A 113,836-nucleotide genomic window follows, 5' to 3' on the forward strand; every position below is an offset into this window, starting at 1 on the left:
CGCGAAAGCCCGCTTTCTGCCATACATCTGCGCAACCTGCTGACCCTGCGCGAGGCTGGCGCGGTGATCATGCCGTTTTCTCCCTGTTTTTATCTGCGGCCTGCGGGCGTGGAGGAACTGCTGGAGCAGTTCTGTGCCCGTATCTTTGACCAGGTGGGGCTTGCACATAGTCTTGCCCGCTGGACAGGCCAGGCATAGCGCAAGCAAAAAGCGGCACCACGCCGCTCCTCCTCCATTTGCCGTCTTCCGTTCCTTAAAGGCACGTATTTTTTTAAATTGTTAAAGTCTTACGCTGGAGGCAGCATGAGCGACATAACCTGGTTTGGACACTCGGCATTCAAAATCAGCGCGCCTGACGCGCAGGTGATTGTTGATCCCTTTTTTGCTCCTTCTGCGGGGGTATCTTCCAGCGCAGCTGGGGATGTGGATATTGTGCTGGTAACCCACGACCACGGCGACCATGTGGGCGATGCCGTTTCCCTGTGCCGCCGCACAGGGGCGCAGCTGGGAGCCATTGTGGGCACGGCGGGCAAGCTGGCCGAAGCAGGTGTGCCCCAAGAGCAGATTCTCAACGGCATTGGCTTTAACATGGGCGGCACCCTGACCCACCAGGGCGTGAGCATGACCATGACGCAGGCCTACCATTCCAGCGATTCGGGCGCTCCGGCGGGCTATATTGTGCGGATGCCCGATGGACTCACCGTATACCATGCGGGCGACACCTGTATTTTCAGCGGCATGGAGCTGTGGGGTCAGCTCTACAGCATAGACGTGGCTCTGCTGCCCGTGGGCGGCGTGTTTACCATGGATGCGCGTCAGGCAGCTCTGGCCTGCAAGCTGCTGCGCTGCAAGGCTGCCATTCCCATGCATTGGGGAACGTTCCCTGTGCTGGCGCAGAGCGCAGCAGGGTTCAGGGCTGAGCTTGAAAACCTGCATCTGTCCTGCCGCTGTGTGGAAATGGCCCCCGGCGAGACCGTAAGCTTCGGCTGATTTTTTCCTGCGGTTGCACCGCCTTTTTCCGCAAGGATTACCCATGAGCGTTTCACTTAAATGCCAATACGGTTTGCGCGCCCTCTTTGAGCTTGCCCGGCGCACAGGCAGCGCCCCCACGCGCATTCAGGAGATTGCCGAGGCGCAGGCCATTCCCCCGCGTTTTCTTGAGAACATTCTCAACCAGCTCAGGCGCGGCGGTTTTGTGGACAGCCGACGCGGCAAAGCTGGCGGCTTTATGCTGGCCCGGTCTGCCAGCCAGATCACCACGCTCGAGGTTATCCGCTTTCTGGACGGTCCGGTGCATCCTTTTGACTGCGAGGGCGACAGCCCTGTGCGCAAGTGTTCCCTTGGGCCGGACTGCGTGTTCATGCCTTTGTGGCAGCGGGCGCGGCAGGCATTGGAAAGCGTATACGGCGGCACCACGCTTCAGGATCTTGTGGACGCTCAGGCAGCCGCTATCCCCGATTTCAGCATTTGATACGAGTTTGCCTTCGCCTCTTCCGGGCGGGCAGAAATATTTTTGCATCAGGCCTTGCCTTTCAGGAGTTCTATTATTATCACTTAATCAGTCGAGTTAATGTATTTAATGCCGGGCCAGAGGTGTCATTCCCGCCCGACACGGCTGAACCATACAATCTGGATTGCACACAGCATCGCCAAGGCGGGCAAGGAGAACGCATATGTCCAGAATTTATCAGAATAATCCCCTTTCCATCGGCAATACTCCTCTGGTGCGGCTTAACCGCGTGGTCGCCCCCAAGGCCATAGTGCTGGCCAAGATTGAAGGCCGCAACCCCTCCTATTCCGTCAAATGCCGCATTGGTGCGGCCATGATTGCCGATGCCGAGAGCCGTGGCCTGCTACGCCCCGGCGTGGGCATTGTGGAGCCCACCAGCGGCAATACGGGCATTGCCCTGGCCTATGTGGCCGCTGCCAAGGGCTATGAACTTACGCTCACCATGCCCGAGACCATGAGTCTCGAGCGCCGCCGCGTGGTGGCCATGCTGGGGGCCAAGCTGGTGCTGACGCCCGGTGCGGAGGGCATGCCCGGGGCCATAAGAAAGGCCGAAGAACTGGTGGCTGCCAACCCCGGCGCGTATTTTATGCCGCAGCAGTTCAAAAATCCGGCTAATCCGGCCATACACGAAGCCACAACCGGCCCGGAAATCTGGAACGACACAGATGGGCAGGTCGATGCCATTGTGGCGGGCGTGGGCACAGGCGGCACAATTACGGGTATTTCGCGCTATCTTAAGCAGGTGCGGGGCAAGAACATTGTTTCCGTGGCTGTGGAGCCTGAGGCGAGCCCGGTCATCAGTCAGCATCTGGCGGGCAAACCCCTGCAACCCGGCCCGCACAAGATTCAGGGCATTGGTGCTGGTTTTATTCCTGAAACGCTGGATGTCAGCCTGCTGGACCGGGTGGAGACTGTGGGCAACGACGAAGCCATTGAATTTGCCCGCAGGCTGGCGCGTGAAGAGGGCATTCTTGCCGGTATTTCTTCTGGCGCGGCGGCAGCGGCGGCGGCGCGGCTGGCGGACTTGCCTGAATTTGAGGGCAAGACCATTGTGGTTATTCTGCCTGATGCGGGCGAGAGGTATCTGTCGTCTGCCCTGTATGAGGGCATTGGCGAGTAGAAGAGGGAAGAAAGGCAGGAAGGCGGAAAAGGGCTTGGTGGCAGGGGGCGAGCCTGTCGAGCGCATTTACGCCAACCCGACTTTTTTGGCCTGACAAGGAAAAATGCGTATTTTGCAAATTCACTCAACACCAGCCATCGCCTCCGCCTTGCTTCGGCGAGTCTAAGGAAGGGGACTTCACGACCTGCTTTTGATTGAGTGCCGGGTGAAAGGCGCGAAAGACCAGGAGAGAAAAGGCAAAAACAGGTGAGGGGGGGGGAGCCTGTCAGGCAGATTTACGCAAACCCGACTTTTACGCCCTGAATGCGTCAGCGCCGGGATTTTGATGCTCACGTACTTGAGTACGCTGCGCTCAAAATCCCGGCGCTTCCTTTTCAGACCGCAAAACGCGTATTTTGCAAATTCGCCCAACACCAGCCATCGCCTCCGCGCTGCTCCGGCGAGTTTAAGGAAGGTGACTCCACGACCAGCTTCTTATGGCGGCTGAAATTTTTGACGCACAAGTGACCTGCTTCTGTGCCCGAATGCGCTTGGTTATTGCTTATGCGTCATGGGATGCATCATGGGAATCGAATTTTTACGCTGCAGTTCCCGATAATTCTGGCGGCAATATGCATCAGGGTAAGCGCGAGGTCACAAAGCACGCCCATTAATCGCAAATATTACAGAGGTATTGGGCTGAAGCGGACTTACATTCAAAGCGAAAGCATCTTCTGGCATTTACGCGGCGCGGAGGGAGATCACCTGAGCGAGCGAGGCGAGAGAAGGAAGCTCCCGCAGCAGGAGACGCGTTGCCCTCGTTATCTGACGGAAATTGAAAACGTTTCTTAGGGGGTGCTCCGGCGTGGGGCAAAGGGGGCCTGTTAGGGGCTGCGCCCCTCCTTGGCCCCCTTTGCCCCACGCCGGGGAGGCGAAATCGCGCGCCGCGCAGGCGTCCCAAACTTCGCCGGACGGCGGAATAACAAGCCCGAAGAGCAGAAAAAAATAACCGGATATCGCAAAAGAAACAACAAAGCGGCCACATCCAGCAAGGATGCAGCCGCTCCGTTAAAAGAATATCAATTCGCTACAACTCATCAAGCGCACACAGCGCAGGCGTCAACTCACCCAAGCTATTGATAAGCGCCATGTTCTCGCTGTAGTCCACAGGGCAGGCCACCAGCGACACGCCGGGTTCGTCCAGAGCCTTTTGCAAGGTGGGCAAAAGTTCGGCGGCGCTTTCAATGCGGTAACCCTTGGCGCCAAAGCTTTCGGCATAGGTCACAAAGTCGGGATTTCCAAAGTCCACGCAGTCGTGCGAGCCGGATTCCATGTCCATCTTCCACTTGATGAGCCCGTAGCTGTCATCCACCCAGATCAGTATCTTGAGCGGAATATTCTCGCGGACAGCGGTTTCCATCTCCTGCGAATTCATCAAAAAGCTGCCATCGCCCATCACGGCCAGCACCTTGCGCTCGGGGCAGGCCAGATGCGCGCCGATGGCTCCCGGCAGGGAAAAGGCCATTGTGGAAAGGCCGTTGGAAACAATGCAGGTTAAGGGCGCATAGGTGGGGTAGAGTCGCGCCATCCACATTTTTATGGCCCCGGTGTCGGCCAGCACAATATCTTCATCGTCCATTGCAGCGCGAATGTCGCTCACGATGCGCTGCGGCTTGAGGGGGAAGTCGTCGCTCTCACGGCCCTTGGCAAGTTCAGCCTCCACCAGTTCGCGGATTCTCGCCCCGCGTCCGGCTGAAAGCAGAGGTTCCACCCCAAGCTCCTTGGCCAGAGAGGCCAGGGCAAGGCCCACATCGGCCATGATGCTGATCTCGGGAATATAGTGGGCGTCCACATCGGGCATGAATGTGTTGATGTGGATGATGCGCTTGTTTGAATGGGGATTGATGCGCATGGGCGTGAATTCCTGCAATTCGTAGCCAATGGAAAGAATCACGTCCGCCTGATCGAAGGCGCAGTTTTCGTAGTCGTGCCGCATGAAGCCAATGACGCCCAGCGACTGCGGGCTGCGGTCGCTGATAACGCCCTTGCCCATGAATGTGGTCGCCACTGGGATTTTGTAGCGCTCGGCAAAGGCGGCCAGCACTGCGGCATTGCCTGTGCGGGCCACGCCGTGCCCGGCCATGATAACGGGCTTGCGTGCGCAGCGCAGCAAGGCTGCGGCTTCCGCCACCGCAGCGGGCGAGGGTATGGCCTTGGCGCAGGGTGCCGCCTTGAGGGGCACGGCCTCGGGCATGGGGGCCGCTTCCACGTCTTCGGGAATAGCAAGGTAGGTCGCGCCGGGGCGCTCCTCCTGCGCTACCTGAAAGGCATTGCGCACCATTTCGGGCACGGCCTGGGGCGTCAGCACCGTATCCGCCCACTTGGTAACGGGCTTGAACATGCCTACAAGGTCAACAATCTGGTGTGATTCCTTGTAGATGCGCTTCAGCCCCACCTGGGCGGAAATGGCCACCAGAGGGCTTGAATTGGTCTGCGCGTCAGCCGCGCCCAGCAACAGGTTGATGGCTCCCGGTCCGAGAGTGGCGGCGCACACGCCCGCCTTGCCTGTCAGGCGGCCATAAATATCGGCCATCAGGGATGCGCCCTGCTCATGCCGGGCAAGAATAAAGCGGATGTCGCCGGAGGCGGCCACAGCCCGCACAAATTTGATGTTTTCCTCACCGGGGATGCCGAAGACGTACTTAACTCCCTCGGCCCTGAGGCATGAAACAAGGAACTGGGCTACGTTCTGCTGATCCATGGCTAACCTCGTTGGGGGCGTTTGCCCAAGGCTCATGCCCTGGGATGACTGGCCGGAAAGGGCTTGGTGTAATCCTGCCGTGCGCAGATTTTGCGGTCGGGCCTATTTTTGCGTCACGGCGCGTTCAAGCACGTCGGCCCAGTGGTGCAGAATGAAGATATGGGCCTCCTGAATGCGGGCCGTGACATCGTGGGGCACAATAACAGCCATGTCGGCCAGGGATTCCAGCTTGCCGCCATCGCGCCCCAGCAGGGCGATAGTGGCAATGCCCTGAGCGCGGGCCTCGTTGACGGCGGCGATGATGTTGGCCGAATTGCCGGAGGTGGAAATGCCCACGAAAACATCGCCGGGGCGGGCAAGGGCCTCTACCTGACGGGAGAAAACATCGTTGAAGCCGTAGTCGTTGCCGATGGCCGTGAGGTTTGACGTGTCCGTGGTCAGGGCGATGCAGGCCAGCGCCTTGCGGTTGCACTGAAAGCGCCCCACAAGCTCTGCCGCAAAGTGCTGGGCGTCCGCCGCCGAGCCGCCATTGCCGGCAATAAGCACTTTGCCGCCTGCCCCAAGGGCCGCGCCCAGCCTCTCTGCCGCCGCTTCCACGGCGGGGCGCATGGTCTGTAGCGCGCCAAAAAGCTCCAGATGGGCGGAGAGGGACATATCAAAAAGCGAATTCGTCATGATCTGGCCTTGCTGCACGGTTTGGTTTCCCCGTAGGGCATCGGTTTTTAAAACGTCGTGCAAGCCTAGCAAGGGCGGGAACAAAAGAAAAGCATCCGACGCCCGCGCTTGCGGCACTGGCGCGCATGCCGTACATGCAGGGGAGGAGGCATTATGAGCACATTCAAAGAGCAGTGGGCGCAACTGCTGGCCCCCAACCGCAAAACCGGCGCGGGCATGAAGCTCGACACGCTGGACGCGGTGCGTAATCCCTTTTTGGTGGATTATGACCGGATCATCTTTTCCAGCTCCTTCCGCAGGCTGGCAAGAAAAACCCAGGTGCACCCGCTGGTGCGCAACGACCATATTCACAACCGCCTTACCCATTCGCTTGAGGTGAGCTGCGTGGGGCGATCCCTTGGCCTTGGCGTGGGCGATGCCTTGCGGCAGCGCGGCGACCTGCCCGAGGGCTGCACACCTGACCACTTGGGCCAGATCATTCAGGCCGCCTGCCTGGCGCACGACATCGGCAACCCGCCCTTTGGGCATGCGGGCGAGGAGGCCATCCGCGACTGGTTCAAGGATTCCGCCAACAAAGAGCAGTATTTCAAAAATCTGCTGCCCGCAGAGTGGGCCGATTTTACGGCTTTTGACGGCAACGCCCAGGGCTTCCGCGTTATCAACGCGCTTGAAAACAACAAGGACAGGGGCGGCTTTCGCCTGACATTCCCTGTCATTGCGGCTCTGGTGAAGTACCCGCGCTCGGCCTATGAAGCGCAGGGCGTGGGCAAGAGCAAGTTCAATTTCTATACGGCGGAACGGGACCTTTTCGCCGAGATCTTCGGCGCGATGGGGCTGGCGGAAGGCGCTGGCTGGCGCAGACATCCGCTTTCGTATCTTTTGGAAGCGGCGGATGACATCTGCTACCGCATTATCGACATGGAAGACGCGCGGGAGCTGCGCATCATCACCTATGCCGATTTTAAGGCCGCCATGACGCCCCTGCTGGATGTGAACTGTCTGGACGATCCGCGCCTTGATTCCATGGATTCCGACCGTAGACGCACCAGCATGCTGCGCACCACGGCCATGGGCCGCATGATTCCGTCCATCACGCAGACGTTCATGGACAATTACGAAGCCATCATGGAAGGGCGGCTTGATGGCTGCCTGCTGAACCACGCCCGCGAGGATGTGGCCGGGTTCATGCGTGAGGCGGGGCGGGTTTTTAACAGCAAGATAATGAACAACCCGCAGAAGACGGCGCTGGAAATCGGCACCTACACGCTCTACCGGCGACTGCTCGATGTGTTCATTCCTGCCTGCTTCAACTTCACCAAGGGCAATGCCATGAGCTATCAGGAAACACGCGCCCTTACGCTCATGGGGGCCAATGCCCCGAGCAGGGAAGACAGCCTGTATATGGCCTATCTGCGGGTGCTGGATTTTGTGTCCGGCATGACGGACGACTACGCTGCGTTCATTTCGCAACAGTTCTCCGGCACAGCGGGGCGGTGAGCCTCCGCAGTCGAGAGCGCAAGCCACTGGTAATTAAGGATGCCGCGCAACGCGTGCCTTGGGCATGTGCTGCGCGGCATCTTTCGCCGAACCTGTCTATGCAGGTTGTCAGGTGCGCCCCGTTAAAGGGCTATGGCGGCATTCATAAACGGCCCCGAAGCCTGCGGCAACATGCGGCGCCCGGTGTCTGCCCATTCGCGGTCTTGGGCAAGGGCGTCCAGCGTGAGGTCGCGTAGTTGCTCATAGCATTCCACTAGCGAATACCTGTCGGTATCAATGATGCAGTGGGGGCTGCGGGGTTCGTCAAAAGCGTCAAAAACTGAATCCAGGGTCGAAAGGTCGCCGCGTTCAGCCTTGGCATACAAGCCCTTGGCATCGCGCTGCACCAAAGCTTGCAGCGAGCAGCGCACCCATACCTCGCGGTACATGGGCAGCATGGCCCGGTTGCTCTGGCGCATGCTCTCGTATGGGGTGGCGGCTGCGACCACGCATACTTTGCCCTGCGCCTGCATGCTCAGCGCGTAATCGCGCAGGATATCGGTATTGCGCACGCGATCCTCAGGGGTAGCGGCGGACAGTCTATTGCTGCGGCAGAAGGTGTCGGCGTCGATGAATTCAACGTCAAATCCCTGCCCGTCAAGATACAGGCGCAGCAGTGAACCAAGGGTGGTTTTTCCACTGCCGGAAAGTCCCAGCAACCAGATTGTCGGCGTCATACTGTCCTCGCTTGCTTGCAGTGCGGTTATGCGTGTGGCAAACCTGCAATAGCGTATGCAAATTTCCGGCCAGTATTAAATTTTTTAGTAAGTTTGTGCTGTTAAGGATATCCAATAATTGGGGAGCGCGGCAATTTTGACAGTGTTGGCCCCATTCCACCTTGGGCAATCCCTCGCGGGATCACCCAAGGCGTTTACGCGGGCAAACACAAGCTGCGGGGTGTGAGGCTGGTGTGTGGCTGGCGAGAGAAGAGCATTGTTATTTTGCAGGGCTTTGAACGGCATCGTTGACATAGGGGATGGGGAACCACTGATACCCCTGGCCCGCCTTGCCCACGTGCCCAATGCCGGGAAAGGAAATGTGCGCTCCAGCCACAAGGTGCCCCTTTTCTGCGGCTTCTGCAAAAAGACGCTGCCTTTGCCTGACGGCTCCCTCGGGGTCAAGGTCGTACTCAATGGCCGTATCCGGCAGGGGAAGCTGCGCCTCAGCAACATGAACCGTATCTCCCCAGAACAGCAATTTTTCACCGTTGCTTTCAAGCAGGTAACAGGTGTGACCAGGAGTGTGCCCCGGTGCGGCCACGGCGTATATCCCGGGCAGCAGCATTTGGCCCGCTTCAAAACGTGCCACCTTGCCTGCGCTGAGGTAGGGGGCCAGAGATTCCTGCCCCTTCACAAACATGGGCCTGAAATACTCCGGCGATTTTTCCATCTGGGCCGAACTGAGCCAGAATTCGGCCTCAACACGGTTCACATGCACGGTGGCGGTGGGAAAAACCCTTTTGCCGTCCACCGTGAGTCCACCAGAGTGGTCGCCGTGGATGTGCGTGAGCAGAATATCCGTGATATCGCCGGGTTTGAATCCGGCCCCCTCAAGGCTGCTGGCAAGCTTATTTACGGTCGGGCCGAGCAGCTTGCCGGAGCCAGTGTCCACGAGTATGCGTCGGTTTTGGACGAGGATAAGAAAGGCGTTGACTGAGGTAGGTCTGGGCGAGGGCACATACGCTTTTTTAAGGGCGTCTTCTACCTGATCCTGTTTGGGGCTGATCAGCCTTGCGTTGCTGTTCAATGTGCCATCAGAAATTGCCGCCACATGGACATCCCCCAGTTGCAACCAATAGTAGCCCGCCTGTCGGTAAAGCGGCGTGGGGGGCAGCGTAGCTGCAAGCGAAGGCTGCGGCAACAGCGCCGCACCGGGCAAAACAAGTGAAGCGACTGCTGCCTGTTGAAGGAACTGGCGTCTGTTCATGTGATCTCCTGTTTGGCTGGGATCATCGGGGCAAGGAAACCGCATATGCATGCTTGAATGCCCTCTAGCCCCAGTATATGCTTGGTTTAGCGGAATACATATGCGCATTGTTCGTTAGTTCCGTTTTTATGAACTATTGGGGCGAGTGTCAATATCGCCTGCGCAGGTTTGCCGTCTGGCACCGTCCCTTTGTTTTTATACCAGGAAAAAATGATGAAAACCCTGCACCATCCGGCTGTTGAAAACGTGACGGTCGAAGGTCTCCTGCACGCTCTCTCTGATCCTGTGCGCGTACAGATTCTCAAGGAAATCATACGCTCAAATTCGCCCAAAACGTGTTCTGATTTCCTGAACATGCCGGACAGGGCCATACCCAAGTCGACCCTTTCGCAGCATTTCAGAATATTGCGCGAGGCTGGCCTGATCCGCAGCGAGAGAAGCGGTGTTGCGCTCAAGAATACCCCGCGGTGCCAGGAATTGCAGCCCCGCTTTGGGCGGATGATAGCTGAAATTCTAGCGGCGTATGCCGAGGAGTATGGCAGCAAAAATGCGGAGGAATAGAGGCGGGCAGTCTGTGCTGATAGGGTAAAGGGTGGTTGTGCGGTTCCTTGCAGACGGCGGGTGCAGCCACAAGGACTGACGGCGAGGCCCCTGGGCTTTCAATGGATAAAAACAGGGCCGTCCGCAGTTGCGGGCGGCCCTTGAATTATTGGCTCTACCTCAAAGACGGGGGCATAGCGGCTCCAAGAAAAAATGGGCATACCAAGCAAAGCTGGCATGCCCACCAGGGCAACCTTTGTTTTCCGACCAAAGAAAAGAAGAGAAGGCCCTGTGGAACAATTTTTAATTGGCTTGCGGGATTTTGCAATCGAAAAAGTGGTGAGTCGTATGCCCCCGGTTTTTGAGGCAAGGTGGACGGGCAAGAATACGTGCCCACACTGCGCATGCGAGAAACTACGCATCAAGGACTCATTCTGGCGGACGATCCGTAATATTTCCATTCATGGAAGGGCGTCACGCCTAGTGATTCGCTGCCACAAATACCGATGCGAAGAATGCGGTAGATATTTTAATACCAGACTTGCAGGCATAAAAGTGTGGAGCAGAACAACAGAGCTGCTCAAGCGCAACATTTTTCAGGCCTACAACAAAGGTGTTTCCTGCAAGGACATCGCCGACGAGCACCGCATAGGCGTAGCCAGCGTGGAGCGCTATTACCACCAGATGATGCAGCACAAGAGCAGCCACTGGGCAAACCGCACATGCCCGCGCATTCTGGGCATTGATGAGCATAGATTTACGCGCAGGCAGGGCTTTGCAACCACATTTTGCGACTTGGCCCGCCGCAGGGTCTTTGATGTGGTTAAAGGGCGCAGCGCCGCCGATATGCGCGATTTTTTGCAATCGTTGCAAGGCCGCCACAAAGTTAAAATGGTCTGTATTGATATGAACTCTGCGTATCGGCGACTTGTGAGGGAGTGGTTTCCCAATGCGCACATTGTTGCGGACAGATTTCATGTTATCAGGCTGGTGAATCAGCACTTTTCAGAGCTGTGCAAGGCAATTGATGAAAAACAACTTGCTTATGGGCGAGGCGGTATGATGCGTCTTTTGCTGACTCGCCGTGATCGGTTAACAAACTCACAGAAAGAGCGATTACGAGCATACTTTGCTGACAGGCCGGACATTGAATCACTGTATGAATTTTTACATGAAACAGCGGACTTATTGCGTGTACGGGCGCAAAGTGTCGATTGCTGTCGCAGGTATATAGCTGAATTATTAGATAAAATTGATCACCTTCGAAAAACGCCCTTCGCGCCATTGCGCACCCTGGGTAAGACGTTGCATAATTGGCGGGAAGAAGTGGCCCGAATGTTCCGGTTTACCCGAAATAACGGCATCACAGAAGGTTTTCACCGTAAAATGAAGTTGATCCAGCGGCGTGCGTATGGCTTCCGTAATTTCGAAAATTATCGGTTGAGAGTGCGCGTTCTGTGCTGCTGAAATGGCTAGAGAATTGTTCAGAAACCTGTCGGAAAAATGCCCGCTGAAGGGGCTTGCCCCCGTCTTTGGTGTAGAGCCGAATTATTGCGCGTGGGCTACAGATAAAAGAAACGGGAGGTCAGTGATCTGACCTCCCGGTGACTTCTGGCGGAGCGGAAGGGACTCGAACCCTCGGCCTCCGGCGTGACAGGCCGGCGTTATAACCGACTTAACTACCGCTCCGTTTTTTGGGATGGTGGGCAGTACAGGACTTGAACCTGTGGCCCCCGCCGTGTGAAGGCGGTGCTCTACCAGCTGAGCTAACTGCCCTCCCGGCGAAAATGAGTTCTACGCAAACACCCCCTCAGAGTCAAGCGAAAAAAATAAAGTAAAAAAATTTTTACAAGACAAAAATTTTAACATGCTGATTTTTAAGTGAAAGTTAAAAAAATGCCCCATAATGTCCTTTTGCTTGTGTTGCGGTGCTTCTTGGGGAGTGCTAGACCTCCCTTAGCACATTACAGATCGCTGAACGCCGCTGTTTTCGCGCTTCCGGCGCAAAAGCAGCACAGTGGACGCGCCGCCGTGGAGGCGGTTTTCTGTTCTGGGCAATTCGCTGTTGAGGCACAAGAAAAATGAGATTTTTTTTCAAGCAGATATGCTTGGCGGCCTGCTTTTTTGCAGTTGGGCTTGCTGCCCAGTCGGCGCAGGCGCGTGTGGTGGAAGGCAACGTCATCATGGATCAACCCATGCGGGAGAACCTGTGCGCCCTTACCTTTGATGACGGCCCGTCGATAAACACGCCGCATCTGCTGGACATGCTGGGAGAATACGGCATCCCCGCCACGTTTTTCATGTTGGGCAACCAGGCCGAGCGCCATCCCGACATAGTAAAGCGCGTCATTGCCGAGGGGCATGAAGTGGGCAACCACTCCTATTCGCACCCCAATCTGCGCGTAGTCAGCCTTGCCCGCAAAGAAGAAGAACTGCGCCGCACAGATACCATATTGCGCAACCTTGGGGCCTCGCCCCAGTTCATGCGCCCGCCCTATGGCTCGTATGACGCCGCTACTGAAAAAGTTGCGGCCGGTCTTGGGCTTTCCCTCATGCTCTGGTCCATGGACAGCCGCGACTGGCAGCGCCTGCCAGACAATTACGCCACCCTGCGCAACAACAGGGGCACGGTCTACGCGCCGGGTACCCTACGCGGTATCTTTTTGTTCCACGATTCGCACAAGCGCACTGTGGACGACCTGCCGCGCATCATCCGTGATCTGCGCGCTGGCGGTTGTCAGCGTTTTGTGACCGTGACCGACTATCTTGAGGGGCTTATGGATCCCGAACCCGGCCTGCTCATGACGCGCGTCAAGCGCGGCGCACCCGGCATGGATGAGCCTTCCATGGTTGCCCGGCATCAGGTTGAAGGCGTGCATCAGTCAGAAGAACTGCCGCCGCACAGCTTCCCTGCCGGTTCGGCTGATATCCCTCTTGCGCGCAGCAGCACCCCCTGGCAACTGGTGGAAAGCCCAAGCCCTGAGATGGCCGGGCAAGCCGCATTGCCGGGCACTGCCGCGCATCCCGCGCAGGATGCTCCCCAGCCTGCTGGCAGCAGCGCAGTCCAGCCGAGAGAAGGCTCTGCCCTTTCCCCGGCGCAGGCTCCTGCCTCCTGATGCGGGATTAATGTTTCTTTTGACATTGCTCTGCCAAAGGCGTGTAATTCAGCTATGGCATGAGAGTGTGCCCCCATATTTTCCACTGTCCTCCCCCCCACAGGGAAGTACAAATGAAAGGCCCGGATCAACAATCCGGGCCTTTCTGCTTTCCAACATAGAATGATTCGGGGACAGTTCTGTCTGCTTATGAAAGTCGCGTTCTAAAATCCTGGTAGCCAAATTCCCGCAGCATGCGAAAGCGCGTGTCACCCGATGCATCGGCTTCGCAAATGCCGATGGATGGCAAGCGCAGGCCGTTGAATGTGGTGGTTTTGACCATGCTGTAGATGGCCATGTCTTCAAACACAAGCCGCTGGCCGGGCACAAGAGGCGCGTTGAAAGAATATTCACCGGCCACATCGCCCGCCAGACAAGATTTTCCGGCAAGGCGGCATGTCCAGGCCTGTTCTCCGGCTTCGCCTGCAAGTTCTGCCACATGTGCTGATTCGTAGCGCACACGGGGACGGTAGGGCATTTCAATGACATCGGGCATGTGGCAGGGAACGCCGATATCAAGAATGGCCACAGGCATGTCGGCCTGCACCACGTCCAGCACTGTTGCCACAAGCCAGCCTGCGTCCAGAGCCACAGCCTCGCCCGGCTCAAGGTATATCTGCGCGTTGTAGCGGTCGCGCCAGCCGGTCAGGCAGCGGCAGAGCAGATCAAGATCATAACCGGGCTTGGTGATGTGGTGCCCGCCGCCAAAGTTGATCCAGCGGCATTGCGGCAACCACTGTCCAAAATGGTGTTCAACGGCCCTCAGGGTGCGCTCAAGGGCATCTGCCCCCTGTTCGCACAGGGTATGGAAATGAAGCCCGGAAATGCCCTCCAGGGCCGTAGGGTCAAAGTCTTTGGGCCTGATGCCCAGGCGCGAGCCCGGCGAGCAGGGGTTGTAGATGGCGGCTGCGCCCTCGGAATGCTCTGGGTTGATGCGCAGGCCGCACTGAATCTGGCGGTCCGGGCAGCGGCTCTTGTTCTGCATGGCCACTGCGGGCGCGAATTCGCGCCACTGGGCAATGGAGTTGAATACCAGGTGATCCACAAGGGTGAGCAACTCGGCCATCTCGCGCCGGTTCCATGCAGCGGCAAAGGCATGCACCTCGCCCCCAAAGTCCTCCCGCGCCAGCCGCGCTTCGTCCACAGAACTTGCGCAGGCTCCCCACAAGGGGCCGTGCCCCTTGGTGCGCGAAAGGAGCGGAAAGGTTGCCCAGGCTGCGTAACCCTTGAGCGCAAGAAGAATCTTGGCCCCGGTGCGTTCCTGAACAGCGCCCAGAGTGGCGGCATTGGCCAGAAGCTGCGCTTCGTCCAGAACAAAACAGGGCGAAGGAATGCGGGCGGGATCGAACAGAGGGTTCTGGCAGTGCATGGATGTTCCTTTGAACAAAGAGATTTTCAGTATGGTGCCGCGCCAGCGCTGGCTTATGCTTGCCAGATAAAGCGGTCGCGCCCTTCCCGTTTGGCTGTGTAAAGCTGGGCATCGGCCGCGTTTATGAGCGATTCGAGGTCGCTGGCCTTTTGTTCGGCCATGCCGATGGAAACAGAAATGGCTATGCTGAGCGCGCCGATCTGCACTGGTTTTGAACTAACGGAAGTGCGAAAATTTTCAAGCCTTCGGGCGAAGTCGTTTTTATCCATGCTCGGCGCGACCACGCAAAATTCTTCACCACCGTAGCGTCCGCAAATGTAGGGCTCGGGAAACTCGTCGCGCAGCATGCCGCCAAGCTGCCGCAGGGCAATATCGCCCGCCAGGTGCCCGTAACGGTCATTGACCTGTTTGAAATAATCCACATCAATCATGGCGGCGGCCATGGCCCGACGTCCTTTTCTTGCCTCGGCCACAGCCTCTTGCGCTTCAGAGAAAAACTGACGGCGCACCAGCAGGTTGGTGAGGGCATCGCGCTCTGCAAGGGCGCGGTTTTTACGGATAAGATCCTGAATGTCAAGATTCATGGAAATACGGCACAAAAGTTCCTCAAAGGAGGATGTTTTGAATACGTAATCGTTGGCCCCTGACCGCAGAAATTGCGCTCCCGCGTCCGTACCCACAGAAATGACAATAATGGACAGCTCGTCCATGGTGTGGGTTTTGCGGATGGCGGCGGTGAGCTTGATGCCGTCCATGCCGGGCATGTAGTGGTCAGCCAGCACAATGCGTATGCCAGGGTGCTCCTTGAGAATCTGCAAGGCTTCCAGGCCATTGCCTGCCGTGTAAGCAGTGATGCGCTGGCGCCGCAGCAACTCGGATACCTGCATGCACCAGAGGTTGGAATCGTCCACAATCAGGGCTTCAACGCCGCTGTTGGCGCGCAGGCGGCTCACCACCCGCATGAGGTACATCATGTCATCGGGGGTGCGCTTGACGATATAATCGGTAACGCCCTGCAACATCAGGCGCTTATAGATGTCTTCGTCAAAATGGGCGCTGACCACCACCACAGGGATGTGCCGGGCAAGGATGGCAGGGACAATCTCGCCGTTGGGAGCGTCGGGCAGGTTGAGGTCGCAAAGGGCGAGAAAGTACTGCGAGGGATTGTCCTCCAGCAGTTTCAATGCCTGCTGGCGATCCTCGGCGCATTCGTAGGAAAGCCCCAATTGTTCCTTGAGATTGTGCGCCATAAAGCGCGCTGTTGTCCGGCTGTCTTCAACGATGAGAACTTTCTGCATGTTTGCTTCCGCATGGGGGATTGGTTTGGGGCAGGATAAAAAAATTGCGCCGTGCAAGAGTGCGGAACCTGCGCGGCGGCTGTGAATTTTGATCGTATTGATTTTTGCTCTTGCAGTCAAAAGGGATAACGGCTCTTGCGTGTTATATTTGCAGAACATCCCCCACACAGCACCGCTGGCGAAATACCGGGCCAGTGCAGCGGGAACGATTGCCTGCCGCAGTTCTGCCCACGATAGCACGCAACAAAGCCTGCACGAGGAGTTTTGCCCTTTTGCGCGGGCACGGAATCACGTTGGCGATTGAGGGCGCATTATCGCAATGTATGTGGCTCGGCATGGGTGTGCGCCTTCACAGTATTGCCCCTCTTTGTTGGGTGGAGCATGCGGCCTGGTCTTGGCATTCTCCCGGCAAAAAGGTAGCAAGGCCCATGTCCCCATCAATATTGCTTGCCATCCTCTTTGCCGCATTTCTGCACGCGCTTTGGAATATTATTGTCAAAAGCGGTGAGAACAAGCTGTTTGAAACAGGCTTGAACGCCTTTGGCGCTTGCGTGGGCGCGTTGTGTCTGCTGCCTTTTTTGCCGCCTCTGCCGCAGGCCGCGTGGCCTTATCTTGGCATGTCGTGCCTGTGCCACCTCGGGTATTACATTTGCATTTCTGCCGCGTATGAGCGAGTAGACATGTCTTTTGCCTACACCGTAATGCGCGGATGCGCGCCCTTGCTCACCTCGCTGGCCCTGCTGGCCTTTGGCGTGAACATGTCTGTGGGCGCATGGTGCGGCGTGCTTACGCTGTGCGCGGGGATTCTGTGCCTTGCCACGGATAATATGCGCCGTGGCTATGGGTGGAGCGAAGTTTTTATCTCGTTGCGCACCTCATGCATCATCATGGGGTACACGCTGGCGGACGGCCTTGGTGCGCGCGAAAGCGGCAACGCAGCGACCTACACCACCTGGATTTTTTTGATCAACGCGCTCCCAGTGCATGTTTACATCCTGTGGCGACATGGCTGGAGCTACGTGCGCTATGCCCGTAAGCGGATTGCTGTAGGTACGTTTGGCGGGTTGGCGAGCATGGGTTCATACGGCATTGCCCTGTGGGCCATGACCCTGGCACCTATCGCTGTTGTGGCGGCCCTGCGCGAGACTTCGGTGATCTTTGGCATGCTGCTGGCCATGTGGCTGCTGCACGAGCGTTTTACGCCCTTGCGCGGATTTTCTGTGCTGTTGGTTGTCGGTGGTGCTGCACTGCTCAAGCTGGCTTGAGCAGAAGGTTGCAGGCTGGCAGACTCGCCGGTGATTATGGCAGCGGACTATTGCGAGAGGCAGCCTTTGCTGAACGCGGCGCACGTCCACCCCAGTGTGGTGATCGTTCTGCCTCTGGGGCAAGGAGTCAGCCCTGCCTAGATATCACGGGTGCATCGCCGGCACATTACCAACGCAATCACCCCTCGCTGTTTGTTGCTGGCAGGCAACAAGAAAGGGCGCTCCCTTGCGGGAACGCCCTTTTGTATTTTGAAGCAGAAACAGACTAGCTGTTTTCGCTTTCTTCAAACTTCTGCTTGAGCAGGTCGCCCAGGCTCTGACCGGCTTCTTGCGAGCCGGAATGGAATTCCTTGGGCTTGCGGCGTTCTTCCTCGTCCTTGATCTGCTTGATGGACAGGCCCAGGCGGCGCTCTTCAGCGCTGACATGGATAACCTTGGCCTGGATTTCCTGGCCTTCCTTGTAGATCTCGGCGGGGGTCTTCACTTTCTTGCTGGAAAGTTCGGACACGTGCACCAGGCCTTCGATACCTTCTTCCACTTCAACAAAGAGGCCGAAGTCGGTGATGTTGGTCACAATACCCTTGATGGTGCAGCCCACGGGGTAGGTGTTGGGCACATGGCCCCACGGATCATCCACCAGCTGCTTCACGCCGAGGGTGAACTTTTCGTTTTCCTGATCCACGGTCAGCACCTTGGCCTGCACGGTGTCGCCCACCTTGTACAGCTCATTGGGGTGACGCACTTTCTTGGTCCAGGAAATGTCGGAAACGTGGATAAGGCCGTCGATGCCGTCTTCGATGCCAATGAACATGCCGAATTCGGTGATGTTCTTGATGACGCCTTCAAGGACGGTGCCTTCAGGGTACTTTTCAGCAACCAGTTCCCAGGGATTGGGGCGAACCTGCTTCATGCCGAGGCTGATGCGCTTCTTGTCGCCGTCCACGCCCAGGATGACCACTTCGACTTCGTCGCCGGTGTGAACCATCTGGGAAGGATGACGCAGCTTGCGGGTCCAGGACATTTCGGAAATGTGCACCAGGCCTTCAACGCCGGGTTCCAGTTCCACAAATGCGCCGTAGTCAACCAGGTTGGTGACCTTGCCGCTGCACTTAGCCCCTTCGGGGAAGCGGGCGGAGATGTCCTGCCACGGATCGGGCACGAGCTGCTTGAGGCCGAGGGAAACTTTGTTGTTGTCGCGATCAAAGGAAAGCACCTTCAGGGTCAGTTCCTGACCGATGGTGATCATTTCCTTGGGATGGCGAATGCGCTTCCAGCTCATGTCGGTGATGTGTAGCAGGCCGTCGAGGCCGCCGAGGTCAACAAACACGCCGTATTCGGTGATGTTCTTGGCCTTACCGGTAACGATCTGGTTTTCTTCAAGGGTGCGCAGCAGATCCTGGCGTTTGGAATCGCGCTCCTCTTCAAGCAGCACGCGGCGAGAAACGATAACGTTGCTGCGGCGGCGGTTGATCTTGAGCACGCGGAATTCGAATTCCTGGTTGACCAGGGCATCCATATCCGGCACGGGGCGCAGATCCACATGTGAACCGGGCAAAAACGCTTCCACACCGCCGATGTCCACGGTGTAGCCACCCTTGATGCGGCGGACAATGTGGCCCTTGATGACCCGGTTGTTTTCCTGCACGTCTTCGAGCTGGTCGAACACCTGCATGCGCTTGGCTTTCTCGAAAGAAAGAGTGATGGTGCCGTCGTTTTCGTTCTTGCGAACAACGTAAACGTCAACACGATCGCCCACTTTGACGGAAATGTTGCCGGCGGGGTCGCGGAATTCTGCCGCGGGAATCTGCCCTTCGGACTTGAAGTTCACGTCAACAAGCACATTGTCATCATCCACGCGGACGATTTCGCCCTTCGTGATAGAGCCTTCCTCAAGATCGCCGAAATCGGGATTGAGGTAGTTTTCAAGGGCGCTTTCGAAATTGATTTCGTTGTCGTGCCCGGTTTCCAAACCTGCCATATGTCCAGCCTCCAAACATAATTTCCCCATAACAGGGAGGTGCTTTATTATCAGGATTTCATCAGAAGAACAAGAAAAAATACGCGCCAAATCGGCTTTAGCCGCCGAAAAATCGGGATTCCGCGCCGCTTTTGATGGCGCAGCCGTGGCCGCCCGCAAGGGGGATACCCTGCAAGGGCCTGCCTGGCGGGGCTTGCAGGGTATCCCCCCCTTGACTTTTATTGCCGCATGAATTGTTTTGAAAAAGTCGGCGGGGAATTCCGTTAAAATCGGAAACAGTCGCGCTGCGGTAAGAGGGAACGAAGCTTCATCGTTCCGCCACATGGCGGGGCGCTACAGCCAGTCGCGCGAGCGGCGAAGGCGAAGTCTAGGCAAGGGGCGCGAGGCCCCCATGCCCTCAAGTCCGAATATCCTCCGGCATTTCATCCAAACTTAACCCGTCAACGCGCCATTGAGGAGGTTGCCATGCTGCGTACTACGCCGCATTCCATTTTGCATTTTTTCACTCGTACTCTTTTGCCCATTTTTTTGTTGTGCGCCGTCATGGGCGCACCTGTGCTTGCCCCTGCCGCTGAATCCGGCGCGGAGAGCCCCAAGGCCGGAGTGCTGCTGGTGGCCTTTGGCACCAGCGTGCCCGAAGCCCTGGCTTCCATGAAGGCCGTGGATGCGGAGTTCAAGGCCGCTTTTCCCGGTCAGCCTGTGGTGTGGGCCTATACCTCGCAGATTATCCGCAAAAAAATAGCCGCCGAGGGGCATCCCGTGGGCGGCATCAGCGATGGCCTCGCCCAGCTTGCCAAGAATGGCGTCAAGGTCGTGCGCGTACAGTCGCTGCACGTCATGGCGGGCGAGGAGTTCAGCGAGCTTGAACGGGCCGTGCTTATCGATCTGCAAAAAAATTCGGGCCGCTTTGACTCCGTCTTTCTTGGTCGCCCCATGCTGGAATCGAAAAAAGACGCGCAGGAGCTCATTCAGGCCATCAGGGAAGACGTCAAGTCCCTGCGCGGCAAGGATGCAGCCCTGGTGCTCATGGGTCACGGCCAGAGTCATGGCCGCGCGGATCTGACGTTTGAAGGCACACGCGCCGTGTTCCACGATGCGGACAAGCGCGTGTTTATGGCGACAGTCGAGGGCGCACGCAGCGTGGACGATCTGCTGGTGGAACTCAAGGCCGCCAAGGTCAAGAAAGTGGTTATCGAGCCGCTCATGCTGGTGGCTGGCGACCATGCGCACAACGATCTGGCCGGGGATGAAGACGATTCCTGGGCCTCGAAGCTCAAGGCCGCAGGTTTCAAGGTGGAGACCAACCTCAAGGGTTTGGGCCAGATTGCCGGTGCACGCGCCATTCTGGTGCGCCATGCCCGCGAAGCTTTCGATGATCTGACCAAGGAACCCAAGAAGCAGTAGCGGGTCATTGCCTGCGCCGCACATGTGTTGCGGGAGCCGCATAAGCCGGGACAGCGCGCCCGGTTTGTGCGGCTCCCGCGTTTTTGGGCGGGAAAATGCTGAATGCGGGAGGTGCTGCTTCCGGCGTAGGATTTTCGGGAATTTTCGTGGGGTTCAGTGCGCTTGAGTCTGTTTGTGCCTCAAGCCTGGCGGGCCACCAGCCATGCCAGCATGCCGCCCTGCGCCGCAATAGCGGCCGCAAAGGCCAGCCAGCAGCCCCAGAGGGGCAATGCCTTGGGCGCAATGCCCGCAGCCAGCGCCAGCATGCCCTGAAATGCCCGTTTGAGCGGCCACAAAAGCGCCAGCCCCGCCCACACCGAGGCGCTCAGGGTAAAAACCTGCAATTCCTTGATTTCCCACAGCCCCACCAGCGAAGCGTACAGATCCACCTTGCCCGCATTATAGGCATTACCGATGAGTTCCAGCCTGTCCAGAGCCGGGCCGTCAGTGCAGCTTGCGCCAAGAATAAAAAAGATGCCCACAAGCCCGAGAAACAGCAGCAGGAAAAGGCCAAAGGTGCGCATCTGCCAGCGGGAATGCGCTACGCCCGCAAAATCGCCCATGCGTCGCGCAAAAAAATGCAGGGGAATAGCCAGAAGCGGTACAGGAATGATAAGCAGGCCCAACCCTGGCCGCACCAGTGCAAACGCCCCCCCTGCAAGCATAAGATAGCCTGCAAGCGAGATGAAGGATGCGGGTGAGGCGGCAAGGGGCATACGCGCTCCAGTGTCGGCGGTTCTGGCGCGTAGAACAGGGGCGCGCTCGCATTAAATCCTATGCCAAAAAGGGGGAAAGGTCTATGCGGCAAGGGAACTTGCGATAATTTGCCGGGGCGGAGCGCCCGCGCGGCAATGCAGGAGTCCGCCGTCGGGCAAGGGACTGGATTTCGGGCTCAACGTTCTGAGCTGGCACTGGGGGCTAACACACTGAGGCGGCGACTTTAGCCTGATGTTTTGGCCTAGCGTTCGGGCGTGGAGAGAAAGGCGGGCATGCTGGCCGCAGCCCCCCGGCAGGATGCCTCATCAGGGGCAAAGCAGCACAGGATGGCGCACCATGATCCGCCATCGCGCTGTTGCGCCACGCAGCGGTCAAGCTGCCTGTCGGGGCAACTGGCAGCTGGGGCAAGGTCGGGCAGGGCAGCGCGGCAGGCAGCTTCAAGCCGCAGACATTCGGCTTGCGCCTGATACTGCCCCTTTCCCTGATATTTTGCTGTGTTGGCGTGTCGGGCGCACCATGCGGGGCTGTCCACCTCTGCTATCTCTCTCGCGGACGCAGCGGGAGCCAAGAGGCAAAAGGCCAGCAGGCATGCGGCGGCAAAGCCAATGATAAAGGCGCAGGGCAAAAACCCCGCGCCAGTGTAATCAATATGTTTTGCCACGGCCTAGCGCTTGTCCACCACGCGTTTGGATTTGCTGAAGGTACGCGGCAGGCTGGCGTAGTCCGCCACGTTCACGGAAACGCGGGCCATGATGGCCTTGTGCAGGCGGGTTTCAAGCTCATGGGCCAGGGCGGCATCGTTGCCTGCGGTCTGGCCCTGCCCGCGTTCCACGGTGAGGGCCAGATGGTCGAGGGAGCGCTCGTCGCGGGTGAGTTCCACCTGATATTCACCGCCAAGTTCCGCAAACTGGCCGATAACTTCCATGAGCTGACCGGGGTAGATGTTTACGCCACGGTAAATGATCATGTCGTCCGAGCGCCCGAGAATGCGGTCATGGCGCGGCATGGCAAGGCCGCACGAGCATTGACCCGGCAGCAGGCGCGAAAGATCGTGAGTGCGGTAGCGCAGCAGGGGCACGGCCTCCTTGCACAGGCTGGTCACGACCATTTCGCCCACTTCGCCCTCGGCAACTGGCTGCATGGTGGCGGGGTCGAGCACTTCAATGATGAAGAGGTCGGCCCAGTAGTGCAGGCCTTCGTGGGCGTCGCAGTCGATGGCGGTGCCGGGGCCGTACATTTCGGTCATGCCGCCGATGTCGTAACAGCCCTCAAGGCCGAGCTTGCTTTCAATGGCGAGGCGCATCTTTTCACTGCGGGTTTCTGAACCGCAGACCATGCGCTTGAGCTTGATCTTGCCGCGCAGGTCGGCGCGTTCCACTTCTTCTGCCAGCAGCAGGGCCATGGATGCCGTGGCCGTAAAGCCCGTGGCCCCAAGATCCTGCAAAAGCTGCAAGTGCATTTCAAGATTGCCAGGCCCCACAGGCACGGTGAGCATGCCAAGCCGTTCGCTGCCCGCCTGAAAGCCCGCGCCCGCCGTCCACAGGCCGTAGCCCACGGCAAGCTGCATGCGGTCTTCGGGGGTAAAGCCCGCCAGCTCAAAGCAGCGGGCGATCTGGAGGCTGAACGTATCAATGTCGCGCTGGGTGTAGGCGAGAATTTTGCGTTTGCCCGTGGTGCCGCTGGAGGCATGGATGCGCGCCACGTCACGCGGCGGCACGCACAGGAGCGGCAGGGGATAGCCCTCGCGCAGGTCTTCCACGTCGCAGGTGGGCAGGCGGCGCAGGTCGTCCAGGCTTGTGATGTCGTCCGGCTTTAGGCCGCATGCTTCCAGCTTTGCCCTGTACTGGGGCGAATTCCAGGCCTGACGCACGGTGTAGCGCAGACCTTCAAGCTGTTTCTGGCGGATATCCTCATCGGTGAGCTGGGGAATAAAGCGATACGACATGAAGCTCTCCTGATTCCATTGGGGTCATGGGCTTGAAAAGAAAATAAACCACACACTGCGGTTTTTTTGCGCCGCAGGCAAGCCCAAAGGGCGCTGCTGCCTACAGTTTGGCCCCAAGGGCAAACACTTCGCGCACCGAAAGCATGCGCTGTGCCGGTTCGGCGTCCTTTTGCTGTTCCAGCGCCAGCATGAGCAGCACGCGGGCCTTGGCGGGCGAAAGCATGCCGCCGGGCACAAAGCCCTCGTATTCATCAAGGGGCGTTACAGGGCCGGAACCGGTACGGCTGCACCGGATAACGGGGATGCCCCCGGCAATGGCCTGCCGCAGCTCATGGCGCACGGCATCGGGCATGGAACCGTTGCCCATGCCAGCCAGCACTATGCCCGCGCTGCGTTCCACGGAATAGCGCACAAGATCAACAGGCATGCCCGCGCAACCGTAGATCACATCCACGCGAGGCAGATTTTTACGGCCTGCAAGTTCGGCAAAGGTTCCGGCCAGAGCGGGATCTTCCTCCCCGCCGTAGTAAAACTGGGGTTCGCCGTTGATAACACGGCCAAGGCAGCCCGATTCCAGCGCGCGGAAGGCTTCCACATCAAGCGTGGCGACTTTTACAGCCGTGCGGGCCGAGAGCACCCGGCTGTTCATGACCAGCAGCGCGCCGCGCGCCTGCGCCTGGGGGCAGGCCGCCACGGCCACGGCATCGCGTATGTTGATGGGGCCGTCCGCGCTCAGCGAGGTGGAGGGGCGCATGGAGCCGGTCAGCACAACGGGCTTGGGGCTGGCAAGGGTGAGGTGCAGATAGAAGGCCGATTCTTCCAGCGTGTCTGTACCGTGGGTCAGCACCACGCCGCAGATTTCTGGGTCGTCCAGAGCCTTGGCGCACTGCTCGCCCAGCATGGCCCAATGCTCGGGGGTGATGTTCTCGCTGGGCAGGTTGCCGCATTGCACACTGGTGATGCGGGCCACGCCCTCAATGCCGGGCAGGGTTTCGAGCATGCTGTCAACGGTGAGCACCCCCGCCTGATAGCTGATCTGCTCAAGCGGCGTGGGGGCAACGCCCGCAATGGTGCCGCCCGTGGCAATAAGGGCCACCTTGGGCAAGGAGGTTGCGCTGGAACTGGCCGATGACGAAGAATGATTGCTCATGGTGGCTCCTGCGGCGCGCTTTGCCTAGGGACGGCAGGTTGCAGCCGCTTTGTCTTGAACAGTGTGCGCCGCAGCCCAGAGCATGTCTGTCTGCGGTTCGTTGGTATGCGGGCAGATGCTGCGCCCGGCGGGGATAAACCCCATGCGGGCATAAAATGCCAGGGCACGGCTGTTTTTTTCGTACACGGAACAGCGGAGGCTGGCGTTCTTTTGATCGGGAAGTTCAGCCAGCACCTGCTCCTGCACCAGTTCCAGCAGTTGCCGCCCAAGGCCTTTGCCCCACCAGCGAGGCAGCACGAACAATCCCGCCAGATACGTGCTGTTGTCATCCGGTAGGGTTGCGGCAAATGCGGCGGGCTCTCCATCGGCGGTAAGCAATAAAACCTGAGATGAAGGCAGGTAGTGCTCCGCCATAACCGCCCGTTGTCCGCGCCAGAACGCGGCAGGCACAAAGTCATGTCCTGCCAGAGAGGCCGCCAGCCAGATATCGGCGCAGGTCGAGTAATCCTTGGTAGATGCGGCCCTGACTGTTGTTGCAGCCGGGTGTGGTGCGGCATGCCCCGCGTGTGTGTGGAAACGTGTCGTTTTCATGGCCTCCCTCTGCTTAAGCGAGCCAGTGCAGCGCGTCAACCGCCGGGAACGCAGTGCAGTCCCCGCGCTTGTGAAGCCGCGCGCGTTGCTTGGATTTGGAACAACATTGGTGTAGCGTGCCGCAATGGACAAAAAGAAAATACTCCTCGTGTCGTTAGGGCATTTGTCGTGCGATATTAACGGCGGAGCCTTGCCCGCCATACTGCCGTTTTTGCGGTCGGCTTTTGATTTGAGCTATCAGGCCACGGGCGGGCTGATGTTTGCATACTCCTGCCTGTCGTCCATGATCCAGCCGCTGTTCGGCCTGCTTTCAGACAGGTTTTCCAAACCCTGGTTCATCCCCGTGGGCGTGCTGCTGGCGGGCTGCGGCCTCGCGGCCATTGGCTGGATGCCCGGCTACTGGGGGATTTTTGCGGCTATCGGCCTGAGCGGCATTGGGGCGGCCCTGTTCCACCCGGAAGGGGCGCGTTTTGCCAATGCGGTGTCGGGGCAGAACAAGGGCACGGGCATGAGCCTGTTTTCCATTGGCGGCAATGGAGGCTTTGTGCTGGGGCCGCTGCTGGCAACCGCCTGCCTTGGGGCTTTTGGCCTGACGGGAACAACGGTTTTCGCCATACTGGCCGTGATAACGGCGAGCATCTTGGTGTGGTCCATCGCCCGCATGGGCGCTACCAAAAAAGTGGGCGCGGCGGCAGGCGGCAAGGCCGGGCCAGCCCTTGCGGCGGAAGGGGAAACCCCCGGCGAGAACAACTGGCGCGAATTTTCTAAGCTGACGGTCTCGATCGTTACCCGTTCCATCACCTTTGTGGGCTTTAACACCTTTATTCCGCTCTACTGGGTCAGCGCCTTCGGGCAGTCCACGGCAACAGGCGCGGTGGCCCTGACCTTTTTTAGCGTATGCGGTGTTATCAGCAACTTTTTCGGCGGGATGCTTTCTGACAGATTTGGCTACCGCGCTGTTATTCGCGGAGTATTCGCCCTGTTGCCGCCAGTGGTGGCGGTATTCAGCCTGAGCAACAACCTGTACGCGGCATGGGCCTTGCTGCCGCTGCTGGGATTTGTGCTGTACGCGCCCTTCAGCGCGCAGGTTGTGCTGGGCCAGCAGTATCTTGCCAAGAACATCGGCTTTGCCTCAGGCATTACCCTTGGCCTGGCAACCAGCCTTGGCGGCGTGGTGGCCCCGCTGCTCGGCTGGATTGCAGACAACTACGGCATGCCAGCCACCTTTCAGTCGCTGGCGGCGCTTTCCATTGTGGGCGCGATTTTTGCCTATTCCCTCAAACCCGTAACCGTGAAGAAGGAAAAGAAGGCATGAACAGCAAACAAAATACGGAACCTCCCCATGCAGCGCATGCGCTGACGCGCGAAGTGCCGCTCATCGGCGCCGTGCGTATTGTGGAGCGCGGGGGGAGCGTAATTCGTCTCGATCTTGGCCCCACGGCACCCTTTGAACCATTGAAAGATACTACGGAACAGGAAACGCCACTGCTGAACGAAGCCTTTAAGCAGCTTGACGAATATCTGACCGGGAAGCGCCGCGATTTTGATTTGCCCCTTGCCCCGGAGGGCACGGACTTTCAGCGCGGCGTGTGGGATGCCCTGCAAACGATACCTTACGGGCAGACCCGCAGCTACAGGCAGGTAGCCGAAGCCGCCAATTGCCCCAAGGGATACCGGGCGGTGGGCCTTGCCAACAATCGCAACCCCATTGCCATATTTATTCCCTGCCACCGCGTTATCGGCGCGGACGGCAAAATGGTTGGCTACGGCGGCGGATTGCCGATCAAGGAAGCTCTGTTGCGTCTGGAGGGCTACCTGTAGCCGCAGGCTTTTTCAGATGACACGTGTACCTTTTTTAAGCCGTCCTTCGGGGCGGCTTTTTTGCGCGCACAGTCCTTTCTCCCCGGAGGGCAAACCCACATTGGGCGGCTGCTTCTTCCCACCTGTGTTTCCCCACATATTCCAGCGTTCTCTGTGTTGCCTTTTGTGCATACAATCCTGGCGATAATGTTCGCAAGTTGCATAATATATTGAAAATACAATATTAATTTCTTGCTGGTTTGTGCGTAATCCGCCCCGGTTTGCGAATGGGCGAACTCCGGTTTCGCTGTCGGGCAGAATGTCGGCATTGTGCGCAAGAACAAAAAGTCGGCGTAGATATTGTTCAAAACTAAAATAATATACTGTAATTATTGTATTTATTTTGAACATTTCAAGGGTGGAAGCTGTGAGGTACTAGTTCTTGTTCGTGGGTAGTGCCCGTGCCGCACAGCGCATAAAAAAGGCAGCGATAGAATGAAGGCTCCCCTCCATTCTGCCGCTGCCAAAAATCCATGCCCTAAATGTGGGCGCTCAAATTGTGCGCAATTAATTTATTATTCTGTTATTATTGAAATAATTACTTGAATAAACTGTTCCTAACCACCAAAGCCTTGCGCCAAGGGCATGGAATCTGCCCAAGCTTCGGAAATTACGGGCACCTCAAATATTACAGGCGCTGCGGTCGCACGGGCAGCATGGGGCCAAGGTCAATGCCCGCAGGGCTGACCAAGGCGCGGAAGGGATACATCTCCACCCCAGCGGACAGCGCCTCGTAAAACAGGGCGGCATAGGCTGGATCAATGAAATCCGCCGGAGCAAAGCATTCTCCATCCGGACGCTGCACCAGATAGAACATGGCTGCGCGTTCGCCGCAGGCCACAATGTCCATAAGCTCGCGCAGATGCTTTTGCCCGCGTTCACTGGCGGCATCGGGGAAGCAAGCGGCGTTGTCTTCCACCATCGTGACGTTTTTGCACTCCACCCACAGAGGCGGCAGATCGGGGGCCGTGAGCAGGCCGTCCAGCCTGCTTTGCCCGCGTTTTGCCTCGCGCACGAGGGTGGTGTAGCCTTGGGCAAAGGGCAGGCGGCGCGCATGAAAGGCCGCCTCAAGCATGCGATTGGGGGTGCTTGTGTTTACGCCCACCCAGAAGCCGCTGACAGGGGAGTGCGTGCATGATTCATGTGCTCCAGATTCGTGCGCGCTCTCAACCAGTTCAGGTACGGCCCTGCGTGCCAGCCACACGCATTCCTGCGTGTATTTGAGCTTGCGTTCAGGATTGCTTGCCGGGGATGCCAGCACCGGCGCGCCCGGCAGGCACAGACCCAGCATGCTGCCAGAATTGTTGCTGTGCACCCACAGGTCTGCGCCCTGATGCTGCAACAGCACGCTGAAGCGTTTGCGGCGCGCTACAAAGGCGGCCACAATGCAGTGGGGCGGCAAGGGCAGCAGCGGGGCAGTGCTGGCAGAGTCCGGCAAGCCTCCGCAGGAGGGCTGGGAGGTATCGGCAGCGGCTGTATGTGCTGCATTTTTGGGTTCATAGCTCATTTACACCCCGATATGAAGCTGCTAGAAACAGCCAGTTGTGAGTACGCCTGCCGATTGCGGGTGCGTTGCATACGCCAAGGAGCCTCCTTATGCAGATTTCAGACCGTCTGAGCAGTATCAAACCTTCTCTGACACTCAGTGTCAACAGCCGCGCCCTTGAGCTTAAGGCTCAGGGCATTTCCGTAATCAGCCTTGCCGTGGGCGAGCCGGACTTTCCTACGCCCAAACACGTTTGCGAGGCTGCCAAAGCGGCTATTGACGACAATTTTTGCCGCTACACAGCCGTGCCGGGCATTCCCGAACTCCGCAAGGCCGCGGGTGCGTATTTTGAAAGAAACTACGGCGTTCCGGTTCCAATGGAATCCATTGTTATCGGCGCGGGCGGCAAGCACTGCCTCTATAATTTCATGCAGGCCATGCTCAACCCCGGCGACGAGGTGCTTGTGCCAGCCCCGTACTGGCTCAGCTACCCCGATATGGTCATGCTGACCGGCGCAACCCCCGTGCCTGTGCTGGCTGGGCCGGAACAGGGCTTCAAGGTGACGCCCGCCATGCTTGAGGCGCACACCACGGATAAAACCAAGCTGCTCATTCTGAACTCACCCAGCAACCCCACTGGCGCGGTCTACACTGAGGCCGAGTTTACGGCCATTATGGATTGGGCCATTGCGCGCGGGCTGTTTGTGCTTTCTGATGAAATTTACGACCAGCTTGTGTTCGCCCCTGCCAAAATGACCAGCGCCATCAGCTGGTTTGCCAAGTATCCCGAGCAGGTGGCCGTGCTCAACGGCCTCTCGAAGAGCTATGCCATGACAGGCTGGCGCGTGGGCTTTTTGGCTGCGCACCCGACCCTGATCAAAAAAATATCGGCCATGCAGGGCCACAGCACCTCGAATATCTGCTCCATCGCGCAGAAGGCGGGCCTTGCGGCCCTGACCGGCAGCATGGAATGCGTGGACAAAATGCGCGAGGCCTTTGTGCGGCGGCGCGATTTTGCCATGAAGATCATTGAGGGATGGCCCTTTGCCATCTGCCCCAAGCCCGATGGCGCGTTCTACCTCTTTTTGGACGTTTCCAGGTGCTATGGCGGCAGCGTTCACAACTCCACCGACCTTTGCACCCTGCTGCTCGATAAGGCCCACGTGGCCGTGGTGCCGGGCGCGGCCTTTGGCGACGACAAGTGCATCCGCTTCTCGTACGCTGTGGGTGACGACGTGCTCAAGGGCGCGCTGGAAAGCATCGGTAAGGTGCTTGAGCAACTGGCTGCGGAGCCTAAATAGCGCCGAAAACCGTGGCAGAATTGCCGCCAAAACCGCCGCTGTAAAAAAAATGCAAAATTGTATTGACAGTTAGGCTAGTTTTGGTCATTCTGCTTTTCGCCGTGGGGCTGTAGCTCAGTTGGGAGAGCGCTTGAATGGCATTCAAGAGGTCAAGAGTTCAATTCTCTTCAGCTCCACCAGATAGGTAATTAAAACCCCCGATCGTCGGAAGATGGTCGGGGGTTTTTGCGAGTGAAATTTTATGACGTGGTTCCCTGAGTCTACACCAAAGACAGGGACAAGCGGGCTCTACACCAAAGACGGGGGCAAGCCCCTTCAGCGGGCATTTTTCCGCCAGGTTTCTGAACAATTCTCCAGCCATTTCAGCAGCACAGAACGCGCACTCTCAACCTATAATTTTCGAAATTACGGAAGCCATACGCACGCCGCTGGATCAACTTCATTTTACGGTGAAAACCTTCTGTGATGCCGTTATTTCGGGTAAACCGGAACATTCGGGCCACTTCTTCCCGCCAATTATGCAACGTCTTACCCAGGGTGCGCAATGGCGCGAAGGGCGTTTTTCGAAGGTGATCAATTTTATCTAACAATTCAGCTACATACCTGCGACAGCAATCGACACTTTGCGCCCGTACACGCAATAAGTCCGCTGTTTCATGTAAAAATTCATACAGTGATTCAATGTCCGGCCTGTCAGCAAAGTATGCTCGTAATCGCTCTTTCTGTGAGTTTGTTAACCGATCACGGCGAGTCAGCAAAAGACGCATCATACCGCCTCGCCCATAAGCAAGTTGTTTTTCATCAATTGCCTTGCACAGCTCTGAAAAGTGCTGATTCACCAGCCTGATAACATGAAATCTGTCCGCAACAATGTGCGCATTGGGAAACCACTCCCGCACAAGTCGCCGATACGCAGAGTTCATATCAATACAGACCATTTTAACTTTGTGGCGGCCTTGCAGTGATTGCAAAAAATCGCGCATATCGGCGGCGCTGCGCCCTTTAACCACATCAAAGACCCTGCGGCGGGCCAAGTCGCAAAATGTGGTTGCAAAGCCCTGCCTGCGCGTAAATCTATGCTCATCAATGCCCAGAATGCGCGGGCATGTGCGGTTTGCCCAGTGGCTGCTCTTGTGCTGCATCATCTGGTGGTAATAGCGCTCCACGCTGGCTACGCCTATGCGGTGCTCGTCGGCGATGTCCTTGCAGGAAACACCTTTGTTGTAGGCCTGAAAAATGTTGCGCTTGAGCAGCTCTGTTGTTCTGCTCCACACTTTTATGCCTGCAAGTCTGGTATTAAAATATCTACCGCATTCTTCGCATCGGTATTTGTGGCAGCGAATCACCAGGCGTGACGCCCTTCCATGAATGGAAATATTACGGATCGTCCGCCAGAATGAGTCCTTGATGCGTAGTTTCTCGCATGCGCAGTGTGGGCACGTATTCTTGCCCGTCCACCTTGCCTCAAAAACCGGGGGCATACGACTCACCACTTTTTCGATTGCAAAATCCCGCAAGCCAATTAAAAATTGTTCCACAGGGCCTTCTCTTCTTTTCTTTGGTCGGAAAACAAAGGTTGCCCTGGTGGGCATACCAGCTTTGCTTGGTATGCCCATTTTTTCTTGGAGCCGCTATGCCCCCGTCTTTGAGGTAGAGCCGTAAATCTATGCTCATCAATACCCAGAATGCGCGGGCATGTGCGGTTTGCCCAGTGGCTGCTCTTGTGCTGCATCATCTGGTGGTAATAGCGCTCCACGCTGGCTACGCCTATGCGGTGCTCATCGGCGATGTCCTTGCAGGAAACACCTTTGTTGTAGGCCTGAAAAATGTTGCGCTTGAGCAGCTCTGTTGTTCTGCTCCACACTTTTATGCCTGCAAGTCTGGTATTAAAATATCTACCGCATTCTTCGCATCGGTATTTGTGGCAGCGAATCACCAGGCGTGACGCCCTTCCATGAATGGAAATATTACGGATCGTCCGCCAGAATGAGTCCTTGATGCGTAGTTTCTCGCATGCGCAGTGTGGGCACGTATTCTTGCCCGTCCACCTTGCCTCAAAAACCGGGGGCGTACGACTCACCACCTTTTCGATTGCAAAATCCCGCAAGCCAATTAAAAATTGTTCCACAGGGCCTTCTCTTCTTTTCTTTGGTCGGAAAACAAAGGTTGCCCTGGTGGGCATACCGGCTTTGCTTGGTATGCCCATTTTTTCTTGGAGCCGCTATGCCCCCGTCTTTGAGGTAGAGCCGACAAGCGCCCGGCTTGGACAGCGAGGCTCATATGTCCCGCCTTTCCAACCCGCCACAATATGTAAGAATCAGGATGATGATTGGACAGCATTCTGGTTCGACATCCCAAAAGGAATAAGAATTGGCCTTGGTTGAAGGTGTGTGCTCAAGGGCAAACAGAAAGCCCCCGGTCAGATGCGATGACCGGGGGCTTTGTTAACGCTTGCAGATTATGTGAAAATAAATATTTTCATTGCCATGCATTAATCCTCAAAGTACACTTATCCAAGGGGGTTAGTCTGCTGTCGTCGGCAGCGCTTTCTGCCTTTTAGGGCAACACAAGCGGTTTTTCTCTAGTTGCGTATTTTTGAGCATGCTTGAGAACTTCGGCAAAGTAGTGCTGGCAGTTGTGAACTACAGCATTGTAGGGCGGAAGCTCGAAATTTTGATTGAGCGCGGTATCTTCCTGATTCTTTTTCCATTCTTGAGCGACATCGAGCCTTGCCTTGTCTATGTATTCCTTGCGGTATTTGGGGGCTTCAACCTGATATCTTTTTAAGTCTTCTACGGATTCAGAAAATTCGCCGGAACCGGTCAGGCCAAAATTGCTGCCTTCGTTGCCCACAAAGTGCATATGGTCATAGTGTAAGTTGAAGAGCATAACTTTACGACCGTACAATTTTTTGCCTATATCGTCTGGAAGTCCGAGTTCTCTCACCCCCATGCGATAGTAGGGAACAGCCGCATCCGGGTCTGGCGAATACGGTTGCAAGGTAGAATGGTCGCCTTGAGCGTGCTTTTTTACCACGTCAGCAACGCTGGCTGGGTACATGCGCTCCTCCAGTGGAGCATTTTGCGAAACAGGCATGGGGGCCTCAAGTGCTGTCTGTTGCCTGTGATAGGGCATGGTTGCTGCTGTTGCAGAACCTTTAAAGGTGAATTGCCCGTTGCTCAAACGCGGCTGGTCTGAAACATCGTTCCCCATGTTTCTGGCGTTGAAATTGTTCCCTGCCATGTTTCCTCCTTAAAGGTTTGGAGGAGATATAGCAGAGGCTGACGTTTTTGTAAGACTGAAAGGTTTCAGTAGTTTTTTGTCCTTTTCAGTTTGATAAATAAGGGCATTTATGATGAAAAAAAATAAAATTTTCAGTCCTTTATGATTTTGCGCAGAGGTCATGGCATGGCATAAACGCCGAAATTTTTTGCAGACCTCGAAAAAATATTTTTATTTTTTCTGCCAAAATTTGAGCATGCTTGAGCAAAACACATAAACAGCTTTGAGGAATTATATGGCATTCCCAACAAGCCCGGAAATAAAAGCAAAAGTTGCGGGCCTAGTGCGAGAACACTGGCCTAATATTATTATCTTGATTTTTACTTGGTTCGGTGGATTGGTCGATGACGACTATATGGGGCATGTGGTGCAGGCTATTGGAGTGGCTGGAGTTATTGTGCTATTGTCAATTTTTAATTTGCAAAAAAATATATGGATTTATATCTCAGGTATGGCTTTATGTTTCATAGGTGCTGCCGAAATAATAGACACTCAACATATCGCTGACATAATGGGCCTTGGATGGTTGTCCTCATGGTCTATCATCGTAATAACAATTGCAGTTCAGGGCTCTATTGCTTCGTTTATCTGCGTACTGTTCTTGTATATATTCTTCTTTAGGTCGCAGATTAGCGCCGCAATGTTGGTCAAGGTTCCAATTTGTATGTTGTTTCTACTCGCGGCCCTAGGGCCAACCTTTATGGAGCTTTGGATGATTCTGGCCTTAAGCGTATTTGGGCCAACATAGCGGCTATCAGACTAAGAATGCTTGGCAAGTCATCGCGAGGGAGGTCTACAAGGCCCTCAGAGGGCATCTGGAGGCATCTAACCATTATGATGATGAGATTACCTATTCCAATCCCGAAGAGGCCACCAGAAGCCTCTCACGATTATGACCGTAAACCGCATGATTAAGGAGTGGTGCAAAACCATAAACCTTGAAGGCAATTATGGCGCACATTCCCTTAGAAAAACCTTCGGATATATTCAGAGGACAAAATTTGGTGTGGGTTTTGAGCTGATCTGCAAAAGATTCAACCATTCATCCCCTAGTGTCACCATGCGATACCTGGGCATTGAGGACAAGGAAGTGCTTGAAATCCTTACGCATGAAATCTGATTGGGATATACAAAATGTATCGAAATGTATCAAAACGGACGGAAAATATACATTTAATAGCCTGATTTTATTGGCTGTGTAAGGTTTGGGGCATGATGCCTTAGTATGGCATTCAAGAGGTCAAGAGTTCAATTCTCTTCAGCTCCACCAGATAGGTAATTAAAACCCCCGATCATCGAAAAATGATCGGGGGTTTTTGCGTGTTCTGGAGTATTTCTTAGGCAATCAGGCTCTCTACACCAAAGACGGGGGCAAGCCCCTTGGTCATGATTGCAACTACGCTAGGTAGCCATATTTATATATTATTCAAACACGCTATCACAAACTAAAATTTTATTTTATGTTTTTAACATTGCTTTCCCATCAATCATTTCAATGGATTCAACATTCAATATATCTTTTGTGCCTATTGTAGTGTTTTTTGCGTTGTAATTTGTATTACATTCAGGACCCAACTCATTTCCACGAATTTTTTTGAAAACATAAGTTAATATTGGCTCTGCAATGTGCTTAATGTCTCGGTCAAGTTGCGTGGTAAAAGTAACTACACATGATTGGCCCTTTTCAATAAATTTATCCAATATGTTTGTATGATATCGTCTATCAATAGCTGCTAATAATCCTCTAACAATCTCTGGGCACTCATAAAAATGTCCTGTTCCTCCCTTAGGGTGCAATCCCACTTCCTTTATTAGCATCCCATTCGGACCAAGGTCTTGTACTCTAGCGTCAAATCTGCATCGATCATTAAAATCAAGATCTTTGAACGCAAAGTACCAGATCTTACGCCATTTTCTTCTACTCCATATCTTTTGATTTAACTTTTTCCTAATCCTCTTTGTTTTACTTTTTCTTCTTTTATTCGATTTATTTTCTATAATATTATAGCATGTACGCATCAGTACAGGCAGGATCAAATTTGTTGGTAAGATACCTATTTTGCAATACAGAGCTGGACACAATGTTTTTGAAAAATGAAACCAGTGGATTTTATTGATTAGAATTGGCTTAATTCCAAATTTTTCACACATGTAATAGTGTAATGGCCAACCATATTCTGCATTTTTAAATATGCTTTCGATATCTAAAGCATTTAATTCTGTTAAAATTTTTTCCTTATCTATTCCGTAGATTACACTTAAAGTGTTAATACTCTCTTCATAACTGGCACAATTAATAATACGTACTTCATCCATACAGCATTCCTCTATTTAATACACATATATAAAATATATTACGCACTCGCGTTAGCTTCAGTGGAAATTATGAAGTTGACATCTAATGCCAGTATATTTTTAAAATCACATCAAATTTGTTTTCTTGTTACTCCATATTCATACTAATCACGTACCCTACCCTAATATACTTCAGATAAAAGAAAAGACCGTTCAGTTGCACCTTAAACTGCCTTTTCTTTTATCTTGCCCAACCCCACAATATGTCGAAACTTAGTTTTAAGCGATGCAAAACGATTTTTTTGCACCATGGTGACCTGCGCGGTGCCTATTCTTCCGATTGCCCAAAGAGATATTTGCCTATCAGCCAGATGGAACGCCCAAAATTGTTAATTAATTGCTCGCCTTGCTTTAGATAAGAGAGCTCCGAGTTAACACCTGCTAGTTTGATGGCTTCTGCAACCTTTGATCCCGTCGGGTGCGCATCTCCAACGCGCATGTCATAGGTGCCAGCAATTTTGGAGAAAATTTTGCGAGCCGCTTCAACTCCAATTCTTTGAGACAAAATATCCTGCAAAAGCTTATTTGAACCAAGCTTATCTTTCTCTGTGCTAGTTGAAATCTTCCGTAATTCTCGAATGTTGAGCCGATCCGAGAAGACACGGATAAGTTCTTTTGCTAATTTCAAGAGTGAGGTTTGATCTTTACTCGCAAATCGAGAAATTTGCTGCATAGTCTCGCCGTCATCAATGTCATTGATGAATAGCGAAATTTGGTGGTCCTTTTGAAATCCCTCTTCTAGCAGTCGCATACTATGAAAAAGTAATTCCTCAACGGCATAAGTGGATGCTGGTTGAGCTTTGACCTGTGCATTGAGTAGTTCACTGGACACTTTACCTTCTGGAGCAACGTTGTATGCAGCCCAAATATGTTGCTCCCATGAGGATAGGCGGGCAATATCATAAGCATAGACAGTCAGCAAGTCAGATGAATTAATTCCGAAGTGAATTCTATACCCACATGCTGAGTGTATGCCACCTGTTTCTGCTGTGTACCATTCAAGCTTAAATCCACGATTACTAAGAAGCTCAGAGACAACACCGGAACGGAACCACAGCCAACGACCAATATCTTCATTGTTGAGTTCGGATGATCCGATGCGCTTACCATCAGTGTCCACGATGAATTGAGGCAGATTCAATTCTGCATCTCCACGCACTCGCACACTCTTGGATTGATGATCGATCCATTCATCTCTCCAAAATTCGCCCTCAATCCTAACACCTTGATAATCTCCACGGTACCCTTTAGAGCTTTCATGACTGGTATTATGGTCGTTTTCTGGCCCCATCACGGGAGCGTCTTCATCTTCATCAACGTCCGTTCGCCATGCTCTGAATGAAGCCCAACTACCCCCGAAAACCTTATTTACAGAATTAATTCGAAGTTCAAATCGCCCGCCGTCTCGCGCCTCTTGATGCTTTTTTAGATTTACGTAATCACTTCCCTCAAGACTAGCTACATTTTCAACTCGTTGCCGATAATACGAGAGGCGCAGTGAAAGGTTTCTTGCGGCTAAATAATCAAGAAGAAATTCTCGCTTAATCTCGATCAAAACATGTTCGCCTTTATCATTAAGAACCTCACGAGCAACGACAACAAAATTTTCCTCTGGCCTTACCCAGTTCGCACCTTCCTTTATAAGGCGGAGTGCCACAACCAGATCAGGATTCAATATCCATAGCCTTCCACCAACGACAGGCTGAGGGTGAACAAAGACGAGATTGACGCCAATTGGTTCTTTGTCATTATATTGATACTGATCAATGGGTGAATAATAGCCATCTTTATATGCATATGGTGTGACCTCTCGACTTAATCCAAGGTCGCTCCAAGATAAATGTTCCTCAACTAGCTTTTTGTGCTCTGATGGAAATGCGGCAGAGCCACATCCAAAAAATTCCCTGACGTAACCTATACATTTGAAATTTCCTTTTTCATGGTCGGTGGATTCCCTTAATGGAACCCAAGTCGCGTTAGAGAAAAAACGTCGAGTTTCTTTTTTGTGGAGAATCCATTCTTCATTCATTATGAAAATCCTTTTTATAGTTCAAAAACAGTCTTTCATTGCTGCACAACACACTAAAAAAATTGACACAAAGAAAAATTTATTCGAAAAAATATCATGAACTATTTGCACGGGCAGCTATTGAAATCAGACACATCTATTTGCAATTTTCTACGCTTCAAGCGCCCTGCACAACAGCCACACGCTTGGCGGTGCTGCATGGGTCGTTATACTCAATCGCGCGTTATGACTTATAGATAAAAATAATTTCTAGTATATATTCCCCGCACAATGAAACACAAGTATTTACCCGTAACTTTGTTTAGTTTAATTATATTAGAATATTGAGGGGTAGAATGGGGGAACGACCGTTCAAGTATTGCCCTTAACAGCCAATTCATTACACACGCCAAAGACGGGGCAAGCGTCCTGTGCCTTAACAGCTAGGCCCATATAGTCCGCCTTTCCAGCCCGCCACAATTGTAAAAATCAAAGTGATGATGGTCAGTGCGCCCGCACCAAGCCCCCCCATTTTACTTTTATTTCCGCACTTGTTGGGAATGTCATGTAAACCCTCTGCGTTACGTCTACTCATTCACGGCGCACAACCACAAGCAATTTGAGCCAGAATGCGCGACTATACTGGCCCGAATAGACCGCTAAGGGCCATAAGCATCCAGAAAGACATAAATGTTGGCCCCAGGGCCGCGAGCAGAAATAACATACAGATGGGGATCTTGACCAGCATTGCGGCGCTAATCTGCGACCTAAAGAAGAATATATACAGGAGCAGTACGCAGATAAACGAAGCAATAGAACCCTGAACTGCAATTGTTATTATGAAGGTAGACCATGAGGACAACCATCCAAGGCTCATTATGTTAGCGATATGGTGAGTGTCTATTATTTCGGCAGCACCTATGAAGCATAAAGACATGCCTGAGATATAAATCCATATATTTTTTTGCAATTTAAAAAGTGACAGCAGCACAATAACGCCAGCCGCTCCAACAGCCTGCACCACATGCCCCATATAGTCGTCATCTACCAGCCAACCATACCAAGTAAGAATCAAGATAATAATGCTAGGCCAGTGTTCTCGCAGTAGCCCTACAGATTTTGCTTCTATTTCCGCTTTTGTTGGGAATGCCATATAATTCCTCAAAGAGGTTTATGTGTTTTGCTCAAGCATGTACAAATTGGGGCAGAAAAAAATAAAAATATTTTTTTTCAAAATCTGCAAAAAATTTCATCATTTATGCCCTTGCCACAGCCTCTGCACGAAATCATAGCCAACTGAAAGATTTTATTTTTTTCTTCACCAACTTCCCCTAATTCCAAACTGAAAAGAACAAAAAAACGACTGAAACATTTCAGTATTACATAAACGCCCTCATCTGCTATATCTCCTCCAAACCTTTTAAGGAGGAAACATGGCAGCGAACAATTTCAGCACCAGAAACATGGGGCACGACGTTTCAGATCAACCGCGTTTGAGCAACGGGCAATTCACCTTTAAAGGTTCTGCAACAGCAGCAACCATACCCTCCCACAGGCAACAAACAGCGCTTGAGACTCCCATGCCCTTTTCGCAAAATGCCCCGCTGGAGGAGCGCATGTATCCGGCCAGCGTTGCTGACGTAGTAAAAAAGCACGCTCAGGGCGACCACTCTACCTTGCAGCAATATTCTCCAGACCCGGATGCGGCTGTTCTCTACTATCGCATGGGGGTGAGGGAACTCAGACTTCCTGGCGATAGAGGCAAAAAAATGTACGGGACGAAAGTTCCGCTCTTCAACTTACACTATGACCACATGCACTTTGTGGGCAGTGAGGGCAGCAATTTTGGCCTGACCGGTTCTGGCGAATTTTCTGAATCCGCTGAAGACTTAAAAAAATATCAGGTGGAAGCCCCCAAATACCGCAAGGAATACATAGACAGGGCAAGGATCGATGTCGCTCAAGAAAGAGAAAAAAATAAGTGGGACACCGCGCTCAACCAAAATTTCATCCCCCCGGTTTACGACGCCGTGGTTCACAACTGCCAGCACTACTTTGCGGAAGTTCTCCAACAGGCTCAAAAATACGAAACCAGAGAAAAACCGCTTGTGTTGCCCTAACCGGCGGAAAACGCTGCCGACAACAACAGGCTAACCCCCTTGGATATGCGTACGTTACGGGTTTATGTATGGCAATAAAAATATTTAATTATACATAATCTGAAGGTGTTAACGAAGCCCCCGGTCAGATGCGATGACCGGGGGCTTTCTGATCGGGGGTTTTAATTACCTATCTGGTGGAGCTGAAGAGAATTGAACTCTTGACCTCTTGAATGCCATACTAAGGCATCATGCCCCAAACCTTACACCGCCAACAAAATCAGGCTATTAAATGTATATTCCCCGTTCTTTTTGATACATTTCGATACATTTTGTATATCCCAATCAGATTTCATAGGTAAGGATTTCAAGCACTTCCTTGTCCTCAATGCCCAGGTATCGCATGGTGACACTAGGGGGGAGTTTACGGTCAGGATCGTGAGAGGCTTCTGGTGGTCTCTTCGGGATTGGAATAGGTAATCATCATCAGAACGGTTAGATGCCTCCAAATGCCCTCTGCTGGCCTTGTGGGCCTCCCTGTTTATAAAAATTGGATCGAATAGGTGAAAAGTGCCCCCCGATCATCATTCGATGACCGGGTTTTTTTATGCCTGCTTGCCAACAGGACGCTGATACTATTGAGCAAGCCGTGCTGCGCTCAGCTTGTATAATTTTTCTCTTGTAAATAACCTATATGTGCAATTTTTATTGTGTTTTTTATAACATGCTGATTTTGAAATATATAAATTCAAGCTTGTGTGCAAAATATGTATGCAATTGCACAAATAAGGCGTGTAACTGATTTTGTTTACATAACTTATTATTTAACCTTTACTTTGTATTTTTCATGTGGTTATTCTTACATTAAGAACAGGAATGTGCATGAATTCATAACTCAAGTGTATTCAGCTAGTTGAAAAAGGAGGAGCCAATGGAAGTTCCGAGCAAAAGCCATGCGGGCTGGCAAGACATTATCACTGGCAAGAAGACCTTCGAACTCAAGTTTCTGGCAGCCAAGATCATGCTCGGTCGGCTGGTGCGCGGGGTTCATGACAACCCAACACCGCAGAATATCGCCTCAAGTATAGACCAGCTGTATAACCTGTTTGTGCAGAACGCCAATTCGCAAACCGTGCAGGATGATGTCAAAACAATTTTCGGGAAGTGAGGAACTTATGAATCAGTCAATTATGGGGATACATGACGTTCAGAAAAAAATTTCCGAAGGGCGTTCACTTCTTCTTGCAGGCGAAGAAGCTGTTATCCAGCAGTTGCCAAAGGGCAACTGGGTTGGCGGAACAATTCCTTATTTCATTACAAAAGAGCATGGGGGGCTTGCCTCCCGTGAACTCATATTTGTTACAGACATTACCGATATTGCCCAAAGCGTCAGCATTGCCCAGTACAATAAAGACACCCTCGCCAATGTGTATGTGGAGGGGCCAAAGCAGGGATTCAGTTTTATTCTGATACCTGCGGCAAGCGAAACGCATCTTTCCTTTGCTGTGAATGCACCCAACTACAAATCATTCGGCATGTCGCCGCTCATCGGCTGGATTGCAGGCGTGCATCTGGACGATCTTGGCAAAAAAACACCAAAGGTTTTTAACGGCAGTACGGGAAGCATGATTGAAGATGGCGCCATAGTGCTTCGGGCAGAGCTCAAGCCCGGCAAGCTGGCAGAGATCGGCATCATCAACCTTTTTGAGCAGGGCGATGGCGATACGCTGACCTTTTCTGCCGACGGGTTCTCAGCCAAGGATGTCATGGTCAATGGCGTTCCACACAATTTCGCTGCCTACCTCAAAGAACACAATCTGGATACCAGGCTGCCAATCGTTGCCGACTACTATGGCGCGTTGGTGAACATCAGTTTTCAGTGCATAAACGAGGCGGAAAACATGGTGCATTTTTATGCACCGGTTTTCAGCGGCATCCGTTATAAACATGCAAAGCCGATTGCTGATTACGTGGCGGCCTTTGATGCGCATGTAAGCAAGGTAATGGGTTCGGATACAGATAAGGTTGTGTTTTCGTGCAACTGTATTCTGAATTACCTGTTCTCCAATCTTGAAAACAAGAAGACAGGCGCGTTTGTCGGGCCTGTTACGTTTGGCGAAATAGCCTACCAGCTGTTAAACCAGACTCTTGTGTACCTGGAAATCAAAGATTACTGATGCGCGTAAGGCAGAACAATCTTCTGCCATTACGCGTCTGCAAAAAGCTCCGGCCAGTTCATCACTGGTCGGGGCTTTTGTAGCATATGGGGCTCGTTTCTGTTTTAGTAACGTGTCCTGCTGTTGAATATGCCCGCGAATCGCGATAGCAGTATGCGAGCGTGTAGCAGGTATGCCGGGCTATTGCGTAGAAAATAGCTTGCATAGCTTTTCGTTGCGCAACGGCGGGGCAATAGGTCAGCAAGCTTGTACAAACATTCAGAGGCACCATGCAAAGATATCTATTTTCGGTCTGTCTGCTTTTTTTCGTACTGGTTTGCGGCAGCAACGGCATAAGCCAGTGCCAGGCCGCCACAACCGAGATTGAAGTTGTCGCCTCCGGCACCACGGGCACGCTGGTGGTGTACTCCACAGCCAACGGCACCCGGCAGGAACTGCTGCGCACACAAGCCTATGTGGGCAGAAACGGTTGCAGCGTGGACAAGCGCGAGGGCGATGGCAAAACGCCCGTGGGCGTGTATGAAATCCGGCGCGGTTTTGGGCTGGCTACGCCCCCTGTGGTGAACATTGCCTATACCAAGCTTGCAGGCGACGAAAAGTGGGTGGATGACGTTGCCTCAGCCCGCTACAACCAGTGGGTTACAAAGGATACAACCCCCGTTGACTGGAAATCTGCCGAAGATCTGTCCAAAGAAACCGTGGCCTACAAGTACGTAGCCGTGATCGAGTATAATACGGATAAAATCGTCAAGGGCGCTGGCTCGGCAATCTTTCTGCACTGCACGCAGGACAAGCCCACATCCGGCTGCATCAGCGTGCCGGAAGAAGCGATGGTCAAGATTCTGGGCTTCATACAGCCCGGTACGCGCATTGCCATTGCGGGTTCTGATGCAGAACTGAAAAGCCTGACAAAGTAGCCCGTAGGGGCAAGCTTTTGCATGGAGTCTGGCGGATACGCCCGGCTGCAAGGGCATGAACAAAAGGCGGGGCAGTGGCGCAACATGATTGAGCGCCACTGCCCCGCCAATTTTATCAGAGTTGCCGATGGCTGGAATCAGGCGAATTTAAGGCCGATCACCCCGGCGATAATCAAACCGGCGGAGGCCATGCGCAAGGGCGCAGCCGCATCGCCAAAGGCAACAATGCCCACCACAAAGGTGCCCACAGCGCCAATGCCCGTCCATACCGCATAGGCTGTGCCCATGGGTATTTCTCTTTGGGCCATCAGCAGCATCATGCCGCTCAACAAAATACAGGCAATGGCAAAGCCGAGCCACAGCACGCGCAGCCCTTCTTCCGTCCAGCCCAGTTTGAGGCCGATGGGCCAGCCGATTTCAAGAAAGCCCGCCAGTACAAGATAAAGCCACGCCATACAGCCTCCATGATGGTTGATTTTTCAAAGCCGGACGCGACAAACAAAGGCATCTTGTGGTGCTATGTGCAAAAGACCTGGCAAACACACTGCATACTGCGAACGCCAGATGCTGCGGCCACGGCAAAGCTACGCATCGTCCTCGTGAGCGGAATCAAGCAGGGCGGCAATATCCCAGTAGGCTGTTTCGATTTTGGAAAGTGATCTGTTGACTGAAATGCTTTTTTGTCGCCACAGGTCGATGGTGCGGAGCGGCCTGACACCGTGCTCGCAATCCTTGACCAGCAGCACGCGCGGCAATGAGGGTGCATACGGGTCGGAATGACACACAATGCCTTTTTGCCCGTTAGAGAGCACCACCGCCGTGCCGATGGGGAAGATGCCCACCATCTTGATGAAATGCTCGGCATAGCCGGGCGCCCAGGCATTCTCGCCCATCTTGAACAGGGTGCCCAGGGCGTGCTTGGGGTGGATGGCGTCTTTGTACACGCGCTTTGAGGCTAGGGCGTCATACACATCGCAAATGGAAATGATGCGCCCGAAAATGCCTATCTGGTCGCCGGAAAGGTTGTATGGGTAGCCTGTGCCATCGTGCCGCTCGTGATGCTGCAAAATGCCTTCCAGTACTTCTGCCGAAAATTTGCCCGTGGCTTGCAGCTTGGCATGACCGCGTTCAACGTGCGAATGCATGATCTGCATTTCGTCCGCGTTGAGCTTGCGCGGCGCGTTAAGAATGTTGGCGGGCAGCAGCGCCTTGCCGTAATCATGAAACAACGCCGCAATGCCTATCTGCCGCTGTTCTTCGTCATCCATCCCCAAATATTGCGCGAACGACACGGCAAAAATGGCCACATTGACGCTGTGGCGGTACATGTAATCATCCAGACTCTTGAGATTTGCCAACAAGAGCAGCGCGTTGCGGTTGCGCACAATGCTCTTTTTGATGGCGCTCAGGCATGGCTCCACAGCCGTAACTTCAATGGTGCCGCTGGCGGCGCTCTGCATAAATGATTTTACATGCCCATAAGCAGCGGAAAACGCACCCCGTGCCGCACAAATTTCTTCGGTAAGCGGCGTCTGTGGCGCAGGGGGCGATTCCAGATTGCGCACAATCTGCGAGCGAATGGGATCGTAGCAGGCCTCAGCATAGCCCTGCCGCGTAATGGCCCTGATTTCATCCTGCGAGGCGATGAACCCCTCTTGCTGGTAAAGATTGGGTTCTGCCAGCCAGGAGATGCCGGGGTTGACCAAAAACATGCCAGGCTTGAGGCGGTCTATGGAAATACGCACTGATGACATGCCGTTCGTCACTTCACATCTGGAGTTTGACGCAATAGGCGCGCACGGGGGGGCATCCAAAAAGGAGGCAATACGCGCGCGGCAGCTACCAGTAAAACAAAAATCTTAACCTATATGCAACAAAATCAATTATCACTATCATTGTCAAGCTGCTCAAAAATAAGTGGATTATAGTGGCCCCGAACCCAATTTTTACCGTCCCCCCCCAAGGGGCACCAGCAGCAATGATGCATAAGGCAACAAACCATACTAATGCAATTGGTGGTAATATAAAAATAATTATGAAATAATCATGTTTCAGATTTTTTTGTGGATGCTGAATGCTGGAGGAGAGATGTTTCAAAAAATCGTGATGCTGCTTCTGGCCTTGCTTGCGTTGACCGGGTGTGCCGCCCAAGTGCCACCAGCCAAGACGCTTCCACCACTTGAGAAGAACCAGAGCACGTATATTGCCGTGCCCAAGGATGTTCCTGATTTTGATGACAGCCCCGGAGGCGGTATTGTTGATGCAAAGCGCTACCCCGGAACTGGCGCGGAGATTGTGGTTTTGCTCAAGGAAACCCTTGCCCCCTATGCCGGGGCAATATCCACCGGCAGCAGATATGAAACAGACGAAGAAGCCATTGAAAGCGGCAAAAAGGCAGGGGCCAGATATGTTCTTATTCCATTCTTTAACATCCAGATGCAGCGTAGAATACTGTGGGAACCACGTGTGTATAGGTTCTCGCTCATATTGCGCACATTTGACCTTCAGTCAGACAGCAAAGAGCCTGTCAGAAGTATAGGGATGCGGATATATCAAAAAAATACAATGCCGCCTGCTCAAACCCCAAAAGATATCGATGCATTATTTAAAAGCATATTGCCCGGCTATGCAAAGACAGTTTACGAAACGGGCGAACGTGCCGCTGCGCAGTGAGCCGCGCGTGCAAACCCACCAGAGTCTACAACACAAAAAACCCTCGATTTTTTCAATTCGAGGGTTTTTTGTATGTATGCAGGGGGGATGCAGTGCCGGTGCAGCCTATGCGCTGTGCATTCATTTGGGCAACATGCCGCGCGCATGTATCAACTTCTGGTTCCAATCTCAGCCATGAATCAATAGTTTCACGCGATTCAGACTTTGATGATAAGCATTCCTGTATAAATATGGAGCCGAATTTCCATTTGATAGATTAAAAAAATCAGATTAAGGTGATAAGTAATCACATTTCGCTTGCGAGGTGCATGGTCTGCCTCGGTCAAACCTATATTCATGGCAATGCTTTTGGCGGGAGATTTCATGAAGCCGATAAAGATATCCGTAACGCAGTTACGCCAGGGAATGTGGCTCGTAGAGCCCATGGCATCCTGGATAAATGCTCCGTTTGTCTATGGCAAAAGTGGCGTCATCAAAAGTGCCGAGCAGATCAAGCATATTATTGCGTCTGGCTATACAGAAGCCTACTACGATCCTGACCGCTCCGTGCCTGTGCAATCAGGTACGTGCCATTGCGCGCCGGAGCACAGCGGCGCACGGCAAACACCGCTCGCCGAGGAGCTTTGCCGGGCGCGTGACTTGTATTTTGACGCCTGCAACTACATCAAAAACCTGATGCAGGAAAAGAAGGTGGGCGCCATTGAGGTTGCGGAGCTAAAGGCCTTTGTAAACGAGATTATTCAAAGCCTGCACCGCAATTTCAACGCCTTGCTGCTTATCACAACCATCAAGAAAACCAGCGATTATACCTATAGGCACAGCATCAACGTCGCCATCTTTTCCATCGCCTTTGCCCAGTTTCTGGGGCTGGACGATGATGAAACTTTTGATACTGGTATGGCCGGGCTTTTTCACGACTACGGCAAGGCCTTTGTGCCGCTGGAAATTCTGAATGCGCCGCGCAGCCTGAGCCCGGACGAAACCTCGGTTATCCGTTCGCACGTCAGGCTTGGCCACGATAACCTCAAGGATATTCCCTGGATTAACAGTATAATTCTTGACGGCATACTGCACCATCACGAGCGGCACGATGGCTCCGGCTATCCGCACCAGCTCAGCGGCGAGGCCATCAGCCTGCACGGTGGCATTATATCCATTTGCGATGTGTATGACGCGCTGACATCCTCACGGGTGTACAAAAACGCAATCCCCCCTGCGCAGGCGGTAAAAAAGCTGTTCACCATGTCGGGGCAGGCGTGGGCGCCGGGTCTGGTAGAGCACTTTATCAAGCTGGTGGGCATATTCCCGGTGGGTACGGTGGTGCAGCTCTCAAACGAAACAACGGGCATTGTATGCCAGCAGGATCACAAGTCGCCCCTCAAGCCCACGGTGCTTGTCATACTTAAAAAAGACAGACCCTACGCGCCGTACTACCTCAAGCTTGCGCAGAACGATCAGGTCAGCATCAACCGGGTGCTTGTGCCGTCAGAACTTGCCAGCATCAAGAACAGCAAGTTTTACCGCATGTTTCTTGACCGGTAGGCGGGGAATCAAATTTTACAGCCATTTCGCCGCCGTTGGCATAATGCGTTGGGTCACGCTTGAATGACGTTCAAGAGGTCGCCAGTTAAGTTCTGTCTTGCTCCACCATATAGGAAAATAAGACCCCCCGGTCATCGAAAGATGGTCGGGGGGGGGGGCGCACAATTTCGGCAAAGGCCGTGGTTTTTGCTATTTAAACCTGATCACTGGCAAGGTGAGCCGCTCGTGGGAATCGACTGAATAGGTTGTGTCCCATGAGTGATGTGATCTGCAATCCAGCAGCTCGCCCTTCTGGTTCATAATGACGTTAAAAAAATACTCATGGGAAATTGTGCGGCTCACATCACTGCCGTCAAAAGACTTATAGCTCCCACCATCGGCATAATATGTGCCTACAAAGGCATAGGTGCGTATGCCGTCGGCATCATCCTTGTACACATCCTGAGCGTCAGGCAGCAGATTCACATCCATAAAAATGCTGTTGCTGCAACTTTCAGCATAATCCTTGACTACAGATGTATAGTAGTGACGCTCGTGCATATTTTTTGGATACCACATTGTATAGCCGGTTCCGGTATCAACATAATTTTCTTCCCGACCATCGTATCCCTTGCCGTGCCTACCGCCGCATCCTATCAGCACTGCAAACAAACCGAACAGCACTATATTTTTGAGCATCTGATTCTCCGGGCATCAAGGGTACGAATAGCTGCAACCGTACTATTGGGCAGGGCCGTCTTCATTCTTATCTCCCTTGGTGCGCTGTTCAGCCAGATAGTCTGGGGTGCCCTTGATCCATGTGCACGAAATGATGTTTCCGTCCACGTCAGTGTAAAAATTAAAAATAGTCCTTTTCTTTGTTCTTATAACTTCGTCTGAATCAGAATTCCCCTCAGACTTTGTGGTTTGTTCAACATACGAAATCGAATACGCCCACCGCTGATGCATTTTTTTTGGCAGGGTTTTGTGCGTCATATTGGGGTGCTGCAACTCGCTGATGTTTTTTCCGTCATACAGCTTGTATATGCAGCGCAGCTCTTCTTGCCGTGCCTCTACCGGGTCAACATTTTCTTCTTTGTTGAACTCAGGAAACCAGTATTTTGCGGGCTTTCCGGTTTCTGGGTTAAAGGTTTGCGCCCAGGCCAGTTGTTTAATGGGCTTGCCCGTTCTTTGAGGGTATGGCCCTGCGCAGGCGGGAAGCAACGCAAAAGCAAACACTAGTGGAATAATATACTTCATGAACTGCTCCAAAAAACTCAGTAGCGGTCAGTTTTCAGAATGACTGCTCTTCGATATTTGATATCTTGTCAATAGAAAAAATAGGGCATCGTGCATTACATTAATAATTACAGTAAAATATCAACTATACAAAAATTGTCGCATTGCGCAATGTGAAGTGTATCAAAAAGATATTGTTTGCTGGCAAGGTGGAGAAGCAATTCGATACATTCGGAGGAAAATCTGGCGTGGGCTTGGCGCCACATGTCTGGCAGGGCATTTTGGGAGGGGAGGGCTTGGGCATGCAGAAAAATCTGCAACATGTGGGAGTATCAATAAAATTATATGATTACAGCATGGTGGCAACAGCGGTGCATTTAACGGCAGTGCGCAAGCATCAGAGTCATGGTCATATATAAAAATATTTACCTATAGCTTTTACTTTTTTAGTCGATAAAACAGGTAACATCGTCTGAGCGCAGGGAGGCCATCATGAGTATATCATCTGTTGACTCCAGCTTGATGTCCCGCAATTTTGTGTCGGCGTCATCAGGTGAATCAAAATACGTTAAAGCCTCCCGGGTTGGAGCTCAGATCGAGCAAAGCGCCAGCATGAATCGCCAACAGGCCATTCTTGAAGCAGGCATGGCAGCGTGCGCTGCTGCCAAAACCCCAGCAGAGGTGGCGCTCGCGGCTAAAAAGGCAGCTCGGCAAATGGGATTTGCAATGCAAGCGAGCGTTTCTGAAGAATCAAGGCGCAACCTCAAAGAAATCAAGAAACGTATTGAAGAAATGGCAAAGAAAGCAGCAGAGGGCAAAGATTCAGCAGATGGAAAGGACGCTGTAGGCCAGCCGCAACAACTGCCGCAGACGGATCAAAAATCACAAGCAGCACCTGCGGCCAGTGCACCTGCTACGGAAGCTACCCCTGCGGCAGTTCCTCAGCCCAGCCTTTCACCGGCGCAGGTTCAACCTGCCCAGGTAGCCGTTGCCAGTGATAGCGCGGGTGCCAGTGCGGCACCGCAGGCGGCTGTGAATCCTTCTGTGAATGTCTACGTTTGATTTGCTTGCTTGTGTCGCCGGAGTTTGTCAGCATCAAGAAAGACCTTTTCCTGATGGATCTTGGGCGGTAGGCAAGGGGGGCAATTGGGGGCTATCCCGTTGCCGCAGGCATAGCGCTAAGCACGCTTGTATGGCATTCAAGAGGTCAAGAGTTCAATTCTCTTCAGCTCCACCAGATAGGTAATCAAAACCCCCGATCATTGAAAAATGGTCGGGGGTTTTTTCGTTTTGGGGATTCATGGAAACATGAGTTCCCTTTTTTCGATTCGGCGAGTTTCGGCGTCGCAACTGGAAAAATCAATTATATTGAGATGAAGGAGTCAATTTTTTCACCACTCCCAATGCAATCTTGCAACTACCAAACGAATGGGTTGAGACTTACGTTTTCTATCTTTAGCCATGAACCAATTACGGTTTTTAACCGAGAGGACCCAAAACCATCATCAATCGTTGATTTTTTATACTAAAAAACATATTTTTTAAAAAAAATGAGAAATGCAATGTTACGACAAATTACTAAAAAAGATATACACACATTAGACCCAACAGAATTTGAAAATTTGTCATTTGATTTATTATTGCTTTTGGGATTGCTTAACGTCAAATGGCGTACACCAGCTAGCGATGGTGGTCGTGACCTCGTAGGTGAGTATGTTTTTAAAGATTTTTCTGGACATACAAATATTCAAAAATGGCATATAGAATGCAAGCATTACAAAAAATCGATATCTTGGAAGGTGGTTGCAGAAAAAATATACTGCAGCAGCAATGATCGAGCTGACTGTATGCTTATTATGACGTCGTCAACAATATCAAATCCATGCAAAGACGAGATAGAAAAGTGGAACTCAAACAATCGTTTTCCACAAATACGATACTGGCAAATTTCAGATATAGTCGGTCTCGTCAACACTAATAGTTACATTAAACAGCTTTACTTTAATCAGCAGGCAGAGTTTGGCACATTTTTTTCAGAGCATAGCTTGCTCCAATTAAAAAAATTGATACTTACCGCGCATGCTGAGGCGGATGGGAAGCTAAATTCTCCGTCACTCTTCGCGGCAAAATGTATTGTCGAGCTTGTAGATGATATTTTTTCTGATATTTCGAACAATGGGCATTTTATCATAAAGCCATTAAAACGTGATGACCTTGAAAACTGGATGGAATATCAGGGGAAATGTGTTCATGATAGATATGTTTTTTTCGCAATTCTTTCCGCAGCATATACATACATAAGGCCAAATAAATTCACTTGCAAACTAGATAAACAGAAGACACTGTTATGCATTGCAGAATGCCCAAGATTCGCTTTTTCTGTAGAAATGAAAAAATTTCTTTGTGAATTAGCAATGTTAAAGCGATACAAAATAATCTTCACAGCTGAAAATACATTTGAAATAACTCAAAGAGGGTAAGATGCAAGACAAAAAACTTCTACAAGTCATATCAAATTTTACCCATCAAATCATTAACCCAATAAATGGCGTAATTGGCACTCTTGATAATGTTTGTGATGGCACTATAAAGCCGCACAACAGTTTAAAAAAGATCAACGCTGCACGCTCACAATTGGAAAGCATTGTTGCCATCATTAGAAATTTTGATTTTTTTGCAAAACTATCAATAGATGGAACTTTTGTTTATGATGGAAAACTTTTAAAGAGATGTATAGTGCCTCAAGTAATTATTCAAGCATCGCAGTTTTTTCAAGAACAGGCTATGCAAAAGAAAATTGAAATTCGTCATTTAAACAGAGATGACCAACATATAGTTTTAGGAAATCATGACTTATTGCGACAAGTTTTCATAAATATATTTGACAATGCTGTCAAATATTCAAAAGAGCATTCAATTGTTGAAGTAAAGTCATGGATACAAAACTCTACAAAAAAATTAATAGTTGAAGTGATAACTTCCAGTATTCCTTTTGATAACTCCACGCGAGGCCAGCTGTTTGACCTTGGCTTTCGTGATGCGAGTGCACAGCAACATACGCTTTCAGGTTCTGGAATCGGGTTGTACATTTGCAAGAGAATAATGGAAGACATTTTTAAAGGGAGTATCGACATGGAATACGACACAAAATTTGGAAAATGTCGAACACTTTTATATTTCCCGGAGAGTCTGTAACTATGAACAATAGAAATGTCTTAATTCTTGATGATGAGCCATATTCGATGAGCTGGCTTGAGGAGTTTGTGAAAAACTTAGGGTTCAATCCTTTAATGTGCACCAATTTCAGTGACGCTCTAAAACTTATAGAAAAACATCATTTTTTTGCTGTATCAATTATAGACATGAATATTCCGATAGATGTTGCGTCTAATGCCCTAATAGAATCTAAGGGGCAAGCCTATAAGCAATTTCATGGGCTTTATATTGCTCATGAATTGCGAGATTATGGAAACGACAAAAATAGTGTGATAATTTTTACAGTTCATGACAATCCAGAAATCTCAAAAATTGCTGATACCCTCTCAGTACAATATATTATAAAGGGGCAAGTACGAAAAATTAAAGAGGCGGTAAAAAAACAGCTTGAATATGTTTCAAAATTAAGCTCCAAATGACAATTCTTGTTCAGAAAATTAATTTTGAAGCAATTTGCCTGCGCTCTCAATGCTTGTACCTTCAAAAACCGTAATTGGTTCATGGCTAAAGATAGAAAACGTAAGTCTCAACCCATTCGTTTGGTAGTTGCAAGATTGCCTTGGGAGTGGTGGAAAAATTGACTCCTTCATCTCAATATAATTGATTTTTCCAGTTGCGACGCCGAAACTCGCCGAATCGAAAAAAGGGAACTCATGTTTCCATGAATCCCCAAAACGAAAAAACCCCCGACCATTTTTCAATGATCGGGGGTTTTAATTACCTATCTGGTGGAGCTGAAGAGAATTGAACTCTTGACCTCTTGAATGCCATTCAAGCGCTCTCCCAACTGAGCTACAGCCCCATGAGGAATTTGGAATTATACCTTTTCTCTGTGGGGCGCAAGTATTTATTTCATCTAGTCAAAAGAAAATGCAGAGAGCGGTGCGCCCATAGCTCTGCCATGCCAGGCAAGCTTGCCCTGTGCGGCTCCGGCAGCCCCTGCAATCACCATGAGCGGAATCAGATGTTCCTCGCGCGGGTGGGCAAAGCGCGCACCGGGGGCCTTTTCCCATTCCGCAAGGGCAGCGTTGCGCATGGCGGCATTGGGGTTACGCACGGCATCCGTCAGCCAGTTGTCAAAAACATCCGCCCCTTCAATGGGCGTATTATCCCCGTAGCGGAAGGCCCGCATGTTGTGAAAGCTCATGCCGCTGCCCACAAACAGCACGCCCTCTTCGCGCAGCGGGGCCAGCGCCCGGCCCAGCGCCAGATGCTCCAGCGGATCAAGCCCCCGCTTCAGCGATATTTGCAGCGTGGGCATCTGCGCCTCTGGGTACATCAGCAGGCCCGGCACAAACACGCCGTGGTCAAAGTCGCGCGTAGTGTCCTCTGCCAGCGGCAACCCTGCCGAGCGCATGCACTGGCGCACCCGGTCAAACAGTTCCGGCGCTGGCGGCGCAGGCCACTGCAACTCATAGGTATGCGGTGGAAAGTCATAATAATCGTAATACAGGCCGGGGGTTCGCGTGGTCAGCAGGGTAAATTCCGACTGCTCCCAATGGGCGGAGAATACAATCTGCGCTTTTGGCTGTTGCGGCAAAGTCGCCGGGATGGAGCGCATCCAGCCGCCAAGAGCATTCCATGTGTCGGGCGGCATCCAATCCATAAAAAAGCAGGGGCCGCCGCCGTGGGGGATGTAAAATGCGGGCATGGTCATGATGCGCCTCGCTGGTGGGGGTGGATGTCACAAAACTAGCTTGAGGAGGGAAGATGCAGCAATCAGCGTAGCGCCAAACCCTGCCGGGGCCAAGAGCTGTAGTGATCAGTACAGACAAATTTTTTCTGGGGAAGCCAAACCCATAATGAAGGCGGGCATTCCGCAGAATATCCGCCTGTGCATGCCGTCATGTTTGCGGGCAGTGCCCGTTATCCATCCTCGCGCCATGCGCCGCGCCCCGTTACCCACAGCCAGAGGCACAGCACACCGAGCAGCACGGCAAAACCAAGATGCACAAGGTCAATAAAGGTCGTCATACCCGGCGAAAACGTGATGGAAGGCAGATTCTTGGCAACGCGGGCCATGCCGCTCAGCACCACAACGCCAAGCACTGCCAGCCGCACCTTGCCCCAGTAGGCAAGGCGGCCCCGCAGCCTGCCGCGCACCTGCAGGGTCAGCCAATACAGGCCCAACGCCAGCAGCAGAGCAGCCAGAACATAATGGACATTCAGCGTGGTGTAGAAATCACCTGTCCATGTGAGGCCGGGAACTTTGGCAATGCCGTAGCGGCTTGCCACGGGCAGTTGCATCATGCCCGTAAAGCCGAGCAGCAGCGCCACTGCCACCCACAGTTTCTTGAGCAAGCCTCCGGAGAGGGCAGCTTCAGCCTTGGGGGCATGCAGCGCACCCAGAGGGCGGGCCTGCGTGTGGTTCGGACTCTGGTCTTGCCCCTGGCGCGCGGCGTTCACCAGCGCCCCTGCCACGCCCACAAGCGGTGCTGTCATCAGCATGCGGGTAAGGTTGCCAGCCTGCGCCATGGAGTCCGCCACCGGGCCAAAGGTGGGCTTGCCGGGGCCGGGTTTGGCCTGCGCCGCCAGTTCGGAAAAGGGCACTGGCGACAGATAAAAAGTATTGGTGCCGCCGTTTTCCGTCACGCCATAAAGGTACGCGCCGCGCTCCTGCGCCAGCTTGCGGGCTTGCGCCAGAATTTCATCGCGCGGGCCAATGGTCTGCACCTGCTGGGGGCAAACCTCCACACAGGCGGGCAGTTGGCCGTGGGCAAAGCTGTCTGCGCAACGGTCGCACTTGTACATGACGCCGTTGCCGGCAAAGCGCGGCATGAGGTCAAGATACAGCCCTACGCCCGATTGTCGTTGCGGTATATGCCAGGGGCAGACCGTGCGGCATTTAGCCCCGCCAAGGCAGGTCTGGCTGTCTATGCTCACCGTACCGGTTTCTGGCTGGCGGCTGGCAGCGCCCCATGGGCAAAGGTTGGCGCAGGGCGGGTTTGTGCAGTGCAGGCAGCGGCGGGGAATGTGCAGTTCAAGCGGCGCGCCGTCCTTCTGCACGGTAACGCTCTCAATATACAGCCAGTTGTACGGCGTGAGCCTGTCGTCCACATCCCGCTTGCCAGACCAGTCCTCGTCCTTGGTTCCAGGCGGAAACATGACCGGCAGGGGCTTTTTGACTTCCGGATAACGGCTCCCGTTGCGCTCGCGGCAGCCCTCCACGCACTGGCCACAGCCGATGCATTTTTCAATGTCGAGCAAGGTTGCGTATTCCGCATGCTGGGCAGAGGCGCTCGCGCCATTGGTTTCGGCCCGGGCATCCAGCCCAGCAGCCGCAATGCCTGCCGCAGAGGCCGCGCCCACCAAAAAATTACGTCGGGTCAGTGCCATGTATGCTCCCTTATCGGCATATGCGGGCGCAAGGGTGCAGCCGAATTGCCGATTATTACGATTCATTCGCAATATGGCATATTCCCCAAAAGAGTGCAATTTATAGCATACTTTTATAGTGTGATTTGTGGCCGAAACAGGCAAGGGAAAAAGTTGAGGGAAATGAAAGAGAGGCAGGCCTGAAAATCAGGCCCAAGGGGCTGGGAGATGAGGGAGAATAGGTCGCAAGCGGAGGCTATTTTTCGCGGGGCAGCACAGGTACATAGACATCGTGGGTACCGGACTGAATAAAGCGGCTGTCGTAGCGCTCAAAGCAGGGCTTGTCTGCCAGAACGGTATAGCCGTCCGGCGTTTGGGGCCATTCATCGTACATGTAGTCGTATGCTTCCTGAAGCATTCCGGCGGCGGGGATGCGGCAACAGGCATAGAGACCACCCGGCAGGGTGACCTCGGCCATGCCAGCGGGCGGCGCGGCAAGTTCCGGAGCTTCCATTGCAGCCCAGTAATCAAAAGCCAGCCCTGCGTGGTCTGTAAACAAAGAAAGCCCGTAAGACGGCCCCTGATAGGTATTGCTGGGCTTGCCGCTCAGCTCTGGCATGCGGGGGGTAAAAACTTCCTTCCACAGCCGGGGGCAATCCTCCGGGGCGTTGTGCAGGGTTGTGTGGATGCGCACACCGAAAAGGCGGACACTGTGGTGCTGCAACACCACAACGGCAAAAGGCATTGGCATGAACGCTCCTCGGCAGATATGATCACAGGGCAACAGTTTCCGGCGGCAGGGGTGAAATGACGTCAGTCTTCCATCTGCGCCGGGTAGCCGTTTTGCATGTACCAGTTATGTTTACATGTCAACCGGTATACCAATGTAATGAAATCGCTATGGCGTATATTACGCTGAATTATATTTAAAATTAGTGAATGATAATTTGTAATTAATAGTGATTTACTTGCAAAAGGAGGCGTGCCGCGCATCCATGCCACTTCCCATGCCGCAGCTATGGCTCGCGTGGACAGCGCCCCTAGCTCCCGTTAGTGTGAACCAAGTCGTAACCCCCTAGTCTGGCGCGCAAGCGCGCCGCAAGCAGGAACCGCCATGCACCATGCCACTATGCTTCCCCGCTATACCCGGCGCGTATTTTGCTCTCTGGCTCTGGGAACCTGCGCCGCTCTGCTGCTGCCTTATTCCTGTATGGCCTCCATTGCACAGGGTGTCGGCAAGCCGGTGAGCGATGAGGCCCTTAAGGCCGAATTCGCGGGCATGTGCGCCGGTGCGGAGCAGATGCTCGCCGGGCAGAGGCCAGCAGAGGATTTGCGCGCCATGTTTGCCCAGGCAAGGCAGGCCCATGCCCGGTTGCTGCCGCTGCCGGATATCGGCGGGCCGGAGAACCTGACCTACCCCAGTTTTCTGGTAGGGCCGCAGTATGCGGCGCTGTACACGGCCATGCGCCCGTACGGATTCAGCGCCAGGGATGTGGGCAAGCTTGTGTACGATCTGGCGGTCTACAGTTTTGAGGAGCAAAAGGAAGCGTACCGCGCCAATGGGCAGCGCTTTTTTACGCCGGAGTATTTTGCCCTGTTGCAGGGCTGGGCCATGCGCAGCCAGCAGCGGCGCTACCCGCTGGACTGGGTGCAGACTGTATTTCGGGGAGATGGGCGTGATTTTGATATCGGTGTAAACTACACGGAATGCGGGCTGATGAAGTATTTTGCCTCGCTGGGCATGCCAGAGCTGGCTCCTTATCCCTGCCGGGTGGACTTTCCCACCGCACGGGCAGAGGGCACGGGCCTTGCGCGCACCTCAACGCTGGCTGAGGGCGGCAATGTATGCGACTTCCGCTACAAGCAGGGGCGGGAAACAACCCAGGGCTGGGACATGGCGTGACGCGGCTGTTGCGCGGAGGCCTTGCAGCCATGCCGCGCACAGTCGTCAGCAGTTTTTGACCGCCAGCACGTCCTTTTCAACCAGCTTGCGCATGGTTTCCGCACAGCGAAAAATATCCCTGCCCACAATGTCTGCTTCTTCAAGCAGCGTGGTTTCGCCATCGGCATAGGCCAGCAGATCCATCATCAGATTGACCTGTTCCGTACAGGAAGTTTTTGTGCTCAGCGTGGGGTAGAGGCCGCGTTTGCCCAGTTGCGGTTCGCACAGCACACGCGGCTCGTAGGTGACGTTTTCTTCCAGCGCTTCAAGGATGCGCGTCATGATGTTCACGCTGCCTTCAAGCCCCTTTTGCGTAACAAGCGAGCAATCGTCCAGCGAGGTGTGATACTCGGGGTAGACGTGGTATTTGCTGCGCATGACGCTGCACAGGGGCAGGTCGATGCCGGGCGCGCAGTACTGGCGCTCGTCGCTCTCGCGGTCAAGAAAGGTGTAGCGGATAAAATCGGGCGCAAAGTGGTGCAGCACGTGCAGGGCGGCCTTGTCGGCCAGGGTGTTGCCCTTGCGGCTGGGCAGATAGGAATAAGCCCGTTCATCCCCCATGCAGGTGAGGTTGAAGCCCGCCACCACATTGCGGCGCAAGGCCTCGTGGTTGCGGCTCAGATAGGTGATGGAGCCGATGGTTTCCGGCACAAAGGCAAAGCGGTAGGTGTAGCGGCGCGGGCGCTGCGCCACCCACTGCGCCAGTGCCGTGGCCACCACCGGGCCGGAAAGCTCGTTGTTGGCCATGGAGGGGTGGCAGATGTAGGTGGAAAGAAAAACTTCTTTCTCGCTCTGGCCGGGAATCACAAGGTCGCCATACGTCAGATGCCCCGGAGCCAGGGTGGAATCTATGGAGGCGTGGTACATGCCGGGGGCCATCTTTTGCCGCTCATCGTGCTTGATGCAGAAGCCCCAGCGCCGGGCATAGTATGATGTGATGTAAGGAATGGCATTGGGCATTTCGGGCAGGGAATGCAAATGATTTTGCAGATCTTCCAGCGAAATGTCGCAGTCAACGGGTTCTGAATAGCCCATCACGTGCAGGTTTGTGTCGGCAAAGTCGGCAATCACTTCGCCCGCTGGGCCGGTCAGTCGCGCGCCCCGGATGTTCCATTCGTCCGGCACTGTCCAGTCAAAAACCTTGGATCCAGACGGCACCTCAAAGGTGCGTAATCCCGGTAATTCTTCCTGCAACATGCGCAACGTCTGCCGCACCCCGTTGCCCGTAATACTGCGGCATATGGGAAAAAGACTGCGAAGAAAGTTGTGGAAGCTCGTCATTATCCTTCCTTATGTTGGCATCGCGTGAGGCAGCAATTCCCAAAAGGGGCACTAACCCTGAACGCCGAATTCCAAGGGGGGGAATTTTTCGGCGGCAATGCCTGTCGCGAGCTTGCTTATGGCGACTGAGGCGCGCAGTCAAGCAGCAATTTTCTGTAAAACGGAAAAAAGATGCCCGCTGCCCCCATACAGGGCTTTTGTTCCCGGTCGTCGCGCGCAGGCCAGAACTGCCATTATGACCGCGCGCGTGGAGCTTCAACGGCAGCACGGGCCAAGCGGGAGCCAGCGCGCCTTTTTAAAGTTAGCATTTAGTTTGCGCGTAGAAAAGCCCCAGGGTGGGCGCGCAAAACATCCTTTTCCACCATCAACAATACTGGTATGCAAAAAGTGCTCGCGCAATGCAAGCAACTATAAGTAAAATCAGCTAGATTTTGGAGACCCCATGCCTCATATCAGCCTTACCGAAGCACAAAAAATGGGCGAAGACATTTTGCAGGCCCACAAGGTCGGGCAGCGAAATGCCCAATTGACCATCGCCTCGCTCCTGCGGGCAGAAATGGAAGGCCTGCCCTCGCACGGATTTTCGCGCATTCCCTACTATGCATCCCAGGCGGCGGCAGGCAAGGTTGACGGCAACGCCGTTCCGGTGGTGGAACGCGCAAAGCCTGGCGTGGTGCTGGTTGACGCCTGCTGCGGATTCGCCTTCAGCGCTTTTGCCGATGGCCTGCCCGTGGTGGCTCAGGCCGCCCGGGAGACTGGCGTGGCCCTTATGGCCGTGCGCAATTCGCACCATGCGGGCGTGATGGGATTCCCCGTGGCGGATCTGGCGGCGCAGGGTCTGCTGGCCCTTGGCTTTGCCAACAGCCCCGCTGCATTGGCCCCCTATGGAGGCTCAAAGGTGACGTTTGGCACGAACCCTCTGGCCATGGCCTGCCCGCGCAAGAACGCCCCACCCCTTGTTATTGATCTTTCCATGGGGCTGCTGGCGCGCGGCAAGATTTTGCAGGCCGCAAAAAAGGGCGAGAGTATCCCCGAGGGCGCGGCTGTGGATGCAGAGGGCAATCCTACCTGCGATCCGGTCAAGGCTTTCAACGGCGCACTGCTGCCCTTTGGCGGCCCCAAGGGCTATGCCCTTGCACTTATTGTGGAAATAATGGCGGCAGCGCTTACGGGTGCTTCCCTGGCCATTGAGGCCTCTTCCCTGTTCACGCCGGACGGCCCGCCGCCGCGCCTTGGGCAGAGTTTTCTGGTCATGGACCCTGCGGCTACGGCAGGGGCGAACTTTCTGGATCGGGTGGAGCACTTGCTGGGCTTCATCAGCGACCAGCCGGGCGCGCGCCTGCCGGGCGACCGCCGCATCGGCCTCAGCCGCGCCGCCAGTGAGCGAAATAGTATTGATCTGCCGGAAGATCTGCTGGCCCAACTGCAATCGCTGCACTAGCCGCAGTGTTTAAACGGTGTTGCCCTCTTGCGCGTAAGGCCGGGGGGCAAAACCGTATTTCAGTCATGGTCGCAGGCCGGTTATTTGAAGGGAAAGTACAGCTCCCACAGGTGCGAAAGCGGCAAAATAATGGCCATCGCGGGCAGCATGTTGATGACCGGGAATATCTTGATATCGCACATGCGCAGGCCCGTGGCCACAAAGATGACGCCGCCGCAGGCGGTAAAGTCGTTGAGCATGGCCGGGGTCATGAACGGGGCAATGGTGGTGGCCCCCATGTAGATGAGCGCCAGAATAATAAACTGCGGCACGGCGATAAGGCTTACGGAAAAGCCCATGAAGGAACCGAAAACCACGCCGGTAAACATGTCCAGCGCGGCCTTGGTCAGCAGGATGTCGGGCTTGCCGGTGAGGCCTTCATGAAAGGCCCCCAAAAAGCCCATGCTGCCAAAGCAGAATGCCGCCACTAAGGTTATGACCATCAGGGAAAAGTTTTCGTCGCCCATGCGCTTGCTCTTAAGCAGGCTAAAAATGGCCCGCAGGAACTTTTGCAACAGGGCCTCAGCATACATGATTTCGCCCACCATGGTGCCGAGAATGAGCGAAATCGTCACGGCGGGCAGTGCTGCGGCCTTACCCACAAGGGTTGCGCCCAGACACAGGGTTATGACGCCAAAGATGGAAGGCAGCGCTTTTTTGAGCCGTTCAGGAAAAACATCGGCAAAAATAACGCCGATGATGCCGCCGATGAAAAGTCCGCCACTGTTCACAATTGGCCCGATCATATGCGTGCTCCGCGTAATGGCATAGAAATCGTTCTGGAAGGCGGACAGGAAAAGTGGTCTGTAGGCCGGTGTGAATCGATGTGGTGATGCCAGGGTTTGTTGCCCCGAAAACAGCAAGGGCGCAGGTGCGGGGCCGCCTGTACGCCGGAATTATCCCGAAGGCAGGATGACTTGGTGTGCGGTTTGGGTACCACAAGGGATTTTCGTTGACAATGCGCCCTCGTCCGCGGCGGGCGTAGGAGCAGACAGGAGACAGCATGATTGTGAGAACATGGCACGGGTGCGTGCCTGTGGCTATGGGCGATGCCTTTGCCGAGCATCTGCGCAAAACGGGCGAAGACCACGCCAAAAGCGTTGACGGCAATCTGGGCGTTGCGGTCAAACGCATGACCTTTCGTGGCTGGGAGCATTTTTTCTTTGCTACATGGTGGGATTCGCTGGAGGCCATAAAGGCCTTTGCGGGCGAAAATTACCAGCTTGCGGTGCACTATCCCGATGACGAACGCTTTGAGCTGGTGGCAGACCCCTATGTATTCCACCACGAGGTAGATCAGATTACGCCCCTGTAAACGCAAATCTGCGCGCGCAGTATGGAGAGGCCGTGGTATACGCGCTCATTGCTCTATGCGGCATTGTGGCAGGGGCCATCAGCGGGGTGGTGGGCACCGGGTCGTCCATAATCCTGCTGCCGGTGCTGAGCCTGGCCTTTGGCCCCAAGGCCGCCATCCCCATAATGGCTGTTGCCTCCATTGCGGGCAATGCCTCGCGCGTGGTGGCCTGGCGGCGGCAGATAAGCCTGAAGGCCTTTGTCTGTTATTCGGTAACTGCCGTGCCTGCGGCGGTTTTGGGTGTGCGCACGCTCTGGATCATGCCCGCGGAGATTTCCAATCTGTGCATCGGTCTGTTCTTTTTTGCGCTCATCGGCTTACGCCGGGCCAGCCGAACGCGCGGCATGCGCCTTGGCCCCCGGCAGATGGCCCTGGCGGGCGGCCTTGTGGGGTATCTGACTGGGGTTGTATATTCCACCGGGCCGCTGACCATTCCCATCTTTGCCGGTTTTGGCCTTGCCAAGGGCGCGCTGCTTGCCACCGAGGCGGCGGCGTCCATTGCAGTGTATTTTGCCAAAGCTCTGGCATTCGGGGCTGTGGGTGGTCTGCCCCTGCCAGTGCTGTGCAATGGCCTTGTGGTGGGGGCTACGCTGGCTCTTGGCACCTTTCTGGGCAAGCGTTTTGTGCTTGGCATGTCTGAAGCGACCTTCAGTCTGCTTATTGATGCCATGCTTGCCTGTGCGGGCCTTGTGATGACGGGCAGCGCGCTGCTGGGGTAGAGCATAAGCGGCGCGAAATCGGAATTTCCCCCTCTTCACAAAAACCTGCATGAGGCATAACAGACCCTGAACGAACTGCGCTGCGGCAAAATTGTGCGGAACAAGGCCCGGCGCTGCATTTGCGGCACAGCAACAAACAGGGACACGACTCATGGCACAGCATTACATGAAATACGGCGACAGGGAATTTTCTGTGGAGCTTGGCAACGGCCTCATAGCGGCGGAACTGCATTCCAATGCGGTTGCGCTGCCCGCAAAAAGCGCGTTGGAGCACATTAACGAAGCTCTGGATAATCCCATCGGTTCGCCCAGGCTTGAGGAAATGCTCAAACCCGGCCAGACGGTGTGCATTGTCGTGCCAGATTCCACGCGTCTGTGGCAGTCGCCCAATGTTTATGTTCCTGCTGTGGTGGCCCGTCTGAACAAATGCGGCATCCGCGATGCAGACATTCGTATACTCACGGCCACGGGCACGCACCGGCCGATGACGCGCGAGGAGCATATCGCCATTGTTTCCGAAGATATTTATAACCGTATTCAGGTTATTGACCACAAGTGCCGGGATTCGGCGGATATGGTCAAGGCGGGCGTGACCAGCAACGGCACCGAGGTGTGGTTTAACCGCTTTGCCATGGAGTGCGACCATATCATCCTGACCGGCGGCGTGGTGTACCACTTTCTGGCCGGGTACGGCGGCGGGCCCAAGTATCTGCTGCCCGGCATCGCCAGCTACGAGACCATCCAGCGGCACCACAATCTGGCCCTGAACAAGGGCTTTGGCAGCGGCACCAATGCGGCGGTGCGCAGCGCCAATATGGAAACCAGCAATATTTTTCACGCCGATCTTGAAGAAGCCGCCCTGCTGGCCAAGCCCAGCTTCCTGCTCAACGTGGTGGTGGACGACAATTACAACATCATCAAGGCCGTGGCTGGCGACATGGTGCAGGCCCACCGCGAGGCCTGCGCGCTGGTTGATGCCATCGACGGCGTCAACGTGGGAGAACGCACTCCCCTGGTCATCGCCAGCGCGGGCGGCGCGCCCAAGGACATCAATTTTTACCAGACCATCAAGACCCTGGCCAACGCCCTTGCGGTGGTGAGCGAGGGCGGCACTATCATCATTCTGTCAGCCTGCACCGAGGGCTTTGGTAGTCCGGATACCCAGCACCAGATCTGCGATTTTGACAATATGGACGCACGGGAGAAAGACCTGCGCGAGAATTTTTCCATAGGCAGCTATGTGGGATTTCTGTTTGCGGAATCAGCGGAAAAGCACAACCTCATCATGGTCAGCTCCATGAATGCTGCGGATTTTGCAAAAACAAAAATCCACATCACCACAACGCTGGACGAAGCACTTGCACTGGCAAAAAAGCTGAACGGCGGCAAGGACCAGCGGGCAACACTGCTGCCCCACGGGGCCAATACCCTGCCCAAGCTCCACGCGGTCAACAACTAGGCATTTAACAGTTGAAAGGGTCACTTACGGCAGACAAAGCCTGCCTTAACGCCTTGCATGGATTGACAGACTGATTACAAAACATCGGGCGTGAAGACGACTGGATTGTCTCCACGCCCGATGTTTTCGTAAAAGCAACAGCGCCCCCTCATGCCTGTACACGGGGGCATCGGCGAATGGCTTGGACAAATGTAGAAAATGCGATATGTCCCAACGATGTGTTTTATGGGGGGGAGTATGCGCTTTATCTATAATCCTTGTACAGACGCCTCGTTCAATCTGGCGGCGGAAGAATGGCTGCTGCGCAATAGCGCAACCGACATTTTTATGCTCTGGCGTAATGCGGCTTCTGTTATTGTGGGGCGAAACCAGAATTCCCACTCCGAAATCAACGCCGATTATGTGCAGCAGCACGGCATCCCCGTTGTGCGCAGGCTTACCGGCGGGGGCGCGGTTTTTCATGACCTGGGGAATATCAACTTTACCTTCATCAGCCTGAACAACCATGCGGGGCTGCTGGATTTCAAGCGCTTTGCCACGCCCATTACCGAAGCGCTCAATGCCCTTGGCGTCCCCTGCGAGTTCAATGGCCGCAACGACATGGTCGTTGGTGAAAGCAAAATTTCCGGCAACGCGCAGCACATGCACCGCGACCGTCTGCTGCACCACGGCACCCTGCTGTATTCTGCCAACCTGGATTCGGTCTGCGCCGCCCTCAAGCCCAGCCCCGCAAAATACATTGATAAATCTGTCAAAAGCGTGCGTGGCCGCGTGGGCAACATTGTGGATTTTTTGCCCCAGCCCATGCCCATTGAGGGATTCATAAACTACCTCATGCGCTTTGTGGCCGGGGAGGATTCTATAGGGCAGACGGCCTTGAGCGCGGAGGAAATAACCGCCATTGAGGCTCTGGCAGAAGAACGCTACCGCTCCTGGTACTGGAATTTTGGCTATTCACCCAATTACGCCTTTGAACGCAGCACAAAGACCCCCGGCGGCGTACTTGACGTACATATGGATGTGCGTGACGGCATAATCGCCGATATCCGTCTGTTCGGCGACTATTTTGGCGTTCGGGATGTGACGGAACTTGAAGATATGCTTTGCGGGTGCAGGCACGAACGTGGGGCTCTGGAACGTCGGCTGGCTCTGGTGCACATTGACGCATTCATTCAGGGCATTGGCGACCGTATTTTTCTGGACTGCCTTTTTTAGTTGGCGCGGCAGCGGGCAAAGGGTTCAACCGCCGACGTGTAGCTCTGTTTTTATGCCATATTAATTTTCATATATTTTATTCACTTTATTTTCGGGACTTTCCCCCATATGTTCTGTTTGCCCATATGCGCTCCAGTAGCGTGTTGCAGGTCTGCTTTGCAGGGTAATCCTCTGTGCGCGGTCTGATTCTGCGGGCTGATGTGTGCTTTTGAAAATTTTTCTGACTTGCGCGAGACATTTGGATGTGGCAGTGCATAACATCCGGTGCCAAAATTAGTTTTGGGTTGGCGCCATGCAGACGGCAAGTAAGTGTCAACTGCAAGCTGGCAACGCACACAATGGGGGCATTACAATGAGCGCTTCTACCAGAGACCTTGTCGGTATAATCATCAACCGCACCTCCCGCACATGGCGTACCAAGCTTGACGAGCGTCTTTCCCATCTGGGGCTGACCCAGGCGCGCTGGCTGGTGCTCATGCACCTGTCGCGAATGAACGGCAAGGCCCTGCAAAAGGATCTGGCCGCTTCTGTGGGCGTGGAAGGCCCCACCCTGGTGCGGGTACTGGATGGCCTTGAACGCATGGGCCTTGTGGAGCGTGTGGGCGTGGAGGGTGACAGGCGCGCCAGACGCATCTGCCTGACCCCCAAGGCGGACAGCGTCATCAACGATATTCTGAACATTGGCACAAAACTGCGCGTTGAGGCTCTGACGGGCATATCCGATGCAGACCTTGAAGTTTTTTATCGTGTGACGGAAGTCATCCTGGCCAATCTGCTTTCCGCATCAGCAAAGTAGCGATTTGCGCGCCTTTACGGCGGCATTTTTTATCCCCGGTATAATGGATGGCGCAGGCGTCATGCTGGTTTGCTCAGCGTCTGCGCAGCAGGTGGGGCAGGGCCGTTGCACAGAAAATGCCGCCCAGAATGGCAAGGGCGCTCACCAGCAGCCGCAGCCCCAGAGTTTCGTTCATGAGCACGGCGCCGCCAAGGGCGGTGATGAGCGGTACGCTCAACTGCACCACAGCGGCAGAGGGCACGCTGAGCCAGCGCAAAACAGCATACCAGAGCACATAGCCAAGAGCAGAAGCCAGAGCTCCGGCTGCCAGGGCGCAGACAACGCCTGCCCATGGCCATGCGGCGGGCATGCCTGCCTGGTCAAAAGCCACAGCCCAGGCCAGCAGTGCTACAGCTAATGGAACGCAACGGATAAAATTGCCAGCCGTGGCCGCAGCGGCATTGTCGCCGCCCCTGCCATAGATCGTGTAGGCCGCCCAGCACAGGCCAGAGCAAAAAATGACCGTAGCAGCCCCTGCTGGCGGCGCATCAAGCCCCGGAAGCAGCAGATAGACAAGCCCCGCCATGGCAAGCCCTATGCCCAGGCTCTGGGCCTTGCCGGGATGTTGTCCCAGCCGCAGCCCGGCCACAAGCATGCCAGCCTGCACGGCCACGGCTATGACCAGCGCGCCCGCCGCAGCGGAAATCCGTACATAAGCCCAGGAAAAGCAGGCCATGTAGCCAAACAGCGCCAGCGCCGCGCCCCAGCTGCCAGCCCGCAGGGGATTGCCGCCGCGCCGCATCTGGAGCAGCCAGAGCATGGCAGCGGCAGAAATGGCCCTCAGGGCCGTATATACAGAGGGGTTCAGGGGATGAGCGTTTTGCCCTTCGGCAAGCGCAAAACGGCAGAGCAGGGAGTTGGCGGCAAAGAGAACCATGACCAGGCTCGTCAAGGCTGCCACCATCAAGGGGGAGGCATGCGTCTTGACGGTCGCGTTGCCAGCCCTGGCGTCCACACGCATCAGTCAATCCGCCGTGCGCCCTGCAACTTGCGGAACACCGTACTGCGGTTGATCTGGAACAGCTCCGCCACGCGTTGCACAGAGCCGTGCACTTCAATGGCCTTGAGCAGAAAATCCCGCTCCATTTCGGCCATGATGTCGCGCAGGGGGCGGCGGGCGGCGAGGATGTCCTCGCTATAGCACGAGGCTTCGCGGGGTGCGCCGGATATCTGCGGCGGCAGGTCGCGCGGGGAAATCAGCGGCCCGCTGAGCGTGATGACCAGACTGTGCACAAGGTTTTGCAGCTCACGCACGTTGCCGGGCCAGGAATAGGCCGTCATGATGTCCAGGGTCACGTCCATAAAAGCCATGGCCTTGTGGTATTTGGCCGTGTACTGGGCGAGGTAGTGCTCTGCCAGGGGGCGCACGTCTTCCTGCCTTTCGCGCAGGGGCGGAATGCGCACTGTGGCCACATTGAGGCGGTAGTACAGGTCGCGGCGGAAGGTTCCGGCCTCCACGCTTTCGGCCAGATCGCGGTTGGTGGCGGCAATGATGCGCACGTCCACCTTGCGCGGGCTGGAAGCGCCCACCCGCATGATTTCTCCGTCCTGGAGCACGCGCAAAAGCCGCGTCTGCATGGAAAGCGGCAACTCGCCCACTTCGTCCAGAAAAATAGTGCTGCCATCAGCAATTTCAAAATACCCGGCCTTGCCCTTGTTGGAAGCGCCCGTGAACGCCCCCGGCATGTAGCCGAACAGTTCGGATTCTGTGAGAGATTCTGAAATGCCGCCGCAGTCGACCTTGAGCAGGATTTTATCGTTGCGGGCCGACTGGGAATGGGTGTAGCGGGCAAAAACGTCCTTGCCCGCGCCGGTTTCGCCCAAAATAAGCACGGTCGCGTCCGTGTCCGCAAAGCGGCGCAGCAGGGAAACCACATCGCCCATGGCCCGGCTGGCATACACAGGCTCGCGGGATTTTGCCGCGCCCTGTGCAATGTAGGCCAACTGGTCGTTGATCTGGTCAATAAGTTTGCACTGCCCGGCCACCTGATCCTGCAATTGGGCGAGCAGGGTGACATCGCGCGCAAACGTGACCACCAGGCACAGATCCCCCTTGGCATCAAAAACGGGAAAGCCCGTAAGCACGAGTTTTTTGCCGTTCTTGAGCTGCTGCACATGGGTGGTGGGCCTGCCCGTGCGCACTATTTCCGGGTTCAGAATGCAGTCAAACGTGCCTTCCTGCACCAGATCGCGCACATTCTTGCCGCGTATCTGCTCCTGGGTCAGCCCGGTCAGCTGCTCGTACATGCGGTTAACCTGCAGGCTGGTGCCAGCGGCGTCGCTTATAAAGACGCCTTCAGGCAGGGCGTCGAGTATGCGCTCCACATGTTTTGATAGAAGCTCGGAAGATCTGCATGCCATAGGTCAATCGGGGGGGTAAGTGGTTATCAGTGCGGTACGCGGAGCCGATCGCCCAGGATGGCCTGCGCCACAGCCTGAAGCCTGTTCATGTGCTCTGTTTCCAGCTTTACATCACCCATGGGCACGGGTCTGTCCAGGAACTGGTATTTCTGCGTACCAAGGCGATGGTAGGGCAGCATTTCGTATTCCACCCGCTCAAAAGGCTTGAGGAATCCGGCAATGGCGGCAATGGCCTCTTCGCTGTCGTTAAAGCCGGGGATAACCGGCGTGCGTGCCAATATGGGCAGAGCAGGAAATTCTTCTGCCAGAATGCGGAAGTTTTCGAGGATATGCCTGTTGGGCAGGCCTGTCTGCGCTTCGTGCACGGCGCTGTCCATATGTTTGATGTCGAACAGCACGTAATTGAGGTATGGCGCAGCCGCGCGGATGGTCTCTGGCGAAACCATACCGCAGGTTTCAACGGCGGTCTTGATGCGCCGGGTGCGCGCCTCGCGCAGCAGAGCCACGGCAAATTCACCCTGCAACAGGGGTTCGCCGCCCGAAAGGGTCAGGCCACCGCCGGAGCGGGCGTAGAAGGCCATGTCCTGCTCAACCACTTGCAGCACGTCATCCACTGTACGCTTTTTGCCGTAAACCAGCAAACCCTGAGCCGGACATGCCGCAGCGCAGGGCATAGGGCATTCGGTGCAGTGGCTGCGGTTTATGTTCAGCTTGTCATCCTCGCCAAGCGTGATGGAACCGTGTGGACAGGCCACAATGCAGTGACCGCATTTGGAAACGCCCAGGCAGCGGCCAGCGTTAAAGGCGAGTTCCGGTTCGCGTTGCTGCGATTCGGGGTTGCTGCACCAGCGGCAGGAAAGGCTACAGCCCTTGAGAAAAACAATGGTTCTTATGCCAGGGCCGTCATGAACCGAATACTTCTGTACGTTAAAAACCATGCCTTGCCGTTGGCAGTCATCCTGACACATAAGACCATCCTTTTATAAAAAACGGGCGCGGCCAACCTTTCGGCCAGTCGCGCCCGTGGAGTTGTTACATAGCGTCGTGTTCAGTACGGGCAATCAGGTCGTTCTGCAGGTCGGGCGACAGGTCCACAAAGTAGGCGCTGTACCCGGCAATGCGCACGATGAGGCTGCGGTACTTCTGCGGGTCTTTCTGCGCGGCCACCAGGGTCTGCTTGTTCACCACGTTGAACTGCACATGCCAGAGCTTGAGGTCGCAGAAGGTGCGGATAAAGGACACCAGCTTTTCCGTGCCCTGCTCGCCTTCCACGCACTTGGGCGTGAACTTGATGTTCAGCATGCGGGCGGCGCGGTCGCGCATGCCCATGTTCTTGGTCTGGTAGTTGGAGAGCAGCACGGCGGTGGGGCCGTTGACGTCCGCGCCGTGCGAGGCCGAGGAGCCGTCGGAAAGCGGGAAGCCGTCTGTACGGCCATTGGGCGTGGCGGAAACCACCTTGCCGAAGGGCACGTGCGAGGTAAAGGGCACATAGCGCACATCGTTGTGGATGCCCAGTTCCTTCATGGAGTACTTGCCGCCGTATTCCACGGAAATCCTGTCGATTTCGCGGCCAATGGCGTCGGCGTATTCATCGTTGTTGCCGTAGCAAGGGGCGGAACGCAGCAGGGCGCGCACGTCGTCGTAGCCTTCAAAGTTGGCGTCAATGGCGGCCAGCAGCTTGTCCATGCTCAGTTTCTTTTCTTCAAACACCAGCTTTTTCACGGCGGCGAGGGAGTCCACAACCGTGCCAAGGCCCATGTATTCAAAGTAGCCCAGGTTGATGCCTTCGGGAATCTGTTCCTGATGCAGGTCGATGCAGTGCTTCATGCACAGGTCGTGCATGGCCGAGCCCATGGGCTGGGCAAAGTGCTGGGCGCGCAGCTTGTTGATGATGTACTGCTGGGTAAAGGCCGCCTTGAGGAACAGCAGGTGCTGCTGCACGTAGGCGTTCCAGAATTCGTCCCAGGTCTTGAAGTTGCGCGGGTCGCCGGTTTCTACGCCCAGCAGCTGGTCGCCAAACTTCTTCATGCGGCCATTGCGCAGTACCATTTCCACGGCAGCGGCAAAGTTGATGTACGCGCCGCCCGAGGTATAGGTGTCGCGGTTGGGCATGCGGGCTTCGGTGCAGCCGGAAACAGCGTAGTCCAGGGCTTCCTCAAAGGTCGCACCCTTGGAAACGTAGAGGGGCACGATTTCTTCGTCGTTGATAAGCTTGGGGAAGCCGGAGCCGTACTTGATGGTTTCGGCCACGTCCCACAGGTAGCGTTCGGGCGCGCGGGAGTGGATGCGGGCCGCGAGGTCGGGGTAGTGCAGCGGGAACTCACGCTTGGACTTGAGGATCAGGTAGGTCAGAGCGTTGCTGGCATCGCGGCCATCGGTGGTCTGGCCGCCAACTGTCACGGCTTCCCAGTGGGCATAACCTTCGTTGAAAGCGCCGCCGGTGGGCGAAATGTACATGTCGATGAATTCGGCCATGCCCACCCACATGCATTCCAGCAATTCCATGGCCTGGGCGTCATTAAGCTTACCCTCGGCGCGGTCTTTGGCGTAGAAGGGGAAGAAGTACTGGTCCATGCGGCCATTGGAAATGGTGGTGCCGGTCTTCTGTTCAATGCGCGAGAACATCTGGGTGAACCACTGGCTCTGGCAGGCTTCCCAGAAGTCGCGGGCAGGTTCGCCGGGTACGTGGTCGGCATTGTCGGCCATGCGCAGCAGTTCGGCCTTGCGGGTGGGGTCGGATTCCTTGGCTGCCATTTCGCGGGCAAGCACGGCGTGGCGCTTGGCCCACAGCACGATGGCATCGCACACGATGACGACGGCTTCAAGGAAGGGGCGCTTTTCGCAGGCGTCCTTGCAGCTCAGTGGATCAAGGGCGTCCAGTTTTTCCTGGGCTTCTTTCTTGATGCTGTTGAAACCGCGTTTCAGGATCTTTTCAAAATCGTGCACCCACTGGATGGACGAACGGAAGGACGAAGTCTCGTTGACGATAAAGCGCGAGATAAGCCCCATGGGGTCGTCATAGGTCAGCTTGTGGATCTCGGCGGGCAGAGCGGCGTTGAGGGCCTCATGGTAGGTCTTGCCCTTCCAGTACGGCGCAATTTCTTCAATAACGCGCTTGGCGTCTTCAGGCGTGATCGTGGCGGGCGAGGTCTTGCGGGTGGGCAGATCGCGCACGGCGATATCCAGAAAGTCGCCGTCCAGTTCGGGGTACAGGATACCGTAGCGGCCATCGCAACCTGCGCGGCCAAGCAGCAACTGGTCTTCCTGCACGTATACGGTCATGTTTTTCGCAATGTGCATGAGGGCCTTTGCCCAGCGCAGCACCAGAGGCTGGCCGTCCGTTTCCTGCATGGACTGGGTGAAGTACAGCGCGCGTTCAATGTCGATGCGCGGCTTCTGCCCCTCAAAACGCTCCAGCAGCTTGAAAACGCGGGTGTGGGTTGTGCGGAATCTGTCTTCCTTGCCCTCGATCTTGTCATACAAGCGCTGTTCCTGAGGGGAGCGGCATTCGCAAGTGGTGGTGCTCATCACGATACTCCTGAAATATGAATATGTGGCGCGCGGGACAATGGTAGCCGCCGCGCGGAGAACGCCGAAAGGTTGTGGCAATCCTCGGTTGCTTTTCCCTGTGCATGCGGCATGCCATAATATTTAACTATGTGAAATTTTTAAGTATTTGTAATTTTTTTCCCCGACTACGTTTGCGAGTGCGGTTTTTAACAAGCCATAGTCGCAAATTTGCACCAGTCAGGAGGGCTTGGCGTTAATAAGGGCATTTATTGCGACGCAAACTTGCGACACAGCGTTTTGGGAGAACTATCCAGCTAGGGGTAACGTGACAAAAAGCAACATGATTTTATTTTCACAAGCACCATTTTTCACCCGCGAGAGAACGATTCCTGCTTGATGCAAATTTGCGACGCGGCTCTAAAACATACTAAAAAAATATGATATAAATAAAAATATTATGCTGATTTTATTGAATTTTACGAGATGTATTGCTGAGAATCAGGCTTTGTGATCTGGCACACATCGTGCAAAACGAAAAATATCACAAGCCGCGTGGGTTGGAGGCGACCTGAACGGCTTAGAAATAGCAACGCCTGGAGAAGAGAGATGGGAAACCTTTTTGTTTCCTGCGCGGGAAGCCTGGTCGGCAACCCGCGTGGATCTGGCAGACGCACTTGCCGCCAGCGCCGCATAACCCCCCAAGCGGGTTCAGGAGAACCGCATTATGAACGTTATTGACTTTCGCTTTCGCCCAAACACGCCAGAAATCATTAACGGCATCAAGAACAGCGCCATGTTCAAGGCGGCCTGCAAAGCCATTGGCTTTGACGCCCGCAAGCCCCAGCCTCTTGACGAGATTGTGGCTGATCTGAACAATCTTGGTGTGGAACTTGGGGTCATAACCGGTCGTGACTGCGAAACCACTTACGGGTTTCCGGCCAATAACAACAGCGTGCTGGAATTTTGCAGGGCTTATCCTGACAAGTTTGTGGGGTTCTGGGGCATTGATCCACACAAAAAAATGGACGCGGTGCGCGAAATTGAGCGCGTGGTTGCCGATTACGGCATGAAGGGTATTGCCATTGACCCTTACCTTGCGCACATACCCGCTTCCGAGGCCAGGTTTTATCCGCTGTACACCAAGTGCTGCGAGCTGAATATTCCTGTGTTCATCACCATGGCTCCGCCGCCGCAGGTGCCGGGGGCCATTCTGGAATACGCAGACCCACGCGATGTGGACAAGGTCGCCAGAGATTTTCCCGAGCTGACGCTCATCATGAGCCACGGCGGGTACCCCTTTGTAAACGAGGCCATCTACACCTGCCTGCGCAACGCCAATGTGTATATGGATATTTCGGAATACGAGCGCGCGCCCATGGTTGACGTGTACGTGCGCGCCATGAACGACCTCATCCCCGACAAAATACTTTTTGCCAGCGCCCATCCCTTTGTGGAGCTGGCCGATGCTCTTGATGCCTACAAGCACTTTAATCTTACTGAAGAAGTCCGCCGCAAGGTCATGTATGAAAACGCCCGCCGCGTGCTGGGCCTGTCATAAGGAGAAAACACATGAGCAACGCTGTTGATAAAGCAACTGCCCAGGCAAACCTGCGCCGCGTAGTTATTTCTTCCCTGATGGGTGCGGTCATCGAATGGTATGACTTTTTCCTCTACGGCGTAGTCGCCGGGCTTGTGTTCAACAAACTGTTTTTCCCGTCCTTTTCGTCGGGCGTTGGTACCATCCTGGCATTTGCGACCTTTGCCGTGGGCTTTGTGGCCCGCCCCCTTGGCGGTTTTATCTTCGGGCATTTTGGCGACAAGATCGGCCGCAAAAAAATGCTCATTCTCACCCTTGAAATCATGGGCGTGGCCACAGTGCTTATTGGCTGCATTCCCTCCTATGACAGCATCGGCATCTGGGCGCCCATTCTGCTGGTTACCTGCCGTATTGCCCAGGGCATTGGCCTTGGCGGCGAGTGGGGCGGTGCGGTGCTTATGGCCTTTGAATCGGCCCCTGCCCACAAGCGTGCGTTTTACGGCAGCCTGCCCCAGGTGGGTCTTTCCCTTGGTCTCATGCTGGCATCCGGCGTGATCGGCGTGCTTTCCTGGCTGCTGCCCGACGAGGCCTTTATCGCCTGGGGCTGGCGCGTGGCCTTTGTGTTAAGCGCCGTACTGGTGCTTGTTGGCGCGTACATCCGTACCTCCGTGCAGGAAACTCAGGACTTTTCCAGCGCCAAAAAGCATGTGGAAAAAATCCGCTACCCCATGATTGACGCCTTCAAACGTTACCCCAAGACCCTGATGGCCTGCGTGGGTGCGCGTTTTGTGGAAGGTATCGCTTTCAACGTATTTGGCGTGTTCTCCCTGACCTACCTTACAAATACCTGCGGCGTTAACCGTACCGTGGCCCTTATGGCCGTGGTGGTGGCATCTGCCGTCATGGCCTGCTTTATCCCCATGTGGGGCGCCATGGCCGACCGCATAGGCAAGGGCCGCATTTTCGGCACTGCCGCAGTGCTGCTGGGCATCACCTCCTTCCCCGTGTTCTGGGTGCTGCATAACTACGCCACCACCAACCTGTTCTTTGTGTACCTTGCCATCATCGTTCCCTTCGGTATCGTCTACGCTGCCGCTTACGCCAGCATGGCGAGCCTGTTCTCCGACAGCTTTGACGCCACTGTACGCTATTCAAGTATTTCCTTCGTGTATCAGTTCTCAGGCATCTTCGCCTCGGGCCTGACGCCCATGATTGCCACCATGCTGGTACAGGCCAATGGTTCGCAACCCTGGTATCTGTGCGGCTATCTGCTTGTGGCTGGTATTATCAGCACCATATCCACCATCTGGCTGGGCAGCATCCGTGAACGTAACGACCTTTACCACACGGCACCTGCCAGCAGCGCGGAAGATGCCTCTGAATCTGCTGTGACCGACGCGGCGGTGTAACCTCTCTCGGACTTAAACACTCTCCTCCCGCGGGGGGGGGGGGGTTTGGGGGGGGCGGGGGGGGCCCCCGCAGCAGATTCATACGGTTGCGCGGGCTATTTGGAAGCACCGCCGCATTTCTTGGCCTTGGTGTTGTAGTTGCCGCAGTTGATGGGGTCGGTCCAGTCGCCGATCAGATCCTTGGATTCGGGCAGGTAGTGCGACCACGCTTCGCCGGGAACCACGGAGGGCGTTTCCCAGACCACCTGGAACTGTCCGTCGGCCTGGATTTCGCCAATCAGCACGGGCTTGGTGATGTGGTGGTTGGGCAGAACCTTGGCCACGCCGCCGGTGAGGTTGGGGGTTTCAAGGCCCACAATGGCCTTCAGAACCTTGTTCACATCGGTGCTCTGGGCCTTTTCAACAGCCTTCACCCACAGGTTGAAGCCGATGTAGTGGGCTTCCATGGGGTCGTTGGTCACGCGCTTGGGATTTTTGGTGAAGTCGTGCCACTTTTTGATGAAGGCCTTGTTGGCGGGATTGTCCACGCTCATGAAGTAGTTCCAGGCGGCCAGATGGCCCACCAGAGGCTTGGTATCTATGCCGGAAAGTTCTTCTTCACCCACGGAGAAAGCCATGACGGGAATGTCGGCGGCGGTGATGCCCTGGTTGGCAAGTTCCTTGTAAAAAGGCACGTTGGCATCGCCGTTGAGGGTGGAAACCACGGCGGTCTTTTTGCCCGCGTTACCGAACTTTTTGATTTCAGCAACGATGGACTGCCAGTCGGAATGGCCGAACGGCGTGTAGTTGATAAGGATATCTTCCTTTTTCACGCCCTTGGAGATCAGGTAGGCTTCGATGATCTTGTTGGCGGTGCGGGGGAACACGTAGTCCGTACCGGCCAGCACCCAGCGCTTCACGCCGAGGTCGTTCATCAGGTAGTCCACAGCGGGAATGGCCTGCTGGTTCGGGGCCGCGCCGGTGTAGATGACGTTGCGCGAGGATTCTTCGCCTTCGTACTGCACGGGGTAGAAGAGGAGGCCGTTGAGTTCTTCAAACACGGGCAACACGGACTTGCGCGAAACAGAGGTCCAACAGCCGAAAACAGCGGCGACCTTGTCCTTGCTCAGCAGCTCGCGGGCCTTTTCTGCAAAGAGGGGCCAGTTGGAGGCAGGGTCCACCACCACGGGTTCCAGCTTTTTGCCCAGCAGGCCGCCTTTTTTGTTCTGCTCTTCAATGAGCATGAGCATGACGTCTTTCAGCGTTGTTTCGCTGATGGCCATGGTGCCGGAGAGCGAATGCAGAATGCCCACCTTGATGGTGTCTTCTGCTGCCTTTGCGTTCAGCGAACCGCACAGGGTGACGAGCATGAGAGCCAACGCCGTCAACGTTTTCTTGAACATGTGGAGCCTCCTTGGAACTGTCTGTATGGCTGTACGTGACGCGGCGCACCCCCATGGTTGCCGCGCTGCTTGCTACAGCACATAGTTAAGCAAGAGGCGTTCCAAGGTCGTATTTTGCGTAATATTACGTAATAATTTGATAAATTTTTTATAGGCACGCTAATGTCAAAACAATTTTGTAAAATCTGGAGATTTTAAAACATTTTTGTACGACTTCGGAGTGGTGCTGTCTGTCCGGACCACAGCTTCGAACGTCCGCGCAAAAAAGCACCCCCGGCCTGGCAGACTTTTAATCTGCCGGGCCGGGGGTGAAGTGTGTATGTCCTGCATCTCTTTGCGGCTTTATGCAGGGTTTGAAGGTGCAAAACGGCGGTGGTCTATGCCGTATTTTTTCATCTTGTAATAGATGATGCGGTAGGTGATGCCCAGGTCGCGCGCGGCCTGATGGATGTTGCCACGGGCGTTTTTGAGCGCGTCCACAATAAATTCCTGCTCCACCCTGGCGATGGTTTCGTTAAAGCCAAGGTCGCCGCCTGTGGGGCCGGTGCTGCTGCTCTCGGCGCTTTGCAGGGTGCTGGGCAGGTGATGGGCGCGCAGCACGGCATCCTCGCAGATGAGCACGGCGCGTTCCATAACGTTTTTCAGCTCACGCACGTTGCCGGGCCAGTGATATTGCAGCAAAAGATCAATGGCGGGCGTGGAAATGCGCCGTACCGGGCGATCATATTCCTTGCTGAACATGCGCAGAAAATGCTCCGTGAGGGGCAAAATGTCCTCCGGCCTTTCGCGCAGCGGCGGAATGAACACGGGAAAGACATTGATGCGGTAGTACAGATCCTCGCGGAACAGCCCCTGCTCCACCAGCTCTTCCAGCGGGCGGTTGGTGGCGCAGACAAGGCGCACGTCCACCTTGTAGCGGCGTTCATCGCCAAGAGGCTGTATTTCGCCTTCCTGAAGCGCGCGCAGCACCTTTGCCTGGGCGGTGGTGGAAAGGTCGCCGATTTCGTCCAGAAACAGCGTGCCCTTGTCCGCCTGACGGAAAAGGCCGGCACGGTTTTGCACCGCGCCTGTGAATGCGCCCTTGCGCCAGCCAAAAAGCTCGCCTTCAATGAGTTCTGAGGGCAGGGCGGCGCAGTTGAGCATGACCAGCGGCTGCGTGCGCCGGGGGCTTGCGGCGTGCAGGGCTTGAGCCATCAGTTCTTTGCCCACGCCCGACTCCCCGCGCAACAGCACCGTGGCGCGGCTGGCCCCGGCCTGCGTGAGGCGGCGCAGCACGTGGCGCAAGCTCTTGGAGGTGGCAATAACCGAGGCTGGCATACCGCTGACCAGAGGTTCATCGGGCAGCATGCAGAAATGCTGGCGCGCCATTTCTTCCTGCAAACGGGCCACCTGCCGACCCACAAGCGTGGCTACTGTTTCGAGAAAGCGGCAGCGCAAATCCAGTTCAGATTCCGGCGCGGTGGGGGTATCGGCGCTCAGGGTGCCGATAACTTCCGTCTGGTCGGCATTTTCAACGCGCACCGGCACGCTTATGAATGCCAGCCGGGCCATTTCTTCCTGGCTGCGGCCAAAAAGGCGGTTCTGAAAGTCGGGCCGCCCCTGCATGCATGAAACAATTATGGGTCGTCCTTCGGCAAAAACCTGGCCAGTGATGCCTGAGCCCGGCTCATAGGCGGCCTCGGGCGCGTCCGCAGGGCCGTAGGAAAGCGAGAGCTTGAGCTCGCCGCTTTCGGGATCCTGAACCACAATGTGGGGTCTGTCGAAGTGCATGTCTTCTGCAAGAGCCGCCAGCAGCTCCTGTAGAGAATCACGAAAGGAATGGCCCGGCGATAGGGCGGCCAACACTCGGTTAAGGGTGTCGAGGCACTGCCCTGTGCCCATGAAGGGCGCGGCGAAATGGGCTTCTTGCATATGTCCCCTGCTCAATGCGGCGTGAGTACGGCGCTGTTTTCCGAAGTTGCCGAACATTATCCATAGCTGTGTTACGCCTTGGTGGCGGGCATCTGCTCACGCAGTAACCTGAGCAATCTCAAGTAAGTTGCTGCAATATGGAACGGCATATCAGGCATAGCGGCACATGGTGCCCGCTGATGCAGACTGAGGGGGGAAGATGCGGATCTGGTCTGACCTGTTGTCGGTTTGCGGAGGATGCAATCCCAGGCAGTAGCGGCCCCAGAGGGGCTGATTGTTCTGAAACGGGCCGCTTCATAGCTGGCGGCAGGGCGGCTCCGTCACAGAGGGTTGAAGGGCCGCGCCCGCGGCGCGGCCCTTCAGAAGATTATTGCTGCGGTCCCTGGTCAATGTCAATGATGCGGCCTTGCAGCCATACATAGGCATCGACCTCGTGTCCCACTTCCGGTTCGTAGTCGCCCAGAACCATCTTGGAGGCGTAAACAGCCAGACGCATGGGCTGCCTGTCTTCAAAGGGAAAGCTGACGTAGAGCAGCTTTACGGGCATTTTTTCAAGCTGGCAGTCTTTCACTTCTTCAATGGTGGCGCGCATCTGGTATTCGCAGAAGTTGCGGCCAGGCATGATGAGGTGACGATTGCTGACGCTCACCTTGAGAGGCGGCACGTCCAGGCGAGTTTTGCCGGGATTTTCGGCAAGCCATGCCTCGGCATAGGCCTCGTAACGCACGCCCTGAGTGATGGTGATTTCGTCAAGCAGAGCCTTGCGCAGGCCAAGGGCGAGGCCAGCCAGCAAAAATGTGTGCATGACGCCGGGGGTGAGGTCGTCCTTGTCGCGTCCATACAGCGGGTCGTAAAACCACATGGGGTTTTTGCCCTCAAGCATGGTCACGGCCACGTTGGCCTCAACGCCGGTCTGCCAGGGGTGCACATTGTCGACCGTGAGATCGTTGGGCAGCCCTTCAAGCAGGGGGGTGGCGGTGACAGGGGCAAGCTTTTCCCCTTCTTCGCCAGCCACAAGCACAGCAGCCCTGACGGGCTGATCCTGCGGCCATGCCAGCAGGATGTGATCCTTGCCGTCACGTTTCCACTGCCAGGAGGGGCGGGTGCCGCCGTCGTGCATGACGGTGGTGGCAATCTGGCCCATGATGGCGGCGGGGTTTTGCCCCGTCAGCACAGCCCAGGCATCGCCCAGGGTTTCTGTATGCCCACGGTTGGCGGCAGCCAGTTGGGCTTCCAGCTCTTCGGCGGTAGGAGCCTGATCGGCAAGAGGATTGCCGTTGCTGTCAACGCGAACCCATTCTTCGGCTTCGGTTTCGGCAGCCTGAATTTTGTTTTCAGCTTTTTTGGCCATGAAATGTTCCTTTCATCGCGCGGTCAGGGCGCTGGCCGGAGGGTATCCGGCCAGCGCACAATACAATTTAACGTCTGTCGCCACGGTCGCGGCGCTCACGCCCGCCACGGTCACCGCGGCCATTTCTGTCGCCGCGGTCGCCCCTGTCGGAACGGGGAGGACGAGCGGTTTCTTCGGGATTCCAAGGGTGGCCCTGCTCTTCAAGCAGCACAGCCTTGCGGCTGGCGCGGATGCGGTCGCCGTTGATTTCAATGACCTTGACCATCATGTCTTCGCCAAGGCGAGCAACGTCGCCGGGCTGTTCCACGCGGTTAACGTCAAGCTGCGACACGTGCACAAGGGCTTCCACATTGGGCAGCACTTCCACGATGGCGCCGATTTCCATGATTTTGCGCACCTTGGCAAGATAGTTCTTGCCGAGGTCGGGGCGCTGGTCATAGTACGAAACCATTTCGCGGGCTTTTTCCAAGGCTTCAGCCGTGGGGGCGAAGATGGAAACGCGGCCAGTGTCTTCGATATCCACAGAAGCGCCGGTGGCAGCTGTGATGGCCTTGATGTTCTTGCCGCCGGGGCCAATGATGAGGCGGATGATGTCCGGATTCACGAACACTTCGGCATGCTGGGGAGCAAAGCGCGAAAGTTCCTTGCGCGGTTCGCCAATGGCCTTGGCCATTTCTTCCAGAATGTGATGACGACCTTCGTGGGCCTGCTTCATGGCGGCGCGCATGATTTCGGTGGTGAGGCCGGTGATCTTGATGTCCATCTGCACGCCGGTCACGCCTTCAGCGGTACCAGCGATCTTGAAGTCCATGTCGCCGAGGGCGTCTTCGTCACCAAGGATATCGGTGAGCACGATGAACTTGTCGCCTTCCTTGATGAGGCCCATGGCCACACCGGCCACAGGGGCGCTGATGGGCACGCCCGCATCCATGAGCGAAAGCGAACCGCCGCACACGGCAGCCATGGAGGAAGAGCCGTTGGATTCGAGAGTTTCGGACACAACGCGCAGGGTAAAGGGAAAATCAGCGTCAGCGGGCAGCACGGGGCGCAGGGACTTTTCAGCCAGAGCGCCGTGGCCGATTTCGCGGCGCGAAACGCGCACGGGCTTGACCTCGCCCACAGAGAAGGGCGGGAAGTTGTAGTGCAGCATAAAGCGCTTGGTCACGTCGCCGATGAGCGAATCCATGCGCTGTTCATCGGTGGAGGAACCAAGGGTGGTCACAACCATGGACTTGGTTTCGCCGCGGCGGAACAGGGCGGAGCCGTGGGCGCGGGGCAGCAGGCCTGTCTGGATCTGGATGGGGCGCACGGTCTTGGTGTCGCGGCCGTCAATGCGCGTGCCTTCGTTGACAATGCGGGCGCGCACCAACTTCTTTTCCAGGTCAGAGATCATGTCGCCCACGCTCTTGAGCGCGGCGTCGTTTTCGGCCCAGGCCGGATCGCTCTTGAGGTTTTCCATGACCTTTTCTTTCACGGCCTTGCGGGCGTCCTTGCGGGACATCTTTTCAGGCACGCGCAGGGCTTCTTCCAGGCCAGCGGCAAGGGCCAGTTCCTTCACGCGGGCAACCAGAACCGGGTCATCGGCGTGGGGGGTAAAGGCCATCTTGGGCTTGCCGGCCAGTTCGCGCAGCTTGAGCTGGGCTTCAACCAGAGGCTGAATCTGCTGGCGGCCCCATTCAAGAGCGTCGATAATGACTTCTTCGGGCACAAAGCGGGCTTCGCCTTCCACCATGGTGAGCGCATCGGCAGAGGCGGCAAACACGATGTTGAGGTCGCTCTGTTCCTGCTGCTCAAAGGTGGGGTTCAGCACAAACTGACCATTGATGCGGCCAATGCGGCCACCGGCCACCGGGCCGTCAAAGGGCAGGGGCGAAAGCATGACCGCGGCGGAAGCGCCCGTAAGCGCCAGCACGTCGGAGTCGTTCACCTGATCGGCAGAAATGACGCTGGCAAGAACCTGCACGTCTTCGTTCAGGCCCTTCTTGGGGAAGAGCGGACGCAGCGGGCGGTCGATCAGGCGGGAAACCAGGGTTTCGCGCTCGGAAGGACGGCCGATTTCGCGGCGGAAGAAGCTGCCGGGGATGCGGCCAGCGGCGTACATTTTTTCAGAGTATTCGACGGTAAGAGGGAAGAAGCCCTTGTCGAATTCAAGCGTCTGCGAGCACACGGTGACGAGCACCACGGTGCCGCCGCACTGAATCCACACAGAACCGTGGGCCTGATTGGCCATACGGCCTGTTTCAAGGATAACTTCCTTGCCGCCGACCATGGCTGTAACCCTGATGGGTTCAAAAATATCTTGATACATAAAAAATCCTTTGCGTAGTGCGAAGGGGATTCCGGCAAAAGCGGGCAGATCATCGGCCATTGGCCTCTGCCTGATTTTCCCGGACCCCCCTTCTTCGCGTTTTGTACCCTCACTGGGGTTGATTCAGGCAACAAGGGGGAGCGCTGGCTCCCCCTTGCGCGACAGAAGTCTTACTTGCGCAGACCGAGCTTTTCGATAAGAGCGCGGTAACGCTGAACGTCTTTCTTCTTCAGATAGTTCAGAATGTTGCGACGACGGCCAACCAGCTTGAGCAGACCGGTGCGGGAGTGGAAGTCCTTCTTGTGTTCTTTGAAGTGACCGGTGAGGTCTTCAATACGGGCGGTGAGCAGAGCCACCTGAACTTCCGGGGAACCGGTGTCGCCTTCGTGTTTGGCGTGGGCATCAATAACCGTTTTCTTGTCGCTGGCATCCATTACCACAGCAGTACTCCTTGATAGTCGGGGTTAGTTCCAAAGTCCCCGCAACACGGTCCAACATGGGCCAGCGGGCGTGGTTTCGAGCTGCGCCAGAGCCAGGGCAGTGCCCTGTTCAAGCAGCAGCGCAAAGCCCTCCGCAGGCTCGGCATCTGTCGCGCCCTGCTCGTGGGCATCCGCTTGCGCGGCTGCTTCCGGGCGGCAAGGCACGGCTATGCCGTTGCGCACGCGAGCGGCTTCATCCGGCGTGAGCTCCACCTTGTGCCAGTGGGGCAGTGCTTCCGCAATGGGACGCACGCAACCCGGCAACAGGGCGGGATCAGCCGAGAAGTCCGCAGGATCGCGGGCCACATCGAGGCCGAAGGGGTGACTATACTCCCGGGTCAGTTCTGTGAGCACGGCTCCACACCCTAAGCGCGTCCCCAAGCTGTGGGCCAGGGAGCGTATATAGGTGCCAGAACTGCAAGCGACCCGAAAGCTCACAAACGGAAGACTCACTTCGAGTGTTTCCGCCTGTGAAATTTTTATGCGTTTGACCTTGGCAGGGGCTTCTACGCCCTTGCGCGCCAGTTTATAGAGCGGCTGGCCTTCGTGCTTGGCCGCTGAATAAGGCGGCACGGCCTGCTCGGCAAGCTCAAGCCAGGCGGCAACTTCGCGGCGCACGTCAGCTTCGCTCACATGCTCCCACGGCGTTTCGGCCACAACCTTGCCTTCAATATCCCAGGTGTCGGTGGTCTGGCCCAGCCGCAACGTGCCGCTGTAAACCTTGCCGCCGCCAGCCAGCAGATGGCCTGAAAGTTTGGTGGCCTGCCCCAGCAAAACAAGCAGAACTCCTGATGCCAAAGGATCAAGAGTGCCCGCATGCCCGATCTTTTTTTGCCCAAGGCGTTTGATAGCCGTGAGACAGCGGGCCGAGGTGGGGCCGGAGGGCTTGCGCAGCACCAGAATGCCGTGCTGCTGGGGCAACTGGGCCGCCCCGGAGCTTTTTTCCGGCTGCCGGTCTGGGGTGCTGGGTGCGGCAGCAGCCGCTTTGGTCATACTCATACGCAAGTTGCAACCATAGCCGCAGAGCGGGCATAAGTCAAAAAAATATCAGCGGCAAAGGCCCCTGGCGGGAGCCAAAACCGAGAAAAAAGCAGAAAACCGTTACTCGCCGGACGAACCCAGGTCTTCGGCATCCAGTTCTTCAGCTATGGCAGCCAGCAACTGGGCGCTAGCCGTATCCATATCCGCCCGCACGGTGCCGCCCGCAGCATTGCGGTGCCCGCCGCCGCCAAGTCTGGCCGCTGCGGCGCGCACGTCTACCGCGCCGTAGGAGCGCAGGCTGAACTTGCAGCAGGCCGGGGAATCCTCCCGCAGTACTGCGGCCACATGGACGCCGCGGAGGCGGCGCAGTTGTTCCACAAAGCCTTCGAGGTCTTCCTTCAGCGCCCCGCATTTGCGCAGGTCTTCAAGATACACGGGGCAAAAACAGACGCTGCCGTTGCGCTCAAGCTGCGCCCGCTGCAAAAGCTGGCCCCAGAGGTTCAGGCGGCCACGGCTCCAGCTGTTTTCAAGATGTTCGCGCAACTGGGCAATATTACAGCCATGCTCAACCAGATGGGCCGTGAGGTAGAGCACCTCCGCGCTGGTGTTGCCGTGGCAGAAGCCGCCAGTGTCGGTAATGATGCCAAGGGCCAGGGCGTTTGCAAGCTCGCCAGTGAGGGGCAGGCCTGCGGCCAGAGCCACATAGGCCATGAGCTGGGCAGTCGCCGCTGCCTGGGGTTCAACCCAGTTTGCCACGTTTCCCATGCCGTTGCCGCCGAGGTGGTGGTCAATATTCAGAGTTTGCAGATCCGGCAGGCGGCCCGCCAGCTCGCGGCCAAGGCGCTCGGGTTCGCCGCAATCAAGCAGCACGGCGCAGCGAGGCTTGAAGGGCGGATGCCCCAGCGTAGTGTGCACAAAGCCCGGCGTGGAAAAAAAGTCCAGATACCCCGGCAGGCCTGGCTGGGCGTAGAGCATAAATTCCTTGCCCATGAACCGCAGAATGTGACCCGCAGCCGCCACCGCGCCTGCGGCATCGCCGTCAGGGTTCACATGGGCGGCCACAATAACCTGATCCACATGGCGAAAAGCTTCGGCCATGCGTTCCGCACCTTCGCGGAATTGCGGGGGAATGAGTTCAGTCCGCTGCATATATCTCCACCTGGCTATCCGTCATTTCCTCGGGGCAGACCGCTTCCATCATGAGCGCGCATTTGTCCATGCGGCTGCGCAGATGGCTCTCGCTGTTGGAAATGGATACCACTGCAAGCCGCAGACGGGAGAGACTGTCTTCTGTTCCCGCTTCGGCTATGGCTACATTAAATTTGTTTCTGGTCTTCTGTTTCAGGCTGTTGGCAACGCGGCGCTTCGCCTTGAGATTGTCGTTGCCTTCCAGGCTGAATTCTACGGTAAGAACCGCCATAAACATGGCCATAGGCTGGATTCCTGCCGGGCGAAAGGCTTTTTGCAGGCTTGCCGCCTTGTGGCGGCAAGGGGTAGGCGGCGTGCTTTTGGCCTCAAGGGCACCTTCCGGCACAGCCAAGAAATACAGATATGACCTGTTAGGCTGGCTGTCAAAGGCATGCATGCGAAAAAAAGAAGGGAGGCCAGTAAGCGGCCTCCCTTCCAATTAATCGATTTTAAAGAGTGGCGGCTTCTTCGACGGTTTCAAAGGCTTCGATGATGTCGCCTATCTTCACGTCGTTGAAGTTTTCAAGACCCACGCCGCACTCGTTGCCCTTAACCACTTCCTTGGAGTCGTCCTTGAAGCGCTTGAGGGAAGAGATCTTGCCCGTGTAGACCACCACGCCATCGCGCAGCAGACGCACACCAGCATTACGGGCGATCTTGCCGTCAGCCACGTAGGAACCAGCGATAAGGCCGACCTTGGGCACGCTGAAGGTGTCGCGCACTTCGGCCTGGCCGAGGTACACTTCACGCTGCACAGGGGCGAGCATGCCAGCCATGGCGCTCTTGATATCGTCCACGAGCTTGTAAATGATCTCGTAGAAGCGGATATCCACGTTTTCGTGATCGGCCACATCCTTGATCTTGGAAGTGGGACGCACGTTGAAGCCGATAATGATAGCCTGCGAGGCAGAAGCCAGCAGAATGTCGGATTCCGTGATTGCGCCTGTGCCGCCGTGCACCACGTTGATGCGCACCTTTTCCGTGCTCTGTTTGTTCAGAGCTTCGGTGATGGCTTCCAGACTGCCCTGCACGTCCGCCTTGACCACAAGGTTGAGGGTCAGGGTTTCCTGATCGGACTTGCGCTGCGACAGGAATGTTTCAAGGGTGACACGCGATTCGGAGGCCAGATCACGTTCACGCTGCTTGATCGCGCGGGAATCGGCAATGCGGCGGGCGACCTTTTCGTCGGCCACCACAAAGAATTCCTCACCGGCTTCCGGCACGCCTTCAAAGCCCTGTACTTCCACAGGCAGCGAGGGGCTGGCGTCCTTGACCTTCTTGCCCTGATCGCTCATGAGAGCGCGCACACGGCCCGAGAAGGTGCCGCACACAAAGCTGTCGCCCTGGCGCAGGGTGCCTTCCTGAATGAGCACGGTGGCGATAGGGCCACGGCCCTTGTCGAGCTTGGCTTCCACAATATGACCGCGAGCGGGCTTGTCGGGGTTGGCCTTGAGCTCCATGATTTCAGACTGGAGGGCCACCATTTCGAGCAGTTCGTCCAGACCCATGCGGCTCTTGGCCGAAACCTTGGCAACGATGGTGTCGCCGCCCCATTCTTCGGCCTGCAAACCAAGCTCGGCCAGTTCCCGCAACACGCGGTCAGGGTCGGCGCCGGGCTTGTCCATCTTGTTCACGGCCACCATAATGGGAACATTGGCGGCGCGGGAGTGGTTGATGGCTTCGCGGGTCTGCTCCATGACGCCGTCATCGGCGGCGACCACAAGGATAACAAGGTCGGTGACCTGAGCGCCACGGGCGCGCATGGCGGTGAAGGCTTCGTGGCCGGGCGTGTCGAGGAACACGATTTCGCCGCGCTTGGTCTTCACATGGTATGCGCCGATGTGCTGCGTGATGCCGCCGGCTTCGCCGCTGGTGACGTTGGACTTGCGTATGGCGTCGAGCAACGAGGTTTTACCGTGGTCAACGTGACCCATAATGGTAACAACGGGCGGGCGCGGCTTGAGAGTTTCAGGCGCGTCCACTTCCTTGGGAACCAGATAATCGTCTTCAGAAAAGCCGACTTTTTCAACTTCGTAGCCGAATTCTGCGGCCACCAGGGTGGCGGTGTCGATATCCAGCGTCTGGTTGATGGTCGCCATGATGCCAAGACCAAAGAGTACCTTGATGATCTCGTTGGCCTTGAGGCCCATCTGGTGGGCCATGTCGGCAACGCGGATGGCTTCGGTAATACGGATCTTGCGCTTGGCGGCCTTGAGCGGCTGGGTGGACTGCGGCACCACAGAAGAACGGCCCGACTTGCGGCGGCCCTTGCCTCTGTTCAGGCGACCATTGTCGTCGTCATCGCTGCGGCGACCAAAATCACCCTGCTGAAAATCAACAGTGCGGCGACCCTTGAGGCGCTTTTTCTTGCTCTGTCCATCGCGGGTGTCGGAAGGGGAGGCAGGCGCAGCCTGCTGCCCAAAGCCGCCTGCGGGACCACCGGGACGGGGGCCGCCAGCAGAGCGCGGCGCGCCGCCGGGGCCACCGGGGCCGCCAGGACGGGGACCGCCGGGACGGGGAGGCCTGCCAGCGCCGTCTCTGGGCGGATAGCCGCCGGGGCGGCTGTCGCCAGTGCGGGCGGGGCGGGCATCCTGCGTGGGCGTAGCGCCGGGAACAGGACGGGAAATAATGCGAACCTGCGGCGTTGCCGGGGCTTCCGCACGGGGCGCGCGACGGGGCGCGGCACCTTCCTCGCCGTCTTCACTGGCGCGGGCTTCGGCAGAACGCTGGGGCAGAGTAGGCGCAGACGAGCCTTCGGGCATGGCCGAGGCATCGGGGCGCGCCACTCGGGCCTTGGCGGCCTTGTCCTGCGCTTCAGTCTTGTCGGCGTGGAGCTTTTCAGCCGGAGCCTTTGCAGCAACGGCTTCCACCACAGGGGCGGCAGGCGCTGCTTCAGGCGCTGGGGCAGACTCCGCAGCGGCGGGAGCCGGAGCTTCCACAACTTCGGGTTCTTTCTGGTCGCTGGGGCGGCTGATGACGCGCGCGGGCGAGATAACCTTGGCAGGCTTGACGATGCGGGCCTTGTGTTCGGCAGCGGGGGCCGGCTCCTGCGCGGGCTTGGAAGCCTTGGGCGCAGCAGGTTCGGCAGCGGCAGCAGGAGCAGCAGGGGCCGCTTCAGCCACGGCTTCTAGCACTGGGGCAGCTTCCTTGGGCGCTTCGGTTTCAACCGGTGCGGCAACGGGGGCTTCCTGCGCTGTGGTTTCGGCTTCCTGCGGGGAGTCCTTGCGGCGGCGGCGCACGATGACGTCGCGCTGCGAACCGGCACGCTCCGCATCAACCTGTTTCTGTTCGGCAAAGTAGTCGCGCAAGCGAGTGGCCTCCTCTGAGGTGACGGAACCAGTAGCGGATTTTACCGACAGGCCGAGCTCACGCGCGACACGCAGTATATCCTTGGGATCCTGCGAGATATCCCCGCCGAGATCCTTAATTTTTATTTTATCATCGGACATGTTTTCCCCCCTTGCGCCGTGTTCCGGGTCTGAATTTCGCGAACTTTGCCGCGCAGACAGGATCGGAACATACATACCAGCCTCTGCCCGGTCTGGTTTTTTCTGCGTCTAAAGTCAAAATTCCCTGCTCCGCCAGTACGTGGCGGTCGAGATCGGCCTTGGGAAAGCGGCGGCGGCAGATGACGCACATGCGCTCCGGCCCGTCACAGGCCTGCTCCCCGACTTCAACGGGCGCAGCGTTATTCTTTTGCATCTCCGCTTTCCGTGGCTGCGGGCATTTTCAGCTCCACTGCCGAGGATTCGGGAGTGCTCTCCACAATCGGGGCCAGGAAGTTGATGGCCGAGCGCAGGTCGGCAATGCGGGCCGCGCTGATAGTGAGCTTGTCAGCCAGTTCCTGGTCCGTAGCCTCGCGCAGGTTGTCCAGCGAGCTGTAACCCGCGGCCAGAAGCGCTTCAATGGAAACTTCCGCCACGCTGGCAACCTGTTCAAGGCCGTGCCCGATGGCATTGGCCTCGTTGTAGCGGGTTTCGGTAAAGATATCGACCTTCCAACCCAGCAGGCGCGCGGCAAGCTTGACGTTCTGCCCCTTGCGCCCGATGGCGTTGGTGAGCTGATCGTCAGGCACGATGACTTCCAGAAGATTTTCTTCTTCGTCCACCACGATGCGCGAAACCAGGGCCGGGGCCAGGGCGTTGCGGGCATAGGTGGCGATGTCTGCGCTCCAGACAACAATGTCGATGCGCTCGCCGTGCAGTTCCTGCACGATGTTCTGGATGCGCGAACCGCGCACGCCAACGCACGCGCCCACAGGATCCACATCGCGCTCACGCGAAAGCACGGCAACCTTGGCACGGGAGCCAGGATCACGGGCAACGCCCATGATCTGCACCACGCCATCGTCAACTTCGGGCACCTCGCGGCGGAACAGGGCGGCCATGTAGTCGCGGTGCGAACGCGAAACAACAACCTGCGGGCCGCGCCCTTCCTGACGCACTTCAATGATAAGAGCCTGTACGCGGTCGCCGCGCTTGTAATGCTCACGCGGAATCTGTTCCTCGCGGGGCAGAATGGCTTCGGTACGGCCCAGGTTCACAACCCAGCCGCCCTTGTCGCGGCGCTGCACGATGCCGGATACAATTTCGCCCACGCGGTCCTTGTATTCGGTGTAGATGATTTCCTGCTCCGCATCACGCATGCGCTGGATGATAACCTGCTTGGCAGACTGGGCGGCAATGCGGCCAAGGTCTTCAACCTTGACGCGGAAACCCATTTCATCATCAACCTGCACGGAGGGATCATGCTTGATCGCTTCGGAGTATTCGATCTGCGTGTCAGAATTGGCAAAGTCGTCGTCTTCCATGACGATTTTGAACTGGTAGACCTCAATGTCGCCTGTTTCGTCATTGTAGGTCACTTCCACGTCCATATCTTCGCTGAAGCGGCGCAGCACCGAAGTGCGCACCGCGTCTTCAAGCGTGTCGATGAGCATGTTACGGTCAAGGCCTTTGTCCTTGCTGATCTGGTCAATGGCCTTTTTAAGTTCAAGATTCATGGGTGCCTCCGGCTGCTGGCGCTGCGGCGAAAATATCTCTGGTTCCTGCCCTGTTCACGGCGGCCAGTGAGTCTGGCCATGCCAAGCGAGTGTGCAGTTGCGTCAGGTTTTATTGGTTCTCTTCAGAACCACTGGATTTTGTTTTCTTTTCCTTGCGGGGCTTGGCCTCGGCCTTGGCGGCGGGCGCTTTGGCGCGGCCCTTGCCAGGCTTTTGCGGCTGCCTGAAAATATACATGCGGCTTGCCCTGCGCACTGCATCCCAGGGGATGCTGACCGGCGGCAGGTTTTCGGGTGTCACCTCGCCCTCGGGCGAGATGGTGGCTGGCGCCAGGGTGAATGCACTTTCTTCAACAGAAAGCAGTGTGCCGCGCCACAGGCGGCGGGGGCCACCGTGCGAGGGGTTGGGCCCCTCGGGGGCACCTTCGTTGATAGCAACGGCCCTGAGCAGACGGGCTTCCACCACATCACCAATATAATGGCGCATCTGGTCAAGGCTGAAGAAAAGTCGCGTCAGGCCGGGGGTGGAAACCTCCAGCACGTACGCTTCGGGAATGGTATCTTCCACCTCAAGGGCGAGGCCGATGTGGCGCGAGATATGCTCGCACTGCTCAAGGGTGGCAGAAAGCGCGATCAGGGCTGGCGCATCAATGTCGTCGGTGTCGGCGGGGGCGGGCTGGGTGCCGGATTCCGCAGAAAACGGCACGTCTACAAAGAGCCGAACCACTGTGCGCCCGGCGCGGACGATTTCCACACCCCAGATAACCAGGCCCAGCGATGTTGCGAGGGGCTCGGCCAAACTGGTGATGGTTTCTTTGAGTACGTCGTCGGTCATTCGTTTCTTAGAGCATTCCTTTGCGCTGAAAATGCGCTTACCTGGCGGGTTTGCCCTGTCACAAGGACAAAAAAAAGGGGGCCCATTCAGGCCACCCCGCAGGAACTGCGTTCCGCATCAGGATGTAGCAGTGGCGCGAACGCCAGCCGCTTTGAATGAGTTTCATTATCTTGGTGAAAAAAAAATGTCAAGATGTTTGTGCAATGCGGGCAATATCTACCAAGGTGAGTTGTCCTGCCTTGATTGATGGAGTATGAATACCACCAAATGATAAAAATGGCCTTTTTTTTCTGAAAACTAATTTTTTTTTAAAAAATGCCGAAATACAGAGTGAGAAGAGAATAGACCGGAACAGCGGCATTAGGGGGCTGCTGTTCCGTTTTGTAAACGATGGCATGCAGACGGCAAGTTTTTGCCAAGCATAAAAAGTTTTTGCGTTTTAAAGCGAGGTGGCTCAGTGAACGGTAAATTCCTTTTGTACAGTTGCGCATCAGCGCTGCTGGCAGCGGGTCTTGGTTTTGGCGTAACTCAGCTGGCGGGTTTGCCCGTTTTGGCTGTTATAGTGAGCGCCCTTGTGGCGGCCTTTGGCGCGTTTGCTGCCGGTCGTGCGCTTGCAAACGGGGCTCTGCGCCAGGCTGGTGCGGCTGTCTGCGCAGTGGCTGCCAATCCCAGCCGAAGTCTGAACAATACTGATCCCTTTCTTGCTCCGCTGGTTACAAGTCTTGAAGACCTGCGGCAGGCTTTTAAAAACGACAGGGAATATAAAGACGGCATTTTGCGTGGCCTGCCCATGCCGTACTTGCTGGTGGACACCAACGAGCGCGCGCTCAGCACCAACAAGGAATGCCTGAAGATGCTGGAAATCGACGACAGCATTGAATCCTGCCTTGGCAAAACACTGGCCCTTCTGTTTTATAACGATCCCACGCGCAAAACCGCCGTGGGCAAGAGCATGGCCACGGGCGAGTGCTTCAAGAATCTTGAAGTGACCATCGGTGGCCACAAGGGCGGCAAGGTCAATGTGCTCGCCAACGTGTTTCCCATCTACAATGCCGAGGGGGCCTGCATTGGCGGCATGTGCGTGTATGTGGACATGACCGCGCTCAATGAGGCGCAGCGGCAGATCACGGAAAAGAACCAGCGTATGGCCGAAGTGGCCCAGGCGCTGGAAGAAACCATGGATGAACTGGCCCAGATCGTGGTGGCGCTTACCGGCAGCATCCGGCAGTCGGACAAAAATGCCGCCATTGCCGCAGGGCAGCTTAAAGAGGCCGCATCTTCCATGGGCCACATGAACGCCAGAGTGCAGGAAGTTGCCGGCAATGCGGATAAGGCCGCCGAAGCTTCAGGCCACACCATGTCCAAGGCCACCACAGGGGCGGAAGTTGTGCAGAACGCCCTGCACGGCATTGAAAACGTGCACCGTGTCACGCTTGAATTGCGTACTGATATGGCCACGCTGGAATCACATGCCAGAGCCATTACCGAGATCATGAACGTTATTTCAGATATTGCCGACCAGACCAACCTGCTGGCCCTCAACGCCGCCATTGAAGCGGCCCGTGCTGGTGAAGCCGGGCGCGGTTTTGCCGTGGTGGCCGATGAAGTGCGCAAACTGGCAGAAAAAACCATGGCTTCCACCACGGATGTGGGCCGTGCCATTGAGGCCATTCAGCAAAGCGCCGCCAAGAGCATGTCATCCATGGACAATGCCGTGCAGCAGGTGGAGCAGGCCACAGACTACGCCAAGCAGTCTGGCGAGGCGCTGGACGCCATCGTGGGTACGGTTGAAAACACCGTGGGACAGGTCAAGGCCATCGCCGCTGCCAGCGAAGAGCAGTCAGCCGCCAGCGAGCAGATCACCCACACCATTGATCAGGTGAACCACATGGTGGCCGACACGTCCCAATCCATGGGCCAGGCAAGCATGGAAACCGACAAGCTTCAGGAGCTGACCGACAAACTGGAAGACCTGACAGCGCAACTGAAAGTGTAGCGCAGTTTTTTGCCTCAAGGCAGTACAAGACCCGTTGCAGCCGGATAGAGCGATAAGCGCGCAATATCTGTCTGGGACGGGTCTTTTTTGTGGTAAAATGTCTGGAGGTTCTATAGTTGTTCGTTCACGCCCAGCACCATTTCAAGGACGGCGTCAGCTAGCAGGGCGGCAGCTTCGGTCACACGGGGAGCAAGGGGCGGGGCCAGCAGGATATCCGTGCTAAAGTCGCCCACGAGCACCAGATTGCCAAGATAGCGTTTGCCCATGGCTTTGCCGCCCCATCCGCCCATGCCCGATGCGCTGGCTATGCGATAGCCGCCGAGCAGGGCTGTTTCCACCAGCAGTGTTTTGTCGTCTGGCCCGTCAAAGGCTTCCACCCAGATGGGGCAGGCGGGCAGCACCTCAGCCATGTTGTTCTGGTCAAGACGCATGCGCCGCGCTTCCACGCCCATTTCGGGATTCAGTTCCAGCAGCAGCTCTGCCAGGGCTTCGACCTTGGGGCGGCCCACATGCCGGGGCCAGTATTGCTGGCGGTTGAGATTGGAGGCGTCCACCACGTCATCATCCACCAGCACCAGATTGCCCACACCGCTGCGGGCCAGCATCAGGGCTGCGTTTGAGCCAAGCCCCCCCGCTCCGGCAATGCCCACGCGGGCGGCGCGCAGGGTCGCCAGTTGGTCTGGGCTGAGGTAGCGGGCAAGGCCCGTGTGAAGTGCATTGTGCATGGCGTGGATCCGTAAGTTGGTTGTTTGGCCTGGAATTGTCAGCTTGTTTTACACGGCGGCCTGGTGTGCGCCAGACCGCCGTGCGATAGCTGCATGCAGTTTTTTATACGGCCACCGGGTCTTCCCAGTCTTTAAGCACAGCCTGATAGCCTATGCCCGCGAGTGATGCCGCCATTTCTTCAAGGCTGCGGCGGTCGGTGATTTCAAACTGGCCGGGATTGTGCAAATCTTCGGTTGCGCGACCGCCCACGGCGGTGGAAACACCGGCGGAAACTCTGGTTACGCCGATGGGGACCAGGTGATCGCGCATAAAGGCGCTTTCGCGGCTGGAGCAGGTGATGCCAGCACGCGGCAAGAAGCAGCGCATGGCCGTAACATATTGTACAAGATGGCGGTCGTCCACACCGTGCTGCACGTCAAAATTGCCTTCATGCGGGCAGATGCGCGGGATGGAAACGCTCACATCCACCCCGGGATAGCGCCTTTGCAGCCACCATGCGTGCAGGCCTGTGGCAAAGGCGTCCTGCTCAAAAGATTCCAGCCCCAGCAAAGCGCCCACGCCGATGGAGCGAATGCCGCCCTCTGCCGCACGCTGCGGCGCATTGAGCCTGAAGCCGTAATCATGCTTGGGGCCAACGGGGTGCAACCATGCATAAAGTTCCGGATTATACGTCTCCTGAAACATGGTCATGCTGTCCACGCCGGCGTTCACCAGTAGTTCATATTCTTCGGTGGTGAGCGAATAGACTTCCACGCCCACCGAGGCAAAGCGGGGTTTGATGCGGCGGGCCGCATCCGCGATGTACTGCGGCGAGGACAAATGCCGCGCATCGCCCGTCAGCAGCAAGATGTGCTGAAAGCCCTTGTCGGCGATAACGTCGGCCTCCGCAGCAGCCTCATCAATACTCAGATGGCGGCGTGGCTGCTTGTTTTTTGCATTGAATCCGCAGTAGCGGCACTGGTTGGTGCAGACATCGGAGATGTAGAGCGGCGTGAATATGTTTATGGCCTTGCCAAAGAAACGCAGGGTCAGGTCGCGCGCACGGCGGGCCATGGCCTCAAGGTGCGGAGCAGCCGCAGGTGAAAGCAGGGTAAGGAAATCGGCTGGCTGCAAGATTTCCTTTTGCAGCACGGCCAGAACATCCGCTTCTGTGGCGCGTGCGGCTCCTTCTGCCCGGCGGGCTGAGGGCCACGCCTGCAAGTATTCCTGAAAAGTTTCCATGTGTGATCCTTATAAGCGGTCGGCTGCCAGCAGTTTAACTGGCGGTCAACATGGCAGTGTACTGCAAACGTTAGCGGAGAAATCCCGTCAGCGGTGAAGACGCTTCCGCGCCTTGGCCCTGCGCCATGACCGCGCCGGGGCCAGCCAGCCAGGCATCGCGCCCGGCCCGTACCGCCGCGCCGAATGCGCGGGCCATGCTGACGGGGTCGCTGGACGAGGCGATGGCCGTGTTTACCAAACAGGCAGCCGCGCCCATTTCCATGGCTTCGCAAGCCTCCGAAGGGCGGCCAATGCCCGCGTCCACCACAATGGGCAGGTCGATTTCTTCAATCAGGATGCCCACCATCTCCTTGGTGCGCAGGCCCCTGTTGGTGCCGATGGGCGCACCCAGCGGCATGACGGCAGCCGCGCCCGCGTTGACGCAGGCCCGCGCCACGTAGAGATCGGGATTGATGTAGGGCAGCACGGTAAAGCCCTCTTTGGCGAGTATTTCCGTGGCCTTGGCAGTTTCGTAGCCGTCAGGCAGCAGGTGGCGGGTGTCGGAAATGACTTCAATTTTTATCCAGTCGCCGCAACCCGCAGCACGGGCCAGCCGAGCCAGACGCACCGCTTCCTCGGCGGTTCGCGCACCCGAGGTGTTGGGCAAAAGGCGCATGTGGGCGGGAATATGCCCCATGATGCCCTGGCTGGAGGCCTGATTCTCGGCCTGTTTGTCCACACGCCGCATGGCCACGGTGATGACTTGCGCGCCGCTGGCTTCGGCCACTGAAGGGATGAGGCTGTCGGCTCCGTATTTGCCGGTGCCGATGAAAAGACGGCTTGTAAGGGTGACGCCGCCGATGATGAAGGGATCGTTCATTGTGCTCTCCGTCTGGAATGTGCTGGTAAAATGATGGTATTCTGGGCCGGGAACAGGTTTGGCCTGTTATCCTCCGCCCACAAAGTGCACGATTTCCAGACTGTCGCCCCCGCAGAGCAGGGTTTGGGCAAAACGCTCGCGGGGCAGGATTTCTCCGTTGCGTTCAACGACAACCCGTGCCGTATCATGTCCGCGCGCCGCCAGAAGTTCGGCAACGCTGCATGGTTCCGCAATGGCTTCGGTTTCCCCGTTGACTATGACATCCATACGCGCCTCCAGAGGAAAACAGCCGCTGGGCTGTTTCCGAGGTTGAGGTTGTAATGGTTCTGCGGGGTAACTGATGCCGGACGGCACAAAACAGAAATGCCCGCAAAAACCATTACGGCTGCGGGCGAGCACAATCCTGCAAATAAATGCAGGTTGGCCAGCTTCCCTTCGTCGGCACTATCCGCGTCAGGTGCAGAACCGCGTTGTTTTGCGCGATTCTAGGGGTCAGGGCGCTATCACCCTTTCTCAGCCTTTGAGGCTCCCCCAGCCGGTTTTTTGAGTTTAGGCCCAGGCAGAGAGGAATGCAAGCAAAACGCGCAACACCTGAACCGCCGAGCGGCAAACAGCAGAAATTATCGTGCACAGTTTTTTGAAGAGTGCTGACAATGCTTGGAATAAAGTGCTTGCATGGATTCACGAAAAGGGTGAAAATTTTCACATCACTGCTTGGAATATGCGATTATAAGCAACCTACCTTCTGAAACAGTAGTAAACCACTGTACTAATGGCGCACTCACGGTGCTGGTTCCTTAAAAACATGCAGGATGTATGCTGATTTGCTTTGGACAGAGTCCACAGCGAGTGCATTGAGCGGACAATTTGTATGGACAGAAGTTGGTATTGAGGGTAGGTCGGAAAGCAGGAAAGTTTATGATTAGCAATGTTGACCAGTTAACTGGGGGTTCTGGTTGGTCGCGATTTTAACAGCGCGACGCATTGGCAAGGAGGAAGCAGACTGTGCGTCGTTCCGCAGGATTCAGTAGCGTTTTTCTGGGGTAGCGGCTGAGTGACTTTGGAATGATTTGCAGGCTGCGACCAGAAGAACAAAACAGGGAGAGACACGATGGAAAGCTTGGAGCACATTAATGCCATCACGCTAGTGTTTGCGGCATTATGCATATTTGCCATTGCCTATCGGGTGTATGGCATTTTTCTGGCAAACAAGGTTCTGAAACTGGACGCGGGCCGTATCACGCCAGCGGTTCGTTTTGCCGATGGTCACGACTACGTCAAAACCAACGAATTTGTTCTCTACGGGCACCATTTTGCCGCCATCGCGGCTGCCGGGCCGCTGGTTGGCCCTGTGCTTGCCGCGCAGTTCGGCTATTTGCCCGGCGCGCTGTGGATCCTGATTGGCTGCGTGCTTGGTGGCGCGGTGCACGATATGGTGGTGCTGTTCGCCTCCGTGCGGCACAAGGGCCAGAGCCTTTCGGCCATCGCCCAGCGCGAGGTCGGCCCCGTTACGGGTACCGTGGCGGGCATCGCCGTGCTGTGTATTCTTATTCTGACTCTGGCCGGTCTTTCGCTGGCCTGCATCAGCGCCATGCACAACGCGCCCTGGTCGCTGTTTATCGTGGTCATCACCATGCCTATCGCCATGCTCATGGGCCTGATCATGCGCTTCAAGCAGAACAGCGTTCTGCTTGCCAGCCTTGTGGGTCTGGTGCTGCTGGTTGTGGGTATTCTGAGCGGTCATGACCTCATGCAGAAGGATGTTCTGGGCTGGGCCTTTGACTGGGATCGCAACACCGTGGCTCTGGCCATTGCTGGCTACGGTTTCCTGGCTTCCGTTCTGCCCGTGTGGTTCCTGCTGGTGCCGCGCGACTATCTTTCCACCTATCTCAAGATCGGCACCATCCTTATGCTGGCCGTGGGCATCATCTTTGTGCAGCCTACCCTGCTCATGCCCACCATTACTCCCTTTATTAACGGTGGTGGCCCCGTGATCGGCGGGCCTGCATTGCCCTTTATCTTCATCACCATCGCTTGCGGCGCCATGTCCGGCTTCCACGCCATCATCGGCACAGGCACAACGCCCAAAATGATCGGCAACGAGCGCGACATCCTCTTTGTGGGTTACGGCGCCATGCTGACAGAAGGTTTTGTTGCCATCATGGCCTTGATCGCCGCCTGCACCCTGATGCCCGGCGACTATTTTGCCATCAACTCCACCCCTGACAAGTTCAGCTCGCTGATCGCCGCGCATCCCGCGTTGAACACTGTTGACCTGGGCTTCTTTGAAGAAAAGATCGGCCTGAACCTGCATGCCCGCCCCGGCGGCGCAGTTTCCTTGGCCGTGGGCATGGCCCACATTTTCCACAAGATCCCCTACATGGATCACCTGATGGCCTACTGGTACAACTTTGCCGTCATGTTTGAAGCCGTCTTCATCCTGACCGCCATTGACGCCGGTACCCGCGTGGGCCGCTTCTTCCTGCAGGAAATGCTGGGCAAGGTGTACGCGCCCTTTGGCGACAAGAACTGGATGCCCGGCGTCTACATCACCAGCTTCATCTTCACGTCCATGTGGGGCTACCTGATGTACACCGGCAACATCAGCAACATCTGGCCCCTGTTCGGTCTGAGCAACCAGCTGCTTGCTGGCTGCGCCCTGATCGTGTGCACCTCCATGCTGCTGCGCATGAACCGCGGCAAGCTCAGCCTTGTTACGGCCATCCCCGGTATCTTCCTGACCGCCGTGACCTTCTGGGCTGGCTACTTGCAGGTCACCAAGACCTACATCCCCGGCGGCAAGTATCTGCTTGCTTTCCTGGCCTGCCTGGTCATGGTGCTGATGGTCTTTGTGCTTGTGGGCACCATCCGCCGCTGGATTGAGCTTATGAACATCAAGGGTACGGTTAACGACGCTTACGGCGAACCCGTGCGCGTCCTGGCCGAAGAATAACAGAAGAATAACTGAGAGCCGCCGCTGGCGGCGGGCATAACAAAGCTCCCCCGGAATCTCGCGGTTCCGGGGGAGCTTTTTGTTTATGGCAAGTGCCAGCGATGGCTTGCAGGCTGCGCGAAAGAAGAACGTTACTTCAGCTTGCCCTCAAGGGCCTCGGCAGCAATCTGGCTGGCGGTTTTTTCGTAAACATCTTCGCCGTCAAAAAGTTCGCAGGGAGCGGTATTGTCCGCTTCGGCCAGTCGGCGCAAGGCAGGGGCGTCCATGAGGTCAGGCGGCAGTTGGCTGAGCGCCCATGCGGCCATGCCCTGGCACACAGGGTCAACGTCTTCCAGCCCTTTCAGCAGCCAGGGGCGGGCGGTCAGGCACAATTGCGGGCGTGCCTGGGCAAGACGACCGATGGCCCAGTAGCAGGAGCGGCGCAGGGTGTCGTTGTCGCAATAGTTGTCATCGCGGCCAAGATCAATGATGTAGCTGATAAGAATGCGGTGAAAATCCTTTGCCAGGGATTCGCTGGCAGCGAGGATTTCTGCAAAGGCCTCGGGGATGCCCCAGCCGATGTTGCCGGATTCTTCGTTGAGGTGCCACATGAGGCGGCGGATGATATTCCTGGCCGTTTCCGGCTGTTCCTGCATCAGGCGCGCCGTTATCTGCCCCAGCACAACTGCGGCGCGGTGCATGGTCTGGGGGCCGAGCAGAAGAAAGGAAAAGAGCGGCCCTACATTTTCAAGGCCGCCCTGGGCGATTTCGTCCAGGTGTTCGCGCCACTGCGGGCTGACAAGGCATTCTTTAAGCTTTTGTTTTGTGGATCGCATGCGGGCCATGAGCAGTTCCTCCACGGTCTGTTTCCAAGCTTGCGTTTATAGTGAGCGCTTTTGAGCAATCTGGCAAGGCAGGAATCTGGTGAGTTGTTTCGCCTTGCGGCGGGATTGCGCCCTTCGGGCACGGAAGTTTCGCCACCTGGCGAAGTTTGGGACGCCTCCCCGGCACGGGGCAAAGGGGACCGGTTATGGGGCTGCGCCCCGCCATTCTGATGCCAAACCCCGCGCTGCGGTCTTTGGGCCGCTTTCGGCGGCGTTGCCGCCGAGCGGTAAGGCACGGATATCAGTCGCTGACGGCGCGGCAAAGCCGCGACCTGCTCCTGATTTCAGGTCGTATTGGCTAAGCCAATACTCCGTATGGGGCTGCGCCCCCTCCTCGGCCCCCTCTGCACTCCCCCCGGAGTACCCCCCTTGGAGTTTCAATTCCCGTTGGGTTTGCGAGGGCACGCGTCTGCTGCTGCGGGAGCTTCCTTCTCTCGCTGCGCTCGCTCAGGCGATCTCCCTCCGCGACGCGTAAATGCCAGAGTATGTTTTCGCTTTGATTAATATCCGTTTCAGCCAAAGACCACGAATATTGTGCCGATTCAGGGAATGCATTGTACCCTTTTCGATATCTTCAAAGTTTTGGTCATCATTAAGCTTGGGCTAATTCAGATTTTACCCCATAGCGTTCCATTCAACCGTGATCAAGTGGATGCGTTACGAGTCAGGATAATTCACTCGTCATCAGAAGCGGGTCGTGGAGTCGCCTTCCTTATACTCGCCGGAGCGGAGCGAAGGCGATGGTTGTTGTTGGGCGAATTTGCAAAATACGTTTTTTGCGATCTGAAAAGGAAGCGCCGGGATTTTGAGCGCAGCGTACTTAAGTAATTTTATTTTGAAATTGCTTTAGTGACTGCGAAAGCAGGCACCCGCCGTGAAGGCATAAGCGCAATTTATTTGCGCTGTTAAGTGCCGGAACTGGCGTGTCTTGAACTTTGAAAATATATATTTTCAAAGTTCATCTACTCTTAAATCCGTGAGCATCAAAATCCCGGCGCTGACATATTCAGGTCGTAAAAGTCGGGTTTGCGTAAATCAGCCTGACAGGCTCACCCTCCCCCATTTAAAATGGCGGCCATGGTCTGTTCAGGCGGCGAGTAGACCGAGCCGCCCACTCGCGCGCAGCAGGGCGAGCACGGGCGGAGGAGCAAGTGCGGCTTTGCCGCCGCGCGGATCTTTCTGGTTACAACGTACAAAAGAAAATCACCCAGAACGGCACGCTGAAATCAAGTATCATGGCATGCACGATGGAAACAAAAATCCAGTCCTTGCCGCAATACCTTGTAATAACAGGCAGCGTCGTATCCATGGTAGACGCCCCGCCGCAACTGATGGGCATGAGCGGGCCAAAATACTTCGCCAGCAAGGGCGTGAGCAGCAACGTGATGAGCTCGCGGGCAATGTTGCTGATAAGCGCAATGGTGCCGAGTTCAGGCCCCTTGTATTGCGAAATGAAGATGGACGACAGCGAGTAGTAGGCAAAGCCCGCGCCCACGGCCATGCATTCGCTCACGCTGTAGGCCAGAAACAGACTCATGAGAGCCGTGCCCGCAAATGTGCCCACAGTGGTTGCCAGCGGCAGCAGCAAGACGCGCGGGCGCAACGTGCGCAAAATTTCGCCCAGCCTGCGATCCGAACCGATGGAAATGCCCACCAGCAGCATGAGCAGCCACAGGGCGTATATCGTGAAGTCGTGCTCCACCAGATAGGCGGGTATCAGCTCCACGCGGGCAAGCAACACACCGGAACAAAAGAAAAACAGGATGATAAGGCTACCCTTCATGGTTGGGTGCCTCAGCATCGGACGCCTTTTGTTGGGGAGAAATCCCTGTGGGAGTGGGCGTTTTGGTGAAGAATCGGCGAATCATCGCTACGCAGACAAAGGAACCCAGAATGCCCGCTACCGTGAGGGCCAGGGCAGCGCCGCCAAGCCGAGGCAGGGACTGCATGAGCAGCTCGTTGCTGCCTACGGATATGCCAAGAGCAAAAAGCAGCAGCATGATGGCGGGTGTGACGCAACGTGTCAGCGAGGTGATCCAGGGCTGGCCGCGCAGCAGAAAGCCAAGGGCCATGCCAAGAAAGGTAAGTCCAAGCGCAATAAACATGGAAGGCAAATCTCCTCTCGGTCGCCCATGAGCGACAATGAAGGGCAGTCCGAAGCGCGCGGCGACCCCCACGTGTCCTGTTTGCGGGGCTTAGCGCAAAATGTGGCGCAGGGCTTCGCGCAGCAGGGCCAGCATGGATGCATAGCGCTGGTCGAACTGGAGCAGGTTGTCCACGTCCCAGAGAACCCATACCAGCTTGCCGCGGTGGCGGATTTGTTGGGGAGGCCGCAGCCCGCCGGGGAGCGCAACGGCATTGGCTGCCGCCGAACCCATGACCACCACGCCTCTGGCGCGGAGTTGGGCAGCGCCAGACCAGAACACGTCCGCATTGGCCGCAAAGCCATTGTCCGCCATGGGTGGTACGGCTGGCGGCAATGCAGCGGGATCGGGAGGGAGGCACGAGGGCCAGAAGGTATGCGTACCAGCGGGATGCCCCAGATCTTTCAGCAGGCGCTGCAAAAACTGGCGGCGTTCCAGACGGCCCGGAGTCTGCGGGTCGCAGAGGTCGGGGCCAAGATTCCAGTATGTCCACAATATGGGGCCGGGGCGGGTCTGTTCCAGTCGGGCCTGCCATGGGGCGGGCCACACGTGGGGAGGCAAGGGCAGCCAAGCGGCGGCCTTGCTCTGTTCTGCGGCTGGAGCGGCTTCGGCATGGGCGGTATCCGGCCCTGCGGGCATGTGGGGTCGCCGATGAGGGGGGACTTCTCGGCTTGCCACGGGGCTTGCCGATCGCGGACTTGGCTGTTGGTTGCCTTGCTGCTGACCACGTTGCTGCCAGGGCTGGCGCTCACGCGCGGGCTGGCCTGCATGCGCCTGGCTGTGGGCGTTGGCGGATGCCGCGCGAGACGCCTCCTGTTGGGGGGCGGCAAAGGCATCGTAGCCTTCGGGCATGAGCAGGGTGGTAAGCCCACGGCGCTGCCAGAGCGCGCTGACGGGGTTTACGAGCGCAAAAGCCATGAACACAGTTCCCAGGCCACATCAGCCTTGCTTTGGTTGGGCCAGATTTCTTCATGCCCGGTCGCGTCTACAACAGCCATGGAATTGGTGGCAGCGCCAAAGCCGCTGTCTGTGGCGTTGACGCGGTTGGCGGCCAGCACGTCGGCCTTTTTGCCTTGGAGCTTGGTATGGGCCAGAGGCAGCAGGGCCTGCATGTCGGCGGCGGTTTCTGCGGCAAAGCCCAGCACCTTCTGGCCTGGCTTGCGGCCCTCGGAAAGGGTGCGCAGAATATCGGGGTTGGGCGTAAAGGCCACGGTGAGTCCGTCCGGCGCGTCCGCTTTCTTGAATTTGCGGGGGCCAAAGGGCTGGGGCGAAAAATCTGCCACAGCAGCGGTGAACATGCCCATGTCCATGCCGGGCCAGATATCGGCGGCGGCATGAAACATGTCGCGGGCGCTCACAACATCGTGCCGGGCGATTTCACGCGGCAAACGTGCGCGCACACCGGGGCCGCAGACTGCAGTAACCTCTGCGCCGCGCAGCCATGCCGCCACGGCCAGCGCCGCGCCCATGAGGCCGCTGGAAGGATTTGACCAGAAGCGCACGCCGTCCCATGCCTCGCGGGTGGGGCCCAGCGTGACCATAACGCGTTTGCCCGCCATGTCCTGCGGCGAAAGCGCGCGCAGGGCAGCCAGAAAAATATCGTGCAGGGGGGCAAGACGGCCCTCGCCCTGTTCGCCGCAGGCCGTGCCGCCGCATGCTGGGATTACAATATGCGCCCCGCGTTGCCGCAAAATGTCAATGTTGGCCTGCGTGGCTGGGTTGGCCCACATGCGCGGATTCATGGCCGGGGCGATCACCATTGGCCCGTCAAAGGCCAGAGCCTGCGCGGCCAGCATGTCGCCCGCCGCGCCGTGCGCCAGACGGAACAGGGCGTCAGCCGATGCCGGAGCCACTACCAGAGCCTGCGCGTGTTGTCCCGGTTCAAGATGGGAAAAAACATCCTGCCCCTGTGAAAACATGTCTTCATACACAGGGGCAGCGCCCAGCGACTCAAAGAGCAGGGGAGCCACAAAGCGGCGCGCGCCCGGCGTGAGCGTGGCCGAAACATGCATGCCCATGCCTGTCCATGCGCGCAAAAGATCGGCGGCCTTGTAGCAGGCCACGGAACCGCAAACTCCAAGGTGCAGGCGTTTGCGTTCATAACGGGTGCTCTGGTCAAAGGGAGTGTTCAGAACACTTTTGCTTTCGCTCATAGGTTTCGCTCCTGTAGACCGCCCTTGTTGCCGCCCCAGCTTTCAGTAAAACCGGGTTTGGGGGAGGAATTCATGCCGCCGCCACCGCCAGAGCTTTCGCTGTAACCGGACGAGCTGCCGCTGCCGCTGTTGCCCCCGCCGTAGCCGCGGTTGCCTGTATTTTCCTGCATGGGCAGGGTTGCGCCATCGGGCATGCGGTCGGCAACCCAGATGGCAAGCACCGTGCCCATGGTTTCCCGTTCAATTGTCAGCGTAGCCATTGTTGAGCCGCGTTCGTACACGTATACGCTGCGTATGCCTTTGCGTTGGGCCAGGCGTAAATGCCAGCCCTGACCCTGCAAACCGGTGAACATGATCTGGGCTACAAAGCCCATGTCGGCATCACCGCGAAATATTTCAAGCCCTTGCGCGCCACCAGCCCCGGCGGTCTGGTATCCGTGGGTGGGGAAACGCTGCATTCCGGCAGGTGTGGAAACCCCCAAAAGTTGGCTTGTGCCAGTATCAACGCCGCCCGTAAGGGGGTCATTGGTAAAGGGATTGCTGATTTCCATCGTCGAGCAGCCCGCCATCAGAGCGGCAAGCAGGGTGACTGCAAGGATGACAAGCGGGCGTCGCATGGCTATAATCTCCTCCTCCCGGCGTGAAATGCTCCGGAAGCAACCCAAGTACACTAGCGCCTCCGCCGCATGCTGACAAGTCCGCGGCGTGAGAGGTTCATTAATGAGGCCCACGTATTATGCCCACTGAGGAAGCGGATTTTTTTCTCGAAAGTTATAATTTTGCATTGCCTGAAGCGCAGATAGCCCAGTTCCCGCCTGAAGAGCGCGGGAACTCGCGTCTGCTGGTCATGCCGCGCCAGGGTGCGCTCGAGCTTGAGCACCACCAGTTCAGCGATCTGCCGGACTGCCTGCCTGAGGGCGCGTTGCTGGTAGCCAACAATTCCCGCGTATTGCAGGCGCGCTTGCTGGGAACACGCTCCACTGGCGGCAAGGTGGAGTTTTTGCTGCTCACGCCCCTGCCGCTGGTGCTTGAAAGGGGACGGTCCGACAAGCTTGGCGGCTCCAGCGCGGAAGTCGAGGGGCTCATACGCTCCGGCGGCAGCATTCGTGATGGTGAAAAGCTTGAATTTGGCGCGGGCATCAGCGTGACCGTTCTGGAATCGGGCGAATTCGGGCATCGGCGTGTGCGTCTGGCCTGGGACGGGGACCTTTCCAAGGCCTTTGCCGCCACCGGGCACATTCCTTTGCCGCCCTACATCAAGCGGACAGATGCGGAAGAAGATCTGAGCCGCTACCAGACCATCTATTCCCGCGAGGACAAGACGGGTTCTGTGGCCGCGCCCACGGCGGGGCTGCACTTTACCCCCGAGATGCGAGAAACCCTGAAGGCCAGAGGCTTTCAGTGGGCGGACGTAACCCTGTATGTGGGTTACGGCACCTTCAGCCCTGTGCGCAGCGCCGACATACGCGGCCACCGCATGCACAGGGAATATGTGGAAATGCCCGAGGCAACGGCGCTTGCCATTGCCGAGGCCAAGCGTGAAGGGCGGCCTGTGATTGCCGTTGGCACCACCAGCCTGCGCTCTATGGAGGGCGTGGCCGAATTGTGCGGCAGGGTGCAGCCCTTTACCGGTTGGACGGACATCTTTTTGTACCCCGGCAGGCCCTTCCGTGTGGTTGATGGCCTGCTGACAAACTTTCATCTGCCTGAGTCCTCCCTGATCATGCTGGTTTCTGCCCTGGCCGGGCGCGAGCGCGTGCTTGCCGCTTATGCCGAGGCTGTGAGCAGGGGGTATCGGTTCTTCTCATATGGCGATGCCATGCTTATTCGCTGATTGTTTCAAGAAGCGGGTGTGGAATCCCAAGGAGCTGAAATGTCAAGAGTTGTATTCATGGAAGAGCGCTGCAAGGGCTGCCGCCTGTGTGTGGAAGTCTGCCCGGTGCACATCCTCAGGCCTTCGGGCCGTTTTAACCGCCACGGTTATGAAGTGATGGAAATGGAAGGCCAATGCACGGGCTGTGCCTCGTGCGCGGTCATGTGTCCCGATGTGGCCATACGCGTGTTCAAAAGCGCGAAAACCAAGGGGGGCAAGGCATGAGCGCTGCAACCGAACGTGTGCTCATCAAGGGCAACGAGGCCGTGGCCTTTGGCGCTATAGATGCGGGCTGCCGCTGCTATTTTGGCTACCCCATCACCCCGCAGAATGAAGTGCCGGAATCCCTCTCCAGCCTGTTGCCCGAAGTCGGCGGCCAGTTTGTGCAGGCCGAAAGCGAAGTCGGCGCCATCAACATGGTGCTGGGTGCGGCAGCCAGCGGTATTCCTGCGCTTACGTCTTCCTCCAGCTGCGGTATTTCGCTCATGCAGGAAGGCATTTCCTACATGGCGGGCAGCCAGATCCCCGGCGTGATCGTCAACATGCAGCGCGGCGGCCCCGGCCTTGGCGATATAGGCCCCTCGCAGGGCGATTATTTTCAGGCCGTCAAGGGCGGCGGACACGGCGACCACCGCAATCTGGTGCTGGCCCCCTCCACCGCTCAGGAATGCTATGATTTCATGTTCAGGGCCTTTGCCCTGGCATTCAAATACGCCAACCCGGTCATGGTGCTGGGCGACGCCATTGTGGGCCAGATCAAGGAACCCGTGCGCCGCGTGCCGCCCAAGGACGCCGTGCCCGCCGAGGACCTTGCCGCCCTTGCCGCGCCCTGGCGCATGGAAGGTTATGGCCGCCGTGGCCCCGGCGCGCAGCCGCGCCTGCTCAAGTCGGTCTATCTGGCCGAAGGGGCCCTGGCCGAGCGCAACCGCATGCTCATGAGCAAATACGAATCCATGAAGGCCGACTGCGCCTTTGAATGCGTTGATACTGAAGATGCGGAGCTGATTGTGGTGGCCTTTGGCTCCATTGCCCGCATTGCCCGCAGCGCCATCCGTCAGTTGCGCGCCCAGGGGCATAAAATCGGCCTGTTCCGGCCCATTACCCTGTTCCCCTTCCCGGATGAAGCCCTGCGCGCTCTTGCGCCCGGTCGGCGTTTTCTGGTTATGGAGCAGAACACGGGGCAGATGGTGGAAGATGTCCGCCTGGCCCTCTTTGGCCAGCCGGGCGTTGCGCCCGCATCCGTGCTGTGGCACGGCGTCATGCCGGGGCTGTTCATCGGCGCCGATGCCCTGCGCGAACCCATGCTTCAGGCCCTCAAGGAGAACTAATCATGCAAGCTCAGGAACTGGACGCATTGCGTCCCGCCGAGGGCGAAAGCCTGGTTTTTGATACCAATCCCGTGCTCAACGAGCGCCCCACCCACTATTGCCCCGGCTGCCACCACGGCATTGCCCACAGGCTGGTGAGCGAGGTGCTGCACGAACTGGGCGTGGCCGAACGCACCATTCTGGTGGCCTCGGTGGGCTGCGCCACATTCACTTACGATTACTTTAACGTGGACGGCCTTGAGGCCCCGCATGGCCGTGCCTGCGCCGTGGCCACAGGCGTACGCCGCGCCCGCCCGGATGCTGTGGTGTTCACCTATCAGGGCGACGGCGACATGGCAGCCATCGGCATGGCCGAATCCATGCACGCCGCCAACCGTGGCGAAAAGATCACCGGCATTTTCATCAACAACACGGTGTACGGCATGACCGGCGGGCAGATGGCCCCCACCACCCTGGTGGGACAAAAGACCACCACCTCGCGGCAGGGGCGCTCCATCAGCAATGAGGGCGGCCCCATCCGCATGGCCGAGATCATGGCCCAGCTGGACGGCGTGGCCTATTCCGCCCGCTGCTCGCTGGATTCGGTCAAGCATGTGCGCGAATCAAAAAAGGCCATGCGCAAAGCCTTTGAAGTGCAGTTGCAGGGTCTTGGCTTTGGCTTCATTGAGCTGCTTTCCGGCTGCCCCACCAACTGGCATCTGGATCCCATTGCCGCCAACAAGCGGATTGCCGAGGCCATGATGCCCGTATTCCCCCTTGGGGTGTACAAGGATGTGACGGCCAGCGTGGAGGCGGATCATGTCTAACGCATATCAGGATGTGATTATTGCCGGTTTTGGCGGTCAGGGCGTTATGCTCATCGGCAACCTGCTGGCGCAGGCCGGCATGGAACACGGGCTTGAGGTGAGCTTTATCCCGGTTTACGGGGCTGAAATGCGCGGCGGCACGGCCAACTGCACGGTGGTGCTTGATGAGCATCCCATCGGTTCGCCCCTGGTGCGCGAGCCCATGTCCACCATCATTCTCAACGAACCTTCGCTTTCCAAGTTCCAGCCGCGGCTGGGCGCGGACGGTGTGCAGATCGTCAATGCCTCGCTGGTGGGGGAAACCCTGCTTGATACAGCGAAGCGCACGGTCTACATTCCCGTGAACGACATGGCCCACGAACTGGGCAATGTAAAGATGGCCAACATGGTGGCCTTGGGCGCATGGCTCAAGGCAACAGGCGCGTTGCCTCTCAATGTGGTGCAGGAAGCGCTGAATCGCGTGGTCAGCGCGCACTACGCCAAGTTGATCTCCGCCAACGCCAAGGCGCTGGAGCAGGGCTACAACTTCGCATAGCATGCGGCCCGCCCCGTGCGGGACGCTTTTGCAAAATAAAAAACATCCGGCAGGGAATCCACTGCCGGATGTTTGATTTTCAGGGCACGTGCAGCCCGCGGAGCCTATGCGCCAGCCAGGCCACTACCAATCATGGTTTCGGGCCGCACAATGTTGTCGAACTGTTCTTCGGTTACGCTCCCCAGCGCCAGCGCCGCCTGACGGAGCGTGAGGCCTTCCGCCGAGGCTTTTTCCGCGATTTTTGCCGCCTGCTGGTAGCCGATGACGGGCGAAAGCGCCGTGACCAGCATCAGGGAATTATTGACGAACGAATCTATTTTTGCCCGGTTGAGCGTTGTGCCTTCAACGGAATGCTCTCTGAATTTACGGCAGCCATCACCCAGAATATTGACGGATTGCAGCACGTTCTTGATGGCTACGGGGCGCATGACATTGAGTTCAAAATTGCCCTGGCTGCCCGCAAGGGCCACGGCACTGTCGTTGCCCATGACCTGTATGGCGATCATGATCAGGGCTTCGCACTGGGTGGGGTTGATCTTGCCGGGCATGATGGACGAGCCGGGTTCGTTCTCTGGAAGTTGCAGTTCGCCCAGCCCACAGCGCGGGCCAGCCGCCAGCCAGCGCATGTCGTTGGCTATTTTGACAAGGGCCACGGCGAGGCCGCGCAGGGCGGCGCTAAAGCGCACTATGGCATCCTGGGAGGCAAGGGCCATGAACTTGTTGGGGGCGGTGACAAAGGGCTTGCCCGTGATGCTCGCCAGTTCTTCCGCCACAGCCATGCTGAAGCCCTTTGGCGCGTTCAGCCCGGTGCCCACGGCGGTGCCGCCCAGAGCCAAAGGGTAGAGCCCTTCGCGGGCGGCCTGAATATCCTCAACGCAGGCGCGCAGTTGGGCGGCATAGCCTGACCATTCCTGCCCCACGCTGAGGGGCACGGCATCCTGCAAGTGGGTGCGGCCAATCTTGACCACGTCCATCCACTGCACGGCCTTGCGTTCCACTGCTTCGGCCAGGGCTTCCACCTCCGGCAGCAGGCGTGCATCGCAGCTCTGCACGGCGGCCAGATGCATGGCCGTGGGAAAGGCATCGTTGGACGACTGGCTCATGTTCACATCGTCATTGGGGCCAACGGGCTTCTGACTGCCCATGACGCCGCCGAGCAACTGGATGGCGCGGTTGGACAGCACCTCGTTCACATTCATGTTGGTCTGGGTGCCGGAGCCTGTCTGCCACACGTAGAGCGGAAAATGTTCGTCCAGCAGGCCGTTCATGCCTTCCTGCGCGGCGCGGTCAATGGCCTGTGCCTTCCAGCCGGGCAGCCGCCCCATGCGGGCGTTGACCTGTGCGCTGGCCTTTTTGATCAGGCAGAGGGCGCGGCAGATTTCCAGCGGCATTTTGTCATCGCCAATGGAAAAATGTTCGAGCGAGCGCTGCGTTTGCGCACCCCAGTAACGGTTGGCAGGCACCATGACCTGCCCCATGCTGTCAAACTCGTCGCGTTCTCCAGCGGCGTCTATGCCCACAGGAAGATCAAGAACAGACGGTTCACTTTGTGCTGTACTGCCCACGGCGCGCTCCTCCCTGCACGAACAACGGCCCCCGGCCCACTCCTTGCGGAGCGGCTGACCGGGGGCCGTTCTGTGCCGTTATACGGTGCTGTGCTAGAAGCCCTTGGCCCCCATGAGGCAGGCGAGGTCGCACACGCGGTTGGAATAGCCCCATTCGTTGTCGTACCAGGCCACAATCTTGACCAGGCGGCCTTCCTGCACGGTGGTGTAGGGGGCTTCAAGAATGGAAGAATGCGGGTCGCCCTTGAAGTCCATGGAAACCAGGGGCTTTTCGTTGTAAGCCAGAATGCCCTTGAGGTAGGTTTCCGAAGCTTCCTTGAGTTCGCCGAGCAGGCTTTCGGTATCCGTGGATTTTTCCAGAATGCCCGAAAAGTCCACAACGGAAACCGTGGGCGTGGGAACACGCAGCGAATAGCCCGTGAACTTGCCCTTGAGTTCGGGAATGACCTTGGCCACGGCCTGAGCCGCACCGGTGGAGGTGGGGATGATGTTGCAGGCGGCAGCGCGGGCGCGGCGCGGGTCCTTGTGGGCCATGTCGAGGATGCGCTGATCGTTGGTGTAGGAGTGGATGGTGGTCATGTTGCCCATCTGGATGCCGAACTTGCGTTGCAGCACAAGAGCCACCGGGGCAAGGCAGTTGGTGGTGCACGAGGCGTTGGACACAACGTGGTGTTTGGCCGGGTCGTACTGCTCGTGGTTCACGCCCATGACGATGGTGATGTCTTCATCCTTGGCGGGGGCGGTGATGATGACCTTTTTGGCGCCGTTTTCAATGTGCACGGCCGCCTGGGTGGCAGAGCGGAAAATACCGGTGCTTTCCACCACGATGTCAACATCATGCGCGCCCCAGGCAAGTTGCTTGGGGTCGCGTTCTGCAAAGCAGTGGATGTTCCAGTCGCCCACAGTGGCGTCCTGCCCGTTGACCTTGGCGTCAAGGTTGGCTCGTCCATAGACGGAATCGTATTCCAGCAGGTGGAAATTGGATTCCGCGTCAAACAGGTCGTTGATGGCAACCACTTCCACTTGGTCGCGGTAGCTTTGGTGCAGGGCGCGGAAAACCTGCCGCCCAATACGGCCAAAGCCGTTGATGCCTACTTTGATTTTGCTCATATACAAGTTCCTCATAGCGTTGAGGGAAAATCGTTATCGTGCGCTGCCGCCGGAATTCAACGGCTCAAATTTGCAAAAGCGCATGCACAGCGCCACGGCGGTTCTGGTCCCCGAAAGAAAAGCCTGCCATTTTTCGGCAGTGCCTTTGCTGCACGAGCAGTCGAATCCTGCCGCCGCAGCCGGGAAAAATCGCCTGTGCGCGGCCTAGTCTTCGTAGAGAGAGTAGGCGTGTTTGGCCATCAGCTCGTAATTGTTGCGCAAGGCCTCGTGCAGACGGGAGTTTTCAATGGCCAGCGCCGAAATGGCAGCCACGGCTTCCATGAAGGTTTCCTCGTCGGCACTGAATTCGCGCTCCACGTCGGAATACACGCGGATGAGGCCAATGGCTTTGCCGTCAGCCATGAGGGGAGAGGACAGCACGGAAACAAGGCCTTCGGCCTTGGCCGATTCCGGGTACTGGAAGCGCCCGTCGGCGGTGGCGTCCTTGAGGTGGATGGTCTTGCCGGAAAGCACTTCGCCGTCAAGGCCGCTGCGTTTCACTTCCACCGGGCCTTTGCGCATGTAGGTGGAGGAAAGGCCGTGGGCGGCGCTGGGCAGCAAGAAGCGTCCGGTGCTGTCCAGCAGACGGATGGTGCTTGCTTTGCAGCCCATGGTTACGGCGGTTTGCTCGGTGATTTTGTGCAGAACTTCGCGGGGCTCAAGGCTGGAGTTGATAACCAGCGCCACATCCCTGAGCGCACGGAAATAATCGTGTGCCATAGGTGCCTCCTGAGGAAAGCGTTTCGACAGGCATTAAAGCCTGCCGCGCATGAATTGTTGATCTGGTTTGTAACACGTTTTCCAGTTCCAACTATGCGCTATTTTTCTGCATCAGGCAAATGCGGTCTGGCATGGCCCGGCGAATGCGTCGCAAACAGGCAAGAGAGCACCAATGTAAAGCGATTTCAGCGGGCTGCTGGCCCGGATCATTGCATTGTCAGAAGTTATGCTGCAAGCACTGAAACCTGCACCGCAACGGAACCGCGCAGAGTTTCATGGATCAATCTGCACAGGGAAGTGCGAACATTGTGAAAACGCCGCTGGCGCGCCCTCAGGCGCTCTTGCCTTGCGCGCTTAAGCCTTAGGCCCTTAAGCCTTGGGCTTGACCGGGGCCTTCATGCTGATCTGACCTTCAATGATGCCGCCTTCTTCTGTGAGCAGATTGGGGGTGACAACCTGGCCTTCAAGCACCCCGGAACTGTAAACCACGATGCGGCGTTTTGCCGTCACATCGCCGGTGAAGTGGCCGGAAAGCAGCAGTTCGCCCACATCAAGGGTGCCCTGCACCTGAGCATCTTTGCCCACGTTGAGCGTACCGTCACTGACAATTTCGCCAGTATAGCGGCCTTCAATGCGCACAGTGCCCTTGAAGTTGAGCTTGCCTTCATAGACGGTATCGGAGCCGAGGTACGCTATTTCGTCCTTTGCCACGTTTATCCCCTTTGGCTTAACAGTTAGCTTTTAAACATGAAACGTCGCATGGACACGTTGAGCACAATGCCAAGCAGTGTGAAGTTGACCACTGTGGCGCTGCCGCCGTAGCTGATGAAGGGCAAGGGAATGCCCACCACCGGCATGAGGCCTATGACCATGCCCATGTTGATAAAAATCTGCCAGAAAAAGTAAAAAAACACCCCAACCACGAGGGTACTGCCAAAGCGATCCTTGGCCTGAACCGCGGTTGAGAAGATGGAAAGCAAAAACAGGCAGAACAGCGTGACCAGAGCCACGCAGCCCACAAAGCCCCATTCCTCGCCAAAAACAGCCACGGCAAAGTCGGAGTGGCGTTCGGGCAAAAAGCGCAACTGGCTCTGTGTGCCTTCGCGAAAGCCCTTGCCCCACAATTCGCCCGAGCCAATGGCAATGCGAGACTGGATGATGTGATACCCGGTGCCGCGCGGGTCGTTGCCGGGGTCCAGAAACGTCAGGATGCGTTGGCGCTGATAATCGTGCATGCCCACAAACCACATAAAGGCCACCGCGGCTGGGGCGACCAGCAGGCATGTTTTGAGAACATAGCCCCTAAGCCCGTGGAACAGGATCATGCCGCCCATGATCAGCAATATCAGCAGGGTAGTGCCCAGATCGGGCTGAACGATAATAAGCCCGCAAGGAACAAGGCCCACGCAAAGCACGCTGCAAAAATTTTTCCAGCCCAGGGGGCGGCTGTCGCGCGCCAGCAGGCGCGCCACAAGAACCAGCACGGAAAGCTTGGCCATTTCTGAAGGCTGCAAACTCATGAAACCCAGCGAAATCCAGCGCTTGGCACCGTAGACTGTTTTGCCTGCAATGGGCACCAGCAGCAGAAGAAAGACAGTTATGAGAAAGAAAGGCCATGCAAGGTTGCGCAACTGGCGGTAGTCAAAAACCATTGCCAGCAGCATGCATACCACGCCGCACAGGCCCCAGATCAGCTGGCGCTGATAAAAGGAATTGAATGCCAGGCCAGATTCCACGCGCGTACCGCTGGCGGAATACAGGTTGCCCACGCCCACAAGATAGAGCAGCAGCATACAGGCCAGAAGGCCCCAGTTGATATAGCTGAAAAGGCGATTATCCATGCCGCTTGTCCGCTTGTCAGGAATGCGTGGTTGCAGGGTGGTGTGAAAAGGCTTGCCCATAGGCCGCCGCACCGCACCGCAACACTCTTTGGCCGTGGCGGGCCTTGCTGCGATTGTTGGCTGCGCTGTCGCCATTGGGGCAAACGTTGTTTGCGCCCGTGCGCGGTGCCGGCTCTTTGCACATGGTGCCTAGTCCGTGGGCTCTACGGCTGCGGTTGGGGCTGGCAACACGATCATGGGCGCGTTGGGGTCAGGCCCGAAAAGATAGTCGTAAACCTTGCGGGCCACAGGGCCAGCCACGCTTGAACCGCCGCCGCCGTGTTCCACCATGACAATAACCACATAGGTTTTGCCGTCTTTAACACCCCAAGTGGCAATCCATGCGTGGTCACGCTGGGCATATTCCATTTCCGACATTTTCAGGCGGCGGTCGCCCGCAGCCATCTTGAGCTTGACCACCTGTGCCGTGCCTGTTTTGCCGCCCATGTCGGCATCCTTGCGGCCCACAACCTTGGCTGTGCCGCCGTTGGCTGTGCGGCGCATGGCCTCCACCACAAACTTGAGTGTTTCAGGCTTGGCGGGCACGCGCCCGCGCACTTCGCGGGTGGCGTCATCCACAAGCTGGGGCTTGAGCAGATCGCCGCCGTTGAGCAGAGCCGAAACAAATACGGCCACCTGCACCGGCGTCACCAGAGTGTAGCCCTGGCCAATGGATACGTTGTAGGTTTCGCCGCGTGTCCACGGACGGCCAAAACGCCGCCGTTTCCAGTCGCGCGAAGGCACAAGGCCCGATTTTTCGTGCGGCAGGTCAATGCCTGTAGGCCGCCCGAATCCACAAGCCTTGGCGAATTCTTCCAACTTGTCAATGCCCAGACGGTCGCCCATAAGATAGAAATAGACATCGCAGGAGTCGATGAGCGCGTGCACGAGGTCTTCCGAGCCGTGCCCGCCGCGCTTCCAGCAGCGGAAAATCTGGTTGCCCAGTTTGACCTGGCCGGGGCAGAACACGCTTTCACGCGGATTAACGCCCTTTTCAAGCAACATGGTGGCCATAATCAGCTTCCATACGGAACCTGGAGGGTACACGCTCTGGATAACGCGGTTCTGCAAGGGAAAGCGGTTATTGGTGCGCAGGGCGTCCCAGTCGCGTTGCGAAATGCCCGCAGCAAAAAGGTTGTTGTCGTAGGCCGGGGATGTCACCAGCGCGCGCAGCTTGCCGCTGTCCGGCTCCATGACCACGATGCAGCCAGCCTCGCCGCCGAGGGCGTCCCAGGCGGCCTTTTGCAGGCCCGCATCGAGCGAAAGATGTATTTCGTGCCCGCCGCGCGGTTCATCACGCAGGGTTTTGCCAAGCACTCGGGCGTGGGCGTCAACCTCGACATCGTACAGGCCCTTGCGGCCCCGCAACTGCTTTTCCAGCTCCAGTTCCAGCCCCTGCTTGCCCACCAGATCGCCCATGGCAAGGGCGCTGTCCGCGGCCATTTCCTGCTCGTTGGCTTCTGCCACGTAGCCAAGAATATGGGCGAAAAGTTCCTTCTCGGGGTAACTGCGCTTGGTGCGCACCACAATTTCAAGCCCCGGCCATTCGTGAATCTCGGATTCAATGCGGGCCACAAGGTCAAAGTCGATATCGGTGATGAGCAGCAGAGGCTCAAAGGGTTTGACCTTGAAGCGGTCCTGACGGAACTTGTCCCAGACCTGCTGGAGGGGAATGCCCGACCATTCGCTTATCTGGGCCAGGGTGGCGGGGATGTCGTGGCAGTCTTCGCGCACGATGGAAAGGCCGTAGGCGGTGCGGTTGTCGGCCAGCACCTTGCCCTTGTCGTCCATGATGCGCCCGCGCGGCGCAAAGATGCGCTCGATACGCAGGCGGTTGTCCTGCGCCTGACGCGCAAATTCTTCGCCTCTGTGTACCTGCAAATACCAGAAGCGCACCACAAGCACAAAAAACATCAGACCCACAAGAACCTGAAGCAGGATTGCGCCAGCGCGCGGCGGCTGATAGCCCTCGCTCTCGACCTGAATCTTGAGCCAGGAGCGAATGCCCTTATGCTGCGCCTTGTCTTTGTGCGCCAGCAGCGAGGTGTTGTCAGTTTTCCTGATCATTGGGGTTCCAGTGGCGGGTGGCCACCAACAGCCGCCAGGCGAAGGGCACAAAGAT

102 protein-coding genes, 4 tRNA genes, 1 pseudogene and 1 riboswitch (2 of these 108 running past the window's edge) are annotated in these 113,836 nt (G+C 56.3%); of the genes and pseudogenes, 43 read left to right on the top strand and 64 right to left on the bottom strand.

Annotated features, from left to right (window positions below; translation table 11 throughout):
- The 4 genes from ACUZ9P_RS05040 to cysK all read left to right on the top strand — a co-directional run.
- Positions 1-198, top strand: the end of a protein-coding gene (locus tag ACUZ9P_RS05040; protein WP_449248883.1) for a UbiX family flavin prenyltransferase. The gene continues 381 nt to the left of window position 1, outside the view; the window shows 198 of its 579 coding nt (coding positions 382-579); its start codon lies beyond the left edge, outside the window; the stop codon is at positions 196-198.
- Between the two features lie 105 nt (positions 199-303).
- Positions 304-990 carry a metal-dependent hydrolase gene (locus ACUZ9P_RS05045; RefSeq protein ID WP_449248884.1) on the top strand — a complete coding sequence of 229 codons (687 nt, stop codon included), beginning with the start codon at positions 304-306 and terminating at the stop codon, positions 988-990.
- 43 nt (positions 991-1,033) lie between these two features.
- Positions 1,034-1,471, top strand: a complete 438-nt coding sequence (locus tag ACUZ9P_RS05050) for an RrF2 family transcriptional regulator (protein WP_449248885.1) — start codon at positions 1,034-1,036, stop codon at positions 1,469-1,471.
- Positions 1,472-1,673: 202 nt separating this feature from the next.
- A complete protein-coding gene (cysK, locus tag ACUZ9P_RS05055) occupies positions 1,674-2,630 on the top strand; it encodes a cysteine synthase A (RefSeq protein ID WP_449248886.1) in 957 nt (318 codons plus the stop codon).
- 1,066 nt (positions 2,631-3,696) lie between these two features.
- On the opposite strand, the gene ACUZ9P_RS05060 is transcribed toward cysK, so the two are convergent.
- On the bottom strand, positions 3,697-5,370 hold the full coding sequence (locus ACUZ9P_RS05060) for an acetolactate synthase large subunit (RefSeq protein WP_449248887.1): 1,674 nt from the start codon (positions 5,368-5,370) through the stop codon (positions 3,697-3,699).
- Between the two features lie 102 nt (positions 5,371-5,472).
- Positions 5,473-6,045: a D-sedoheptulose 7-phosphate isomerase gene (gene gmhA / locus ACUZ9P_RS05065; RefSeq protein WP_298997946.1), complete on the bottom strand. Its 573-nt coding sequence runs from the start codon at positions 6,043-6,045 to the stop codon at positions 5,473-5,475.
- A gap of 153 nt (positions 6,046-6,198) precedes the next feature.
- Here gmhA and ACUZ9P_RS05070 point away from each other — a divergent pair, with 153 nt between their 5' ends.
- Positions 6,199-7,542: a deoxyguanosinetriphosphate triphosphohydrolase gene (locus ACUZ9P_RS05070; RefSeq protein WP_449248888.1), complete on the top strand. Its 1,344-nt coding sequence runs from the start codon at positions 6,199-6,201 to the stop codon at positions 7,540-7,542.
- Positions 7,543-7,664: 122 nt separating this feature from the next.
- On the opposite strand, the gene ACUZ9P_RS05075 is transcribed toward ACUZ9P_RS05070, so the two are convergent.
- Both ACUZ9P_RS05075 and ACUZ9P_RS05080 read right to left on the bottom strand, forming a co-directional pair.
- Entirely contained in the window at positions 7,665-8,258 is a 594-nt protein-coding gene (locus ACUZ9P_RS05075; protein WP_449248889.1) for an adenylyl-sulfate kinase, read from the bottom strand.
- Between the two features lie 259 nt (positions 8,259-8,517).
- Positions 8,518-9,507 (bottom strand): MBL fold metallo-hydrolase, encoded by a 990-nt coding sequence (locus tag ACUZ9P_RS05080; RefSeq protein WP_449248890.1) that lies wholly within the window; start codon positions 9,505-9,507, stop codon positions 8,518-8,520.
- Between the two features lie 213 nt (positions 9,508-9,720).
- On the opposite strand from ACUZ9P_RS05080, the gene ACUZ9P_RS05085 reads away from it, so the two are divergent.
- Both ACUZ9P_RS05085 and ACUZ9P_RS05090 read left to right on the top strand, forming a co-directional pair.
- Complete coding sequence (locus tag ACUZ9P_RS05085; protein ID WP_449248891.1) at positions 9,721-10,068, top strand: ArsR/SmtB family transcription factor; 348 nt, start codon at positions 9,721-9,723, stop codon at positions 10,066-10,068.
- 270 nt (positions 10,069-10,338) lie between these two features.
- Entirely contained in the window at positions 10,339-11,514 is a 1,176-nt protein-coding gene (locus ACUZ9P_RS05090; RefSeq protein WP_449248892.1) for an ISL3 family transposase, read from the top strand.
- Between the two features lie 145 nt (positions 11,515-11,659).
- Here the strand turns inward: ACUZ9P_RS05090 and ACUZ9P_RS05095 are convergent.
- A tRNA-Asp gene (locus tag ACUZ9P_RS05095) sits at positions 11,660-11,736 on the bottom strand.
- 11 nt (positions 11,737-11,747) lie between these two features.
- Positions 11,748-11,823, bottom strand: a tRNA-Val gene (locus ACUZ9P_RS05100).
- A 305-nt stretch (positions 11,824-12,128) separates the two neighbouring features.
- Between ACUZ9P_RS05100 and ACUZ9P_RS05105 the strand changes: the two genes are divergently transcribed.
- Positions 12,129-13,163, top strand: a complete 1,035-nt coding sequence (locus ACUZ9P_RS05105; RefSeq protein WP_449248893.1) for a polysaccharide deacetylase family protein — start codon at positions 12,129-12,131, stop codon at positions 13,161-13,163.
- Positions 13,164-13,350: 187 nt separating this feature from the next.
- Here ACUZ9P_RS05105 and nspC read toward each other — a convergent pair whose 3' ends face one another.
- Together nspC and ACUZ9P_RS05115 are read right to left on the bottom strand one after the other, a co-directional pair.
- Entirely contained in the window at positions 13,351-14,571 is a 1,221-nt protein-coding gene (nspC, locus tag ACUZ9P_RS05110) for a carboxynorspermidine decarboxylase (protein WP_449248894.1), read from the bottom strand.
- A 53-nt stretch (positions 14,572-14,624) separates the two neighbouring features.
- Entirely contained in the window at positions 14,625-15,869 is a 1,245-nt protein-coding gene (locus tag ACUZ9P_RS05115; RefSeq protein ID WP_449248895.1) for a GGDEF domain-containing response regulator, read from the bottom strand.
- Between the two features lie 428 nt (positions 15,870-16,297).
- Here ACUZ9P_RS05115 and ACUZ9P_RS05120 point away from each other — a divergent pair, with 428 nt between their 5' ends.
- Positions 16,298-17,134: a DMT family transporter gene (locus tag ACUZ9P_RS05120; protein ID WP_298997971.1), complete on the top strand. Its 837-nt coding sequence runs from the start codon at positions 16,298-16,300 to the stop codon at positions 17,132-17,134.
- A gap of 265 nt (positions 17,135-17,399) precedes the next feature.
- Here the strand turns inward: ACUZ9P_RS05120 and ACUZ9P_RS05125 are convergent, their stop codons facing one another.
- Positions 17,400-19,112 carry a 30S ribosomal protein S1 gene (locus ACUZ9P_RS05125; protein ID WP_298997972.1) on the bottom strand — a complete coding sequence of 571 codons (1,713 nt, stop codon included), beginning with the start codon at positions 19,110-19,112 and terminating at the stop codon, positions 17,400-17,402.
- Positions 19,113-19,328: 216 nt separating this feature from the next.
- A riboswitch (cobalamin riboswitch) is annotated at positions 19,329-19,549 on the top strand.
- A 28-nt stretch (positions 19,550-19,577) separates the two neighbouring features.
- Between ACUZ9P_RS05125 and ACUZ9P_RS05130 the strand changes: the two genes are divergently transcribed.
- On the top strand, positions 19,578-20,516 hold the full coding sequence (locus ACUZ9P_RS05130; protein WP_449248896.1) for a sirohydrochlorin cobaltochelatase: 939 nt from the start codon (positions 19,578-19,580) through the stop codon (positions 20,514-20,516).
- Between the two features lie 179 nt (positions 20,517-20,695).
- Here ACUZ9P_RS05130 and ACUZ9P_RS05135 read toward each other — a convergent pair whose 3' ends face one another.
- From ACUZ9P_RS05135 to ACUZ9P_RS05155, 5 genes are all read right to left on the bottom strand, one after another.
- Positions 20,696-21,271 carry a hypothetical protein gene (locus ACUZ9P_RS05135; RefSeq protein WP_449248897.1) on the bottom strand — a complete coding sequence of 192 codons (576 nt, stop codon included), beginning with the start codon at positions 21,269-21,271 and terminating at the stop codon, positions 20,696-20,698.
- Positions 21,272-21,513: 242 nt separating this feature from the next.
- On the bottom strand, positions 21,514-21,933 hold the full coding sequence (locus ACUZ9P_RS05140) for a hypothetical protein (RefSeq protein ID WP_449248898.1): 420 nt from the start codon (positions 21,931-21,933) through the stop codon (positions 21,514-21,516).
- Positions 21,934-21,936: 3 nt separating this feature from the next.
- Positions 21,937-23,217: a phenylacetate--CoA ligase family protein gene (locus ACUZ9P_RS05145; RefSeq protein WP_449248899.1), complete on the bottom strand. Its 1,281-nt coding sequence runs from the start codon at positions 23,215-23,217 to the stop codon at positions 21,937-21,939.
- Positions 23,218-23,317: 100 nt separating this feature from the next.
- The gene (locus tag ACUZ9P_RS05150; protein WP_449248900.1) at positions 23,318-24,367 is read right to left on the bottom strand and encodes an asparaginase; all 1,050 of its coding nucleotides are present in this window, start codon (positions 24,365-24,367) and stop codon (positions 23,318-23,320) included.
- 24 nt (positions 24,368-24,391) lie between these two features.
- A complete protein-coding gene (locus tag ACUZ9P_RS05155) occupies positions 24,392-24,958 on the bottom strand; it encodes a GNAT family N-acetyltransferase (RefSeq protein WP_449248901.1) in 567 nt (188 codons plus the stop codon).
- A 124-nt stretch (positions 24,959-25,082) separates the two neighbouring features.
- Between ACUZ9P_RS05155 and ACUZ9P_RS05160 the strand changes: the two genes are divergently transcribed.
- Both ACUZ9P_RS05160 and ACUZ9P_RS05165 read left to right on the top strand, forming a co-directional pair.
- Complete coding sequence (locus ACUZ9P_RS05160; protein ID WP_449248902.1) at positions 25,083-26,273, top strand: MFS transporter; 1,191 nt, start codon at positions 25,083-25,085, stop codon at positions 26,271-26,273.
- Entirely contained in the window at positions 26,270-26,779 is a 510-nt protein-coding gene (locus tag ACUZ9P_RS05165) for a methylated-DNA--[protein]-cysteine S-methyltransferase (RefSeq protein ID WP_449248903.1), read from the top strand. The genes ACUZ9P_RS05160 and ACUZ9P_RS05165 overlap by 4 nt, the downstream gene beginning before the upstream one ends.
- Before the next feature lie 667 nt (positions 26,780-27,446).
- Here the strand turns inward: ACUZ9P_RS05165 and sfsA are convergent.
- The gene (sfsA, locus tag ACUZ9P_RS05170; protein ID WP_449248904.1) at positions 27,447-28,325 is read right to left on the bottom strand and encodes a DNA/RNA nuclease SfsA; all 879 of its coding nucleotides are present in this window, start codon (positions 28,323-28,325) and stop codon (positions 27,447-27,449) included.
- Between the two features lie 89 nt (positions 28,326-28,414).
- Here sfsA and ACUZ9P_RS05175 point away from each other — a divergent pair, with 89 nt between their 5' ends.
- Together ACUZ9P_RS05175 and ACUZ9P_RS05180 are read left to right on the top strand one after the other, a co-directional pair.
- A complete protein-coding gene (locus ACUZ9P_RS05175; protein ID WP_449248905.1) occupies positions 28,415-29,605 on the top strand; it encodes a pyridoxal phosphate-dependent aminotransferase in 1,191 nt (396 codons plus the stop codon).
- A gap of 103 nt (positions 29,606-29,708) precedes the next feature.
- Positions 29,709-29,784 (top strand) — tRNA-Ala (locus ACUZ9P_RS05180).
- A 183-nt stretch (positions 29,785-29,967) separates the two neighbouring features.
- On the opposite strand, the gene ACUZ9P_RS05185 is transcribed toward ACUZ9P_RS05180, so the two are convergent.
- The 3 genes from ACUZ9P_RS05185 to ACUZ9P_RS05195 all read right to left on the bottom strand — a co-directional run bounded on the left by ACUZ9P_RS05185 (position 29,968) and on the right by ACUZ9P_RS05195 (position 32,848).
- Positions 29,968-31,143: an ISL3 family transposase gene (locus tag ACUZ9P_RS05185; RefSeq protein WP_449248906.1), complete on the bottom strand. Its 1,176-nt coding sequence runs from the start codon at positions 31,141-31,143 to the stop codon at positions 29,968-29,970.
- Positions 31,128-31,733, bottom strand: a complete 606-nt coding sequence (locus ACUZ9P_RS05190; RefSeq protein WP_449248907.1) for a transposase family protein — start codon at positions 31,731-31,733, stop codon at positions 31,128-31,130. The genes ACUZ9P_RS05185 and ACUZ9P_RS05190 overlap by 16 nt, the downstream gene beginning before the upstream one ends.
- Before the next feature lie 428 nt (positions 31,734-32,161).
- Positions 32,162-32,848 (bottom strand): hypothetical protein, encoded by a 687-nt coding sequence (locus ACUZ9P_RS05195; protein ID WP_449248908.1) that lies wholly within the window; start codon positions 32,846-32,848, stop codon positions 32,162-32,164.
- A 274-nt stretch (positions 32,849-33,122) separates the two neighbouring features.
- On the opposite strand from ACUZ9P_RS05195, the gene ACUZ9P_RS05200 reads away from it, so the two are divergent.
- Both ACUZ9P_RS05200 and ACUZ9P_RS05205 read left to right on the top strand, forming a co-directional pair.
- Positions 33,123-33,635, top strand: a complete 513-nt coding sequence (locus ACUZ9P_RS05200; protein ID WP_449248909.1) for a hypothetical protein — start codon at positions 33,123-33,125, stop codon at positions 33,633-33,635.
- Between the two features lie 96 nt (positions 33,636-33,731).
- Positions 33,732-34,007, top strand: a pseudogene (locus tag ACUZ9P_RS05205) (tyrosine-type recombinase/integrase); the annotation flags it as partial.
- 338 nt (positions 34,008-34,345) lie between these two features.
- Here the strand turns inward: ACUZ9P_RS05205 and ACUZ9P_RS05210 are convergent.
- From ACUZ9P_RS05210 to ACUZ9P_RS05220, 3 genes are all read right to left on the bottom strand, one after another.
- On the bottom strand, positions 34,346-35,203 hold the full coding sequence (locus ACUZ9P_RS05210) for a hypothetical protein (RefSeq protein ID WP_449248910.1): 858 nt from the start codon (positions 35,201-35,203) through the stop codon (positions 34,346-34,348).
- A gap of 307 nt (positions 35,204-35,510) precedes the next feature.
- Entirely contained in the window at positions 35,511-37,271 is a 1,761-nt protein-coding gene (locus ACUZ9P_RS05215; protein ID WP_449248911.1) for a hypothetical protein, read from the bottom strand.
- 616 nt (positions 37,272-37,887) lie between these two features.
- Complete coding sequence (locus tag ACUZ9P_RS05220; RefSeq protein ID WP_449248912.1) at positions 37,888-38,403, bottom strand: hypothetical protein; 516 nt, start codon at positions 38,401-38,403, stop codon at positions 37,888-37,890.
- A 310-nt stretch (positions 38,404-38,713) separates the two neighbouring features.
- Between ACUZ9P_RS05220 and ACUZ9P_RS05225 the strand changes: the two genes are divergently transcribed.
- From ACUZ9P_RS05225 to ACUZ9P_RS05240, 4 genes are all read left to right on the top strand, one after another.
- A complete protein-coding gene (locus ACUZ9P_RS05225) occupies positions 38,714-39,370 on the top strand; it encodes a hypothetical protein (protein ID WP_449248913.1) in 657 nt (218 codons plus the stop codon).
- A 910-nt stretch (positions 39,371-40,280) separates the two neighbouring features.
- A complete protein-coding gene (locus ACUZ9P_RS05230) occupies positions 40,281-40,517 on the top strand; it encodes a hypothetical protein (protein ID WP_215648831.1) in 237 nt (78 codons plus the stop codon).
- A gap of 7 nt (positions 40,518-40,524) precedes the next feature.
- Complete coding sequence (locus ACUZ9P_RS05235; protein WP_449248914.1) at positions 40,525-41,526, top strand: DUF6976 family protein; 1,002 nt, start codon at positions 40,525-40,527, stop codon at positions 41,524-41,526.
- A gap of 269 nt (positions 41,527-41,795) precedes the next feature.
- The gene (locus ACUZ9P_RS05240) at positions 41,796-42,443 is read left to right on the top strand and encodes a L,D-transpeptidase family protein (RefSeq protein WP_449248915.1); all 648 of its coding nucleotides are present in this window, start codon (positions 41,796-41,798) and stop codon (positions 42,441-42,443) included.
- Positions 42,444-42,580: 137 nt separating this feature from the next.
- Here the strand turns inward: ACUZ9P_RS05240 and ACUZ9P_RS05245 are convergent, their stop codons facing one another.
- Both ACUZ9P_RS05245 and ACUZ9P_RS05250 read right to left on the bottom strand, forming a co-directional pair.
- On the bottom strand, positions 42,581-42,898 hold the full coding sequence (locus tag ACUZ9P_RS05245; RefSeq protein WP_449248916.1) for a DMT family transporter: 318 nt from the start codon (positions 42,896-42,898) through the stop codon (positions 42,581-42,583).
- Positions 42,899-43,027: 129 nt separating this feature from the next.
- Positions 43,028-44,197, bottom strand: coding sequence for an HD-GYP domain-containing protein (locus ACUZ9P_RS05250; RefSeq protein ID WP_449248917.1), 1,170 nt, complete (start codon positions 44,195-44,197; stop codon positions 43,028-43,030).
- A gap of 292 nt (positions 44,198-44,489) precedes the next feature.
- Between ACUZ9P_RS05250 and ACUZ9P_RS05255 the strand changes: the two genes are divergently transcribed.
- Positions 44,490-45,116, top strand: a complete 627-nt coding sequence (locus ACUZ9P_RS05255) for a hypothetical protein (protein ID WP_449248919.1) — start codon at positions 44,490-44,492, stop codon at positions 45,114-45,116.
- A 363-nt stretch (positions 45,117-45,479) separates the two neighbouring features.
- Entirely contained in the window at positions 45,480-46,658 is a 1,179-nt protein-coding gene (locus tag ACUZ9P_RS05260) for an HD-GYP domain-containing protein (protein ID WP_449248920.1), read from the top strand.
- Positions 46,659-46,847: 189 nt separating this feature from the next.
- Here ACUZ9P_RS05260 and ACUZ9P_RS05265 read toward each other — a convergent pair whose 3' ends face one another.
- Positions 46,848-47,336, bottom strand: coding sequence for a hypothetical protein (locus ACUZ9P_RS05265; protein WP_449248921.1), 489 nt, complete (start codon positions 47,334-47,336; stop codon positions 46,848-46,850).
- A gap of 42 nt (positions 47,337-47,378) precedes the next feature.
- Entirely contained in the window at positions 47,379-47,897 is a 519-nt protein-coding gene (locus tag ACUZ9P_RS05270) for a hypothetical protein (RefSeq protein ID WP_449248922.1), read from the bottom strand.
- A gap of 152 nt (positions 47,898-48,049) precedes the next feature.
- Between ACUZ9P_RS05270 and ACUZ9P_RS05275 the strand changes: the two genes are divergently transcribed.
- From ACUZ9P_RS05275 to ACUZ9P_RS05295, 5 genes are all read left to right on the top strand, one after another.
- The gene (locus tag ACUZ9P_RS05275) at positions 48,050-48,295 is read left to right on the top strand and encodes a hypothetical protein (RefSeq protein WP_449248923.1); all 246 of its coding nucleotides are present in this window, start codon (positions 48,050-48,052) and stop codon (positions 48,293-48,295) included.
- 73 nt (positions 48,296-48,368) lie between these two features.
- Positions 48,369-48,938 (top strand): hypothetical protein, encoded by a 570-nt coding sequence (locus ACUZ9P_RS05280; protein ID WP_449248924.1) that lies wholly within the window; start codon positions 48,369-48,371, stop codon positions 48,936-48,938.
- Positions 48,939-49,438: 500 nt separating this feature from the next.
- Entirely contained in the window at positions 49,439-50,356 is a 918-nt protein-coding gene (locus tag ACUZ9P_RS05285) for a restriction endonuclease (RefSeq protein ID WP_449248925.1), read from the top strand.
- A gap of 1 nt (position 50,357) precedes the next feature.
- Positions 50,358-51,071 carry a sensor histidine kinase gene (locus ACUZ9P_RS05290; RefSeq protein WP_449248926.1) on the top strand — a complete coding sequence of 238 codons (714 nt, stop codon included), beginning with the start codon at positions 50,358-50,360 and terminating at the stop codon, positions 51,069-51,071.
- Positions 51,072-51,073: 2 nt separating this feature from the next.
- Entirely contained in the window at positions 51,074-51,511 is a 438-nt protein-coding gene (locus ACUZ9P_RS05295) for a hypothetical protein (protein ID WP_449248927.1), read from the top strand.
- A 307-nt stretch (positions 51,512-51,818) separates the two neighbouring features.
- Here the strand turns inward: ACUZ9P_RS05295 and ACUZ9P_RS05300 are convergent.
- From ACUZ9P_RS05300 to ACUZ9P_RS05315, 4 genes are all read right to left on the bottom strand, one after another.
- Positions 51,819-51,894: transfer RNA gene (locus ACUZ9P_RS05300), tRNA-Ala, on the bottom strand.
- Positions 51,895-51,948: 54 nt separating this feature from the next.
- On the bottom strand, positions 51,949-52,749 hold the full coding sequence (locus tag ACUZ9P_RS05305; RefSeq protein WP_449248928.1) for a DODA-type extradiol aromatic ring-opening family dioxygenase: 801 nt from the start codon (positions 52,747-52,749) through the stop codon (positions 51,949-51,951).
- Between the two features lie 209 nt (positions 52,750-52,958).
- Complete coding sequence (locus tag ACUZ9P_RS05310) at positions 52,959-54,428, bottom strand: 4Fe-4S dicluster domain-containing protein (RefSeq protein ID WP_449248929.1); 1,470 nt, start codon at positions 54,426-54,428, stop codon at positions 52,959-52,961.
- Between the two features lie 235 nt (positions 54,429-54,663).
- Positions 54,664-55,158, bottom strand: coding sequence for a GyrI-like domain-containing protein (locus tag ACUZ9P_RS05315; protein ID WP_449248930.1), 495 nt, complete (start codon positions 55,156-55,158; stop codon positions 54,664-54,666).
- A 363-nt stretch (positions 55,159-55,521) separates the two neighbouring features.
- On the opposite strand from ACUZ9P_RS05315, the gene ACUZ9P_RS05320 reads away from it, so the two are divergent.
- Complete coding sequence (locus tag ACUZ9P_RS05320; RefSeq protein ID WP_449248931.1) at positions 55,522-56,310, top strand: L-2-amino-thiazoline-4-carboxylic acid hydrolase; 789 nt, start codon at positions 55,522-55,524, stop codon at positions 56,308-56,310.
- A gap of 45 nt (positions 56,311-56,355) precedes the next feature.
- Here ACUZ9P_RS05320 and ACUZ9P_RS05325 read toward each other — a convergent pair whose 3' ends face one another.
- Positions 56,356-57,630 (bottom strand): DUF4910 domain-containing protein, encoded by a 1,275-nt coding sequence (locus tag ACUZ9P_RS05325; protein ID WP_449248932.1) that lies wholly within the window; start codon positions 57,628-57,630, stop codon positions 56,356-56,358.
- A 442-nt stretch (positions 57,631-58,072) separates the two neighbouring features.
- Here ACUZ9P_RS05325 and ACUZ9P_RS05330 point away from each other — a divergent pair, with 442 nt between their 5' ends.
- Positions 58,073-59,071, top strand: coding sequence for an Ldh family oxidoreductase (locus tag ACUZ9P_RS05330; protein WP_449248933.1), 999 nt, complete (start codon positions 58,073-58,075; stop codon positions 59,069-59,071).
- Positions 59,072-59,151: 80 nt separating this feature from the next.
- On the opposite strand, the gene ACUZ9P_RS05335 is transcribed toward ACUZ9P_RS05330, so the two are convergent.
- A complete protein-coding gene (locus tag ACUZ9P_RS05335) occupies positions 59,152-59,856 on the bottom strand; it encodes a DUF554 domain-containing protein (protein ID WP_449248934.1) in 705 nt (234 codons plus the stop codon).
- Positions 59,857-60,113: 257 nt separating this feature from the next.
- Between ACUZ9P_RS05335 and ACUZ9P_RS05340 the strand changes: the two genes are divergently transcribed.
- The 5 genes from ACUZ9P_RS05340 (at position 60,114) to ACUZ9P_RS05360 (ending at position 64,653) form a co-directional block, all read left to right on the top strand.
- A complete protein-coding gene (locus ACUZ9P_RS05340; protein ID WP_449248935.1) occupies positions 60,114-60,425 on the top strand; it encodes a hypothetical protein in 312 nt (103 codons plus the stop codon).
- Positions 60,426-60,457: 32 nt separating this feature from the next.
- Positions 60,458-61,183, top strand: a complete 726-nt coding sequence (locus tag ACUZ9P_RS05345; RefSeq protein WP_449248936.1) for a sulfite exporter TauE/SafE family protein — start codon at positions 60,458-60,460, stop codon at positions 61,181-61,183.
- Between the two features lie 151 nt (positions 61,184-61,334).
- Positions 61,335-62,642, top strand: coding sequence for a nickel-dependent lactate racemase (gene larA, locus ACUZ9P_RS05350; RefSeq protein WP_449248937.1), 1,308 nt, complete (start codon positions 61,335-61,337; stop codon positions 62,640-62,642).
- A 237-nt stretch (positions 62,643-62,879) separates the two neighbouring features.
- Positions 62,880-63,857 (top strand): lipoate--protein ligase, encoded by a 978-nt coding sequence (locus ACUZ9P_RS05355; protein ID WP_449248938.1) that lies wholly within the window; start codon positions 62,880-62,882, stop codon positions 63,855-63,857.
- Positions 63,858-64,209: 352 nt separating this feature from the next.
- Positions 64,210-64,653: a MarR family transcriptional regulator gene (locus ACUZ9P_RS05360; RefSeq protein WP_449248939.1), complete on the top strand. Its 444-nt coding sequence runs from the start codon at positions 64,210-64,212 to the stop codon at positions 64,651-64,653.
- A gap of 73 nt (positions 64,654-64,726) precedes the next feature.
- On the opposite strand, the gene ACUZ9P_RS05365 is transcribed toward ACUZ9P_RS05360, so the two are convergent.
- The 4 genes from ACUZ9P_RS05365 to hpsG form a co-directional block, all read right to left on the bottom strand.
- Positions 64,727-65,653, bottom strand: coding sequence for a DMT family transporter (locus ACUZ9P_RS05365; RefSeq protein WP_449248940.1), 927 nt, complete (start codon positions 65,651-65,653; stop codon positions 64,727-64,729).
- The gene (locus tag ACUZ9P_RS05370; protein WP_240823413.1) at positions 65,653-67,053 is read right to left on the bottom strand and encodes a sigma-54 interaction domain-containing protein; all 1,401 of its coding nucleotides are present in this window, start codon (positions 67,051-67,053) and stop codon (positions 65,653-65,655) included. The genes ACUZ9P_RS05365 and ACUZ9P_RS05370 overlap by 1 nt, the downstream gene beginning before the upstream one ends.
- Positions 67,054-67,079: 26 nt before the next feature.
- The gene (gene hpsH, locus ACUZ9P_RS05375; protein WP_449248941.1) at positions 67,080-68,021 is read right to left on the bottom strand and encodes a (2S)-3-sulfopropanediol dehydratase activating enzyme; all 942 of its coding nucleotides are present in this window, start codon (positions 68,019-68,021) and stop codon (positions 67,080-67,082) included.
- 64 nt (positions 68,022-68,085) lie between these two features.
- Positions 68,086-70,581: a (2S)-3-sulfopropanediol dehydratase gene (gene hpsG, locus ACUZ9P_RS05380; RefSeq protein ID WP_449248942.1), complete on the bottom strand. Its 2,496-nt coding sequence runs from the start codon at positions 70,579-70,581 to the stop codon at positions 68,086-68,088.
- 706 nt (positions 70,582-71,287) lie between these two features.
- Between hpsG and ACUZ9P_RS05385 the strand changes: the two genes are divergently transcribed.
- A complete protein-coding gene (locus tag ACUZ9P_RS05385) occupies positions 71,288-72,121 on the top strand; it encodes an amidohydrolase family protein (RefSeq protein ID WP_449248943.1) in 834 nt (277 codons plus the stop codon).
- Positions 72,122-72,132: 11 nt separating this feature from the next.
- Positions 72,133-73,509, top strand: coding sequence for an MFS transporter (locus tag ACUZ9P_RS05390; protein ID WP_449248944.1), 1,377 nt, complete (start codon positions 72,133-72,135; stop codon positions 73,507-73,509).
- 95 nt (positions 73,510-73,604) lie between these two features.
- Here the strand turns inward: ACUZ9P_RS05390 and urtA are convergent, their stop codons facing one another.
- The 12 genes from urtA to ACUZ9P_RS05450 all read right to left on the bottom strand — a co-directional run bounded on the left by urtA (position 73,605) and on the right by ACUZ9P_RS05450 (position 88,943).
- Positions 73,605-74,891 carry an urea ABC transporter substrate-binding protein gene (gene urtA / locus ACUZ9P_RS05395; RefSeq protein ID WP_449248945.1) on the bottom strand — a complete coding sequence of 429 codons (1,287 nt, stop codon included), beginning with the start codon at positions 74,889-74,891 and terminating at the stop codon, positions 73,605-73,607.
- A 342-nt stretch (positions 74,892-75,233) separates the two neighbouring features.
- Positions 75,234-76,802, bottom strand: a complete 1,569-nt coding sequence (locus ACUZ9P_RS05400) for a sigma-54-dependent Fis family transcriptional regulator (protein ID WP_298998346.1) — start codon at positions 76,800-76,802, stop codon at positions 75,234-75,236.
- A gap of 367 nt (positions 76,803-77,169) precedes the next feature.
- A complete protein-coding gene (locus ACUZ9P_RS05405; protein WP_449248946.1) occupies positions 77,170-78,153 on the bottom strand; it encodes a hypothetical protein in 984 nt (327 codons plus the stop codon).
- Between the two features lie 67 nt (positions 78,154-78,220).
- A complete protein-coding gene (gene pnp / locus ACUZ9P_RS05410) occupies positions 78,221-80,461 on the bottom strand; it encodes a polyribonucleotide nucleotidyltransferase (RefSeq protein WP_449248947.1) in 2,241 nt (746 codons plus the stop codon).
- Positions 80,462-80,631: 170 nt separating this feature from the next.
- On the bottom strand, positions 80,632-80,901 hold the full coding sequence (gene rpsO / locus ACUZ9P_RS05415) for a 30S ribosomal protein S15 (protein WP_022659913.1): 270 nt from the start codon (positions 80,899-80,901) through the stop codon (positions 80,632-80,634).
- A gap of 24 nt (positions 80,902-80,925) precedes the next feature.
- The gene (gene truB / locus ACUZ9P_RS05420) at positions 80,926-81,939 is read right to left on the bottom strand and encodes a tRNA pseudouridine(55) synthase TruB (RefSeq protein ID WP_449248948.1); all 1,014 of its coding nucleotides are present in this window, start codon (positions 81,937-81,939) and stop codon (positions 80,926-80,928) included.
- A gap of 102 nt (positions 81,940-82,041) precedes the next feature.
- Positions 82,042-83,070 carry a DHH family phosphoesterase gene (locus tag ACUZ9P_RS05425; RefSeq protein WP_449248949.1) on the bottom strand — a complete coding sequence of 343 codons (1,029 nt, stop codon included), beginning with the start codon at positions 83,068-83,070 and terminating at the stop codon, positions 82,042-82,044.
- The gene (locus ACUZ9P_RS05430; protein WP_027181023.1) at positions 83,057-83,347 is read right to left on the bottom strand and encodes a DUF503 domain-containing protein; all 291 of its coding nucleotides are present in this window, start codon (positions 83,345-83,347) and stop codon (positions 83,057-83,059) included. Before ACUZ9P_RS05430 ends, ACUZ9P_RS05425 begins: the two co-directional genes overlap by 14 nt.
- Positions 83,348-83,558: 211 nt before the next feature.
- Positions 83,559-86,558 carry a translation initiation factor IF-2 gene (infB, locus tag ACUZ9P_RS05435; RefSeq protein WP_449248950.1) on the bottom strand — a complete coding sequence of 1,000 codons (3,000 nt, stop codon included), beginning with the start codon at positions 86,556-86,558 and terminating at the stop codon, positions 83,559-83,561.
- The gene (locus tag ACUZ9P_RS05440; RefSeq protein ID WP_022659908.1) at positions 86,548-86,811 is read right to left on the bottom strand and encodes a YlxR family protein; all 264 of its coding nucleotides are present in this window, start codon (positions 86,809-86,811) and stop codon (positions 86,548-86,550) included. Before ACUZ9P_RS05440 ends, infB begins: the two co-directional genes overlap by 11 nt.
- Complete coding sequence (nusA, locus tag ACUZ9P_RS05445) at positions 86,798-88,111, bottom strand: transcription termination factor NusA (RefSeq protein ID WP_449248951.1); 1,314 nt, start codon at positions 88,109-88,111, stop codon at positions 86,798-86,800. Before nusA ends, ACUZ9P_RS05440 begins: the two co-directional genes overlap by 14 nt.
- A 109-nt stretch (positions 88,112-88,220) precedes the next feature.
- On the bottom strand, positions 88,221-88,943 hold the full coding sequence (locus ACUZ9P_RS05450; RefSeq protein WP_449248952.1) for a ribosome maturation factor RimP: 723 nt from the start codon (positions 88,941-88,943) through the stop codon (positions 88,221-88,223).
- A 457-nt stretch (positions 88,944-89,400) separates the two neighbouring features.
- On the opposite strand from ACUZ9P_RS05450, the gene ACUZ9P_RS05455 reads away from it, so the two are divergent.
- Positions 89,401-90,939, top strand: coding sequence for a methyl-accepting chemotaxis protein (locus tag ACUZ9P_RS05455; RefSeq protein WP_449248953.1), 1,539 nt, complete (start codon positions 89,401-89,403; stop codon positions 90,937-90,939).
- Between the two features lie 110 nt (positions 90,940-91,049).
- Here ACUZ9P_RS05455 and thiF read toward each other — a convergent pair whose 3' ends face one another.
- From thiF to thiS, 4 genes are all read right to left on the bottom strand, one after another.
- Positions 91,050-91,664, bottom strand: coding sequence for a sulfur carrier protein ThiS adenylyltransferase ThiF (thiF, locus tag ACUZ9P_RS05460; RefSeq protein ID WP_449248954.1), 615 nt, complete (start codon positions 91,662-91,664; stop codon positions 91,050-91,052).
- A 103-nt stretch (positions 91,665-91,767) separates the two neighbouring features.
- Positions 91,768-92,886: a 2-iminoacetate synthase ThiH gene (gene thiH, locus ACUZ9P_RS05465; protein ID WP_449248955.1), complete on the bottom strand. Its 1,119-nt coding sequence runs from the start codon at positions 92,884-92,886 to the stop codon at positions 91,768-91,770.
- A gap of 70 nt (positions 92,887-92,956) precedes the next feature.
- Positions 92,957-93,745 (bottom strand): thiazole synthase, encoded by a 789-nt coding sequence (locus tag ACUZ9P_RS05470; RefSeq protein WP_449248956.1) that lies wholly within the window; start codon positions 93,743-93,745, stop codon positions 92,957-92,959.
- Positions 93,746-93,811: 66 nt separating this feature from the next.
- On the bottom strand, positions 93,812-94,012 hold the full coding sequence (thiS, locus tag ACUZ9P_RS05475) for a sulfur carrier protein ThiS (RefSeq protein WP_449248957.1): 201 nt from the start codon (positions 94,010-94,012) through the stop codon (positions 93,812-93,814).
- Positions 94,013-94,856: 844 nt separating this feature from the next.
- Here thiS and ACUZ9P_RS05480 point away from each other — a divergent pair.
- Positions 94,857-96,698, top strand: coding sequence for a carbon starvation CstA family protein (locus ACUZ9P_RS05480; RefSeq protein ID WP_449248958.1), 1,842 nt, complete (start codon positions 94,857-94,859; stop codon positions 96,696-96,698).
- Between the two features lie 131 nt (positions 96,699-96,829).
- On the opposite strand, the gene ACUZ9P_RS05485 is transcribed toward ACUZ9P_RS05480, so the two are convergent.
- The 6 genes from ACUZ9P_RS05485 to ACUZ9P_RS05510 form a co-directional block, all read right to left on the bottom strand.
- Positions 96,830-97,537, bottom strand: coding sequence for a DVU0298 family protein (locus ACUZ9P_RS05485; RefSeq protein ID WP_449248959.1), 708 nt, complete (start codon positions 97,535-97,537; stop codon positions 96,830-96,832).
- 1,207 nt (positions 97,538-98,744) lie between these two features.
- Positions 98,745-99,344 (bottom strand): lysine exporter LysO family protein, encoded by a 600-nt coding sequence (locus ACUZ9P_RS05490; protein ID WP_449248960.1) that lies wholly within the window; start codon positions 99,342-99,344, stop codon positions 98,745-98,747.
- Entirely contained in the window at positions 99,334-99,666 is a 333-nt protein-coding gene (locus ACUZ9P_RS05495; protein ID WP_449248961.1) for a LysO family transporter, read from the bottom strand. The genes ACUZ9P_RS05490 and ACUZ9P_RS05495 overlap by 11 nt, the downstream gene beginning before the upstream one ends.
- 90 nt (positions 99,667-99,756) lie before the next feature.
- On the bottom strand, positions 99,757-100,623 hold the full coding sequence (locus ACUZ9P_RS05500; RefSeq protein ID WP_449248962.1) for a hypothetical protein: 867 nt from the start codon (positions 100,621-100,623) through the stop codon (positions 99,757-99,759).
- Positions 100,605-101,858, bottom strand: a complete 1,254-nt coding sequence (gene coaBC, locus ACUZ9P_RS05505; RefSeq protein ID WP_449248963.1) for a bifunctional phosphopantothenoylcysteine decarboxylase/phosphopantothenate--cysteine ligase CoaBC — start codon at positions 101,856-101,858, stop codon at positions 100,605-100,607. Before coaBC ends, ACUZ9P_RS05500 begins: the two co-directional genes overlap by 19 nt.
- Positions 101,855-102,475: a hypothetical protein gene (locus tag ACUZ9P_RS05510; protein ID WP_449248964.1), complete on the bottom strand. Its 621-nt coding sequence runs from the start codon at positions 102,473-102,475 to the stop codon at positions 101,855-101,857. Before ACUZ9P_RS05510 ends, coaBC begins: the two co-directional genes overlap by 4 nt.
- Before the next feature lie 119 nt (positions 102,476-102,594).
- Between ACUZ9P_RS05510 and queA the strand changes: the two genes are divergently transcribed.
- The 5 genes from queA to ACUZ9P_RS05535 are packed head-to-tail and all read left to right on the top strand — an operon-like array spanning position 102,595 to position 106,400.
- On the top strand, positions 102,595-103,692 hold the full coding sequence (gene queA / locus ACUZ9P_RS05515) for a tRNA preQ1(34) S-adenosylmethionine ribosyltransferase-isomerase QueA (protein WP_449248965.1): 1,098 nt from the start codon (positions 102,595-102,597) through the stop codon (positions 103,690-103,692).
- Positions 103,693-103,731: 39 nt separating this feature from the next.
- Positions 103,732-103,956, top strand: a complete 225-nt coding sequence (locus ACUZ9P_RS05520; RefSeq protein ID WP_192113534.1) for an indolepyruvate ferredoxin oxidoreductase subunit alpha — start codon at positions 103,732-103,734, stop codon at positions 103,954-103,956.
- Positions 103,953-105,059 (top strand): 3-methyl-2-oxobutanoate dehydrogenase subunit VorB, encoded by a 1,107-nt coding sequence (gene vorB, locus ACUZ9P_RS05525; RefSeq protein ID WP_449248966.1) that lies wholly within the window; start codon positions 103,953-103,955, stop codon positions 105,057-105,059. Before ACUZ9P_RS05520 ends, vorB begins: the two co-directional genes overlap by 4 nt.
- A 2-nt stretch (positions 105,060-105,061) precedes the next feature.
- Positions 105,062-105,865, top strand: a complete 804-nt coding sequence (locus tag ACUZ9P_RS05530) for a thiamine pyrophosphate-dependent enzyme (RefSeq protein WP_022659889.1) — start codon at positions 105,062-105,064, stop codon at positions 105,863-105,865.
- The gene (locus ACUZ9P_RS05535) at positions 105,858-106,400 is read left to right on the top strand and encodes a 2-oxoacid:acceptor oxidoreductase family protein (protein ID WP_449248967.1); all 543 of its coding nucleotides are present in this window, start codon (positions 105,858-105,860) and stop codon (positions 106,398-106,400) included. The genes ACUZ9P_RS05530 and ACUZ9P_RS05535 overlap by 8 nt, the downstream gene beginning before the upstream one ends.
- Before the next feature lie 104 nt (positions 106,401-106,504).
- Here the strand turns inward: ACUZ9P_RS05535 and fumC are convergent, their stop codons facing one another.
- From fumC to ACUZ9P_RS05570, 7 genes are all read right to left on the bottom strand, one after another.
- Positions 106,505-107,965: a class II fumarate hydratase gene (gene fumC, locus ACUZ9P_RS05540; protein ID WP_449248968.1), complete on the bottom strand. Its 1,461-nt coding sequence runs from the start codon at positions 107,963-107,965 to the stop codon at positions 106,505-106,507.
- Between the two features lie 93 nt (positions 107,966-108,058).
- Complete coding sequence (gene gap / locus ACUZ9P_RS05545; RefSeq protein ID WP_298998394.1) at positions 108,059-109,075, bottom strand: type I glyceraldehyde-3-phosphate dehydrogenase; 1,017 nt, start codon at positions 109,073-109,075, stop codon at positions 108,059-108,061.
- Between the two features lie 204 nt (positions 109,076-109,279).
- Positions 109,280-109,834, bottom strand: a complete 555-nt coding sequence (locus ACUZ9P_RS05550; protein ID WP_022659885.1) for a GAF domain-containing protein — start codon at positions 109,832-109,834, stop codon at positions 109,280-109,282.
- A 369-nt stretch (positions 109,835-110,203) separates the two neighbouring features.
- Positions 110,204-110,545, bottom strand: coding sequence for a bactofilin family protein (locus ACUZ9P_RS05555; protein WP_192113538.1), 342 nt, complete (start codon positions 110,543-110,545; stop codon positions 110,204-110,206).
- 23 nt (positions 110,546-110,568) lie between these two features.
- Positions 110,569-111,675 (bottom strand): rod shape-determining protein RodA, encoded by a 1,107-nt coding sequence (rodA, locus tag ACUZ9P_RS05560; protein WP_298998538.1) that lies wholly within the window; start codon positions 111,673-111,675, stop codon positions 110,569-110,571.
- Positions 111,676-111,864: 189 nt separating this feature from the next.
- Positions 111,865-113,781: a penicillin-binding protein 2 gene (gene mrdA, locus ACUZ9P_RS05565; RefSeq protein ID WP_449248969.1), complete on the bottom strand. Its 1,917-nt coding sequence runs from the start codon at positions 113,779-113,781 to the stop codon at positions 111,865-111,867.
- A protein-coding gene (locus ACUZ9P_RS05570) for a hypothetical protein (RefSeq protein WP_022659880.1) crosses the window boundary here: on the bottom strand, positions 113,765-113,836 show its 3' portion. 399 nt of this gene lie beyond the right edge of the window; 72 of the gene's 471 nt are visible here — the last part of the coding sequence; its start codon lies off the right edge, out of view — the gene reads right to left on this strand; its stop codon occupies positions 113,765-113,767. Before ACUZ9P_RS05570 ends, mrdA begins: the two co-directional genes overlap by 17 nt.

The sequence above is a fragment of the Desulfovibrio intestinivivus genome, from assembly GCF_053570665.1.

Coding starts and splice junctions, on each gene's coding strand:
- ACUZ9P_RS05225 (WP_449248913.1), top strand. CDS start 38,714: ATGGGGCACGACGTTTCAGATCAACCGCGTTTGAGCAACGGGCAATTC.
- nspC (WP_449248894.1), bottom strand. CDS start 14,571: ATGCACTGCCAGAACCCTCTGTTCGATCCCGCCCGCATTCCTTCGCCC.
- ACUZ9P_RS05155 (WP_449248901.1), bottom strand. CDS start 24,958: ATGAAAACGACACGTTTCCACACACACGCGGGGCATGCCGCACCACAC.
- coaBC (WP_449248963.1), bottom strand. CDS start 101,858: ATGAGCGAAAGCAAAAGTGTTCTGAACACTCCCTTTGACCAGAGCACC.
- sfsA (WP_449248904.1), bottom strand. CDS start 28,325: ATGAGCTATGAACCCAAAAATGCAGCACATACAGCCGCTGCCGATACC.
- truB (WP_449248948.1), bottom strand. CDS start 81,939: ATGAGTATGACCAAAGCGGCTGCTGCCGCACCCAGCACCCCAGACCGG.
- ACUZ9P_RS05045 (WP_449248884.1), top strand. CDS start 304: ATGAGCGACATAACCTGGTTTGGACACTCGGCATTCAAAATCAGCGCG.
- ACUZ9P_RS05535 (WP_449248967.1), top strand. CDS start 105,858: ATGTCTAACGCATATCAGGATGTGATTATTGCCGGTTTTGGCGGTCAG.
- ACUZ9P_RS05390 (WP_449248944.1), top strand. CDS start 72,133: ATGAGCAACGCTGTTGATAAAGCAACTGCCCAGGCAAACCTGCGCCGC.
- ACUZ9P_RS05310 (WP_449248929.1), bottom strand. CDS start 54,428: ATGGCACTGACCCGACGTAATTTTTTGGTGGGCGCGGCCTCTGCGGCA.
- ACUZ9P_RS05405 (WP_449248946.1), bottom strand. CDS start 78,153: ATGGCCAAAAAAGCTGAAAACAAAATTCAGGCTGCCGAAACCGAAGCC.
- ACUZ9P_RS05430 (WP_027181023.1), bottom strand. CDS start 83,347: ATGTTTATGGCGGTTCTTACCGTAGAATTCAGCCTGGAAGGCAACGAC.
- thiF (WP_449248954.1), bottom strand. CDS start 91,664: ATGCACAATGCACTTCACACGGGCCTTGCCCGCTACCTCAGCCCAGAC.
- ACUZ9P_RS05325 (WP_449248932.1), bottom strand. CDS start 57,630: ATGACGAGCTTCCACAACTTTCTTCGCAGTCTTTTTCCCATATGCCGC.
- ACUZ9P_RS05305 (WP_449248928.1), bottom strand. CDS start 52,749: ATGACCATGCCCGCATTTTACATCCCCCACGGCGGCGGCCCCTGCTTT.
- ACUZ9P_RS05360 (WP_449248939.1), top strand. CDS start 64,210: ATGAGCGCTTCTACCAGAGACCTTGTCGGTATAATCATCAACCGCACC.
- cysK (WP_449248886.1), top strand. CDS start 1,674: ATGTCCAGAATTTATCAGAATAATCCCCTTTCCATCGGCAATACTCCT.
- ACUZ9P_RS05150 (WP_449248900.1), bottom strand. CDS start 24,367: ATGAGCAATCATTCTTCGTCATCGGCCAGTTCCAGCGCAACCTCCTTG.
- ACUZ9P_RS05230 (WP_215648831.1), top strand. CDS start 40,281: ATGGAAGTTCCGAGCAAAAGCCATGCGGGCTGGCAAGACATTATCACT.
- ACUZ9P_RS05495 (WP_449248961.1), bottom strand. CDS start 99,666: ATGTTTATTGCGCTTGGACTTACCTTTCTTGGCATGGCCCTTGGCTTT.
- ACUZ9P_RS05490 (WP_449248960.1), bottom strand. CDS start 99,344: ATGAAGGGTAGCCTTATCATCCTGTTTTTCTTTTGTTCCGGTGTGTTG.
- ACUZ9P_RS05255 (WP_449248919.1), top strand. CDS start 44,490: ATGTTTCAGATTTTTTTGTGGATGCTGAATGCTGGAGGAGAGATGTTT.
- ACUZ9P_RS05425 (WP_449248949.1), bottom strand. CDS start 83,070: ATGCAGCGGACTGAACTCATTCCCCCGCAATTCCGCGAAGGTGCGGAA.
- ACUZ9P_RS05315 (WP_449248930.1), bottom strand. CDS start 55,158: ATGCCAATGCCTTTTGCCGTTGTGGTGTTGCAGCACCACAGTGTCCGC.
- ACUZ9P_RS05215 (WP_449248911.1), bottom strand. CDS start 37,271: ATGAATGAAGAATGGATTCTCCACAAAAAAGAAACTCGACGTTTTTTC.
- hpsH (WP_449248941.1), bottom strand. CDS start 68,021: ATGTGTCAGGATGACTGCCAACGGCAAGGCATGGTTTTTAACGTACAG.
- ACUZ9P_RS05115 (WP_449248895.1), bottom strand. CDS start 15,869: ATGCAGAAAGTTCTCATCGTTGAAGACAGCCGGACAACAGCGCGCTTT.
- ACUZ9P_RS05365 (WP_449248940.1), bottom strand. CDS start 65,653: ATGCGTGTGGACGCCAGGGCTGGCAACGCGACCGTCAAGACGCATGCC.
- ACUZ9P_RS05335 (WP_449248934.1), bottom strand. CDS start 59,856: ATGATCGGGCCAATTGTGAACAGTGGCGGACTTTTCATCGGCGGCATC.
- ACUZ9P_RS05165 (WP_449248903.1), top strand. CDS start 26,270: ATGAACAGCAAACAAAATACGGAACCTCCCCATGCAGCGCATGCGCTG.
- nusA (WP_449248951.1), bottom strand. CDS start 88,111: ATGAATCTTGAACTTAAAAAGGCCATTGACCAGATCAGCAAGGACAAA.
- ACUZ9P_RS05285 (WP_449248925.1), top strand. CDS start 49,439: ATGTTACGACAAATTACTAAAAAAGATATACACACATTAGACCCAACA.
- hpsG (WP_449248942.1), bottom strand. CDS start 70,581: ATGAGCACCACCACTTGCGAATGCCGCTCCCCTCAGGAACAGCGCTTG.
- ACUZ9P_RS05370 (WP_240823413.1), bottom strand. CDS start 67,053: ATGGCATGCAGATCTTCCGAGCTTCTATCAAAACATGTGGAGCGCATA.
- ACUZ9P_RS05195 (WP_449248908.1), bottom strand. CDS start 32,848: ATGGCAGGGAACAATTTCAACGCCAGAAACATGGGGAACGATGTTTCA.
- ACUZ9P_RS05050 (WP_449248885.1), top strand. CDS start 1,034: ATGAGCGTTTCACTTAAATGCCAATACGGTTTGCGCGCCCTCTTTGAG.
- infB (WP_449248950.1), bottom strand. CDS start 86,558: ATGTCCGATGATAAAATAAAAATTAAGGATCTCGGCGGGGATATCTCG.
- ACUZ9P_RS05240 (WP_449248915.1), top strand. CDS start 41,796: ATGCAAAGATATCTATTTTCGGTCTGTCTGCTTTTTTTCGTACTGGTT.
- ACUZ9P_RS05400 (WP_298998346.1), bottom strand. CDS start 76,802: ATGCAAGAAGCCCATTTCGCCGCGCCCTTCATGGGCACAGGGCAGTGC.
- urtA (WP_449248945.1), bottom strand. CDS start 74,891: ATGTTCAAGAAAACGTTGACGGCGTTGGCTCTCATGCTCGTCACCCTG.
- ACUZ9P_RS05510 (WP_449248964.1), bottom strand. CDS start 102,475: ATGCGACGCCCGCTTGTCATCCTTGCAGTCACCCTGCTTGCCGCTCTG.
- mrdA (WP_449248969.1), bottom strand. CDS start 113,781: ATGATCAGGAAAACTGACAACACCTCGCTGCTGGCGCACAAAGACAAG.
- ACUZ9P_RS05440 (WP_022659908.1), bottom strand. CDS start 86,811: ATGCAAAAGAATAACGCTGCGCCCGTTGAAGTCGGGGAGCAGGCCTGT.
- ACUZ9P_RS05125 (WP_298997972.1), bottom strand. CDS start 19,112: ATGGCAGGTTTGGAAACCGGGCACGACAACGAAATCAATTTCGAAAGC.
- vorB (WP_449248966.1), top strand. CDS start 103,953: ATGAGCGCTGCAACCGAACGTGTGCTCATCAAGGGCAACGAGGCCGTG.
- thiH (WP_449248955.1), bottom strand. CDS start 92,886: ATGGAAACTTTTCAGGAATACTTGCAGGCGTGGCCCTCAGCCCGCCGG.
- ACUZ9P_RS05075 (WP_449248889.1), bottom strand. CDS start 8,258: ATGACGCCGACAATCTGGTTGCTGGGACTTTCCGGCAGTGGAAAAACC.
- pnp (WP_449248947.1), bottom strand. CDS start 80,461: ATGTATCAAGATATTTTTGAACCCATCAGGGTTACAGCCATGGTCGGC.
- ACUZ9P_RS05210 (WP_449248910.1), bottom strand. CDS start 35,203: ATGGATGAAGTACGTATTATTAATTGTGCCAGTTATGAAGAGAGTATT.
- ACUZ9P_RS05235 (WP_449248914.1), top strand. CDS start 40,525: ATGAATCAGTCAATTATGGGGATACATGACGTTCAGAAAAAAATTTCC.
- ACUZ9P_RS05295 (WP_449248927.1), top strand. CDS start 51,074: ATGAACAATAGAAATGTCTTAATTCTTGATGATGAGCCATATTCGATG.
- ACUZ9P_RS05290 (WP_449248926.1), top strand. CDS start 50,358: ATGCAAGACAAAAAACTTCTACAAGTCATATCAAATTTTACCCATCAA.
- ACUZ9P_RS05340 (WP_449248935.1), top strand. CDS start 60,114: ATGATTGTGAGAACATGGCACGGGTGCGTGCCTGTGGCTATGGGCGAT.
- ACUZ9P_RS05450 (WP_449248952.1), bottom strand. CDS start 88,943: ATGACCGACGACGTACTCAAAGAAACCATCACCAGTTTGGCCGAGCCC.
- ACUZ9P_RS05385 (WP_449248943.1), top strand. CDS start 71,288: ATGAACGTTATTGACTTTCGCTTTCGCCCAAACACGCCAGAAATCATT.
- thiS (WP_449248957.1), bottom strand. CDS start 94,012: ATGGATGTCATAGTCAACGGGGAAACCGAAGCCATTGCGGAACCATGC.
- ACUZ9P_RS05270 (WP_449248922.1), bottom strand. CDS start 47,897: ATGAAGTATATTATTCCACTAGTGTTTGCTTTTGCGTTGCTTCCCGCC.
- ACUZ9P_RS05320 (WP_449248931.1), top strand. CDS start 55,522: ATGCACCATGCCACTATGCTTCCCCGCTATACCCGGCGCGTATTTTGC.
- ACUZ9P_RS05135 (WP_449248897.1), bottom strand. CDS start 21,271: ATGCCCCTTGCCGCCTCACCCGCATCCTTCATCTCGCTTGCAGGCTAT.
- gmhA (WP_298997946.1), bottom strand. CDS start 6,045: ATGACGAATTCGCTTTTTGATATGTCCCTCTCCGCCCATCTGGAGCTT.
- ACUZ9P_RS05265 (WP_449248921.1), bottom strand. CDS start 47,336: ATGCTCAAAAATATAGTGCTGTTCGGTTTGTTTGCAGTGCTGATAGGA.
- ACUZ9P_RS05105 (WP_449248893.1), top strand. CDS start 12,129: ATGAGATTTTTTTTCAAGCAGATATGCTTGGCGGCCTGCTTTTTTGCA.
- ACUZ9P_RS05085 (WP_449248891.1), top strand. CDS start 9,721: ATGAAAACCCTGCACCATCCGGCTGTTGAAAACGTGACGGTCGAAGGT.
- ACUZ9P_RS05500 (WP_449248962.1), bottom strand. CDS start 100,623: ATGGCTTTTGCGCTCGTAAACCCCGTCAGCGCGCTCTGGCAGCGCCGT.
- gap (WP_298998394.1), bottom strand. CDS start 109,075: ATGAGCAAAATCAAAGTAGGCATCAACGGCTTTGGCCGTATTGGGCGG.
- ACUZ9P_RS05080 (WP_449248890.1), bottom strand. CDS start 9,507: ATGAACAGACGCCAGTTCCTTCAACAGGCAGCAGTCGCTTCACTTGTT.
- ACUZ9P_RS05260 (WP_449248920.1), top strand. CDS start 45,480: ATGAAGCCGATAAAGATATCCGTAACGCAGTTACGCCAGGGAATGTGG.
- rodA (WP_298998538.1), bottom strand. CDS start 111,675: ATGGATAATCGCCTTTTCAGCTATATCAACTGGGGCCTTCTGGCCTGT.
- ACUZ9P_RS05220 (WP_449248912.1), bottom strand. CDS start 38,403: ATGGCATTCCCAACAAAAGCGGAAATAGAAGCAAAATCTGTAGGGCTA.
- ACUZ9P_RS05470 (WP_449248956.1), bottom strand. CDS start 93,745: ATGAACGATCCCTTCATCATCGGCGGCGTCACCCTTACAAGCCGTCTT.
- ACUZ9P_RS05245 (WP_449248916.1), bottom strand. CDS start 42,898: ATGGCGTGGCTTTATCTTGTACTGGCGGGCTTTCTTGAAATCGGCTGG.
- ACUZ9P_RS05160 (WP_449248902.1), top strand. CDS start 25,083: ATGGACAAAAAGAAAATACTCCTCGTGTCGTTAGGGCATTTGTCGTGC.
- ACUZ9P_RS05145 (WP_449248899.1), bottom strand. CDS start 23,217: ATGTCGTATCGCTTTATTCCCCAGCTCACCGATGAGGATATCCGCCAG.
- ACUZ9P_RS05280 (WP_449248924.1), top strand. CDS start 48,369: ATGAGTATATCATCTGTTGACTCCAGCTTGATGTCCCGCAATTTTGTG.
- ACUZ9P_RS05130 (WP_449248896.1), top strand. CDS start 19,578: ATGCTGCGTACTACGCCGCATTCCATTTTGCATTTTTTCACTCGTACT.
- ACUZ9P_RS05120 (WP_298997971.1), top strand. CDS start 16,298: ATGTCCCCATCAATATTGCTTGCCATCCTCTTTGCCGCATTTCTGCAC.
- ACUZ9P_RS05175 (WP_449248905.1), top strand. CDS start 28,415: ATGCAGATTTCAGACCGTCTGAGCAGTATCAAACCTTCTCTGACACTC.
- ACUZ9P_RS05550 (WP_022659885.1), bottom strand. CDS start 109,834: ATGGCACACGATTATTTCCGTGCGCTCAGGGATGTGGCGCTGGTTATC.
- ACUZ9P_RS05060 (WP_449248887.1), bottom strand. CDS start 5,370: ATGGATCAGCAGAACGTAGCCCAGTTCCTTGTTTCATGCCTCAGGGCC.
- ACUZ9P_RS05355 (WP_449248938.1), top strand. CDS start 62,880: ATGCGCTTTATCTATAATCCTTGTACAGACGCCTCGTTCAATCTGGCG.
- ACUZ9P_RS05480 (WP_449248958.1), top strand. CDS start 94,857: ATGGAAAGCTTGGAGCACATTAATGCCATCACGCTAGTGTTTGCGGCA.
- ACUZ9P_RS05330 (WP_449248933.1), top strand. CDS start 58,073: ATGCCTCATATCAGCCTTACCGAAGCACAAAAAATGGGCGAAGACATT.
- ACUZ9P_RS05530 (WP_022659889.1), top strand. CDS start 105,062: ATGCAAGCTCAGGAACTGGACGCATTGCGTCCCGCCGAGGGCGAAAGC.
- ACUZ9P_RS05250 (WP_449248917.1), bottom strand. CDS start 44,197: ATGTCATCAGTGCGTATTTCCATAGACCGCCTCAAGCCTGGCATGTTT.
- ACUZ9P_RS05200 (WP_449248909.1), top strand. CDS start 33,123: ATGGCATTCCCAACAAGCCCGGAAATAAAAGCAAAAGTTGCGGGCCTA.
- queA (WP_449248965.1), top strand. CDS start 102,595: ATGCCCACTGAGGAAGCGGATTTTTTTCTCGAAAGTTATAATTTTGCA.
- ACUZ9P_RS05520 (WP_192113534.1), top strand. CDS start 103,732: ATGTCAAGAGTTGTATTCATGGAAGAGCGCTGCAAGGGCTGCCGCCTG.
- ACUZ9P_RS05070 (WP_449248888.1), top strand. CDS start 6,199: ATGAGCACATTCAAAGAGCAGTGGGCGCAACTGCTGGCCCCCAACCGC.
- larA (WP_449248937.1), top strand. CDS start 61,335: ATGGCACAGCATTACATGAAATACGGCGACAGGGAATTTTCTGTGGAG.